This is a genomic window from Flagellimonas sp. B-3, assembly GCF_056857835.1.
The window spans coordinates 57,672-173,014 of record NZ_JBSXNW010000019.1 but is presented as its reverse complement, the minus strand read 5'-3'; the positions used below and the strand labels follow the sequence as shown (position 1 = coordinate 173,014).

114 protein-coding genes and 1 pseudogene (2 of these 115 cut by a window edge) are annotated in these 115,343 nt (G+C 41.2%); 45 read left to right on the top strand and 70 right to left on the bottom strand.

Going from position 1 to position 115,343, the window contains the following annotated elements:
- Nucleotides 1-71: the 5' portion of a single-stranded DNA-binding protein gene (locus AC13CS_RS08145; protein WP_293165252.1), read on the bottom strand. Its footprint begins 268 nt before the window's first position; 71 of the gene's 339 nt are visible here — the first part of the coding sequence; the start codon lies at nt 69-71; the stop codon falls past the left edge of the window.
- Between the two features lie 597 nt (nt 72-668).
- Between AC13CS_RS08145 and AC13CS_RS08140 the strand changes: the two genes are divergently transcribed.
- Nucleotides 669-1,295, top strand: coding sequence for a hypothetical protein (locus tag AC13CS_RS08140; RefSeq protein WP_293164523.1), 627 nt, complete (start codon nt 669-671; stop codon nt 1,293-1,295).
- Nucleotides 1,296-1,380: 85 nt separating this feature from the next.
- Here AC13CS_RS08140 and AC13CS_RS08135 read toward each other — a convergent pair whose 3' ends face one another.
- From AC13CS_RS08135 to AC13CS_RS08125, 3 genes are all read right to left on the bottom strand, one after another.
- Nucleotides 1,381-2,058 carry a DUF1281 family ferredoxin-like fold protein gene (locus AC13CS_RS08135; RefSeq protein ID WP_293164526.1) on the bottom strand — a complete coding sequence of 226 codons (678 nt, stop codon included), beginning with the start codon at nt 2,056-2,058 and terminating at the stop codon, nt 1,381-1,383.
- Between the two features lie 246 nt (nt 2,059-2,304).
- Nucleotides 2,305-3,141, bottom strand: coding sequence for a DUF932 domain-containing protein (locus AC13CS_RS08130; protein WP_293164529.1), 837 nt, complete (start codon nt 3,139-3,141; stop codon nt 2,305-2,307).
- A gap of 151 nt (nt 3,142-3,292) precedes the next feature.
- On the bottom strand, nt 3,293-3,676 hold the full coding sequence (locus AC13CS_RS08125; RefSeq protein ID WP_293164532.1) for a hypothetical protein: 384 nt from the start codon (nt 3,674-3,676) through the stop codon (nt 3,293-3,295).
- A 986-nt stretch (nt 3,677-4,662) separates the two neighbouring features.
- Between AC13CS_RS08125 and AC13CS_RS08120 the strand changes: the two genes are divergently transcribed.
- The 5 genes from AC13CS_RS08120 to AC13CS_RS08100 all read left to right on the top strand — a co-directional run bounded on the left by AC13CS_RS08120 (nt 4,663) and on the right by AC13CS_RS08100 (nt 11,173).
- The gene (locus AC13CS_RS08120; RefSeq protein WP_293164535.1) at nt 4,663-7,266 is read left to right on the top strand and encodes an AAA family ATPase; all 2,604 of its coding nucleotides are present in this window, start codon (nt 4,663-4,665) and stop codon (nt 7,264-7,266) included.
- A 69-nt stretch (nt 7,267-7,335) separates the two neighbouring features.
- Nucleotides 7,336-8,010 (top strand): hypothetical protein, encoded by a 675-nt coding sequence (locus tag AC13CS_RS08115; RefSeq protein ID WP_293164538.1) that lies wholly within the window; start codon nt 7,336-7,338, stop codon nt 8,008-8,010.
- 168 nt (nt 8,011-8,178) lie between these two features.
- Nucleotides 8,179-9,393 carry a site-specific integrase gene (locus tag AC13CS_RS08110; RefSeq protein WP_013072776.1) on the top strand — a complete coding sequence of 405 codons (1,215 nt, stop codon included), beginning with the start codon at nt 8,179-8,181 and terminating at the stop codon, nt 9,391-9,393.
- Nucleotides 9,394-9,484: 91 nt separating this feature from the next.
- Complete coding sequence (locus tag AC13CS_RS08105; RefSeq protein ID WP_240462943.1) at nt 9,485-10,390, top strand: hypothetical protein; 906 nt, start codon at nt 9,485-9,487, stop codon at nt 10,388-10,390.
- Nucleotides 10,391-10,600: 210 nt separating this feature from the next.
- On the top strand, nt 10,601-11,173 hold the full coding sequence (locus AC13CS_RS08100) for a hypothetical protein (RefSeq protein ID WP_293164556.1): 573 nt from the start codon (nt 10,601-10,603) through the stop codon (nt 11,171-11,173).
- 117 nt (nt 11,174-11,290) lie between these two features.
- Here AC13CS_RS08100 and AC13CS_RS08095 read toward each other — a convergent pair whose 3' ends face one another.
- The 25 genes from AC13CS_RS08095 to AC13CS_RS07975 form a co-directional block, all read right to left on the bottom strand.
- Complete coding sequence (locus AC13CS_RS08095; protein ID WP_110473885.1) at nt 11,291-12,064, bottom strand: M90 family metallopeptidase; 774 nt, start codon at nt 12,062-12,064, stop codon at nt 11,291-11,293.
- 12 nt (nt 12,065-12,076) lie between these two features.
- The gene (locus AC13CS_RS08090) at nt 12,077-12,289 is read right to left on the bottom strand and encodes a heavy-metal-associated domain-containing protein (RefSeq protein WP_008616468.1); all 213 of its coding nucleotides are present in this window, start codon (nt 12,287-12,289) and stop codon (nt 12,077-12,079) included.
- Between the two features lie 20 nt (nt 12,290-12,309).
- On the bottom strand, nt 12,310-14,568 hold the full coding sequence (locus AC13CS_RS08085) for a heavy metal translocating P-type ATPase (RefSeq protein ID WP_127137391.1): 2,259 nt from the start codon (nt 14,566-14,568) through the stop codon (nt 12,310-12,312).
- Between the two features lie 158 nt (nt 14,569-14,726).
- A complete protein-coding gene (merTP, locus tag AC13CS_RS08080; protein ID WP_127137392.1) occupies nt 14,727-15,341 on the bottom strand; it encodes a mercuric transport protein MerTP in 615 nt (204 codons plus the stop codon).
- A gap of 2 nt (nt 15,342-15,343) precedes the next feature.
- On the bottom strand, nt 15,344-15,613 hold the full coding sequence (locus AC13CS_RS08075) for a thioredoxin family protein (protein ID WP_127137393.1): 270 nt from the start codon (nt 15,611-15,613) through the stop codon (nt 15,344-15,346).
- A gap of 69 nt (nt 15,614-15,682) precedes the next feature.
- Nucleotides 15,683-16,069: a metal-sensing transcriptional repressor gene (locus tag AC13CS_RS08070; protein ID WP_127137394.1), complete on the bottom strand. Its 387-nt coding sequence runs from the start codon at nt 16,067-16,069 to the stop codon at nt 15,683-15,685.
- Between the two features lie 9 nt (nt 16,070-16,078).
- Nucleotides 16,079-17,785, bottom strand: a complete 1,707-nt coding sequence (gene merA, locus AC13CS_RS08065; protein WP_205780334.1) for a mercury(II) reductase — start codon at nt 17,783-17,785, stop codon at nt 16,079-16,081.
- A gap of 29 nt (nt 17,786-17,814) precedes the next feature.
- Nucleotides 17,815-18,156 (bottom strand): heavy-metal-associated domain-containing protein, encoded by a 342-nt coding sequence (locus tag AC13CS_RS08060; protein WP_099543538.1) that lies wholly within the window; start codon nt 18,154-18,156, stop codon nt 17,815-17,817.
- A gap of 17 nt (nt 18,157-18,173) precedes the next feature.
- On the bottom strand, nt 18,174-18,788 hold the full coding sequence (gene merTP, locus AC13CS_RS08055; RefSeq protein ID WP_293164599.1) for a mercuric transport protein MerTP: 615 nt from the start codon (nt 18,786-18,788) through the stop codon (nt 18,174-18,176).
- Nucleotides 18,785-19,159 (bottom strand): ArsR/SmtB family transcription factor, encoded by a 375-nt coding sequence (locus AC13CS_RS08050; protein WP_008992796.1) that lies wholly within the window; start codon nt 19,157-19,159, stop codon nt 18,785-18,787. The genes merTP (AC13CS_RS08055) and AC13CS_RS08050 overlap by 4 nt, the downstream gene beginning before the upstream one ends.
- A 142-nt stretch (nt 19,160-19,301) precedes the next feature.
- A complete protein-coding gene (locus AC13CS_RS08045) occupies nt 19,302-19,949 on the bottom strand; it encodes a class I SAM-dependent methyltransferase (protein WP_008992797.1) in 648 nt (215 codons plus the stop codon).
- Nucleotides 19,950-20,031: 82 nt separating this feature from the next.
- Complete coding sequence (locus AC13CS_RS08040) at nt 20,032-20,598, bottom strand: helix-turn-helix domain-containing protein (RefSeq protein WP_127137396.1); 567 nt, start codon at nt 20,596-20,598, stop codon at nt 20,032-20,034.
- Nucleotides 20,599-20,841: 243 nt separating this feature from the next.
- Nucleotides 20,842-22,644: an efflux RND transporter periplasmic adaptor subunit gene (locus AC13CS_RS08035; protein ID WP_220114875.1), complete on the bottom strand. Its 1,803-nt coding sequence runs from the start codon at nt 22,642-22,644 to the stop codon at nt 20,842-20,844.
- Nucleotides 22,645-22,649: 5 nt separating this feature from the next.
- A complete protein-coding gene (locus AC13CS_RS08030; RefSeq protein ID WP_127137398.1) occupies nt 22,650-23,360 on the bottom strand; it encodes a PepSY domain-containing protein in 711 nt (236 codons plus the stop codon).
- A 1-nt stretch (nt 23,361) separates the two neighbouring features.
- Entirely contained in the window at nt 23,362-23,946 is a 585-nt protein-coding gene (locus tag AC13CS_RS08025) for a DUF2911 domain-containing protein (RefSeq protein WP_127137399.1), read from the bottom strand.
- A 6-nt stretch (nt 23,947-23,952) separates the two neighbouring features.
- On the bottom strand, nt 23,953-24,435 hold the full coding sequence (locus AC13CS_RS08020; RefSeq protein WP_127137400.1) for a YybH family protein: 483 nt from the start codon (nt 24,433-24,435) through the stop codon (nt 23,953-23,955).
- Between the two features lie 20 nt (nt 24,436-24,455).
- A complete protein-coding gene (locus tag AC13CS_RS08015; protein WP_220114876.1) occupies nt 24,456-25,013 on the bottom strand; it encodes a potassium channel family protein in 558 nt (185 codons plus the stop codon).
- Nucleotides 25,014-25,566: 553 nt separating this feature from the next.
- Nucleotides 25,567-26,121: a DUF3347 domain-containing protein gene (locus tag AC13CS_RS08010; RefSeq protein WP_127137402.1), complete on the bottom strand. Its 555-nt coding sequence runs from the start codon at nt 26,119-26,121 to the stop codon at nt 25,567-25,569.
- A gap of 25 nt (nt 26,122-26,146) precedes the next feature.
- Entirely contained in the window at nt 26,147-26,599 is a 453-nt protein-coding gene (locus AC13CS_RS08005) for a heme-binding domain-containing protein (protein ID WP_127137403.1), read from the bottom strand.
- Nucleotides 26,600-27,235, bottom strand: coding sequence for a DUF3347 domain-containing protein (locus AC13CS_RS08000; protein WP_127137404.1), 636 nt, complete (start codon nt 27,233-27,235; stop codon nt 26,600-26,602).
- A gap of 51 nt (nt 27,236-27,286) precedes the next feature.
- Complete coding sequence (locus AC13CS_RS07995; protein WP_127137405.1) at nt 27,287-27,673, bottom strand: DUF302 domain-containing protein; 387 nt, start codon at nt 27,671-27,673, stop codon at nt 27,287-27,289.
- 21 nt (nt 27,674-27,694) lie between these two features.
- Nucleotides 27,695-29,992 (bottom strand): multicopper oxidase domain-containing protein, encoded by a 2,298-nt coding sequence (locus tag AC13CS_RS07990; RefSeq protein ID WP_127137406.1) that lies wholly within the window; start codon nt 29,990-29,992, stop codon nt 27,695-27,697.
- Between the two features lie 2 nt (nt 29,993-29,994).
- Complete coding sequence (locus tag AC13CS_RS07985) at nt 29,995-31,212, bottom strand: TolC family protein (protein WP_127137407.1); 1,218 nt, start codon at nt 31,210-31,212, stop codon at nt 29,995-29,997.
- Nucleotides 31,209-34,949 (bottom strand): efflux RND transporter permease subunit, encoded by a 3,741-nt coding sequence (locus AC13CS_RS07980; protein WP_127137408.1) that lies wholly within the window; start codon nt 34,947-34,949, stop codon nt 31,209-31,211. Before AC13CS_RS07980 ends, AC13CS_RS07985 begins: the two co-directional genes overlap by 4 nt.
- A 135-nt stretch (nt 34,950-35,084) precedes the next feature.
- Nucleotides 35,085-35,501: an HYC_CC_PP family protein gene (locus tag AC13CS_RS07975; RefSeq protein WP_008616438.1), complete on the bottom strand. Its 417-nt coding sequence runs from the start codon at nt 35,499-35,501 to the stop codon at nt 35,085-35,087.
- A gap of 280 nt (nt 35,502-35,781) precedes the next feature.
- Here AC13CS_RS07975 and AC13CS_RS07970 point away from each other — a divergent pair, with 280 nt between their 5' ends.
- From AC13CS_RS07970 to AC13CS_RS07830, 29 genes are all read left to right on the top strand, one after another.
- Nucleotides 35,782-36,204: an HYC_CC_PP family protein gene (locus tag AC13CS_RS07970; protein WP_482876231.1), complete on the top strand. Its 423-nt coding sequence runs from the start codon at nt 35,782-35,784 to the stop codon at nt 36,202-36,204.
- Between the two features lie 169 nt (nt 36,205-36,373).
- Nucleotides 36,374-36,955, top strand: coding sequence for a helix-turn-helix domain-containing protein (locus tag AC13CS_RS07965; RefSeq protein WP_293164626.1), 582 nt, complete (start codon nt 36,374-36,376; stop codon nt 36,953-36,955).
- Between the two features lie 69 nt (nt 36,956-37,024).
- On the top strand, nt 37,025-37,624 hold the full coding sequence (locus tag AC13CS_RS07960; protein ID WP_008991348.1) for a WG repeat-containing protein: 600 nt from the start codon (nt 37,025-37,027) through the stop codon (nt 37,622-37,624).
- A 165-nt stretch (nt 37,625-37,789) separates the two neighbouring features.
- Nucleotides 37,790-38,269, top strand: a complete 480-nt coding sequence (locus AC13CS_RS07955) for a hypothetical protein (protein WP_008616430.1) — start codon at nt 37,790-37,792, stop codon at nt 38,267-38,269.
- Between the two features lie 24 nt (nt 38,270-38,293).
- The gene (locus AC13CS_RS07950; protein ID WP_008616429.1) at nt 38,294-38,563 is read left to right on the top strand and encodes a hypothetical protein; all 270 of its coding nucleotides are present in this window, start codon (nt 38,294-38,296) and stop codon (nt 38,561-38,563) included.
- A 7-nt stretch (nt 38,564-38,570) separates the two neighbouring features.
- Nucleotides 38,571-38,789 carry a heavy-metal-associated domain-containing protein gene (locus AC13CS_RS07945; RefSeq protein WP_008616428.1) on the top strand — a complete coding sequence of 73 codons (219 nt, stop codon included), beginning with the start codon at nt 38,571-38,573 and terminating at the stop codon, nt 38,787-38,789.
- A gap of 22 nt (nt 38,790-38,811) precedes the next feature.
- Complete coding sequence (locus AC13CS_RS07940; protein WP_127137409.1) at nt 38,812-39,030, top strand: SHOCT domain-containing protein; 219 nt, start codon at nt 38,812-38,814, stop codon at nt 39,028-39,030.
- 17 nt (nt 39,031-39,047) lie between these two features.
- The gene (locus AC13CS_RS07935) at nt 39,048-39,326 is read left to right on the top strand and encodes a DUF5676 family membrane protein (RefSeq protein ID WP_008616426.1); all 279 of its coding nucleotides are present in this window, start codon (nt 39,048-39,050) and stop codon (nt 39,324-39,326) included.
- A 114-nt stretch (nt 39,327-39,440) separates the two neighbouring features.
- Entirely contained in the window at nt 39,441-40,055 is a 615-nt protein-coding gene (locus AC13CS_RS07930) for a lycopene cyclase domain-containing protein (protein ID WP_228122685.1), read from the top strand.
- A gap of 12 nt (nt 40,056-40,067) precedes the next feature.
- Complete coding sequence (locus AC13CS_RS07925) at nt 40,068-40,529, top strand: universal stress protein (protein WP_127137410.1); 462 nt, start codon at nt 40,068-40,070, stop codon at nt 40,527-40,529.
- Nucleotides 40,526-41,881 (top strand): NAD(P)/FAD-dependent oxidoreductase, encoded by a 1,356-nt coding sequence (locus tag AC13CS_RS07920; protein ID WP_127137411.1) that lies wholly within the window; start codon nt 40,526-40,528, stop codon nt 41,879-41,881. The genes AC13CS_RS07925 and AC13CS_RS07920 overlap by 4 nt, the downstream gene beginning before the upstream one ends.
- A 7-nt stretch (nt 41,882-41,888) precedes the next feature.
- Nucleotides 41,889-43,244, top strand: coding sequence for an APC family permease (locus AC13CS_RS07915; protein ID WP_127137412.1), 1,356 nt, complete (start codon nt 41,889-41,891; stop codon nt 43,242-43,244).
- A 19-nt stretch (nt 43,245-43,263) separates the two neighbouring features.
- Complete coding sequence (locus AC13CS_RS07910; protein WP_127137413.1) at nt 43,264-44,277, top strand: type II glyceraldehyde-3-phosphate dehydrogenase; 1,014 nt, start codon at nt 43,264-43,266, stop codon at nt 44,275-44,277.
- An 11-nt stretch (nt 44,278-44,288) separates the two neighbouring features.
- Complete coding sequence (locus AC13CS_RS07905; RefSeq protein ID WP_127137414.1) at nt 44,289-45,350, top strand: class I fructose-bisphosphate aldolase; 1,062 nt, start codon at nt 44,289-44,291, stop codon at nt 45,348-45,350.
- Between the two features lie 8 nt (nt 45,351-45,358).
- Entirely contained in the window at nt 45,359-46,699 is a 1,341-nt protein-coding gene (locus tag AC13CS_RS07900) for a dicarboxylate/amino acid:cation symporter (protein ID WP_220114877.1), read from the top strand.
- Nucleotides 46,700-46,701: 2 nt separating this feature from the next.
- Nucleotides 46,702-47,673, top strand: coding sequence for an ATP-dependent 6-phosphofructokinase (locus tag AC13CS_RS07895; protein WP_127137416.1), 972 nt, complete (start codon nt 46,702-46,704; stop codon nt 47,671-47,673).
- A 3-nt stretch (nt 47,674-47,676) separates the two neighbouring features.
- Nucleotides 47,677-48,945 carry an MgtC/SapB family protein gene (locus AC13CS_RS07890; protein WP_127137417.1) on the top strand — a complete coding sequence of 423 codons (1,269 nt, stop codon included), beginning with the start codon at nt 47,677-47,679 and terminating at the stop codon, nt 48,943-48,945.
- Nucleotides 48,946-48,955: 10 nt separating this feature from the next.
- Nucleotides 48,956-49,945, top strand: coding sequence for a 2-hydroxyacid dehydrogenase (locus tag AC13CS_RS07885; protein WP_009778886.1), 990 nt, complete (start codon nt 48,956-48,958; stop codon nt 49,943-49,945).
- Nucleotides 49,946-49,987: 42 nt separating this feature from the next.
- Nucleotides 49,988-50,761 carry an SDR family oxidoreductase gene (locus AC13CS_RS07880; protein WP_293164660.1) on the top strand — a complete coding sequence of 258 codons (774 nt, stop codon included), beginning with the start codon at nt 49,988-49,990 and terminating at the stop codon, nt 50,759-50,761.
- A gap of 22 nt (nt 50,762-50,783) precedes the next feature.
- Nucleotides 50,784-51,620: a universal stress protein gene (locus AC13CS_RS07875; RefSeq protein WP_117159490.1), complete on the top strand. Its 837-nt coding sequence runs from the start codon at nt 50,784-50,786 to the stop codon at nt 51,618-51,620.
- Nucleotides 51,617-52,459: an ATP cone domain-containing protein gene (locus AC13CS_RS07870; RefSeq protein ID WP_127137418.1), complete on the top strand. Its 843-nt coding sequence runs from the start codon at nt 51,617-51,619 to the stop codon at nt 52,457-52,459. Before AC13CS_RS07875 ends, AC13CS_RS07870 begins: the two co-directional genes overlap by 4 nt.
- Before the next feature lie 38 nt (nt 52,460-52,497).
- Nucleotides 52,498-52,752: a hypothetical protein gene (locus AC13CS_RS07865; RefSeq protein ID WP_009778882.1), complete on the top strand. Its 255-nt coding sequence runs from the start codon at nt 52,498-52,500 to the stop codon at nt 52,750-52,752.
- A 14-nt stretch (nt 52,753-52,766) separates the two neighbouring features.
- The gene (locus AC13CS_RS07860) at nt 52,767-54,143 is read left to right on the top strand and encodes an MBL fold metallo-hydrolase RNA specificity domain-containing protein (RefSeq protein WP_127137419.1); all 1,377 of its coding nucleotides are present in this window, start codon (nt 52,767-52,769) and stop codon (nt 54,141-54,143) included.
- 28 nt (nt 54,144-54,171) lie between these two features.
- Nucleotides 54,172-55,674: a thymidine phosphorylase family protein gene (locus tag AC13CS_RS07855; RefSeq protein ID WP_008616398.1), complete on the top strand. Its 1,503-nt coding sequence runs from the start codon at nt 54,172-54,174 to the stop codon at nt 55,672-55,674.
- A 10-nt stretch (nt 55,675-55,684) separates the two neighbouring features.
- Entirely contained in the window at nt 55,685-56,578 is an 894-nt protein-coding gene (locus AC13CS_RS07850) for a ribose-phosphate pyrophosphokinase (RefSeq protein ID WP_008616396.1), read from the top strand.
- Nucleotides 56,575-57,219, top strand: a complete 645-nt coding sequence (locus AC13CS_RS07845; RefSeq protein ID WP_127137420.1) for a hypothetical protein — start codon at nt 56,575-56,577, stop codon at nt 57,217-57,219. Before AC13CS_RS07850 ends, AC13CS_RS07845 begins: the two co-directional genes overlap by 4 nt.
- A 6-nt stretch (nt 57,220-57,225) precedes the next feature.
- Nucleotides 57,226-57,519: a hypothetical protein gene (locus AC13CS_RS07840; RefSeq protein ID WP_009778877.1), complete on the top strand. Its 294-nt coding sequence runs from the start codon at nt 57,226-57,228 to the stop codon at nt 57,517-57,519.
- An 18-nt stretch (nt 57,520-57,537) separates the two neighbouring features.
- A complete protein-coding gene (locus AC13CS_RS07835) occupies nt 57,538-59,640 on the top strand; it encodes a copper-translocating P-type ATPase (RefSeq protein WP_127137421.1) in 2,103 nt (700 codons plus the stop codon).
- A complete protein-coding gene (locus AC13CS_RS07830) occupies nt 59,641-60,855 on the top strand; it encodes an MFS transporter (protein ID WP_127137422.1) in 1,215 nt (404 codons plus the stop codon).
- Nucleotides 60,856-60,881: 26 nt separating this feature from the next.
- Here AC13CS_RS07830 and AC13CS_RS07825 read toward each other — a convergent pair whose 3' ends face one another.
- From AC13CS_RS07825 to AC13CS_RS07735, 19 genes are all read right to left on the bottom strand, one after another.
- On the bottom strand, nt 60,882-62,168 hold the full coding sequence (locus tag AC13CS_RS07825) for a site-specific integrase (protein ID WP_293164696.1): 1,287 nt from the start codon (nt 62,166-62,168) through the stop codon (nt 60,882-60,884).
- 586 nt (nt 62,169-62,754) lie between these two features.
- Complete coding sequence (locus AC13CS_RS07820) at nt 62,755-63,138, bottom strand: helix-turn-helix domain-containing protein (RefSeq protein ID WP_293164699.1); 384 nt, start codon at nt 63,136-63,138, stop codon at nt 62,755-62,757.
- Between the two features lie 81 nt (nt 63,139-63,219).
- Nucleotides 63,220-64,200 carry an aldo/keto reductase gene (locus tag AC13CS_RS07815; RefSeq protein WP_293164702.1) on the bottom strand — a complete coding sequence of 327 codons (981 nt, stop codon included), beginning with the start codon at nt 64,198-64,200 and terminating at the stop codon, nt 63,220-63,222.
- Nucleotides 64,201-64,450: 250 nt separating this feature from the next.
- Nucleotides 64,451-64,888 (bottom strand): putative quinol monooxygenase, encoded by a 438-nt coding sequence (locus AC13CS_RS07810; RefSeq protein WP_293164705.1) that lies wholly within the window; start codon nt 64,886-64,888, stop codon nt 64,451-64,453.
- A gap of 73 nt (nt 64,889-64,961) precedes the next feature.
- Complete coding sequence (locus AC13CS_RS07805) at nt 64,962-67,205, bottom strand: molybdopterin cofactor-binding domain-containing protein (protein WP_293164708.1); 2,244 nt, start codon at nt 67,203-67,205, stop codon at nt 64,962-64,964.
- Between the two features lie 57 nt (nt 67,206-67,262).
- Nucleotides 67,263-69,524, bottom strand: a complete 2,262-nt coding sequence (locus AC13CS_RS07800; RefSeq protein WP_293164711.1) for a molybdopterin cofactor-binding domain-containing protein — start codon at nt 69,522-69,524, stop codon at nt 67,263-67,265.
- Between the two features lie 19 nt (nt 69,525-69,543).
- Nucleotides 69,544-70,008, bottom strand: coding sequence for a (2Fe-2S)-binding protein (locus tag AC13CS_RS07795; protein ID WP_293164714.1), 465 nt, complete (start codon nt 70,006-70,008; stop codon nt 69,544-69,546).
- A gap of 87 nt (nt 70,009-70,095) precedes the next feature.
- Entirely contained in the window at nt 70,096-72,357 is a 2,262-nt protein-coding gene (locus AC13CS_RS07790; RefSeq protein ID WP_293164717.1) for a molybdopterin cofactor-binding domain-containing protein, read from the bottom strand.
- Between the two features lie 24 nt (nt 72,358-72,381).
- A complete protein-coding gene (locus AC13CS_RS07785; protein WP_293164720.1) occupies nt 72,382-72,843 on the bottom strand; it encodes a (2Fe-2S)-binding protein in 462 nt (153 codons plus the stop codon).
- A gap of 91 nt (nt 72,844-72,934) precedes the next feature.
- Nucleotides 72,935-73,537 (bottom strand): flavodoxin, encoded by a 603-nt coding sequence (locus tag AC13CS_RS07780; protein WP_293164723.1) that lies wholly within the window; start codon nt 73,535-73,537, stop codon nt 72,935-72,937.
- 9 nt (nt 73,538-73,546) lie between these two features.
- On the bottom strand, nt 73,547-74,698 hold the full coding sequence (locus AC13CS_RS07775) for an aldo/keto reductase (RefSeq protein WP_293164726.1): 1,152 nt from the start codon (nt 74,696-74,698) through the stop codon (nt 73,547-73,549).
- Between the two features lie 24 nt (nt 74,699-74,722).
- Entirely contained in the window at nt 74,723-75,217 is a 495-nt protein-coding gene (locus AC13CS_RS07770) for a cupin domain-containing protein (RefSeq protein WP_293164729.1), read from the bottom strand.
- Entirely contained in the window at nt 75,207-76,286 is a 1,080-nt protein-coding gene (locus tag AC13CS_RS07765) for an alpha/beta hydrolase (RefSeq protein WP_293164732.1), read from the bottom strand. Before AC13CS_RS07765 ends, AC13CS_RS07770 begins: the two co-directional genes overlap by 11 nt.
- A 23-nt stretch (nt 76,287-76,309) precedes the next feature.
- The gene (locus tag AC13CS_RS07760; protein WP_293164735.1) at nt 76,310-77,014 is read right to left on the bottom strand and encodes a carboxymuconolactone decarboxylase family protein; all 705 of its coding nucleotides are present in this window, start codon (nt 77,012-77,014) and stop codon (nt 76,310-76,312) included.
- Between the two features lie 96 nt (nt 77,015-77,110).
- Nucleotides 77,111-78,754: a carboxylesterase family protein gene (locus AC13CS_RS07755; RefSeq protein WP_293164737.1), complete on the bottom strand. Its 1,644-nt coding sequence runs from the start codon at nt 78,752-78,754 to the stop codon at nt 77,111-77,113.
- A gap of 72 nt (nt 78,755-78,826) precedes the next feature.
- The gene (locus AC13CS_RS07750; RefSeq protein WP_293164740.1) at nt 78,827-79,273 is read right to left on the bottom strand and encodes a nuclear transport factor 2 family protein; all 447 of its coding nucleotides are present in this window, start codon (nt 79,271-79,273) and stop codon (nt 78,827-78,829) included.
- A gap of 30 nt (nt 79,274-79,303) precedes the next feature.
- Entirely contained in the window at nt 79,304-80,161 is an 858-nt protein-coding gene (locus tag AC13CS_RS07745; protein ID WP_293164743.1) for a DUF4440 domain-containing protein, read from the bottom strand.
- 36 nt (nt 80,162-80,197) lie between these two features.
- A complete protein-coding gene (locus AC13CS_RS07740) occupies nt 80,198-81,265 on the bottom strand; it encodes an alpha/beta hydrolase (protein ID WP_293164746.1) in 1,068 nt (355 codons plus the stop codon).
- Nucleotides 81,266-81,319: 54 nt separating this feature from the next.
- Nucleotides 81,320-82,165 carry an aldo/keto reductase gene (locus AC13CS_RS07735; protein WP_293164749.1) on the bottom strand — a complete coding sequence of 282 codons (846 nt, stop codon included), beginning with the start codon at nt 82,163-82,165 and terminating at the stop codon, nt 81,320-81,322.
- Between the two features lie 138 nt (nt 82,166-82,303).
- Here AC13CS_RS07735 and AC13CS_RS07730 point away from each other — a divergent pair, with 138 nt between their 5' ends.
- Entirely contained in the window at nt 82,304-83,215 is a 912-nt protein-coding gene (locus tag AC13CS_RS07730) for a helix-turn-helix domain-containing protein (protein ID WP_293164752.1), read from the top strand.
- A 209-nt stretch (nt 83,216-83,424) separates the two neighbouring features.
- Here the strand turns inward: AC13CS_RS07730 and AC13CS_RS07725 are convergent, their stop codons facing one another.
- Entirely contained in the window at nt 83,425-85,626 is a 2,202-nt protein-coding gene (locus tag AC13CS_RS07725; protein ID WP_293164755.1) for a DUF5916 domain-containing protein, read from the bottom strand.
- Between the two features lie 323 nt (nt 85,627-85,949).
- Between AC13CS_RS07725 and AC13CS_RS07720 the strand changes: the two are divergent.
- Nucleotides 85,950-86,144 (top strand): annotated as a pseudogene (locus AC13CS_RS07720) (oxidoreductase); the annotation flags it as partial.
- On the opposite strand, the gene AC13CS_RS07715 reads toward AC13CS_RS07720, so the two are convergent.
- The 18 genes from AC13CS_RS07715 to AC13CS_RS07630 form a co-directional block, all read right to left on the bottom strand.
- Nucleotides 86,115-87,098 (bottom strand): DUF4138 domain-containing protein, encoded by a 984-nt coding sequence (locus AC13CS_RS07715; RefSeq protein ID WP_293164758.1) that lies wholly within the window; start codon nt 87,096-87,098, stop codon nt 86,115-86,117. The pseudogene AC13CS_RS07720 and the gene AC13CS_RS07715 overlap by 30 nt on opposite strands.
- Nucleotides 87,095-88,036: a conjugative transposon protein TraM gene (gene traM, locus AC13CS_RS07710; protein WP_293164761.1), complete on the bottom strand. Its 942-nt coding sequence runs from the start codon at nt 88,034-88,036 to the stop codon at nt 87,095-87,097. Before traM ends, AC13CS_RS07715 begins: the two co-directional genes overlap by 4 nt.
- Nucleotides 88,017-88,643: a conjugal transfer protein TraK gene (locus AC13CS_RS07705; RefSeq protein WP_293164764.1), complete on the bottom strand. Its 627-nt coding sequence runs from the start codon at nt 88,641-88,643 to the stop codon at nt 88,017-88,019. Before AC13CS_RS07705 ends, traM begins: the two co-directional genes overlap by 20 nt.
- A gap of 10 nt (nt 88,644-88,653) precedes the next feature.
- Nucleotides 88,654-89,496 carry a hypothetical protein gene (locus tag AC13CS_RS07700; RefSeq protein WP_482888715.1) on the bottom strand — a complete coding sequence of 281 codons (843 nt, stop codon included), beginning with the start codon at nt 89,494-89,496 and terminating at the stop codon, nt 88,654-88,656.
- A complete protein-coding gene (locus AC13CS_RS07695) occupies nt 89,496-90,101 on the bottom strand; it encodes a conjugal transfer protein (protein ID WP_293164767.1) in 606 nt (201 codons plus the stop codon). The genes AC13CS_RS07700 and AC13CS_RS07695 overlap by 1 nt, the downstream gene beginning before the upstream one ends.
- Nucleotides 90,098-92,509 (bottom strand): TraG family conjugative transposon ATPase, encoded by a 2,412-nt coding sequence (locus tag AC13CS_RS07690; RefSeq protein WP_293164770.1) that lies wholly within the window; start codon nt 92,507-92,509, stop codon nt 90,098-90,100. The genes AC13CS_RS07695 and AC13CS_RS07690 overlap by 4 nt, the downstream gene beginning before the upstream one ends.
- Nucleotides 92,502-92,780, bottom strand: coding sequence for a hypothetical protein (locus AC13CS_RS07685; protein ID WP_293164773.1), 279 nt, complete (start codon nt 92,778-92,780; stop codon nt 92,502-92,504). Before AC13CS_RS07685 ends, AC13CS_RS07690 begins: the two co-directional genes overlap by 8 nt.
- A complete protein-coding gene (locus tag AC13CS_RS07680; RefSeq protein WP_293164776.1) occupies nt 92,780-93,067 on the bottom strand; it encodes a hypothetical protein in 288 nt (95 codons plus the stop codon). The genes AC13CS_RS07685 and AC13CS_RS07680 overlap by 1 nt, the downstream gene beginning before the upstream one ends.
- 247 nt (nt 93,068-93,314) lie before the next feature.
- Nucleotides 93,315-93,650 carry a hypothetical protein gene (locus AC13CS_RS07675; RefSeq protein ID WP_293164779.1) on the bottom strand — a complete coding sequence of 112 codons (336 nt, stop codon included), beginning with the start codon at nt 93,648-93,650 and terminating at the stop codon, nt 93,315-93,317.
- 30 nt (nt 93,651-93,680) lie between these two features.
- Nucleotides 93,681-94,085, bottom strand: a complete 405-nt coding sequence (locus AC13CS_RS07670; RefSeq protein ID WP_293164781.1) for a nucleotidyl transferase AbiEii/AbiGii toxin family protein — start codon at nt 94,083-94,085, stop codon at nt 93,681-93,683.
- Entirely contained in the window at nt 94,049-94,366 is a 318-nt protein-coding gene (locus AC13CS_RS07665; protein WP_293164784.1) for a nucleotidyl transferase AbiEii/AbiGii toxin family protein, read from the bottom strand. Before AC13CS_RS07665 ends, AC13CS_RS07670 begins: the two co-directional genes overlap by 37 nt.
- 27 nt (nt 94,367-94,393) lie before the next feature.
- Nucleotides 94,394-95,077, bottom strand: coding sequence for a DUF6577 family protein (locus tag AC13CS_RS07660; RefSeq protein ID WP_482888729.1), 684 nt, complete (start codon nt 95,075-95,077; stop codon nt 94,394-94,396).
- Nucleotides 95,078-95,217: 140 nt separating this feature from the next.
- Nucleotides 95,218-95,880 carry a P-loop NTPase family protein gene (locus AC13CS_RS07655; protein ID WP_293164789.1) on the bottom strand — a complete coding sequence of 221 codons (663 nt, stop codon included), beginning with the start codon at nt 95,878-95,880 and terminating at the stop codon, nt 95,218-95,220.
- Entirely contained in the window at nt 95,877-96,416 is a 540-nt protein-coding gene (locus AC13CS_RS07650) for a hypothetical protein (protein ID WP_293164792.1), read from the bottom strand. Before AC13CS_RS07650 ends, AC13CS_RS07655 begins: the two co-directional genes overlap by 4 nt.
- A gap of 2 nt (nt 96,417-96,418) precedes the next feature.
- The gene (locus AC13CS_RS07645) at nt 96,419-96,697 is read right to left on the bottom strand and encodes a helix-turn-helix domain-containing protein (RefSeq protein WP_293164795.1); all 279 of its coding nucleotides are present in this window, start codon (nt 96,695-96,697) and stop codon (nt 96,419-96,421) included.
- 449 nt (nt 96,698-97,146) lie between these two features.
- Nucleotides 97,147-98,637, bottom strand: coding sequence for a Fic family protein (locus tag AC13CS_RS07640; RefSeq protein WP_293164798.1), 1,491 nt, complete (start codon nt 98,635-98,637; stop codon nt 97,147-97,149).
- Between the two features lie 248 nt (nt 98,638-98,885).
- Entirely contained in the window at nt 98,886-99,725 is an 840-nt protein-coding gene (locus tag AC13CS_RS07635) for an RteC domain-containing protein (protein WP_293164801.1), read from the bottom strand.
- Between the two features lie 12 nt (nt 99,726-99,737).
- A complete protein-coding gene (locus tag AC13CS_RS07630; protein WP_293164804.1) occupies nt 99,738-102,143 on the bottom strand; it encodes an aminotransferase class I/II-fold pyridoxal phosphate-dependent enzyme in 2,406 nt (801 codons plus the stop codon).
- A 198-nt stretch (nt 102,144-102,341) separates the two neighbouring features.
- Between AC13CS_RS07630 and AC13CS_RS07625 the strand changes: the two genes are divergently transcribed.
- The 4 genes from AC13CS_RS07625 (at nt 102,342) to AC13CS_RS07610 (ending at nt 104,539) form a co-directional block, all read left to right on the top strand.
- Nucleotides 102,342-102,722 carry a DUF7793 family protein gene (locus AC13CS_RS07625; protein ID WP_293164807.1) on the top strand — a complete coding sequence of 127 codons (381 nt, stop codon included), beginning with the start codon at nt 102,342-102,344 and terminating at the stop codon, nt 102,720-102,722.
- A 45-nt stretch (nt 102,723-102,767) separates the two neighbouring features.
- Complete coding sequence (locus AC13CS_RS07620) at nt 102,768-103,694, top strand: helix-turn-helix domain-containing protein (RefSeq protein WP_293164810.1); 927 nt, start codon at nt 102,768-102,770, stop codon at nt 103,692-103,694.
- 96 nt (nt 103,695-103,790) lie between these two features.
- On the top strand, nt 103,791-104,261 hold the full coding sequence (locus tag AC13CS_RS07615) for a MauE/DoxX family redox-associated membrane protein (protein ID WP_293164812.1): 471 nt from the start codon (nt 103,791-103,793) through the stop codon (nt 104,259-104,261).
- Between the two features lie 35 nt (nt 104,262-104,296).
- Nucleotides 104,297-104,539 carry a DUF6520 family protein gene (locus AC13CS_RS07610; protein WP_293164815.1) on the top strand — a complete coding sequence of 81 codons (243 nt, stop codon included), beginning with the start codon at nt 104,297-104,299 and terminating at the stop codon, nt 104,537-104,539.
- Nucleotides 104,540-104,655: 116 nt separating this feature from the next.
- On the opposite strand, the gene AC13CS_RS07605 is transcribed toward AC13CS_RS07610, so the two are convergent.
- From AC13CS_RS07605 to AC13CS_RS07595, 3 genes are all read right to left on the bottom strand, one after another.
- Complete coding sequence (locus AC13CS_RS07605) at nt 104,656-106,959, bottom strand: zinc-dependent metalloprotease (protein WP_293164818.1); 2,304 nt, start codon at nt 106,957-106,959, stop codon at nt 104,656-104,658.
- A 75-nt stretch (nt 106,960-107,034) separates the two neighbouring features.
- Nucleotides 107,035-108,444 carry a RagB/SusD family nutrient uptake outer membrane protein gene (locus AC13CS_RS07600; RefSeq protein WP_293164821.1) on the bottom strand — a complete coding sequence of 470 codons (1,410 nt, stop codon included), beginning with the start codon at nt 108,442-108,444 and terminating at the stop codon, nt 107,035-107,037.
- 15 nt (nt 108,445-108,459) lie between these two features.
- Entirely contained in the window at nt 108,460-111,492 is a 3,033-nt protein-coding gene (locus AC13CS_RS07595) for a SusC/RagA family TonB-linked outer membrane protein (RefSeq protein ID WP_293164824.1), read from the bottom strand.
- Between the two features lie 727 nt (nt 111,493-112,219).
- Here AC13CS_RS07595 and AC13CS_RS07590 point away from each other — a divergent pair.
- From AC13CS_RS07590 to AC13CS_RS07575, 4 genes are all read left to right on the top strand, one after another.
- The gene (locus AC13CS_RS07590) at nt 112,220-112,453 is read left to right on the top strand and encodes a helix-turn-helix transcriptional regulator (RefSeq protein ID WP_326278529.1); all 234 of its coding nucleotides are present in this window, start codon (nt 112,220-112,222) and stop codon (nt 112,451-112,453) included.
- A gap of 231 nt (nt 112,454-112,684) precedes the next feature.
- A complete protein-coding gene (locus AC13CS_RS07585) occupies nt 112,685-113,527 on the top strand; it encodes a trypsin-like peptidase domain-containing protein (RefSeq protein ID WP_293164827.1) in 843 nt (280 codons plus the stop codon).
- 159 nt (nt 113,528-113,686) lie between these two features.
- The gene (locus AC13CS_RS07580) at nt 113,687-114,967 is read left to right on the top strand and encodes an AAA family ATPase (protein WP_293164830.1); all 1,281 of its coding nucleotides are present in this window, start codon (nt 113,687-113,689) and stop codon (nt 114,965-114,967) included.
- Between the two features lies 1 nt (nt 114,968).
- On the top strand, nt 114,969-115,343 hold the 5' portion of the coding sequence (locus tag AC13CS_RS07575) for a hypothetical protein (RefSeq protein WP_293164833.1). It continues 147 nt past the right edge of the window; only the first 375 of its 522 coding nucleotides appear in the window; it begins with the start codon at nt 114,969-114,971; its stop codon lies off the right edge, out of view.

Below are 115,343 nucleotides of genomic sequence, written 5' to 3'. Positions count from 1 at the left end.
TCCAATTCAGTGATTATGGGGTCTTGCCCCACGTTCCCGATCAACTGTACTTTGTTTCTCAAACTCATAATAAAAAGATTTAAAAGATTAATAATTTCCCCGTATCTCCGTGCAATTGCGGTAGGATTTTAAGGGGTGTTTGTTTGCTTCTTACGTGCGGAGCACAATAAACGAAGTGGGTTCGGTCAAGGCTTTTGGGAACAAATCGGGAGGCTCCGCGACGTGGTTTTTACCGAAGGGCTAAAAACGAGGACGTGGATACCCTATTTGTGAGCAAAACACCGTCTGGCCTTGACGGGTTCCATAAGGGCCCTAGGAATTCCTTCCGACCCATTTGTGTCCGAGTGTACGGGAAGTTAAACGAGGTAAGCAAATGGTGTCCTGATTGGAAGTCCTTGGGCACTGCCCTGTTTTTCGATGCCCCGAAAAACAACCAAAGGCTTCTTTTATTATGAACCCCTTAAAATCGTTGGGAAGGCAATCCTGGGGTTTCGGGCATGGGACCTGCAAATTCCCAAGAAGGATTTGCGGGAGCTTGCCCAATGGGAAACGCCGGGATTGGCGGGCGGAGGGCTGTTGTTGGGGCAAAAAAACGGGATGTCCTATTCCCACAACCAAATAAATTCCATATTTTGTACCCTTGTTTTATCCCAAAACCTTAACCAAACATGAGACAACTGAGTTTAGCGCTAATGGCCATGTCCCTACTGTGGTCCTGTGGCAACAAAGACGGCAAAAAAGCCGTGTACGGTACCGAGAAACCAGCCACCGAAAAACGGGAAACACAATCTTCGGGGAATGCAAAGACAAGTGCACCGTTCAATATGGAGACCCTGCCGATATCCATGGCAGAGCTAGGGGACTTTCCGTTTTTGGGGTTTCCAGAGGGGCTGAAACCCTACGGTACGCCCATCGAAAGGGAACATGACACCCTTTTTGTACCCATCAAGGGCAGGATGGCCCCGTTTGTAGGCCATGTATGGAGGGCCGACATCACCTCCCTGGACGGCAATGGGGATGACTGGTCGCTTCCCGATTTTTTCAAAACTTATAGTGATGCTATAACCGCCCTGAGGGGCACCCTGGTATTCGATGGTGGAATCGATTATGAGGAATACGAACGCTACCACAGCAAGGCCACCTATATGGGAGAGACCGGTTCCATCGGGTATGTCGGGGAACGCATCCTGGTCTATGCCATCCACCGTGCCAATGGTGCGAACGTACTGGTCCAGATGACGGGCAATACCGTTTCGGGCAAACTGAACGTCCTCCATATGGAACCTTCCAAGTAGCGACATTCACAAGAAAAAACAATGGCACAAAAAAACTCCCGATACATCACGTATCGGGAGTCTTTCTCTGGTGAGGGTTTTTCCATCAGGTATCGGACCTTTTGATGACCGCCTTGGGATTTTTCTGCTTTAGGTCTTCCATTGAGGTTGCAAAGACCTGCTCCTGAATGTGCGGATTTCCCTCAAAGGTCACGGTAAAGCGTTCCATGCCCGTAAGTTCCAACAGCTTCTTGAGGAGTTTGGGACGGTCTGCCTTGGACACGCATTTGTATATGTGGTGCCCCTTCAGCCCTGTTTCCGTGGAGATATGGCCATCTTCGATATGGTATTGCAGTTCCGACAGGGCATCCTGAAAAAAGCTTTCATAATCCAGATAGGCCATGTACTGCCAGTAGCTGCCCTCGAATAGGACCTCGGTGCCGCTGCTGTCGATGTCCAGTTCCCCACCGAAACCCATGCCCGGCTCCTCAAAGTTCATGGTAACCTTCAGGGAGGTATAGGTCTTGGCTAGGGCCTCGAACAGGGGTACGGGCGGTGACCATGCACTATCGCCGTAGAGTTTCAGTTCTCCGTCCCCTAGTTCAATGTCCGGGGTGAACCACTTGGTACCTACAATGTCGTAAATCTCCCCGAACGGAATCTCCCGTTTAAGGACGTGTTCAAAGTCGATGTAATTCTCCTCTTTGGTAAGCAGCTTGTGGAGGGTTTCCAGTTCCGCTTCGTTTCCGGTAATGGTAATGGTGTTGTAACAATGGTTTGCCATAATATATAGTGTTTAAATGGTTACATGCTTGGAAGTTTCATGCAACCGTCACACGGGCCGCCCAGACCGATAAAGCCATGAGTCCGTCGAAATGGTATATCGGTGCGGGCCGTAGGTTTGCCATGGAACCCTACAAGTGGCCATTTGGCAACTGTTTATGGCAAGGTTCGGTCTACCTGGAATGTATTTGGAAATGGTATGGTGGGAACTCCGGTTTGGTGCGGGCACCGGAGCGGCCCGTTAGGGTCAGGCCATCTCAAGGACGGTCTGGAAGAGCTGCTTGTCCAGGCGCTCCTGGCGCGAAAAGCTCCGTTTCAGGGTGTTGTGCAATACGGCGTTGAAGGCGTTGTAACCCAACCAAAGGTTTGGCTTGGCGCCTAGCAAAATGGCCTCGTTGTCCAAAATTTCGAGGACCTCACGGGCCTTCTTGGACGGGTCGGGGTTCCTGTCACTGCACTCATAGCGGAACAGTTTGGTACGTTCCAGCACCTTCCTCACGAAAGCCTTGGTGTCCAGCAGTTCAACGGCCATCATCTGGCTGAACCTATCGGAAATGGTATAGAATTCGTTGTCCATGAACTTTTGGAACAGCCCCTCCAGTTCGGGCATGATAAGCAGGGCACCGTTGGTGCTGTGCTTGATGGAAAAGGCAATTTGTGCCTGGGCCACATGCAGGCCGTTGGAGCATACCAGGCGGTAGAACCCGAAATGCCCCGAGGTACGTTCGCTCCCGTCGTAGGAATTGGTAAAGCGCAGCATCGGCAGGATGGTATCTTTTCCGTCGCCCACGGAGAACTGGGAACTGTCGGAGAGGATAAAGTCCATGCTGAAGGTCCTGTCGTTACGGTTGATGGTCTGGCGATTGTAGTCCAGTCCGGCATCGATGAGCATTTGCTCGGCTTTTTTGAAAAAGAGTCTGTTGGGAATGTGCCCGTAGCTCTTCGATACGATGTTCACGATCTTGCCATTGCTGACAATGGCGCGTTCCAGCCCCTTTCTGGAGGGCATCTGGGTCAGTTCACTTAAAGGTCTTACCTCGGTAGGTACAAAAACCTCGTCCTGTTGCAATCTGTCTAAATACATAATTATTGGATTTTGGTTAAACAATATTTGCAGGGAAACCCAAACGGAAGGCAGGCTGTCGAGCGGCAAGGAAACGGAATAAACCTTATGCCGTCCCTTGTCCGGTGACAGGATGCGACGTTTACCTTGGTGCAAAGGATTGGTTGGGATACTAGGTTGTTTCGGAGTTCCCAAAGAGCCCTTCCTGTCGAGGGCTTTCGGTCGAAGATGGTTTGGAAATGGACGTATCGGCCTTCATCTTTTGCTTTAGGGCTGCCCGGCGTTTGTCGTATATCCACACCCTTAGCCGTTTCAACAGGGTCTGCTCGTAATCGGACAGGGTTTTGGGTGCAATCTCCATCATGGCACCGATCTGCCCAGAATTCTTGAAGGTCTTGGCAAATTGGAGACCGCACCAAGTATAGATGTTTGCCCACTCACTAGGCATGGGTGATTCAAAGGTCCTGGGCATCATATAGGCGACCACCTCGGTAAGGGAGGCCATTTTCTCACCTTGCATTTGGGTCAATAACCTCGCCAAGGTAATGTTGTGCAAGACCTGCTTGGGTACCGCATCCTACCAGGCGGATGGATAGACAATGATGGGGCTGCTGAGACAGTCCATAAAATCGAAGACAAAATCTGATTGGGCCTTTTTAAAGGATTTGGGAGTGGGATTTGGGTCAGTTGTTGGCTCCATTTCAAAGCCGAAATCAAGTTGGTGCATGTTTGGATGTTCCATGATATTTGTTATTATAGTTCAACAATATTTTCGGGATCCACCAAACGGAAGAGTAAATTTTGGAGCGGCAAGGAAACGGAATAAAAAGTGACTTTAGGGAACGGCTTTATGTCCCTTGCCCGAGAAATATTTGCCGGGTTTATCTTTTGGAAATGTTGCTTGGATACTTATTACATTGTACTGATTCCAATGCATGTACCCTGCAAGCGGACTTGACCCACTGTTTTTGGTGTCCTGATCCATCAGGGAGTGAAGTGCCCCGTTCCAGGTATTCCGGAACGGGGAAACGGAAGGGTAACCAAAAGGAGTGGGTCGTGTCCAAGACTTTTTTTTACGAAGCGCTTTTCCCGAAGTACCTGCCAGCAGTAGGCAGGGAGAGCGAAATGCAGGGAAATGGGCCTAGAAAGCTGTTTGTTGCTGGAATACTTTAAAACAACAAAATTCCTAAGCCTTTTTAGATTTTTTCACTAAATTGGGAAACTGTTTTTTAACAGTCCTTTTCTTAATTAGAATTATAACAGCCCTACTGGAAATTCCCGGCACAAAGTCCCCTCTTCGACCGGTTTGGATAAGGAATTAAATTTACCGTGAAAAAATGTATTAACCTTTAACTTAAGGATTGTCCTATTTAATCCTATGGAACTGAGATTATTCAACTTTTAAGAAAATAATGCGGCGTGTCCCATGGAAAATATATTGAATTGAGAATCGAAAAACTTGGGCATAGCCAACTAATTTGGCAATATAAACCCAGTAAAGTTCATTTTTTAAACAAGTTGTATGCAAGCTTAAAATACTAGATGGAAGAAATCTCACAACCAACAGAAGAATTAAAAACGCTTGAAACTGAAGTTAAAGCTTTTGCAAATGCTCAACCTTATTGGGCAAGATACCTTTGTTCTGAAATTTTAGCAGGTAATGAAATTACAGATACTATAATTGATTCAGCTTATTCTTATTTGCTCGAAAAAATAGGTCTTAAAGAAGAAACTGATAAGCCTGAGCTTTCTATTTCATACAACCCAAATGCCTCTGATGATTATAAAGAAAACCTGTCTTTTGACTCGCTTGCAAACGTTGAAGGAGTTAATGCCCTTACCGAAAATCAAACTATAGAGTTAACATCAAATTTGACTATCATATATGGAACAAATGGAGCTGGGAAATCTGGTTATGTTCGCCTTTTAAAAAACGTTTTTTATTCCAAAGACAAGGCAAACATTCTTCCTAACATCAACATTGATTCCGGACACAAACCAATAGCAGCAACCTTTAATTTTTCTTCAGAGGGAACTAACATTCCTTTGAAATATCCTGATAACATCGGAAATGGCATTTTTAATCAGTTTGCAATTTTTGACGGAGATATTGGGAAAAAACACCTTAGCTTAAGAAATGATTTTAGCTTCCGCCCTGCTGGACTGCAATTGTTTAATGAATTTAATGCTGCATTAGAGAAATTAAACGGCAAGCTAAATATTGAAATTCAATCTAAAAGTACTGCCAATCCCTTTGCAGATGATGACATTTTTCAAGGAGAATCTGAAATCAAAACATTGTTAATTCAGCTTTCGCATAATTCTAAACTTGAAGATTTAAATGCTCATTTACCTTATAATGAAGAGGAAAAAGCAAAGAAAGTTCAACTAGACAAAGAATATGATGATTTAAAAATTGCTTTAGCTCAAAAAGACAAAGCATCGAAAGAGTTGCAAACTATAAAAGCCCAATTAGCAGCTCGAAAACAGACTTTAGTTAACACGAACACTTGGTTCGCTCAAGACCAACTAAATAGTGTAATTAAAGCAATCACTAATTGTAAAACCAAAGAGGATACAGCACAAAAAGAAGGCGTAGAAAAATTCAAAACCGATAAAATTGAAAATATTGGTTCTACAGAATGGAAACAATTCATTGAAGCGGCCGCAAAATTTGCTTCTACTCAAAACGAAGGTGAATACCCTTCACTTGGTGACAATTGCTTACTGTGTCAGCAAGCAATCAATGATGATGTTCCCAAAAGCTTAATTAGCAGCTATTGGGCTTACATTAAAAGTGTTGCTGAACAAGAAGCAAAGACGGCCAAAGAAAAGCTTGCAAAGTTTAAAGCGGATTACGAAAAATTAAGTTTCAATCAATTTCCTGAAACAGACACTTTAGCCGTTTGGTTAAAGGACAGGTACGAAACGGTTTTAGCCAATTTAAAAGATGAACTAAAGAAACAGGAAACATTAAGACAAACACTTGTATCAAACATCAATGACAAAAAGGATATTTTACAAGTTGAAGTACAATTAGATTTAAGTGCATTAGATGCCATAAGCAAAACGGTAGATAAAGAAATTAAAGCATTTGAAGAAGATGAGCAAAATAAAAAACTTGGCGAACTGTTAAAAAAGAAAACTTATTTGGCTCATAAAGAAAAACTGGAAGCTCGATACCCAGATATTGAAACCCTACACAAGAACTTGATTTGGGTAAACAAAGCCAACCAGTTTAATAAAAGGTCAATAAAGAAATCATCTACAGATACTGAAAAGAGACTTTCCGAAGAATATTTCAACAACGATTATATCAATGAATTTAATGACGAATGCGATAAATTAAATGGAAAGTTTGGAATTGAAATAGATGCAAGAAGTTCAGATGCACAATCCAACCGCCAACTTTTTCTTAAAGGCGAAGACCCTTCTGCAATTTTAAGTGAGGGAGAACAAAAAGTAATTGCTCTGGCTGACTTTATTGCAGAAATCAACATTACCACAATTAACAGAGGAGTCATTCTTGACGACCCTGTTAACTCGCTTGATGAAGAACGGAAGAGTTTAATTGCGAATAGGCTCGTTTCAATTTCAGAAACTAAACAAGTAATTATATTTACTCATGATTTAGTTTTTGTCTCCTGTCTTCTTAATTATGCTCAAGACAAATCTTTAACTCACGAGTGCCATTGGATTGAAAATAGAAATGGTAACCCGGGTCAAGTTTGGTTAAGAAACTCACCTACATATGAAAAAATTTATCGTAATGCTGAGCCAGTAAAGAAGCTATACTCCGAAGCGAATAAAACCGAGTGCCCTCCTGAACAGAGAGAGTTCCTAGTTAAAAGTGGATTCACAGCATTACGTACCTGCTATGAGGTTTTAGTAATTAATGACTTGTTTAAAAATGTTGTTCAGCGATACAATGAACGTGTAAGCGTTGATAGTCTTTCCAGTGTCTATTTTGACGAAGAATTAACAAACGAACTTCTTGACAGTTTTGCTCAATGTTGCAGATACATGGAAGGCCATACGCATAGTGATAAATATGCTTACATGAAACCAGAACCTTCAAACCTTAATGAAGAAATTCAAAGATATGAAGCGTTAAGAAGTAAAATTCGAAAATTTAAAAAGAAATAAAGCCAGCATACAACAACACCTAAACGCAATGCCCTACGGGACACTGCCATAGCCAAAATGTTGTACCTCATGCTAAAAAAGAACCTGATGATAATAAAGCAAATCATAGTACAATTTGATACAGACTCTAGGAGAGGGTTTGATGAACACGATATCAGTTCCGCATTAAGAAAACTTGTCCCAGAAGATAAATCACAAATTGATGACACACTTAAGGCTGAGTTAATGGCCTTTGATTTTGCTGAGGATTATCAAGATAAAAAGACTGGATGGGGAACTTATTTTGGGCCTATGATGGTCTGGAACAATGGAGATGGCACAGCAACAGAATCACCATCAATCAAACTAATCACTCCAGAGATGATTGATTATTGGGAAAAAAGGGCTACTGAATGTGTAAATCCAATAATAATAGCACGCTACAGCGGATTAGTTTGGGACTTCAAGAATAAAATTACAGGAATAAATCCACCACATGAGATTTGCCGAATATATACAAAAGCTTTAATTGATCAGGCCAATGGCGATTTTCATAAATATGAGGTTAATACCTTTCGGAAACTGGCACGAGCGTTAAAACTGTCGATTAGCCTTAATGACGATGATTTAATCAAGAAATGTAAAGATTCCCTAATCAATTTTGAAAATAGGCACTCGCAAGATACTAAGTCTAGCGTATATTGCACCAAATTGAAACAAAGTCATTCATTTTCAATTGATTATACGATTCTACATTTTCTTTAATATCATCTAATATCAATTGATTTCAACATTTGTTGTACCTATGTTGTACCTGAAAAGAACAATAATTTCGTATCTTTATGGTGTACTTAGGTAAAGGAATACATTCAAAATGGAATGTTGTACCTATGTTGTACCTGATTTGACTTTCGTACTCAAAACAGGTCAATTATGTCATCAAACGCAAAGATAGTTCTACGTAAAAAACCAAACAGTAAAGGGCTTTACCCATTAGCTGTTCGAATTACAAAAAATCGTCGTTCAACATATCAATATATAGGTCATTATATTGACATAGAGGATTGGGACGAAAAAAATATTCGAGTAAGAAAGTCTAATTCAAATGCTGATAGTTTAAACAAGTTGCTATCACAGGAACTCTCGAACGCCAATAAAGCACTTATTGACTTACAATCCGAGCATAAAGATGCATCTGCCAACCAAATCAAAAAAGAGATATATGCCTCGGGAAACTCTGCTACCTTTTTTGAACTAGCACAAGAGCATCTGGACGAATTGGAAATCGCCGAAAAATTAAACCGCTTATCTACGGATAGTGCTTTGGTTAGCTATATCATAAAGTTTAATAAATCAAAACAGTTGGCTTTTCAGGAAATTAACGAACGCTTCCTAAAAAAGCTGATGATATATTTGAAAGCCAAACACGAACTTTCAGAAACATCAGTAATGAACATCTTAGTCCTCATTAGGTTGTTGTTCAACAGAGCTATTAAGCTCAAAATAGTTAGTAGGGAATTATATCCTTTTGGTGGTGACAAGATTAAAATTAAGTTTCCAGAAACAAGCAAAGTCGGGTTGAATATTATTGAAGTAAGAGCCATAGAAGCTCTTGAGAATTTAACTTTGAGTGAAATACACACTCGAAATGTCTGGCTCTTTAGTTTTAATTTTGCCGGAATGCGAGTTACCGATGTATTGTGGACAAAGTGGTCTGACATATACGACAAAAGGTTGCATTATAGAATGAACAAAAACTCAAAATTACTATCATTAAAAATTCCAGATAAGGTTTTCAAAATTTTAGATTATTACAAAGAAGACAAAAGATATGCAACCGATTTTGTTTTTCCCGAATTGAAAAAAGCGAATCTCGATGATGCAAAAGATGTCTATAACAAGAGAAAGACAGCTACCAAGAAATTTAATGACAACTTAAAATCTATAGCTAAAAAGGCGAAAATTGATAAGAAAATTACAATGCATATTGCGAGGCATACCTTTGGCAATATTGCTGGTGATACCATCCATCCCTTTATGCTGCAAAAATTGTATCGTCATAGCGATTTAAAAACCACATTGAACTATCAAGCTAATTTTATTCACAAAGAAGCAGATGATGCTTTGGATAGTGTGGTAAATTTTTGAACTATTATCAGCCATCTGCAAATATTTTAAAGTCATATTTCAACATATTCAATTGCCATTCCCTTACCTTTACCAACATAATTTTATGTTTATGGTGTTAAAGGTTAAATGGACTGAATTTAAAAGTAGTCTTGAAAATTTTCAGTCCGAAGGAAATGCGCTTATTAAAAAATATAAAGCAGCAAGAACTGAGGATTTATTAAATGAATTGAAAGAGGAAAAACAATCGTGGGAAAGCGATGTAATCAGTTATGTAAAGGCTTCTTTTGACCCTGAACACACCAATTTTGCATACGAGTTTAAGGCTCAACAAGGATATAATTTCGGAATGAAATTAGGTATCGACCAAAGAGTCAAAAACACTATTCAAACCATTAAAGATGAAATTAATGGGCTTGATTACTATTTAAAAATATTATTCATTTCAGATGCTATTGTGCGAGCTGATGACATTGATTTAGAAGAGCGTAAAAACCTTGATACCGAAGGCATTCTTGATCTTATACTTTCTAAACTATATGAACTGTATAATGATGGGAAATACTATTCTATTAAGTGGATTCTTGAAGGTAACGGCCTAAAGTTAGGTGGGCGTAGCGAAGATTGGGACTATGGTAGAATGCTTGAAGAACGAGGCCTTATTGAGACTATGAATGGTCGTGAGGTAAATGCCAAACTAAAACTTGAGGGAAAGTATGCCATTGAACAAGCCAGAAAATCCCAAGTGCCCGACTACTCAAAAATTAGCGATTCTGATGAAGAATTAAAAACACTTCTCAAAGAGGTACTTGCCGAAGTTAAAAGATCAGGATATGGTCAGCAAATCATCTTCGATGAGTTTGATGAGCTGCGCAAAGACATTCCGCATCTTAGCAAAAAATCGTTTGGTCAGTTATTAAAATCAAAACTTGGCGATTTGGTCGCAGCCAAAGCCTTTGACAAAGCTATCGCCAGCGACATATTCAAACAATTTACTAACCAAATATTTCCATTTTAACGTATGAGAATATGGGCAGGTATTAAAAATAGAATAGTTCAATTCTTCCGAAAAGAACCACCACCAGAATATGAGGTGACAGAATATGTGTTTTCGGATAGACAACCTCTTGATGGTTCTTCGACCATTTCATTTTTCGTAAACAATCCCAAGCCAGATGTAAGTGTTACCAGAACTTTTGATAGCGAAGACCAAGCCGTTAATTGGCTTATGGAAAATCGAGATTTCAAAAAGATGTTATTTAGTAATGTATTTCCATCCGCAAATTCGGTGAAATACCAATGTGGCGTTAAAGAACCTATCACAATCCCAAACAAAATGCCAGGGGATATTGACATTCTTCTGTATGAACAAGGAAAGGAACAAAATGCGGTTGGAATAGAATGTAAAATAGTAAAAATCGAATCGCTTGAAAATCAACCACCAAAAATAAACAAGATTACAAGCGTTCAAAAAAAGGGAACTATTCAGGCAAATGGATATACCGAAATTGGATTCAACAGGGTTTATCTGCTAATCATACTATTGGATGATGGCCGGCATTACAAAAACCCCAATGTTATGTTCAGAACTACACCTTTTAAATGGTTGAAAGAATTGTATGGTTTTGACTGGCAAACCCGAATGAGTGATGATATTGGAATTATTTACGTTCACATAAATCAATTTACTACTAACCATATAAATCAGACCAAAGGATTGGGATTGCGTGTAGAACGTGAAGCAATACCAATTTTACAACCTGAAGAACTAACTGATAAAATCAAAAAACTGGATTCATAGGATAATTTGAAACGTAAAGGAACTTGCAGGATATGCGGAAATCATAGTAAACTAACGTTTGAGCACGTTACACGAGAGTGTAAACTGAACTCTCTATAGTTTGCCTGATTCATTTTCTCAAGTGCTCGGTTCTTGCCTAAAACATTCCACCAACATCCCATAAAGTTCTGGATGTTTTCTTTTTAGTAAATCCGCTCGTTCAAAAAAATACTCTGAAGCAACCGCAAAGAATTCAGCTTGATTTGTTCCACCATATTTACGAATATCTGAATGGTTATCGTTAATCGCTTCCATTTCTTTATGGATTAAGTTTAACCAAGGTATGGCATATTGATGTTCCATTAGCCGCTCTGGCACACCGTCTGTTCTATCGTCCAACTTATCTATAAGGTGCACAAATTCGTGTATGCCAGTATTGCTTTTATCGGTTGTATTTTTAAAGCCGTGGTACAATGCTTTCTTGGAAAGTATCATCTGTTTCTCGAACCTTCCATTTCCAACTATTCCACCAATATTCCGTGAGTTATCCTTACTGCTAAATTGCATATCCTCATTAAAATTATCAGGATATAAAAGGATGCCACTTAAATTTGTGTAGTGCCATTCCTTGAAGCCAAAAACTGGAATGACGGCACTTGCTGCAATTAAAACCTTATCCAACTCTTCCAGTTCAAACTGCACAGCATCGATATAGACCTCACTTAAAAATAGCATCATTTTTTGCTGAAAAATTAGCTGTGCGTCTTTTGATAGATTTCTATAAAACAGCACATTATCCGTCAATAATTTATGCCAATGTTCTGGAAATGGCTTTACACTATGACGTTTTGCTTTTCTATAAAAATGAACAGCAAAAAGAACAATCACAACCGAAATAAAAATATAAGCCATATTAAAAACGTATTAATCTACAGGTTCGGCCTTAAATCCCACTTTTTGCAAAGTCGCCTTTACATCTTCTTCGGTTACACCATCGCTTTCAATGGTTAGGATTTTATCAGGATTAGAGGTATCTACTTCCCAACTTTCTACACCTTCTTGTTTGTTTAAAAAAGGGGTGACTTTTGATACGCACCCACCACAATTGATATTTGTTTTAAATTTTAAAGTTTTCATAGTATTGAATTTATTTATTATTAAAGTTTTACTCGTTTAAGTCTTAAGCTATTTGCAACTACGGATACACTACTGAATGCCATTGCTGCACCTGCAATCATCGGATCCAACAAAAACCCATTTACAGGATAAAGAACTCCCGCTGCAATTGGAATGCCAATAATGTTGTAAATAAATGCCCAGAATAAGTTCTGACGTATGCCCAACACGGTTCTTTTTGATAGTTCCAATGCTTTTGGGATAGATTGTAAATCTGATGTTATCAAGGTCATTTTTGCTACATCCATTGCGATATCCGAACCTTTGCCCATAGCAATACTCACATTGGCTTGCGCCAGGGCGTGCGAATCGTTGATACCATCGCCCACCATTGCTACTATCTTTCCGTCCGCCTGTAATTTTTCGACAAAAGCCGCTTTGTCCGAAGGCATCACTTCTCCTTGGTAATTTGTTATTCCTACTTGTTTTGCGACAGCAGATGCGGTTTTATTGTTATCTCCAGTAAGCATATAGACCTCAATGCCTCGTTCTTGAAGTGTTGCTATGGCCATTTTTGAAGTTTCCTTAATCTTGTCTGCAATGGCGAGTATCGCCAGCACTTGTTTTTCATTGCCAAAGAAAATGACGGTTTTCGCTTGCTCTTCGAGACTTTCTGCTGTTTGCATCAAGGAAGCATCGATTTGAATATTTTTCTCAAGCATTAGTTTATGGTTTCCAACATAGTATGGTGAACCATTTTCTGTTTGAGCTTTCACACCTTTTCCTGTAATACTTTCAAAAGAAGCAATTTCAGCTTTTTCAATATTTTCATCTTTTAAGTGATTGACTACAGCTTCCGCCAAAGGGTGTTCTGATTGTGCTTCAATAGCTAGAAGAACTTTTTTGTATTCGTTGATATCTTCGAGTTTATCCTTCCAAAATATATCAGTTACTAAAGGTTTTCCTTCTGTAATTGTACCTGTTTTATCAAGAATGACAGCATTCACTTTATGACCGAGTTCTAAACTTTCGGCATCCTTTATAAGGATATTATTTTCTGCGCCTTTACCAATTCCCACCATAATGGCGGTAGGTGTTGCCAATCCCAAAGCACAAGGACAGGCGATTACCAATACTGCTACAGAGGTCAATAAGGCTTGTGAAAAGGCATTATCGCCTCCTAAAGACATCCAGACAATGAAGGTTACAATGGAAATACCCAATACCACAGGAACGAAAATACCGGCAATCTTATCGACCAGTTTTTGAACGGGTGCCTTACTCCCTTGCGCTTGCTGAACCATTTTAATGATTTGGGAAAGCAGGGTTTCTCCACCTACTTTTTCAGCGGTAAATTGAAAACTTCCTTTTTGATTAACGGTACCAGCGAATACCTTTTCCCCTTGGGATTTCTGAACTGGAACGGGTTCTCCAGTAATCATACTTTCATCTACATATGAGCTTCCCTTGGAAACTTCGCCATCCACGGGAATCTTTTCTCCGGGACGCACCAAAATGGTCTGACCAACCTGTACGGATGAAATAGGGATTTCCCTCTCTTCCCCATTCTCAATAATTTTAAGGGTTTTAGGCTGAAGCCCCATTAGTTTTTTAATGGCTGAAGATGTATTTGATTTTGCCTTTTCTTCCAATAGTTTCCCCAAGGAAATAAAGGTGATAATCACGGTAGCCGCTTCGTAATATACGTGAGGCTCGATGCCACGACTTAACCAAAATTCAGGAAAAAAGGTATTGAATACACTAAAGAGGAAGGCGATTCCGGTACTCAACGCCACCAAGGTATCCATATTTGCTTTACCGTGTTTGGCCTGCTTGAAGGCATTGATGAAAAAACTGCGCCCAAACCAAAAAAGAATTGGAAAGGCCAATACCAATGAAATCCATTTGCCTGGTTCCCATTGCATATAGAACATTCCCAACACAAAAATGGGTAGCGTAAGTATCGCCGACCAGATGGTTCGGTTTTTTATGTCCTGATAATGCTTTTGCTGAAGTTCTTGCTGTACTTCCGAAGGGTCTTCGGCATCAATTATAATATCGTAACCGACCTCACGAAGCGCGTTTTGAAGTTGATTTGGACTCAACTCCTTGTCATATTCCACAAGAACGGAACTATTGGCAAAATTAACACTTGCATCAAACACACCTTCTGTGTGTTTTAATACAGATTCAACACTCGCTGCACAAGAGGCACAGGTCATTCCCGTAACTGGAAATGATTCTTTCACACCCTGTTTATGATTCTTCTTTTTGGTTTCAAATATGTTGATTGTCTCCATAAATCCGTTCTTATTTGTATGTTACAAATTTCAGGATTAAAAGACTGTAATGTGTTACGTTATATGCTGAATGATTTGTAGAATTTACTCTTCACGAATTATTACATACTACCCAATTGGAATAATTTATGTCTCTTATAATCATAATGGGGACGTGTCTATCGGTCTTTAGTATTTGTAATCAAATACCCTTTTGATTGGATGACCTTTTTTATCTCATCGATATTCGTTTTAGTGGTATCAAATTCAATAATTGAAGTCCCTTCTTCAAAAGACGTAGATACATTTGTAACCCCGTCAATTTTATTTACAGAATGGTTGATATTTTCTTCACAACCAGAGCATACCATCCCTTCAATATTCAACTTTACAGTTTGAATATCGGTATTGTTTGTTGCAACAATTCCTACTTTCTCCGTTGAATGAAATACTTGTGGATAATAAGAAACCAATGTCATTACAACAACAAACACTGTAACCAACCACAAATAGAATTTCGACTTAAAAAATGATGGCTTAGCCATATCACAGTTACCACAATCGTCCACCTTCTTTTTTTTATAAACCTGATAAAAGGCCAGTCCCAATGACAAAAATGCTATAACCAACAGATAAGGTTTCAAGGCAATAAGCCAAGAAAAATACACCGAGCTTCCACCAATACCAGCTACACTTGTAAGTAGCAAAGGACCCCAGCAGCATAGTTTAAGGGAAACTGCTGAAAATACAGCAGTCCCCATAGATGCCTTTTTGTTCAATTTATTAATTGCCATACCTAACAGTTTCCTATTCCAGCATTTACCAAATCATCTTTTGTGATTTCGATGTTGGTGCAGCAATTCAGAAGTTTTCCGTTAACAGCAATGGCAGGAACTCTTGTAACCCCATATTCCTTCATTTTTGAAACACAGATTTTACTTTCGCATTGCTCGGACAGATTATGAAGTGTGATTTCGCAGTCCTTTCCTGCTGTCTCCTTTACTAATTGTACCACAGGCTCGCATACCGGGCAACCTGCTGTAAAAATCTCAATTTGTCGTTTCATCTTATGTTATGTTTAAATTAATAATGGAACAAAGATGAGAACGTTAGGTAGGGGGTCACCAAACTTTTTTTAACCTTTTTTTTCGTTGTAGTTTTTTAATCGAGTTTCAATGGCTTGAATTTCTTTTAACTTGTTAGTTAAATCGGATAATTCTAAGTTTGGGAATTCACTTTTTAAATATTCAATTTTATCTTCATTGCCACAATTGCCTGGGCAAGAGTCCACGGCCTTTACAATTCCAATAGCAAGTGCTTTTCGATAGACTTCATCCAGCAGTAAGTAATGTGCTTTTTGAATCCCCTTATCAATGGATTTGAACTGTATGTTTATTTGTTCGGGGTCCTTTCCTTCATCAAGCATTTTAACAATGCCGTTTAATTGACCACTCAAAGTTTTTAATCTGGATTTAATATCCAAGATTAAATCAGTAGGTAATTTGTACTGTTCTCCTTTCATAACTCAAACTTAACTCGCGCAGCAACTTAATTTGGAAACATCTTTCCCAAAGGTAATCGCTGCCAGTTTAACAGATTCTCCTAAAGTTAAATATGGATAAAAGCTTTCTGCTAAATCTTTTACAGTGATTCCAAATTTAATAGCCATACTCAATTGTTGTATCAGTTCACCACCTTCAGGTGCAACTACTCTTGCGCCTATTAATTTATCGGTTTCAGTGTTGCGTATCAGTTTTATGAACCCTCTGGTATCTTGAGCTGCCAAGGCTCTTGGAACGTGAATTAAATCAAGTTTACTGACTTCAAAAGGAATTTCCTTTTTTTCTGCTTCAATTTCATCTATACCTGCTCCTGCGATTTGAGGGTCTGTAAATACTACCCAAGGTAATGATGAATAATCAATACTTGTTTTTGTTGATGAAAACGCATTGTGCACTGCTGTACTACCTTCGGTTGCTGCTGTATAAACAAATGCCGGTGTAATGGTGACATCTCCTGCTGCATAAATATTGGAAATATTGGTTTCCATTTTTTCATTTACAATAATATGGCCGCTTACTGTTAACTTTAGGCCGATATTCTCAAGCCCTAATTTAGAGGTGTTAGGCTTCGTCCCTGTAGCCACCACAATATGTCCTTTTTCAACAATTTGAGTTGTGGAACCATCAGGACAATTACAATGAATAATTGTATCGTTACCTTTCTTTTCAAATTTAAACGCTCTAAAGTTTGGAAGGATTTCAATCCCTTCACTTTTCATTTGTTCTACCAAAACATCTGTAATATCTTTTGTTTGACTGCGTAATGGCCTGTCGGTAAATTCAATGATACGTACTTTTACACCCAATCTGTTGTAAGCCATCGCAATTTCCAAACCAATATAACCAGCTCCCATAATGGTCAAACTTTCAGGTTTTTCCTCTAAATCGAACAAGGTCACATTGGTTAAATAACCAACCTCATTCAGTCCTTCAATATTTGGAATATTGGTAGTTGCTCCTGTTGCCATTAGAATGTTGGTTGCTGTGTAGGTGTCTTTTCCATCCACAAGGATTGTTTTATTATCAACAAGTTCAGCCCAACCTGTACGCATTATCAGGTTTTCAAAATCACTTACCACATCCATATATTTTTGTTGCTGAAGTGAAGCAACCAATGCTTTTTTATCTTTTATGGTTTGTGTAAAATCAATGTCTGCTCCTTTAGGTTTTATACCCTTAAAATTGGAATGCGTAGCGAGACGTACCGTTTCGGCAGCCCGAATAAGGTTTTTAGACGGTACACAACCCACATTTACGCAAGTGCCACCAAAATCTAATCCTGCATTTACCATAAGTGTTGTGAGCCCTAAACCTTCAGCTTTAATGGCTGCTGAAAATGCAGCTGAACCACCACCAATAATTATTAAATCGAATTGATTTTGGCCTTTGGAATTTACAGCGGAAACCTCTTCCTCGTCGACATTATTTACAACCGAATAATCACCAACGCTGTTTATAGCATCTATTACATTTGCCTTACTCATCTTATCAGCATCAAAATTAAATTCGCCTTTTCCGGTTTCGTGGTTAACTGTGGAACTTAAAACTCCTTCAGTTGCGTTCATATCCTTTTCGATATGTGTTGCACAACCTTCACAGGTCATACCCTCAATTTCCAATGTAATGGTTTCTCTATTTTGAGGCATTTTGATTTTCATTTTAGCTGTATTTTTCATTGAAATCGGTACTGTTTACTTATTAAAAATTAGACCTTCCCTTTAATTACTTCGGCCTTAAACCCTTTCTTTTCTATGATAAGTTTTAGGGCTTTGATACTTGTTTTTGAACCATCAAACTCAATAACAGCAATATCTCCAGGGTATTCAACCGAATGTTCCAAAACACCATCTACTTCCTTTAATGCATTATAAATAGCATTGGAACAACCAGCACAAGTAATGCCTGTAATTTTAAATTTCACCGTGGTTGCATTGTGTTTCTTTGAAGCTACTTCCACAACTTGATTTGTAACCTCCTTGCTTTGTGATTTGGCCTGAAAAGAAAACAGCATTAAAGCCAAAATAGGCACTATTGATAGTTTTTTCATAATGGGTAATTTTGCGTTTATTTATCTTTTATAACTTTGTATCCTGTTGAATTAATTGCCTTTTCAATAGCTACTTTAGAGGTTTTAGACTTATCAAACTCTACGATGGCATTTCCCTTTTCATACGAAGGGGTTACATTTATAATACCGTCCAATTCATTTACAGCGTGTTTTATGCTTTCTTCACAGCCAGCACAAGTCATTCCTTGAACATTAAAGTTTACAGTTTGAATATTTGATTGGTTTACAATGACCACTTCTTTTTTATTATCCGGATAAAAAATGGATGAATAATATGGAAATGCCAGCATTATAATTGCAAATGCTGTTACTATTCCCAAAAAGGTTTTTGACTGTATAAATTTTGATTTTCCTTCCTTACCGGCAGGCAGGTCGTCCGTATCGCATTCACAATCGATTTCTTTTTGAGGTTTTAGTTTTTGATACCAAGCAAAGCCGAGCACTAAAATTGTTAGCCCGATTAGATAAGGTCTAAAAGGCTCAAGCCAAGAAAATGTTGAGGCAATTCCACTTGTTCCAGCGATTAAAGCCAAAACGGGTGTAATACAACATAATGAAGCTGTAATAGCAGCAAGTAAACCTGCACCAATTAATTTGTTCTCACGTTTCATATTGTTTCTAAAACTTTGTTTTTATCGAGTATTTCAAAAAACGGATTTAATAATGTTGAATATTCAGGGGTTAGTGAGTAAAAAATCGTTTGAGCATCTCTTTCGGTTTCCAATAAATTTCTGTCCTTCATTTTTCTCAAATGTTGAGAGATAGCAGAAATATTCATTTCGAGAATATCACTTAAGTCGCAAACGCAAAGTCGTTTCTCCTCAAAGAGTAGGTAAAGAATTTTTAGCCGAACATTATTTCCGACTAAAGAAAGTCCATTTGCCAAATAGTCAAACGATTCATTTAATTCTGAAACTGTCTTTTTACAACGGTTTATCTGTTCAATATCTGCCTGTTGTCTTATGCAAGAATTATTTTTCATAAGGCAAAGTTACAATTATTTCTTATTTAAGCAAATACTTAAATACAAAAAAGAATGATATGTAAATTTTGATCATTATGTTCCTTTTGTTTTGATTTGTGTTTTGCAAAAACTAAAACTACCGAATTGTACATCTGTTCTTTTAGCTTGTAGGTGAAGGTATTGCTGGCTTTACAGTTAATTGTCTTTTAAAACTACAAAACAGAAAATTCTGTATGGTGTTGAATGGTGTTGTGTGGTCCTCTGATACACAGCGAATTTTGTCAAATCCTTTTTTTAATTCCGATGTTAATTCCTCTTCATTGTATTGTTTTATTTCAAGTCCGCTACATTTTTTTGGTCCGTTTTGTGAAAAGGTTCCTATTATTAAATAACCTCTTACAAATATTGTCGCTATGTTAGTATATTTTTTAATCTGGTCATCTGTTGTAAGAAAATGAAAAGTTGCTCTGTCGTGCCAAACATCGAAAGATGTATCTGGTTCAAATTCGGTAATGTCGCTTACAATCCAATTTACTTTACTTGCCTTTTCTCCCAGTCTTTTTTTAGCTTTCGCAATTGCTTTTTCTGAAATATCAAGTACAGTAATGTTATTATACCCTTCCTTAAGTAAATAGTCAACAAGTTTACTGTCGCCACCACCAATGTCTATAATTTTTGCCTTTTTATTTAGTTTGAACGAACGTATAAACTTCAGTGAAGTTTTTGGTATTTCTTGCGTCCAACTTACCTGGTCTGGATTTTTAGTTTCGTGAACTGTTTCCCAATGTTTCTTTCTGTCTAATTTCATTTTGATATCTAAATTCGGTTCATTGGTAAATCAATATATCATCTATTGATTTAAATATCCCTTTAATAGTGGTAAACACACCTTAAATCTCATCCAAGGATTTTCGGTTTTTGTCTACAGATTTCTTGAACTGCGTAGGTGTCATTCCAGTTACTTTTTTGAATTGATTGCTTAAGTACGCAACGCTACTATAATGTAATTGAAAAGCTATCTCACTCAAGGTTAATTCATCATAGACAATAAGTTCTTTTACACGTTCAATTTTTTGGTTGATGATGTATTGCTCGAACGTGATGCTTTCTACCGACGAGAATAGGGAACTTAAATATTTATAATCCAAGTTAAGTTCGCCAGTAACAATATCTGCCCATTTTAATTCGGTCTTTTCATTGGAATAATGTATTTTCTCAATTACCAAATTTTTCATTTGCTCGATAAGCAGACTTTTACGGTCGTCAATCAAACTAAATCCTGCATTTTGTAGCTTTTTTTGCAAAGATTTTTTTTCGAATTCATTGAGCATCGAAACCAATTCTACTTCTCCTAACTTGACAGCTTTGTAATCAATGTTCAATCCTACCAAAATTTGGGAAACTGCCGATATACATCTCGGACAGACCATATTTTTTATGTGGATGGTATTATTCATAGGTTGAACAAATGCCTAATAAAATCTAAATTTAGATATATGATTAGTATTACAGCAGCAATAAATAATCCTATCATCGCTGAAATTCCGATAACCTTATCTTTTTTTGTAATCGGATTTTTCTGTTTATATGTATTTTTCTTGTTTTTTCTTCTATTTCTTCTACTTTCACTCATCATCTTTCTCCTCTTTAAAATATTAAAGGCTGAAGAATCCGCTTTTACCAATTAACTCTAACCCTGATTATTTTAACGTATCTCTAACCTCACCACAGGTTAACATTGCTTCGCCATAATATGGGTTACGGACTTCTTCCTCTAAACTTATCCAGTACGCTCCCTTATTATTGTCTGCCATTGGACAAAACTGGATATAAACATTTTCATTGACCCCAAAGAGCTGTACACTACTTATCATATGCGCAGACAAATGCTTAAAATGCCCTCTTTGTTTTGAAATATCCGTATTACTTGAAATAGCATTTGCCGAAGTATTTAATTCCTTCTGAATGGTCATCCAATGGTTATGTGCTTTTTCATCAGACAACAACTTCATATCTACATTTTTCAGGGATTGTATTATTTGCATTCCTGCTTGTTGTGCATTTTTGGCATCATCATTAACCAAAGCATCTTTCAAAAGAATATAATCCTCAAACACCTGTTTTAACTGGCCTTGAAATTTGTTTGAAACAGCTATCCTTTCTTTCATTTCTGAATGGTCAGTATTCCCCTTACTATCATCAGAATTGTTTCCTTGCATACCTAAATGCCCTTCGTGACCGGTCATTGTTTTGCCACCAGCAGTGTTCATCATAGATTTTTTGCCTTGTAATTGTGCAGCAGCATCTACTGTAAACGTGCCATTAGTTACCACTTCATCACCATTTTGAAGACCTTCAATTATGGTATAGGTGTCTCCATTGGCATTACCGAGTAAGACCTCTCTCATTTCAAAAACAGCTTCGTTAGGATTAGTTTTAATATAAACTACAGAACGTTCACCAGTCCACATCACAGCTGTAGCAGGAACTGTTATTTTACTTGAAGTGCTTTCTTGAGCACCTTCAATTTTACCTTCGACAAACATACCTGGTTTAAATAGGTCGTTCTTATTATTAAGTACTGCTCTAACTACGACGGTACGTGTAGAAGAATTTAATAAAGGGTCAATAAATGAAACTTTTGCATCAAATACTTCATTGCGATACGCATTGGTAGTCACTTTAATGGTTTGACCAACTTTCAAGGAAGCAATCTGATTCTCATAGGCATCAAATTCTGCCCAAACCGTATTGAGGTTGGCTATTTTATATAAGGGCTGTCCTTGTTTTACATAGTCACCTTCTTCTACCATTTTATGGGTCACTGTTCCTGAAACTGTAGCAAAAACCGGAAAATATTCTTGCACTTTTCCAGCAGCTTCTATGGCATTAATTTGCTTTTCTGAAAGTTTCCATAATTTAAGCTTGTTTTTTACAGCCTTATACAATTCTGGTTGCGATTCTTTTATAGATGAGGCTGTAAGTAACTCTTGCTGAGCTGCAACTAAATCTGGTGAATATATGGTGGCCAAGCGTTGACCTGCACCAACACGTTCTCCAGTAGAATTAACATATAATTGTTCTATTCTACCACCAAAATAGGTTACTTGTACAGCATTGGATTCTTCATTGGCTTTTATCTTTCCAGATAACTTTAGAAAATTATTCCCGATTTCACCCTCACCAACAATGGATGTTTGAATGTTGGCCAATGCCATTGCATTATCTGTCATTTTAAACTGATCTGCCATAAGACCATCTGCTCCTGCTTCAGCAGGTATTAAATCCATTCCACAAATTGGGCAGTCACCAGGTTCTGGTTGCATAATCTGTGGATGCATAGAGCAAGTCCACATTTGATTAGAAGCAATTTCTTCTGAATGATTGTGATTCTCCGTAACCTCATTTGTTGCACTATCAGCAGAATCTCCACCAAAAATTAGAAAGCCACCCAATAGGCCAACAATCAACGCAACACCTATGTAAATGATGTTTTTATTCATAATATTTATTTTTTATTTTTTTTACTAATTTTTCTAATGGTCGGTGATGACGTATACCAGAGCAAAAATCCACTCAAAACAGTAATTAAGCCCAAAAGTGAAAATGCTCTTAAAACAATGGTGTTAAAGTTGTCCCTGCCTTCATAATCCATTGTATGTGTCATCCATAAAAAGTCAAACCAGCGCCACGCCCTGTGCCTCACCGTTTGGAATTTTGCATCTGTTATTGAAACGTAGGCTTTCAACGCTTCATCCGTATCATAAGAGATAACATAGGCTGGCAACAATTTTTCACGATATTCGTGATGGTCACCCACTTCACTTATCCGTTGGATATTGGCCACTTTTAAATTCTCCATCATCTGGTTTTTAGCAATGTACAAGGCTTCATCTTGAGAAATAGTCTTTTTCGCTTCGCCAGTTCTCGCATTATACAATTGCTGATTGTTAATCCAATAGTACGGTTCGTTATTGATATCCCTGATTTCTATATCACGAATGCCTTCATTACCTTTAATAAGTGAAGGACTAATAAGGTTGTCAAAGGTTTTTGGCGCATATTCCATATTACGGAATTGGTCGCCGTGAATGTCATCAATGTTTGTCCAACTGAAGTACATCCCGCTAATCGTCCATATCAAGAACTGAATACCTAAGAAAATACCTAAATAGCGATGAACTCTTCTTATTTTTAATGCTGTATGTCTATTTACCATATTACTGATTTACCTTAAAGTTGAATTTTATAGAGACCTTCTCCCAACTCAATGAAATTGCACCTTCATTGTCATTAATCTTGTTCACTTGATATTCCAAGTGTTCGGTAACTTCATCTGAAATGATGGGTTTAACTTTGAAGCGCAAGACATCATCCTTCTCCTCATACTCGTCCTTGCCATGTTGGTCCCAATTTGAATTAAAAATTATGGTCCATTCTTCTTTTGATGGAATAGTAAAAAACCCATATTTACCGGCAGGTAACATTTTACCATCAATAATTAAATCCTTATTAGTTTCTATCCAGGTAGCCATATGTGCACCCGCTTGCCACAACTGGTCATAAGCCAACAACCCACCAAAAATGATTCTATTTCTTACGCCTGGCGACGAATAATCGATATGAATATGGGCATCGCCTATCATTGCCATCGTTGATGTATGTGGGCTCAAAGGTTTCTTTTTATCTGGTTCTGCAGAAGTTTCTGTGGCTTTTTCCTCAACAACTACCTTTTTCACATCTTGTTTGCAAGAGACGATTAGCAAAACGATTAGTAATACAGAAAGGTGGATATTTTTTTTCATAAGATTTTACTTTGTATTTCTTGACGAAGAATGTGTTTTAATAATCTTCCATTTACCATCCATCTTTTTTAAGATTGACGTTGCCACTCCTTTTTTCTTTATCGTTCTACTTTCGCCTTTTTCATCTGGATTGAGCACGATAGTGTAGATGTAGGTTTCAGTAGTAAATGCATAAGGCAAATCTACTTCCGCATCAATTTCATAATCTGAAAATTCAAATTTCTTAAAATGCCCTAATTCTGGTCCTAAATGATGTTCTATGTAGTTTGCATAGGTACCCTCTATACCACCTGATTCAAATACTTCGGAATCCTTGGCAAATAACTCGAACGTACCTTCTGTCGTTAGGTTTTGCAGGGCATCTTTGTATGATTTCATTACTTTTAGAACAGCTTCTTTCTCTGTTCCTGAATCTGCGTTTTGGCTAAACAGTTGGCCTGTGGCAAACATAATTAGCATTAGGATTGTTGTTAGTTTTAGTGTTTTCATAATTTTGGTTTTATAATGTTTTATTTATTGACGTGTATTCTATTTATGTTGGCTATACCAAATACGAGTACCAAAAAGCTTAAAAAAACTTCCATCATCACTAAAAGTTTTCCCGAAATAGTTAATGGTACTACATCACCAAACCCAACCGATGAAAAAGTAATTAAGCTGAAATATATAAACTCGAAAAATTGAGGTATAAATGATCTGTTGAGTGATGTAGTTGATTTAAAATTTTCCGAACTTAAAATATATAATGCTTGGTAGTCTGCTGAAAACGAAAGAACAATCAAAATAATTAACACAGCAAATAATGTTAGAACGTGTGTAAGTTGATGACTTTCGCCTATTATTTTACTTAGCTGTATAAAAGTGAGCCTGACAATAAAAACCGTTTTCACCAAAGCCATACCAACAATTATAAGCGCAAGAAACTGGTTATCAGAATCTAAATCTGCCCATAAAGTATAACTTAATGATAGTGCAGTGATTACACTTGCAGTAAACAATACCTTTTTAAATAGTTGTTTGTAAAACCCTGTACTTTCAGATATTTCTATTATGTTTTCTTCAGCCATTTTTATTTATTTGCTTAACTAAATAATTGAAGTGCCAATGCACCACTAACTATTATAATAAGTATTGTATAGACTATATAATTAATCCATTTATTAGCAACCGATTTTTCAGTTGTTTGTTTGCAACCATCTTTGCAACAATCTTTCATCGTTTTTTTAAATTAAATTTTTATTTCTTCTTTAAATAGCACTTGACAATGAGAGTTAGACTCTATCCATCAATCAAAAAATTGGCCTCCCTCCCATAATCAAGCACTTTTTTATTAGCCTCTCTTTTTCATTTTCCATTTTTACCTGACTAAGGAAGAGAAGTGCTGTTAATCAATTATTAGGGAGAATTTAGTTCCCTTCCTTCTTCAGGCTGCTATTAATTATATCAAATCTTGCTTTTTAAAATTTGTTGTGCCTGACAAGGGAAGGAGTTAACACTAACCATCAACATTTTTTTCCTTCCCGTGACAGGACTTAATGACTATTAATATTTCCTTAAGACTGGAACCGTTCTGTTAACTAATAAACCAGAAAGATTCCAAAACTTAAGGAAGGGGATTATCTAATTAATAGTCTTTTTTACTTTACCACATTTAAGCATCTTACTGCCATAATATGGGTTTCTCACTTGGTCACTGCTACTCAACCAAGAGCTACCACCATCATACATTGGGCAAAACTGCTCGTACAGCGTGTTTTTTGTACCTGTAATTGCTATCAAATCTGACATATCCTTACTTAAGGTTTTAAAATGCTCTCTTTGATGGCCCATATCACTTTTTGCAATATGTTCGGCGTGCTCTGTGGCATCTTCAATTATGTCAGCTAATTCTTTTTGTTCTTCTGCCGTATACTTTGAAGCATCAAAGGCTTTTAGTGAAGCGGCCAATTTAGAGCCTTCTTGGGCTGCCTTTTTGGTATCATCTGCAACCAAGGCATCCTTTAGGTTGAAGTAATCATTTAATATTGCTTCAGCCTTTGTATCACTATTCATATTCATCATTTTACTATGGTCCATTTTACTATGGTCCATTTTCATTTTTTCCTTTTCCTGTGCATTGGTAAAAGAAACTGCTAACAATAGCATTGTTGCGATACTCATTTTTAAATTTTTCATTTTTATTGTTTTTAATTGTTATTGTTTATATACTATCTTTTAATTGTTCTATCCAACGGATTAGTTCCTGTTTTTCAGCTTCAGAAAAGCTTGCGTCTTTATGAATCAAAGTGTAAGAATATAAAGGCATTTCGTCACTTTCAATCTGTTTGATGATTGACCTTAACTTGCTCTTTTTTCTTCTGTTTGATAACGAATCCCATTCATTAAAATTCAATTCAGCCTTGCCTTCTTTTATATGGTCTTCCAGAAACCAAGCAACAGGCTGAACTTGGTTATACCAAGGGTATTGCGTATTATTGCTGTGACAATCATAGCAGGATACCTGTAACTTTTTTTGAATATTCTCTGGCACATTATTGACCAACATAAAATCGGTGGAAGGAACAGAATCACTTTGGTTGCGCGTTGTGGGCATAAATTGAATCCCCACAAACGCTACCAATAACACAATCGCTATGATTTTTACTACTTTCATTTAGTTAATTTCTCGCTGTACTTTACCGCATTTCAACATTTTGTCACCGAAATAAGGGTTTCTAATTTCTTCGTTCATACTAAGCCAAGCACCACCCTTATTGTTATCATACATTGGGCAAAATTGCTCGTATATTTTCATCTCTGTTCCAGTAATGGCAACCATATCTGTTACATCCTTACTTAAAATTTTAAAGTGCTCTCGTTGGTGTGCTATATCACTTTCTGCAATATGTTCTGCGTGTTCTACAGCATCCTCAACAATGTCCTTTAAATCAGATTGCTGGGCATCGGTATATTTTGAAATGTCAAGCTTGCCTAAGGATGTTGCGAGGATTGCACCCAACTCTTTGGCTTTAGCATTATCATCTGCAACCAACGCATTTTTAAGATTAAAGTAGTCCTTTAATACAGCTTGTGAATTACCATCGCCACTCATTGCCATTTCCTTCTTATCTCCATCGTGGTGTTCATCACTATTATCGTGATTCATTTTTGAATGGTCTTCATCAGCACTCATTTCAGAATGGTTCCCATCTGCATTATTTTGTTCATTTTTGTTGTCTTTGCAAGACATTGCTGTTAAGGTTATAAATGCTATTGCAACTATACCTAATGTTGATTTTAATTTGCTCATTTTGTTTTAATTTATGTTTGTGTTTATTTGTATTACTTTTTGAAATGTATTTTATAGTTTTTCAATTACGTTTTCTAGCATTGCAGTTATTTCATTGGCAACCTCATTCAACTTCTCATTCTCCACTGCCTGCATCGATGCCATTGGGTTTACTGCTGCTACTTCAATGGTGCCTGCTTCAATTTCCTGAACTATGACATTGCAAGGCAACATCGTTCCAATTTTATCTTCTGCTTGCAAAGCTTTGTGAGCATAGGGAGGATTGCAAGCCCCTAGAATCCTATACTTTTTGAAGTTTATATCCAGTTTGTTTTTTAAGGTCTCTTTGACGTCAATTTCTGTGAGTATGCCAAAACCTTCGTCTTTCAATCCTTGTGTCACTTTCTCTATGACCTCTTCGAAGGTTCCATTGATTGTTTTATTAAAATAATAGTTCATCTTTTTTTAATTTTTAGTTGTTTAAAATCTTGCTAATAGTCCACCACCCAATCCATATCGGTTATTGTAGTTAGCTTGGATTGAAAAATTGCGCGAAAGAATGTATGCAACCCCTACCAACCATTGTGTTTCGCTTTCAAATGATTTATTATTCTCTAAATCATTGACCCATCCAAAATCTGCTCTGTATTCGTATTCGCCTTCCAAAAAAATTCTTGGAAAAATCAATAATTCTCTGTCCAAACGTATTCTTGGGCGTAGCTGATGGTCCATACTCACATCTACATTAAATCTATAAGGCGTAAAATACTTTACACCAACCAATCCTACGGTATTAAATGTATCGTAAGAATCTGGTGTTGACGTTTCGGTATTTACTCCTGCATAAACACGTACCCAATCGTTCAGATACCTATTATAACTTATTTCGGCTTCAAGGTTTTGGTCGTAATCGAACTCTGCCCTTAATCCAAATTCGTTACGGATATTGCTCGATGTTAATAAGAGTTCATTAAAGTTTGAACCTATACGAGCCAATCCCCACGAATAATAATGGTCTGTCTCATCAACTAGTTTTTGAACCGGATAATCTGCCATTCTTTTGTCCCTTGGTGTGTCATAACTAAATACGCGTGCCATACCACCCATCATATGATACAGTATGTGACAGTGGAAGAACCAATCGCCATACTCTTCGTTATAAAATTCGATAACAACTTTTTGCATAGGCGGCACATTAACAGTATGTTTCAACGGGGAACGTTCTCCATTTTCGTTAATCACCCTAAAGTAATGCCCGTGAAGGTGCATTGGGTGGTGCATCATTGTCAGGTTATTGAGGGTAATTCTTGTTACCTCGCCACCCTTGATTTTTATTTTATCCGTTTCCGATAAGGGTACACCGTTCATACTCCAGACGTAACGCTGCATATTTCCAGTTAGGTTCAATAAAATGTCATTTACCGGTAAATCTGCTTTATATGTGGTGTTTTCTTTTGCCTTTAAAAAATCATAGTTGAAATAGGTCTTTCGGGTGTTGTAATCAAACGAAGAAGTGTCTTTTTGCATCATTTGGTCATTATGGTTCATATGGTCATCCATATTCATTTTATCATTCATTGCGCCATCCTTCGTAGAACTATTATCGTTCATATTCATTTGCCCATCTTTCATATCCATCTTCATCCCGTACTTCTGCATCAAAACTTCGGGTGTGTTTTTCTTTTTGTTGCCTACCATAGAGGGAGCTCCCATTTTCATATCCATTTTAGCCATTTGCTTCATCATTTCCACTTTATCTGGTCTGTCAATTCTTTCTGCGGGATAAAGTGTTCCTTGTCCTATACGTAAAGAGGTGTCCCCAGAACCATCCTGTGCCGTGGCAGTAATTTCTACTGTACCTTCTGGAATGGTGACAATTACATCATAGGTTTCAGCAATACCAAAAAGGAAGCGACTTTTTGATATAGGTTCCACATCTATACCATCACTTGAAACAACCATTGGGTTACCTCCTCCGAAATCCATCCAATAATAAGTAGATGCCGATGCATTGATAAAACGAAGCCTTACTTTTTCACCTGGTAGAAATTCTGGATAGTCTGCTTGTTTTTTACCATTTGTTAAAAATGCAGGGTAGTAGATATCTGCAATATCTGCGCCTTCCATACGGTCTCGCCAAAATTTGAACTGTGCTCCCAGAGCACCTTCTTTAATTACCCTACTCAACGGTACTGCTGTACCCTTTTTAACTTGATACCACTCGTTACCCCTCTTTAAGTTACGTAGTACATTCATTGGTTTTTCATTGGTCCAATCAGACAATACCACTACCAAATCTTTATCATAATCCAATGTTTTTTCTTTAGGCTGAATGATTATGGAGCCATACACACCCTTTTGCTCTTGTAACATTGTGTGTGAATGATACCAATAGGTTCCAGACTGATTGATTGGAATTCTGTATTGGAATGTCTCCCCTGGTTCAATAGGTGGTGTTGTTAAATATGGAACACCGTCATAGAAATTTGGAAGTATTAATCCGTGCCAATGCACTGATGTTTCCTCATCCATTTTATTAGTCACATTGATTATGGCAAGGTCTCCCTCGGTAAATTCCAAGACTGGACCAGGAATTTGGCCGTTTATGGTCATTGCATTGGCCGTTACGCCTCCAAGGGTCATCTCCTTTTGTTCTAGGGTAAGGTTATACTCTTTGACGGGTCGTCCTTCTTCTTTCCTGTCATCACCATTTGTGCCTACCTGGGCAAAAGTGAATGAGGTAAATAATAATAAGGTGATTGTTTTTAGTGTCTTCATAATTAATTACTTAAGTAGTTTATTATTGCTGACTGGATATAATAACTTTTGACCGATTCAATAAGGTTTATTTGAAACTTCAATTGTAATTCTTGTACGTCTAACACGTCATTAAAATTGATAGTACCTGTCTCATAATTTTTTATCAATATTTCTTCGGCATCATTTGCCTGTTTTAAATTATCGGTTTGTACATTAAATTTAATCCTCGTAGCATTTCTGTTATGTTGGGCTTGTGCCAAAAGCGTTTCAAGTTTGTTCAACCTGTCTTCCTTTTGAGATTTAATTTCCAATTGTCTTAATTCATTTTGCTTTGTGACAGATTTATACTTGTTATTAAATATTGGAATTGAGATAGATACCATCGGCATTACAATGTCTTTTCCGTTGTCAACAAAATTCATATCAGGACGTTCAGAAACTGGCACATAATCCAAACCAAAACCTATATTAGGTGCACTTTCTTTTTGGTTTAACAACTCCGATTGTTCAACCGATTCAAATAGCTTATCATACTTTATGAGTTCTGGGTTTAACTGAAGGTTTTCAGTTAAGATTAAAGCATCCTCATCTGGAATAAACATCTCTTCAACTACGGTTACTGCAATATCCTCATCCCGATTTAAAAGATTGTTGAAAGCTGTTTGTTCTGCCAAATAATCTTGCTCCAATACTTCTTTTTGCTGTACAAGTTCATTTTGCCTTATTTGCAGGCGAAGAACATCTACAGCAGATGCCTTACCAACTTCTACTGAAGTTAACGCCAAACGCTCATAGGTTTCTAAAAGCTCAATGTTCTTATCAAGCACTAATTGTTTTGCTCTGATGGCGTATAGCTCGTAATAAGATTGAGAAACTGCAAGTGCAAGTTTTCGCTTTGCAATCGCAATATCTACATATTGAGTTTCTGCCATTGAACTGGCATAATTTTCCCTTGCGGTAATAGTTCCAAACCAAGGCAGCATTTGTGATACCGAAAAGCGAGCACGTTGTGCACCTGTTCGGGTTTCGGGTTCGCTTACAAAATAACCTACTCCCACAACGGTATTTGGCAACCAATCTGCTTCATTAACTTTTTCTTCAGCTATATTATACCGCAATTCAAAAGCTTGAATCTCTGGATTATTCTTCTCAGCTTCCTGAATGTACGTTGTCAAATCTTGTGCATTCGTTTTGGCTAAAGCAAAAAAAGCAAGTACTATTACAATTACATATCTCATTTTGTAGCTCTTTTTAATTGAAATTCGTGTTTCCAGCTAAATAATACTGGTACAACAAATAGGGTTATAAGCGCAATTAACATTCCTCCAAAGGATGGAATTGCCATCGGAATCATAATATCACTACCTCGACCTGTTGATGTGAGTACAGGTAGTAAAGCAAGAATCGTGGTTGCCGTTGTCATTAAACAAGGTCGAATACGTTTTTCTCCTGCTTCGACTACGGATGCTCTAACCCCAGTTTTATCTGTTGGTTTGTTTTTATCAAATGTTTGAGTGAGATAAGTTGCCATTACCACACCATCATCTGTTGCAATACCAAACAGGGCAATAAAGCCCACCCACACAGCTACACTTAAATTTATAGTGTGCATTTGGAACAGGTCTCGCAGGTTTTCTCCGAAAAAACTAAAATTCAGGAACCAATCCTGTCCATAACCCCAAATCATTAAGAACCCACCTGCAAAGGCTACGGCAATACCAGTAAATACCATTAGCGATGTACTTACCGAACGAAACTGAAAATAAAGAATTAGGAATATGATAATGAGAGCTAATGGTACTACAACACTTAAAGTTTTTTCAGCCCTTAATTGGTTCTCATACGTTCCTGTAAATCGGTAGTTGATTCCTTTTGGCACAATTAACTCGCCGTCATCAATCTTTTGCTGAATTAGGGCTTGGGCATTCTCCACTACATCAACCTCTGCATAACCGTCCAGCTTATCAAAAAGCACATAGCCAACTAAAAAAGTGTCCTCACTTTTAATGACCTGAGGCCCTTGTTCGTATCTTATAGTAGCCAACTCACTTAACGGAACTGGACTTCCTTTTTCTACAGGCACATAAATATCTTTTAAATCGTTTGGATTTGCGCGTAATTCTCTGGGGTAGCGCACACGAATACCATAACGCTCCCTACCTTCTACTGTTTGCGAAAGCACCATACCACCTACAGAAACCTGTATAACTTGCTGTACTTGCTCTATGGTTATGCCATAGCGCGCAAGTCGTTCTCTATCAATATCAATAAGTAAATAAGGTTTCCCCACAATACGGTCGGCAAAGACAGCTTCGTCTTTAACGCCTTCGGCTTGTTTTAAGATATCTTCCAATTGTACCCCAAACGCCTCAATTTCTTTTAAATCCTGTCCTTTCACCTTAATGCCCATAGGTGCTCGCATACCAGTCTGTAGCATCACCAAGCGTGTTTCTATGGGTTGTAGCTTTGGTGCTGAAGTAACACCTGGAAGCTTTGTAACCCTTACGATTTCTTTCCAAATATCGTCTGGCGATTCAATTTCAGGTCGCCAATTTCTAAAGTACTCTCCATCGTCATCTGGAATGAGCTGTGAACTTGTCACAGAGAATGGGTCTGTAATTTTTGAGGCTTTATAGTCATCATCTTCTACTTCAATTTCGCTATTAGGGTTGGTTACTAAACTGCCATCCTTTAAAACAAATAAGCCGTCTTCGTTTACCTTAAAGCGTTGTCTTTTGCGATTTTCATTTAAAATATATTCAGATTTATATTGAATAACATTCTCATACATCGATAACGGTGCAGGGTCTAATGCTGATTCTGTACGCCCAGATTTACCGACTACAGTTTCAATTTCTGGAATGCTCGCAACGGCCATATCGAGTTGCTGTAGGACGCGTTTATTTTCCTCCACACCTGCGTGTGGCATTGAAGTGGGCATTAACAGGAATGAACCCTCATTGAGTGAAGGCATAAACTCTTTACCAGTATTACGCATAATCATCACTCCAAAAATTACAATGGCAGTTGGTATCGAAAGAAATAACAGCTTATTACGCAATGCCCAATTTAAAATTCGAACATAATAATTTCTAAAAAGTGTAAATACACCCAAAAGACCAAAACAGATAAGACCAACGAAGATTAAGTTTATAAGGATACTTCTATCTACTCCCAGTGGTCTCCAATATTCCGCCAATAGGAATATGATAGCAAAAGCCGAAACAAATATATTGATGATGTTGGCGCGTTTTGACGTAATCTTTTCCTTTAGTGAAAGGAAGCCAACAACGCCAAATGCAACTAATATTAATCCAAGCGGATAGCCTAAAATTAAAGATAAAACGCCAAAAACAATCAATGCTCCATTTAGCATATAACTAAAAGAAGTTTTTAAATTTCTCTTTTTAAATAAATAGGCCGCAAATGGTGGAATTAAAAATAGGGCAACAATAAGAGCTGCGGTGAGTGCTGCCGTTTTTGTAAATGCCAATGGCCTAAACAATTTCCCTTCTGCACCAATCATAGTAAATACAGGAATGAAACTAATAATAGTGGTCATTACTGCCGTTAAGATGGCGCCAGAAACTTCGGCAGTCGCATTATAAACTACCGTATTCATAGGTAGCTTTTCTTCATTTTCATCAATATGCCGCAAGACATTTTCCGAAAGGATAACGCCCACATCGACCATAGTTCCAATAGCAATTGCAATACCAGATAAGGCGACAATATTTGCATCTACATTGAACAGTTTCATAGAAATAAAGACCATCAAAACCGCAACAGGCAATAATCCGGAAATCAATACGGAAGCCCTTAAATTGAAGACCATTATGATAATCACAAAAATGGTTATCAATATCTCTAAAGTTAGCGCTTCATCAAGTGTGCCCAAGGTTTCTTGGATTAGTTCTGTTCTGTCATAAAAGGGTACGATGGTTAATTGCGAAGTCCTCCCATCGCTTAATGTTTTTGATGGAAGCCCAGAACTTAACTCGTTTATTTTTTCTTTAACATTGTTGATGACTTCCATAGGATTGGCCCCATAACGAGCCACTACAACACCACCAACAACCTCGGCTCCTTCCTTGTCCAATAAGCCTCTTCTTGTAGCAGGACCGTGTGTTACTTTCGCAATATCCTTTATACGGATGGATGTAAAATCTTTTGAAGTAACTACCGCGTTTTCTAAATCAGATAGTTTCTTAATATAACCCAATCCTCTTATAAGGTATTCAGCTTGGTTGATTTCAAGCGTTTGTGCACCAACATCTTTGTTGCTTTGTTTTACTGCTTTTACAACCTCACTCAAGCCTATGTTGTATTGCCGCATTAATTCGGGATTAACATCCACTTGATATTCCAAAACATATCCGCCGATGGAAGCCACTTCGGAAACACCACTCGCCGAAGACAGTGCGTATTTTACGTAGAAATCCTGAATGCTTCGTAATTCCTGTAAATCCCATCCACCTGTAACATTACCATCTTTATCACGTCCCTCAAGGGTGTACCAATATATTTGCCCTAATCCTGTGGCATCGGGACCTAGAGCTGGATTAACGCCTTCTGGTAGAAGTCCGGCTGGTAATGAGTTTAATTTTTCAAGTATTCGGCTTCTGCTCCAATAAAATTCAATATCTTCTTCGAAAATGATATAAATGCTCGAAAACCCGAACATAGATGAACTACGTATTGTTTTAACCCCTGGAATACCAAGAAGCGATGTGGTTAGAGGATAAGTAATTTGATCCTCAATATCTTGAGGGGAACGACCATCCCATTTAGTAAATACAATTTGTTGGTTTTCGCCAATATCTGGTATGGCATCTACGGCAACAGGGTCTCGAGGAAGTGAGCCTGTATTCCATTCAAACGGGGCGTTTACGACTCCCCAAGCAATAAAAAGTGCAAGTAGTAGAACGGCTACTAGCTTGTTCTCGATTAAAAATTTGATGCTTTTATTCAGCATGTGTATTGATTGTTAAACAGTTAAACATTGAATAAGATTCTGATGCAATCAGAAAATTAAACACAACGAAATGACCCCAGAATGGTTATAACCATTAGGATAATCTTTCCGATAGTTATCGGAAACTGTTTAAAATCAAATTAAATACGTCTCGTGCAGTTTTTGTATATCCCGTATGAGAAAGGGAACCGCATAATCTCTAAATGGTACAATGTGTGAATCAAGAGTCTCAAAGAGATTGATATAAGAATGTACAAAAGAGACAACAAAGACTTGTTGCTCAAAATTTAAGGTGTTAAAAGACATCTTCAGGTCGTCCTGACCTTCAACAACTAATTGCTTATCTGAACAGCAGGAATCATCCTGAACTTCACTTTGACAATCATTTTTGGATAGTTGCTTATCCATTCCGCAAGTTTCAACGTGCCCAAATAAAGAAGAATCCACTAAAGTATCGCCACAGTAATGACTATCAATAGTAAAAGAAACTGTTGACAATAGCACGATAAGTGCCAAACAAACGGATGATATTTTATGAAAAACTTTTTTCATTAATGTTGCAAATTTATAAAAAATTTATCTCAATTTGTTTATTTAACAATTTTTTTTTAAATGTTTATTTTGCACGAAACCGCTTAAATATTATTTGCAAATAAAATTCTTTTGCAGCTTCCTTTATATGATATAAATCATAGTTCTGTTGAACTTTTAGAATTATATTTGTACTGATTAATTTTGTTGTTTTTTTGTAAAAAATTGATAATAAAATAATTGAACAGTTGAATTTTATTTTCCAAAATCCTTTAATGTTAATCAAAATTTATTAATTTTTGTGAAATCTTTTTTTACTAAAATACTGTCCTTCTTTTTAGCAGTTTTTATACTGTTTTCCACCACATCCTTTACGGTAAATATGCACTTTTGCTGTAATAAAATGGTGGATTTGGCTTTTTTTAGTAAAGCAGAATCTTGTATGGAGACTGCACAGAAAAAAGATAATAATTCCAAGCAATGTACTACAATACAAGAGAAAGACTGTTGCGATAATAAGACCATCTTGAAAGAAGGAGATGACACCTTCAAGAAGGCCAATACAATTTCAGAGATTGAAACTTTAGTTTTCTTAAACAACTTCGTCTATTCTTATATCAACCTTTTTGAAGGTTTAGAGAAAAACAAAGTTTCTTTTAAGGCTTATAGGCCACCTTTGCTATCCACAGACCTTGTAATCCTCAACGAGTCCTTTTTAATTTGATTTTCTACTTCGCAGGTTAAAATTAATCTGCATTGCCTCTATAGCCAATATTTCACTTCTGGCTAACATTTGTTGTACCCTATTCTCAACAACGCTACACAATATTAATCCTGTTAGGCTAAACCTATCAGACCATTGAGCTAAACTCAATGACAATACATTATATACTATGAACAAACCAAAAGAATTTTGGATTAAGAATATGGTCTGTAACCGCTGCTTAAAAGTAATTAAACAAGAATTACAAGAACTTGAAGTTACAGTGCTTTCCTTGGAATTAGGAAGGTTGCTGGTAGAAGCACAAAAAAAAACGAACAATGAAATTATCGATACCGTTACAAGTGTACTTCACGCCAATAATTTTGAAATTGTTCAGAATGAAGAAGAAATGCTCACAGAAAGAATCAAGATTATTCTAATAGAACAATTGCAAGAGCTACCGTTACATATTAAGGTAAAAACATCTGAACTATTGGCTTCAAGACTTCATAAAGATTACAAGATATTGAGCAGATTGTTTTCAGCAAATCAACAGACAACCATTGAAAAGTACTTTATCAAATTAAAAATAGAAAAAGTCAAAGAGCTCATTCAGCTTAAACAACATTCCTTTTCAGATATAGGATATTTATTGGACTACAGTAGTGTCAACCACCTGTCTAGACAGTTTAAGGAAGTGGTGGGAATGAGTATGACCGATTACAAAAACACAGGAAATTGGAAACGGAATTTCTATGATGAAATTATATAGATATCAACGAAAGTTATGCAGACAAAAGCTTAAGGCAATGGTTAATTTCATCAAATTAAATTAAACAAAATGAAAAAACTACTTATCACATTAGTATTAATTCCCTTTATAGGAATTGCACAAACCTTTGAAAATTTAGACTACATCTCGCCTTTTAGCAATGGCGTCGCTGCCATTAAAAAAGGGAACGAATGGGGTTTTATTGACCCAGAAGGAAATTTAATCGTTGATTTTCGAAATGATTTGGTGGCAACCAAAACAGACAATGCAAGCTACCCTATATTCAGTAACGGAAAATGCCTGATTGCAAACCAAAAAGATGGCGTGCTCTATTATGGCTATATCGATAAAACTGGAAAAACTGTCATCACTCCACAATTCCTCAATGCCAACAACTTTCAATATGGCAAAGCCTTGGTGTTAAAAGTTGAAAAAGAAACCATTGGCTATAATGACATTTTCAAAAAAGACGTGGTAAACTACCATTATTTTGAGCTTGTTATAGATGAGAATGGTAATACCATTGACCATTTAACGCAATTGGCCATTCACGTCTCGCCAAAAGATAAGAATGATAAAAATCCACCTGCCATCACATCAAAATTGATTTCGGAAAATTTGGTGGCAGTTAAAGGTAATAATAAGAAGTGGCGTATAAAAAAAATCTAATAATATTGAAAATACACATAACATATAAGAAATTCAAAAAGATTATAACCTTTTTAAAATCTGCGAATTAATAGTTGATAATCCATTCCCTCAACTATAAACATTTAGATTGTTGGGAATGGGTTTATAAAAATTAAAATAAATGTTTAACTCAAAAAATAAATTATGAAAACACTACTAATTGTTTTATCGGCAGTTGGGCTTTTAAGCTTAAACAGTTGCAAACAAGAAACAAACACTCAGGCACTAATGGAAAACCCTGAAACTCGCACAGAAGTTTTTAATGCCATTTCCAAAAATCACGACTATATGACCGAATTTATGGAAAGTATGCACGACAACCAACACGCAATGCAAATGATGCAGGGCAACAAAAAAATGATGAGCTCAATGATGCAAGGAGAAGGAATGCAAATGATGATGAAAGACAGTACAATGATGCACTCAATGATGGACGGAATGATGAATGACGGCAAAATGATGGGCACTATGATGAAAATGATGCACGAAAAAGGGATGATGAGCGAAGACTGTATGGAATCCTGCTCAAAGATGATGGGCGAAAAAGGAATGGATATGCAGGGTATGGACAAGATGGACGATATGGATAGTCCAACCAAAGGTGAGCATACCGAGCATCATTAATTTTAACTTTTAAAATAAACAACAATGAAAAATAATCACTGGATATGGATGGTCATCGGTTGTGGATTACCATTACTGTTTATCTTTTTTGCACCATCATTAGGTATAGGAAGCAGTTCGTCTCTATTCATCTTCATCCTCTTTATGTTTGCTTGTCACTTATTTATGCCTCACGGTTCACATCGCCACGGTGGGCACAATCATTCACAGAATAGACAAAGAGAAAACGAACACGGTAAAGATGTTTCAAAAACAGAACCAAAAGATGAACACAAAGGGCATCATCACCATTAAATACTAAATGATGAAACAAAAATTTCAAATAAGCGGAATCAGCTGCGGTGGATGTGTATCAAGAGTAAAAAAGACTTTAGAAGAACATCCCAATATAGAAAAAGCAGAGATCTTTTTGGCACCAAAAGGTGCTGCACTTATCACGATGAATGAAGCACTTTCTGTTGCCGAATTACAAAAGCAACTTGATGGGCTCAATGGTTATACAATTACAGAATTAAATTAACAACAACTTAAAACCAAAAATTATGCATTTTTACGAAGGACATTTTGGAGGTATGCACCTAATATGGTGGATTATATGGATTATTTTATTGGCTTGGATATTCTTTAACCCAGCAGATATCCCTTATCAAAAAACAAAGAAGGACAGCCCACTGGATATTCTTAAAAACCGCTTTGCAAAAGGCGAAATATCCAAGGAAGAATTTGAGGAATCAAAAAAGATATTAAAATCAGACAACTAACTCAAAACTTTAAAATTATGTATCGATTAAACGTAAAAAAACTCGGATTTGCTTTCGGTCTTACGGGGGCACTAATTTACTTAGGCTGTATGATAGTTATGTCAACAGCAGGTCGAGAAGCCACTATCGATTTTTTCAACAGCCTATTGCACGGTTTAGATACCACAAGCATTATCAGGATGGATGTGCCACTATGGGAAGCTGGTTTGGGAATAGTACAGATATTCATTTTAGGATGGCTAATAGGTGCCTGTATTGCGGCTTTTTATAATGCGCAAATAAAAGTCAAAAAATAAGAGAGTAAAATAAAATTTATGCAATATGTCTGGTTCATATGGTCTCTTATAATTCTTGCTCTTTGGGCAATAATCTATTTGTCAAAAAAGGGGTATAGAAAAGAAATGCTCAAAATGAGCCTTATTACGATGCCCTTTGGTTTAACAGAACCATTATTTGTACCAGAATATTGGATGCCACCTTCCTTATTCCATTTAGCGGAAAGAACAGGTTTTGATATTGAGAGCCTTATCTTCTCTTTTGCCATTGGCGGAATAGGGACGGTATTGTATAATCTGATATTCAAAAAAGGCTATATAGATATGCCTCATACCGAACGGAGCCACCAAAGACATAAGCTACATATTTATATACTTTTTGTTCCAGCCATTGTATTCGTCATATTTAGTCTTTTCACCACGCTTAACCACATCTATTGTGGCATCATTGCAATGTTTTTTGGTGGTTTGGCAACATTGTACTGTCGCCCAGATTTAAAAGGAAAGATATGGGTTGGAGGAATCTTGTTTACCATACTGTACTTCATTTATTTCGGAAGCATCCTTCCGTTTTATCCGCAATATGTGGAGCTGTACTGGAATCTGGACAACCTGACCCATATTCTTGTTTTGGGAATCCCAATTGAAGAGTTACTGTTCGCTTTCACCTTTGGTATGTATTGGTCTGGATTATATGAACACTTGTATTGGAGAAAACTTATAAAATCGAAAGAAATGTCAACCAACTAAAACATTCAAATTATGAAAATATTATTGGCCATAGATGGTTCAGATTTCAGTAAAGTAGCCATTCACGAACTTATAAAAATGACCCTATCCTCAAATAGTGAAATTCATATTATAAATGTTTATGAAGTTCCGAAAACAACCGGCCTGGGATTGCATACTATGGGCGGCAGGATAGGAAATTACATAGAAGAAATTAGAAGTAACGCTCAAAAATTGGGAAACAAAATCGTTTCAGAAGCTTTCGATAAAATCAAGGCCGAAAACAAGGCACTTTCCATAACCACAAGTGTTGTTAGTGGCCTGCCCAAAAGTACTATTTATGAAAAAGCAGAAGATTGGGGTGCAGATTTAATCGTAGTAGGCTCTCAGGGTCACGGTGCACTTTCACGCTTAGTATTGGGCTCTGTATCCCAATATTTGACCACAAATGCCAAATGTTCAGTACTCATTGCAAGAGATAGAAATAAAAAATGAAAGAAAAGCAAACACATAGCATTCCGTTGGAATCCACCTGTAAGATAACAGATGAAATCTGTCTTCCAGATACTAAATTACCTCGTGTGGTTATCGTTGGTGGAGGATTTGCAGGTTTGGCATTGGTTGAAAAACTGAAACACAAAGAAGTTCAAGTGGTTTTACTCGATAAAAATAACTTCCATCAATTTCAACCTTTATTATATCAAGTGGCAACGAGTGCGTTGGAACCTGATAGCATAGTATTTCCATTTAGAAAACAATTCAATGGTTACAAAAATGTAGTATTTCGTTTGGTCGAAGTAGAAGAAATTCAGCCCTCATTAAACACATTAATAACTTCTAAAGGAAAAGTTCACTATGACTATCTGGTAATTGCTTCAGGTACAACCACCAATTTTTTTGGGATGGATAAAGTAGCAGAAAACAGCTTGGGAATGAAGGATATCCGAGATTCCCTGAACATTCGCCATATGATGTTGCAAAATTTAGAACAGGCTGCCATTACCTGTGATGATGATGAACGGGATGCCCTAACAAATTTTGTAATTGTAGGTGGTGGTCCTGCCGGTGTAGAGATGGCAGGAGCATTGGCTGAATTCTGTAAATACATTCTACCCAAAGATTATCCAGAGTATCCTGCTTCCATTATGAACATTTATTTAATAGAAGCCATTGATGAGTTGTTAAGTACAATGTCTGATAAAGCATCTTCGAAAACCCTCAAATATTTAGAGGATTTAAATGTAAAGGTATTATTAAATGAAGCTGTAAGCAATTATGATGGAAAGGAAGTCACTACCAAAAGTGATAAGACCATATTGGCTAAAAACCTTATCTGGACGGCTGGCGTAAAAGGACAATTCCCAAATGGTATTGATGGAAAACACGTAGTCAGAGGCAACCGTATTAAAACCAATGCCAATTTAAAAGTAGAAGGCTACGAAAATATTTTTGCCATAGGTGATATCGCAGCACTCATTTCCAAAGAAACCCCAAAAGGACATCCACAAGTAGCACAGACCGCTATTCAACAAGGTAAATACCTGGGCGATTCGATATTAAATATCATAAATAACAAATCCATAAAACCTTTCAAATATAAAGATAAAGGTTCCTTAGCAACCGTAGGTAAACGCAAGGCAGTTGCCGATTTGGGCAAATTTAAATTTGCAGGCTATTTCGCCTGGTTGCTGTGGTCCGTTGTTCACTTGATGTCCATAAGTGGATTTAGAAATAGATTGATGGTTGGTTTTAATTGGGCGGTAAGTTATTTCACTTATGAAAAGAGCAACCGCCTGATTATTAGAAACTTTAAACCGAAATCTTCGATTAAAAACAGGGAAAAATAATTTTGAAATGAAAAACACCACAGATAAAAATAATAAGCTTTCCTTATTAGGTTCCATATCTCTTGGTACAGGCGTAATGATTGGTGCTGGCATATTTGTCCTTATGGGGCAAATAGCAGAGTTGGTGGGTGATCTATTTCCCATTGCATTTATTGCAGGTGCTGTTGTGGTGGGTTTTAGCTCATATTCCTATGTCAAGTTTTCAAATGCTTTTCCATCGTCTGGAGGTGTGGTTAAATTCCTTAACAAATCCTATGGACCTGGAACAACAACAGGGTTTTATTCTTTGCTGATGTACGTATCAATGGTAGTTTCCGAAAGTCTGGTGGCGGGCACTTTTGGAGCATATACGTTGAGACTATTTCCCGAGTCCTATGCAGGTTATGCCTCTACCCTGGGTGTTGGGCTAATTGTTGTTGCTTATATAGTGAACATCCTGGGCAATAAGGTTATTGGTGCCACCGCGACATTTACCGCTATTATAAAGGTAGTGGGAATAGCAATTTTAGCTATTGCCGGCCTTGCAATTTCAGGTTTTGCCGATATTACGGGAAACTATATTCCCAAAAATACTGAGACATTACCACAAGGCTTCGGATTTGTGGCCGCTTTGGCGTTATCTATCCTTGCTTATAAAGGCTTTACCACTATCACGAACCAAGGGGACGATATTAAAAACCCGCATAAAAATCTTGGTAGGTCTATCGTGTTTTCCATACTTATCTGCACACTGATATATGTAGCCTTGGCATTAGCTGTTGCGGGAGGTTTAAGCATTCCTGAAATAATCGAAGCTAAAGATTATGCCCTTGCAGCCGCCGCAAAACCTGTTTTTGGGGAATGGGGTTCCTGGATTACCATTGGCATTGCCATTATTGCCACGGTTTCTGGGGTCATTGCCAGTATCTTTTCCTCTTCACGCTTGTTGGCAATGCTCAGCAATATGAAACAGGTGCCTTCTTTAACCAAACTTGGTAGCTTAAAAAATCCAGCACTCATATTTACCGTTTCCCTTGCCATTTTATTGACAATCCTGTTTGATTTAACAAGAATTGCATCCATTGGGGCTATATTTTACCTCGTTATGGATATCGCAATTCATTGGGGGCTTTTCCGCAATCTTAGAAAAGAAGTGGATTTTAAACCAATTATCCCCGTGATTGCCATTATACTGGATGTTGCAGTACTCTCGGCCTTTATTTATATAAAATATCTGAACGATCCTTTGGTTCTTATTGTCGCGGCAATTGGGATTGTTCTAATACTTGTGGCGGAACGCCTTTTTATGATTTCACATACAGACGATGAAGGTAATATGCCGATGGGAATGAAGAATACAAGTGACAAAAACAATAAAACATAATTAATTAAAAACAATTTATATGAAAAATGTAGCAGTTATAGGTTACGGAGTCATTGGAAAAAGAGTGGCCGATGCCATCAACTTACAAGACGATATGAAGCTTTCAGGTGTTTGCGATATCATCAGCGATTGGCGTATTCAAAATGCAGTAAGAAAGAATTACAACATATACGCAGCAACTCAAGATGCAGCTGATAATATGAAATCTGAAGGGATTTCTGTTAAAGGCAATATGCAGGAACTTTTAAAGAAATCAGACCTTGTTGTGGACTGTACGCCTAAAAAGATTGCTGCTCAAAATGTAGCGATTTATAAAGAACAGAATATAAAGTTTATTTTGCACGGTGGCGAAAAACACGAAACCACAGGGCATTCCTTTAGTGCAGAAAATAATTACAAATCCGCTCTAAACTTGAATGCGACAAGAGTAGTTTCGTGTAATACTACGTCTATTTTAAGAACCTTGACCGCTTTAAAAAGAGCCGATTTATTGGATTATGCCAGAGGTACACTTTTAAGAAGAGCTACAGACCCTTGGGAAAGTCATTTAGGTGGTATTATGAATACGATGGTTCCCGAAAAAGATATCCCAAGCCATCAAGGTCCAGATGCTAAAAGTGTTGACCCAGAATTGGATGTCATCACCGCAGCGGTAAAAGTACCCGAAACATTGAGCCATATGCACTACTGGAATGTGAAATTGAAAAAGCAGGCGACAAAGGAAGAAGTGCTAAATGCTTTCAAAACTTCAAGTCGTATTAAACTAATTCGGTATGACCAAGGCTTGGTTTCTAACAACACCATTAAGGAAATGTTTCTGGATATGGGAAGACCTTGGGGCGATATGTATGAAGTTGCTCTTTGGGAAGATATGCTGAAAGTAGATGGCGACGAACTTTTCTATGCTTATATAGTCGATAATCAAGCTATTGTAATCCCGGAAACAATTGATGCTATTAGGGCATTAACTGGAATTGAAACAGATGGTACAAAATCCATAGCCAAAACAAATGAAAGTTTAGGAATCCATTAAATACTATCAAGATGAAAACAGACAAGAATATAGTAGAACTTTTAGGAGAAAAAGCAGACTTCTATTTAGAACACGTTTGTGAAAAAATAACAAAAGATGAGTTACAAACACCAAGCACAAATAGTATAGACAAGGTGTTTGGCAATAGCAACAGAAATTCACAGGTACTTCGTAGCCTTTCCCAATTATACAATCACGGAAATCTGGCAGGAACTGGTTATTTAAGTATCCTTCCTGTTGACCAAGGTATTGAGCATAGCGCGGCCTTTTCATTCTATAAAAACCCAGATTATTTCGACCCAGAGAACATTATAAAACTCGCCCTTGAGGCCGGTTGTAATGGGGTGGCTTCCACGTTTGGGGTTTTGGGTTTGAATGCCCGAAAATATGCCCATAAAATCCCTTTTATCGTTAAGATTAACCACAATGAACTGCTTACCTACCCGAACAAATATGACCAAACACTCTTTGGTAAGGTAAAAACCGCTTGGGATATGGGAGCAATTGCCGTAGGAGCTACGATTTATTTTGGTTCAGCGGAAAGTAACAGACAACTCAAAGAAATAGCAGAGGCTTTTGAAGAAGCTCATAATCTTGGTATGGCTACCATTTTATGGTGCTATACACGAAATGAAGCTTTTAAAACCGATAAAGAAGATTATCACGCATCGGCCGATGTAACCGGACAAGCCAATCATATTGGAGTAACGATACAGGCAGACATCATCAAACAAAAATTACCTACCAATAATTTTGGTTTCAAAGAGATAGGATTTGGAAAATATGATGATGAAATGTATAAAACCCTTACCACAGACCACCCTATTGACCTTTGCAGGTTGCAAGTAGCCAATTGCTATATGGGTAAAATAGGGCTGATTAATTCAGGTGGTGGTTCCAAAGGCAAATCAGATTTGTCCGAAGCTGTAACAACTGCCGTTATCAATAAAAGGGCTGGTGGTTCTGGGCTGATAATGGGAAGAAAAGCATTTCAAAAACCCTTTAGCGAAGGCGTAAGAGTATTACAATCCGTTCAGGAAGTGTATCTGGATAATAAAATTAATATAGCATAATCAACAGAATGTTTGACACAGAGATAAAATCATTAAAATCACTTAACCACTACCTCCTTAAACTGGTAGAAAGCCGTCTATGGCTTAAAGTAATCATTGCCTTGTTTTTAGGTGTTGGATTTGGTCTGCTATTGAGCCCACAAAATGGATGGATTTCTAAAGAAACAGCAGATATCGCGGGGAATTGGCTGGCATTGCCTGGTGTCCTGTTTCTGAAACTGGTTCAAATGATTATGATTCCGTTGATTGTGGCTTCCATCATTACTGGAATAGCAAGTAATGATAAGGACAATCTAAAAAAATTAGGTGGTGGGGTTTTGTTATATTTTCTAGGTACTACGATAGTTTCGGTAAGTTTGGGTGTCATACTATCTCAACTTTTTAGACCTGGTCGCTTTTTACATCAACAGGCTCTAGCTGAACATAATGAAATTACAGCTGTTCCAACGGAAAATCCAGAGCTTTCCTTCGGAATTGAAACGATTCCTGATGCCATCTCAAACTTACTTCCCGAAAACCCGTTGGCATCTATGGTAAGTGGTGAAATGTTAAGCATTGTAATTTTCACAATCATTATTGGTGTAGCTGTGCTATCACTTGAAAATGCCTTACTGCGCCCAGTGAAGCTGCTTCTAAGTGCCATTCAGGAAGTCTGTATGACAGTAGTAAAATGGTCAATGCTTCTAGTGCCTATTGCTGTTTTCGGACTTATGGCGCAGCTCACCTCTAGCGTTGGTTTGAGTTCTCTATCTGGCCTCACCTACTATGTGGGTGTCGTCTTGCTCGGTCTGTTATTCTTAGTGATTTTCTATTTAGGGCTAATTGTGCTTCTTGGAAAATCAAACCCTATGCATTTCCTGAAAAAAATAAGGGATGTTCAGCTATTGGCTTTTTCAACCACAAGCTCTGCCGCTGTGATGCCACTTTCTCTTCAAACAGCCGAAGAAAAACTAAAGGTGGACAAGACCATTAGCAATTTTATCATTCCCATTGGCGCAACCGTCAATATGGATGGTACTGCACTCTATCAAACGATAACAACCCTTTTTATAGCCCAAGCCTATGGACTGGAAATGAGTTTGCTCAATATTATTGTGGTCATTGTAACTATCGTTGCTGCTTCAATCGGCACACCTGCCATTCCCGGAGGTGGTGTGGTGATACTCGCTTCTGTTTTGGGAAGTGTCGGTATTCCAGCCGAAGGCATCATCATTATCATTGGTGTAGAAAGATTGTTGGGAATGTTCAGGACTGCTGTAAACGTAACGGGTGACCTTACAGCTTGTATGGTTTTTAATAGGTTGTATGGTATAAAAAATACTGAAATTCTTAAAAAAGAAGCTTTATAACTATGGATAGTACTATAAAACATATAGGTGTATTTACCTCTGGAGGTGATAGTCCAGGGATGAATGCAGCCTTGTACGCCATTACAAAAACGGCTGAAGTAAATGGTATAAACGTAAGCGGCTTTCGAAAAGGATATGAAGGATTGATAGACGGTGACTTGGTTCAATTAAAATCACACGAATTACAAAAACTGACCCAAAAGGGTGGCACTATCCTTAAGACAGCCCGAAGCAAACGTTTTCTCGAACTGGAAGGTCGAAAAAAAGCCTTGCAAACTCTAAATGTAAACAAAATAGACGCTTTAATTGCCATTGGTGGTGATGGTACATTTAAAGGATTACTTGCTTTTTCAGAGATATGCGATATCCCATTCATAGGGATTCCCGGAACTATTGATAACGATATTTCGGGTACGGATTACACCCTTGGTTTTGATTCCGCAGTTAACACAGCCATTGAAAATATTGATAAAATAAGGGATACTGCCGAATCCCATAACCGTGTGTTCATTGTTGAAGTAATGGGAAGGGATTCGGGTTACATCGGTATTCATTCTGGATTGATGGTTGGTGCGGACGCCATATTAATTCCGGAGAGCGGTACGGACTTTATTAACCTTTTGGGTAAGGTGAAAAATTACGATAGCGAGGATGCTTTTCTAATCGTAGTTTCTGAAGGTGACGAAATTGGTGCCGAACTTGTTTCTTCAAAAATAAAGGAAGTCAACCCCAATGTCGATTTACGAATTACAAAACTTGGGCACGTACAGCGTGGTGGAAATTCTTCTGCTTTGGATAGAATGTTGGGCATTAGACTTGGAGTGGCGGCTGTGAAAACACTTTTACAAGGTAAAAAAAATGTAATGGTAGGAGTCTTAAATAATCAATTGCATCTAACCCCTTTTGAAGTGGTGGTCAAGCAACATCAAGTAGATAATGAATTGTATGAACTTTTAGAATTATTTGGAAAGTAAGAAATGATAGAAGCCTTTAAAAATATCAACCCTTTCATCCTTGGATTGCTCATCAGTCTGGGCATTGGCCTTATTCTTGGGCTGGAACGTGAATATGATAAATTGAAGGAAGAACAAGGCTTTGCAGGTATAAGAACCTTCCCAATTGTTGCCATTATTGGTTTTATATTGGGAAATCTTTCCCCAACCTATACACCTTGGTTGGTCATTATCATTGCGGCAGCATTTCTTTTGTTTCTGTCTTTGAGTCATCTTTCCATAGTACAAAAGCATATTATGACTGGTATTACCACCAATATGGCCTTGTTCGCTACGCTAATTTTGGGTGTTATGGTTGCCAATCATTTGCATAAGGAAGCAGTTGCGACCGCAGTAGTCGTGGTTACGCTGTTATCATTGAAAACGACCTTTAATACATTCATTAAGAATATTACTTCTGAAGAGCTCTTTGCTTTTATTAAGTTTTCAATTATTGCGCTTCTTATTTTGCCTTTCTTACCAAATCAAGATTATGGTCCAGAGGGATTACTTAACCCTTTTGAGATTGGAGCGATAATAGTGATAGTGTCATTTCTGAATTTCATTGGTTACTTTCTTGTAAAATATGTAGGTTCTAAACGTGGTATTCTGCTCACTGCTATTTTAGGCGGATTGATTTCAAGTACCGCAGTAGCTTGGATATATGCTTCGCGAAGTAAGGAATCGCCAGAACTTTCAAAAGAATATGCTGCGGGTATCATTATAGCTTCCGCAATTATGTTTCCCAGACTTGCGATTCTGGCCTATATTTTCAATAGTGCCATACTTTTAAATTTAGTCATTCCATTTACTATTCTTACCCTTATCTGCTTGATAAGCGCACTCTTATTCATCAAAAAGAATACAGATGTCACAAAAACAGCTATCAATCTGGGTAATCCGCTCAATATTTGGAACGCCCTTGGGTTTGGTGGTATTTATGTGGTCATCCTGTTTGCAGTTTTTTATGGAAATCAATTTTTTGGCGAAAGCGGTTTATACTATTCAGCCCTAATTGCAGGATTGGCAGATACGGATGCAATAACTATTAGTATGGCAAAATTTGGGTCATTGGAAGAAAAACTCACGCTGGCCACCAATGTCATTATAACAGCAACCATAAGCAATATGATTGTAAAACTTGGTATTACCTATTTCAAAGGTTCTAAAAAGACCGGGAAACTCGTGATGCTAATTTTTGGAACTGTTGTCATCGTAGGGTTAGTATATATTTTAATACAGTTAGGAAATTAAAAAAAGTGAAATGAAAACAACAGTATTCAGCACGCATAAGTTTGAAGAGCCGTATCTCGTAAAAGCGAATGATGGCAAGCATCAATTAAAGCTGCTTGAGAGTCGTTTAACTCAAGAAACTGCTATTCTCGCAACGGGTTCTAAAGCAGTAAGTCTATTTACGGGCGATGATGCCTCGGCACACATTCTTGAAAAATTCAATGCTTTTGGCATAAAATATATTGCTCTGCGTTCAGCAGGATTCAATCACGTGGATTTAGCAAAAGCAGCTGAACTGGATATGAAGGTGGCACGTGTTCCAGCCTATTCCCCTTATGCCATTGCAGAGCATACAATGGCGCTCATACTTGCATTAAACCGAAAATTGATTAAAGCACACAACAGGGTTCGTGACCAGAATTTCTCATTGAACGGTCTTACCGGTTTCGACCTCAATGGAAAAACCGTCGGCGTTATCGGGACTGGAAAAATTGGGTCTGTATTGGTAAAAATACTACACGGTTTTGGTTGTAAAATACTTGTTCAGGATGTCATTGAGGATGAAAATTTAATCAAGTTTTACAATGTAATCTATACCAATTGTGAAACTATTTGTAAGCAGTCCGATATCATAAGCTTACACGTACCACTAACGTCTTCAACGAAACACTTGATTGATGCAAAACATATTTCATTAATGAAGCAAGGCGTAATGCTTATCAATACAAGTCGTGGTGGATTGGTCGATACCAAAGCTGTTATCGAAGGATTGAAAACTAAAAAAATTGGGTATTTCGGAATAGATGTGTATGAGGAAGAAGAAGGATTGTTCTTTGAAGACCATTCCGATGACATTTTGCAAGACGATGTCATTGCACGCTTAATGACTTTTAATAATGTTTTAATTACCAGTCATCAGGCCTTTTTAACCGAAACTGCATTGACAAATATTGCTGAAACCACAATATATAATCTGGATTGTTTTGAAAAAGGCAAAGTTTCAGGAAACGAAGTTTCTTGATTAAGAAGCAAAAAATAGTAGTAACACTTAAATCTTAAAATTATGAAACGAGTAAAAAATAAAGTAGCCATTGTCACAGGAGGAGCATCTGGTTTGGGAAAATCAAGTGCTAAACTATTGGCACGAGAAGGAGCAAAAATAGTCGTGTCCGATATAGACGAAGAAGGTGGTAAAAAAGTAGTTCAACAAATAAAAGAAGACGGTGGTGAGGCCATATTCATTAAACAAGATGTTGCCAAAGAAGATGAATGGAAAAACGTTATTGAAACTACCCTTGAAACTTATGGGAAATTACACATTTTAGCAAATTCTGCTGGAATAGGGCTCGGAGGAACAGTTGAAGATGTAACCCTTGAAGATTGGAAAAACCTTATAGATATAAACCTAAATGGCACTTTTTTAGGCACCAAATATGGTATAAAAGGTATGAGGAAAACAGATGAAGGTGGTTCCATCATTAACTTCTCTTCCATTGAAGGACTTATCGGTGACCCCAATTTACCTGCGTATAACGCAAGTAAAGGCGGTGTTACCATTTTCACTAAATCTGCCGCCCTACATTGTGCTAAACAAGGCTATGGCATCCGTATCAATTCTATCCATCCTGCTTATATCTGGACCCCAATGGTAGAGAATTTTCTCAAGGCTCAAGGTGACGTAGAAGAAGGCAAAAAACAATTGGAAAGTTTACATCCAATTGGTCATTTGGGAGAACCTGACGATATAGGGTACGGAGTTGTATATCTGGCCTCTGATGAATCCAAATTTATGACCGGTTCCGAACTGGTTATCGATGGTGGCAATACCGCCCAATAAGAAAAACAATAAAACTAAAATTATGAAAAACATACTCGTACCTACCGATTTCTCGAAAAACTGCACTAAAGCAGCAAATCTTGGTATCGAAATAGCCAAACTATACGATGCAGAGATACACTTTTTACATCAAATGACTACCCCTGTTGATTGGGTAAAACTGGATAAACAAAAAGAAAAAAGGTATCCCGAAACTTTAAAGGAAATTGGAGTCGTTAAATCAAAATTGCGGGAACTGGAAAAAAAGGCTGAGCACGAAGGTCTTAAATGTCGAACTTTTCTTCAATTTGATTCGGGACAGAAAGATATTTTAGAACATTCTGGTCATTTCCATCACGATTTCATCGTTACCGGCAGCAGTGGAACCAAAGGTGTCATTAGAGAAATTACGGGTAGTAATGTTGAAAAAATAGTTCGAAAAGCCAATGCACCCATTATCGTTGTCAAAGAAGAGGATGTAACGTTTCCCTTCAAGGACATTCTATTTGTTTCTTCTTTTGAAGAGGATGTCACGCATCCATTTCAAGAAATCTTGTCAATAGCCAAAAAATGCGATGCTAAAATCCATTTGTTACGAGTAAACACAGAAACTGACTTTAATAGCATAGAGCTTGGCTTAAATCCTGTAAAGGAATTTCTTGAAAAATTCCCCAATCTGAAGAACTTCTCAATGAGCGTCCATAATGAGTCTTCCGTAGAGGCAGGCATCAATACATTTTTAAAACATCAGCCCGCAGATTTAATTGCAATGAGCACCCACGGAAAAACGGGATTTTTGAGCCTATTTTCAAAAAGTATTGCCGAAGGTGTTACAAACCATTCTTCTCTACCTGTAATGACCATACATATTAAAAAATGAAAAATCCAATCAACATAGTAAAGTATTCAGGTGATGTGGTAGCCTTTGATGTAGATAAGCTTATCAATTCCTTAAGGCGTTCACAAGCGAGCGAAGAATTAATTCAGCAAATAGTTGAACAAGTCGAAGGTCAACTCTATGATGGAATTACCACAAAAAAAATCTATCAGATGGCATTTAAAATGCTTAAGCGTAAATCTCGTGTAAGTGCCTCAAAATACAAGCTAAAAAAAGCGATAATGGAATTAGGGCCATCAGGATTTCCTTTTGAAAAATTTGTTGGTAAGATTTTAGAGATGGAAGGCTTTAGCACAAATGTGGGAGTTATTGTTCAAGGTAATTGTGTACAGCACGAAGTTGATGTTATCGCCCAAAAAGAAAACAAACACTATATGATTGAATGCAAATACCATAGCGACCAAGGCAGATTTTGTAATGTAAAAATCCCATTATATATCCATTCACGGTTTTTGGACGTAGAAAAGCAATGGGAACACCAAAAAGGTCACGAGGCTAAACTTCATAAAGGAGCTGTGTACACCAATACGCGTTTCACAACCGATGCCATTCAGTACGGGAAATGTGTTGGAATGCTTTTAAGCAGTTGGGATTATCCAAGAGGAAATGGTCTCAAGGACAGAATAGATAAATCTGGGCTACATCCCTTAACCGCTTTAACAACACTTACTAAAGCTGAAAAAACAAAATTATTAGATGAAGGCATCGTACTCTGTAAAGAGCTTCACGAAACCCCAAAAATTTTAGAACAAGTAGGAGTGCCAAAATCAAGACACAAAAAGGTTCTCGAAGATTCAAGAGAATTATGTGGAATTCATTAGAGCACTACTTAAATTTTTAATCTAAATAAATAGGACAAATGAAAACAGAAGAACTGAAAGAACAGAACCGTATAGATTTAGAGCCATTTTACCAAGCATTGGAAGATGATTCTAAACTACTTGAAGAAGCCCTCGAAATATTATTGGGTATGGTACACTTCGAGCCTAAATCCGTAAAGAAGTTGGCACTCGTAATAAAAGAGGATTCCCGCAATCTATATAACGAAATAGCGGAATTGAGCAAATCGAACCAAGACAAAGGAAATACGCCTTCCTGTTGTGGTGGACATTAATAAATACTATAACGATGAAAAACAAAAAAATAAACATCCACTTTTTGGGAGCGGCAGGCACCGTGACTGGCTCAAAATATTTGGTGGATACAGGAGATAGAAAGATACTTATAGACTGTGGCCTCTTCCAAGGGTTAAAGGAATTACGCCTTAAAAACTGGGAGTACCCACCTGTTAATGTAGGTGATATTGATGCTGTTTTGCTTACCCACGGTCATATGGACCATACAGGTTATTTACCCAGATTGGTAAAACAAGGCTTCAATGGTCCCATTTATGGTACGAATCCTACTTTGGACATTGCAAAAATCATTTTGAATGATAGTGCAAAAATACAGGAGCAAGAAGCCGAACGTGCCAATAAGGAAGGCTATTCCAAACATAGTCCCGCAGAACCATTATACGATTTAAAGGATGTAGAAAAAACTATCCCACACTTTAAAGGAATTCCACAATCACAATGGATTCCGTTATTTGATGGTATTAGGGCTCGCTTCCAATACAACGGACATATTCTGGGTGCAACCTATATTGAGTTGGATGTGCACGGAAAACGTTTTGTCTTTTCAGGAGACATTGGTAGAACCAATGATTTATTGCTCTATCCACCCCTTAAACCAAAAAAAGCGGATGTGCTTTTCATTGAATCCACTTATGGTGGAAGGTTTCATCCCGATGAAATAGAAGCACTTCCACATATTGAAAAATTAGTAAATGATACCATCAACAGAGATGGTAGCTTATTTGTCCCAAGCTTTTCGGTAGAACGTGCCCAGCTAATGATGCTCATCTTTTGGAAATTATTGAAAGAAAAGAAAATCCCCAGAGTACAAATGATTATGGACAGCCCGATGGGTGCCAACGTATTGGAACTGTTTCATAGAACTCGGGATTGGCACAGATTGGAAGACAACGAATGTGACGAAATGTGCTCACACTTTACAGTTGTTAGCAGTTATCGTGAAACAATGGAATTAAGAACAGATTACAAACCAAAAATCGTGATTGCAGGAAGCGGAATGCTCACAGGGGGAAGAATGCTAAACTATCTTGAAACACAGGCACAAAATCCAAATAACACCTTACTTTTTGTAGGCTATCAAGCTGAAGGCACTCGTGGCAGAAAATTATTGGAAGGTGAAAAAGAACTAAAAGTATATGGAAAATGGGTGCCGTTTAAAATGCAAGTAGTAGAAATTGAAGGGCTTTCGGCACACGCAGACCACGCAGAACTTATGGACTGGATGGATAAGATAAAAAACAAACCCGAACGTATTTTCATTGTACACGGTGAAAAAGAGAGTGCAGAAGCATTGCAAAAAGGCATCAAGGAAACCTATGGGTGGGATGCAGAAATTCCGCAATTATACACCATCGAAGAAATAGAATAAATCGAAAAATCACAACAACCAATAAAATATGGACACACACTCAAACATATTAAAATATAAACATCTCGGAATCTATACCCAAAACGAAAATGTAGTGTATATGCGCGAAGATTGCCACGTCTGTATTTCAGAAGGGTTTGAGGCACTTACCCGAATAAGAATATCCAATGCAAATACATCAATCGTAGCAAGTCTTAATGTCCTGAATTCTGATATTCTGTTGCCTAATGAAATCGGACTATCAGATGCTGCCGCGAAAAAACTCAATGTTTCCCCAAACGATACATTATATGTTTCCCATTTAGAGCCTATTGAATCCTTAAGCCACGTCAGGGCAAAAATCTATAACAAAAAACTGGATTATAAGGCCTATAACAACATCATAACCGATATCGTGGAAGGCGATTATTCCAACATCCACCTTTCGGCATTTATTACTGCCTGTGCTGGCGACCGAATGGATATTGATGAAATATCCGACCTAACGAAAGCAATGATTGCTTCCGGAAAGCAACTGAACTGGAACAAGGATATCGTGGTCGACAAACATTGTATTGGCGGATTGCCTGGCAATAGGACAACACCATTGGTAGTTGCCATTGTTGCCGCGTATGGGCTTACTATGCCAAAAACATCCTCACGGGCAATCACTTCGCCAGCAGGCACAGCAGATACAATGGAAGTACTGACCAATGTTACGCTCTCTTCCGAGGAAATAAAGACCGTAGTAGAAAAAGAAGGCGGATGTTTTGTTTGGGGCGGTACAGCGCAGTTAAGTCCTGCCGATGATGTGCTCATTAAAATTGAAAAAGCCTTGGATATTGATAGCGAAGGTCAGCTCATCGCTTCAGTACTCTCTAAAAAGGCAGCAGCTGGTTCTACTCACGTGGTCATTGATATTCCCGTGGGAGAAACCGCCAAGGTTCGCAGTACCGAAATGGCAGAAAAACTAAAAAATCATATGGAAACCGTTGGAACTGCTGTTGGGTTGAATGTAAAAGTTGTAGTTACGGATGGCACGCAGCCTGTTGGAAGGGGTATCGGTCCAACTTTAGAAGCCATAGATATATTAAAAGTTTTGAAAAATGAGGAAGATGCACCTAAAGACTTAACAGAAAGAGCATTGCTTTTAGCTACTGAACTATTAGAACTTTCTGGAAAAGTAGAAAAAGGAAAGGGACAGGAAACCGCACATAAAATTCTCAAATCTGGAAAAGCATATGAAAAATTCGTAGCCATTTGTAAGGCGCAAGGTCAATTTTCAAAACCAGTTTTAGCACCTTATAAAATTGAAATTAAAGCTGAAAAGTCAGGCGTTTTGCAACGAATTGATAACCGTAAAATTGCAAAACTGGCCAAGCTTTCTGGAGCACCACAATCTAAATCGGCAGGGATTCTTCTAAATGTGCATTTGGGAGAACAAATCGAAGAGAACCAACTGCTTTATACCATATATGCTGAATCCAAAGGTGAACTTAATTATGCCTTGGAATATGAAAACAACCATAACGACATCATAACTATAAATTAAAGAACATACTATGAAAACAATATTATTCAGTCTTCCCGGAAATGAAGAACTCACAGAACTAATGGCTACAAAAATGGATGCTGAAGTGGGTCAAGCCACATTAAGGAAATTCCCTGACGGGGAATCATACACGCGCATATTGTCTGATGTTAAAGATAAATGTGTGGTACTGGTATGCACCTTGCACGAACCGGACGAAAAACTGTTGTCACTATATTTTTTAAGCCACACAGCCAAATCATTAGGAGCTATGTGTACCTGTTTGGTAGCACCCTATTTGGCGTATATGCGGCAGGACAAAGTATTTAATGAAGGAGAAGGAGTGACTTCCGGTTTCTTCGGAAAATTGATTTCTGGTTTCGCCGATAGCATTACCACAGTTGACCCTCACTTGCACAGAATTAGTTCGTTGGGAGAAGTGTATCAAATTCCAAATAAAGTGATTCACGCTGCCGACGCAATTTCAGAATGGATTAAAGAAAATATCGAAAACCCGGTACTTATCGGACCTGATTCTGAAAGTGAACAATGGGTATCAGAAGTCGCCAAAAATGCAGGAGCACCATTTACGGTATTACAAAAGGTGCGTCACGGTGACCGTGATGTAGAAGTCTCTGTTCCCGATGTGGATATATATAAAGATGCTACACCCATTTTGGTAGATGATATTATTTCCACAGCCCGAACAATGATTGAAACCGTACAACATCTTAAAAAAGCAGGAATGAAACCACCTATTTGTGTAGGCATTCACGCCGTTTTTTCAGGAAATGCCTATCAAGATTTATTGGATTCCGGAGTAGAAAAAATAGTGACTTGTAATACCATCCCACACTCTTCAAATGGAATAGATTTAAGTGATATTATGGCAAAAGAGGTAAAAAAATTAATGCACCATATATGAAAAAACAAGGCTTTATAGTACTAATCACTTTATTCAGCATCACAATGACTGGACAAACTGAAATGCTTATTGGGCAGATTTCAGGTAGAGTTGTTGTTCGAGAAAATTTTGATGAAGAAGGCTCTTTTTTAAACAAACAAACTTTTGAAGCTGGTGAAACAATAAAGAAAAATGGATACTATGAAATTGAGGTGGTTACGGAATTGTTCGATGAAGACAAAAAATCGACCGATAAATACACCACAACTTATCGTTGCAAGCCTGATGAAGCAAGTATAATGGTAATGGCTTTCCCGTTTTCCAGCCCAAAATCAAAGGAGACCGAAATTAATACCACCTCTAAAAAATTTAAAGACCTCTATGATTTGGACAATCTTGAAGATATAGAATTAGAAATGAGTTTTGATTCGGGCTTGTTGAATTTTTTTGGCTCAAAAAGTACCATAAAAATTTACGACCGAAAATTTAATAATAGCGAAAATAATATTAATTCAAAAATTAACATTAAGGCCTATGCCTTGGGAATTCGCATTAAGCAACTCAATTATACTGTTAACGAGAAATTAAATGCACAAGGTCTATTGACCTTTCAAAAATTTACCGAAGAAGACAACAGTTATTTTACAATGACTTATAAATAAAAATAAATGAAAAATTATAACACCCTTTCAGAAGCTATTAACGATTTGCAGACAAACGAATACCCTTATGATTTCAACTTAAAACCTGAATGTCTGGAATGTGCTTCCCTGAAAATTGAGATTCGACCAGAAGATTTTAAAGTGGATAAAATATATCGCTTTGAAGGAATGAGCAGTACCGATGATAACAGCATTTTATATGCAATATCTTCCAAAAAAGAGCTTAAAGGTCTTTTAGTAGATGCTTATGGCGTCTATGCCGAAAACATATCGGAAGCAATGAGAAAAAAATTACGATAACACTTAAACAAGACAATAATGGAAAATCACGAACACCACAATCACGAAGAAATGGACCATTCAAAAATGGACCACTCTAAGAAAAAACAAAAAAAAGCAGACCATTCTAAAATGAATCATGGAGATGGAGACCATTCAGGTCACAATCCGGGACACGGTCAAATGGGTCACGACCATCATAAAATGATGATTGCAGACTTTAGAAAACGGTTTTGGGTAACACTTGTGCTTACCATTCCCATATTGTTTTTCTCGCCAATGATTCAGGAATTTTTTGGTTATGAATTTTTACTTCCAGGAAATCCATATATCCTTTTTGCACTTTCCACTGTTGTATATTTTTATGGTGGTTGGCCATTTTTAAAAGGGTTTTGGTCTGAAGTCAAAAAAGGTGCACCAGGAATGATGACTTTGATTTCTATGGCAATTTCTGTAGCATATTTTTATAGTACTGCTACCGTTTTTGGTTTAAGAGGTGAAGACTTTTTCTGGGAACTATCAACACTTATATCCATAATGTTGCTTGGCCATTGGATAGAAATGAAAAGTGTGTTAGGTGCGTCAAAAGCCTTACAGTTGTTGGTGAGTATGATGCCTGCAGAAGCGCATAGGGTAAAAGGCGACACCATAGAAGACATCCCTCTCGAAGATTTACTGAAGGATGATGTGATTTTGGTAAAACCAGGTGAAAAAGTTCCGGCTGACGGAATAATAGTAGACGGTTCCAGTTACCTAAATGAATCTATGCTCACAGGTGAATCTAAACCTGTAAAAAAAGATGAAAACGATAAGGTTATTGGTGGTTCGGTAAATGGCAATAGTACCTTAAAAGTAAAAGTTGAACATACTGGAAAGGATAGCTATCTCAACAAGGTTATCAAAATGGTTGAAGAAGCACAAAAAACCAAATCCAAGATGCAAAACCTTTCAGATAGGGCTGCAAAATGGTTAACCTATATCGCTTTGGCTATTGGTTTTGGAACATTAGCAGTATGGTTGATTTTAGGCTTTCCGTTTGTCTATGCTTTAGAAAGAATGGTTACCGTTATGGTTATTGCTTGTCCACACGCATTAGGGCTTGCTATTCCATTGGTGGTTGCGATTTCTACGGCAGTATCTGCTCAAAATGGATTGCTTATTCGAAATAGAACTGCGTTTGAAGAGTCCAGAAAAATTTCAGCTTTGCTTTTTGATAAAACAGGAACACTAACCAAAGGTGATTTTGGTGTCACTCGAATCGAGTCTGTTAACGAGACTTATTCAACAGAGGAAATTTTAAGACTTTCAAGTGCATTGGAACAAAGTTCTGAACATCCAATAGCTGTTGGGATTATTAAAAAAGTAAAAGAAGATAACATAACCATTCCAAAACCTGAAAACTTTAATGCAATTACAGGTAAGGGTGTAGAGGCAAATGTTGAAGGCAAAGAAGTTAAGGTAGTAAGTCCTGGCTATTTAAGAGATGAAAAAATAGACATCCCAAAAGACGCTTATAGTGATGCCGCTGAAACTGTCGTGTTTGTATTAATTGATGGGAAACTGGCAGGTTACATTGCGCTTGCTGATGAAATAAGACCGGAATCTGCCGAGGCAATCAAAATATTTAAAAAGAATAACATTAAAGTTCTAATGGCAACTGGCGATAATGAAAAAACCGCTAAGGCTGTGAGTGAAAAACTTGGATTGGATGGTTACTACGCCGAGGTATTGCCACATCAAAAAGTTGAAATTGTAGAAGAGTTACAGAACAAAGGTGATTTTGTAGCTATGACGGGTGATGGTGTTAATGATGCGCCCGCTCTCGCAAAAGCCGATGTAGGAATTGCAGTAGGCTCAGGTACAGATGTAGCAGCTGAAACTGCCGATATTATTCTGGTCAACAGTAATCCACAGGATATTGCCAATTTAATTCTCTTTGGGAAAGCCACCTACAATAAAATGATTCAGAATTTGATTTGGGCTACAGGATATAATGTCGTGGCTATTCCTTTAGCAGCCGGTGTATTATATTCTTCAGGTTTTGTTTTAGGTCCTGCGGTTGGTGCGGTATTTATGAGCTTAAGTACTATTATAGTAGCTATTAATGCGCAATTATTAAAGCGAAAAATCGGTAAAAAATAAATGGACAAAAAAGAAAAACTCAACAGGATATCTTTAATCCTGTTGAGTTTATTTGTAGTGATGTTGGGTTATGGTATTTTATTGCCAACCCTTCCCTACTATACCGAAAGATTAGCTTTAGGAGATAACCTAGATACTGATTCGATTAACTTTCATATTGGTTTTTTGACCAGTATTTATCCGCTCTTCCAGCTTCTTTTCGTTGTACTCTGGGGCAGGCTATCCGATAAATACGGCCGTAAACCCATTATCATTGTTGGGCTAATCGGCTTTGTAATTATGCAATTACTTACCGGTCTTGCTACATCATTGACGATGCTATATGTTGCTCGCATCTTTGGTGGTATTTTCACGTCATCAGTTATTCCAGTTAGCAACGCATATTTGAGCGACATTACTTCTGAAAAACGAAGAACAAAAATAATGGGTTGGTCGGGTGTTGCCATTAGCTCTGGTGTTATTTTTGGCCCTGTCATTGGTGGCTTTCTGTCTCAAACTGACCTTCATTTAAAATATACGATAGGTCTGCTGCATTTAGACCGATTTTCAGTACCCTTTTTGTTTGCCGCTCTTCTAGGACTTATAGTCTTATTTGTAGTAGCAAAATGGTTAAAAAACACCACTCGCGTACATACGTTCACAACACAAAAAGCGAGCTTGCGATTCACATTTACCAAATATTTTGTCGTATTACTGGGTCTGTCGTTTGTCATCCAATTTGTAGTAACGCTGTTTGAAACTGTCTTTTCAATATATGGGAAAGATGAATTAGGATTTAACAGTAACCAAATAGGTATTGGTTTTATGCTATGTGGTTCAATAATGGCTGTTTTACAACCTTTGTTCGCTACTTACGGAGAGAAGTTTTTATCCACAAAGAAACAAATTGCATTAGGGTTGTTTATATCTGGATTATCCTTAATTGTCTTTCCCTTTTTTAAGAATGAATACTTGGTATATGTGTTAATCGTTGTTTTCGCTGCTGGAGGTGCTATGGTAACCCCAAATTTACTTTCTGCGGTCTCATTAATATCAAAGCAAAATACTGGCAGGAACATTTCTATTCAGAGCTCTACTAATAGCGTTGGTCAAATTCTAGGGCCTGTTTTAGGGACTTGGTTACTCGCAGGTGGTTTTTACTACCCTTTTATAATTGCTGGCAGCATTGTCTTGGCTGTTATTGGTTTTTTATTCTTTTTCAAAAATCCACCATAAGAAAATAAGCACATAAGCTATTAAATTTATCTGACGATCCGTAGGTTGGCCAAAGGCTGCCCGCCATTTACAACTTCTTTCTTTTCGTTTGTTTCCAGAACAGATTTTAACTGGGCCATATCCTTGCTTATCTTCTTCTCCACTACCCTTGCATACTTTTGGGTCGTCGAAAGTTTGGTATGCCCCAATAGCTTGGATACCGTTTCCAAGGGGACATTGTTCATCAGGGTAATAGTGGTCGCAAAAGTGTGTCTGGCCACATGAAAGGTCAGGTGCTTTTTGATTCCGGCATTGCTTGCAATAATCTTTAGGTATTTGTTTACTTTTTGATTGGAATAGACCGGTAAAAGGGTATGCCCATTTTTGACATCGGGAAAATCCGAATACTTATCCAATATCCCCTTGGCCTGGGATAGAAGTGGAACCCTCACCGGGGTCTTGGTCTTTTTCCGTTTGACATTGATCCACTCCTCCCCATCGATACCCGTTACAATATCGCCCCGTTTGAGGAGCTTGACCTCAATATAGCTGAGACCTGTATAACATGCAAAAAGAAAAATATCCTTTACAATGCCCTTGCCGCTATCCCTGATTCCAACAGAAGCCAAGCGTTGAATTTCGGCCTCTTCCAGAAAATCACTGTCGTAATCCTCAAACTTCATGTTGTACTGGTTGAAGGGGTTTTGGGGGATGCACCTGAACTTAAAGGCTATGCCCACCAATTTCTTGAACCGCTCCATGTGCTTCATGATACCATTGTTGGTCAGTGGCTGAGCCTTATTGATCGGAGTACAATTTCTAAGGAAATTCTCAAATTCAACAACGAAGGTATAATCGATGAAGGACAGCCTGATGTCCTGTGAGTTGAACTTTTTCTTTACGAACCGTTTTAGGTAGGTTTCCGTTGCCCCATAATTCTTAGAAGTGCCGGGTTCAAGTTTTGGCATTTCCTTGTCACGGTGGTACTTGATAATATCTTCAAGAGTCCTTAATGTCCTATCCTCTCCGAGATAACGCAGTTTAATGGCGTTGGAGGTGATTACCATACCTTCGGAATACAGTTGCCTATGGCAGTCCAAAAGTTTGGCATAGACATCATCAAGGTACTTGTTGATACCATTGGCCCCCTTTACCCTTGGGTTCAATCTATTTGATTTAGGACACCAATGATCTTCCAAAGTGGTGCGCTTGATACTGAGGTCCGAGGGAATCCCATCGACCTTGATCCGGGCATAGATGGGAACAAGCCCGTTTTTCCTTTTGGCCGTTTTCTTGAGCCAAAATCTGATACTGAATGTTTTAGAGGTTTCCATGTGTTTCGCTTTTAGTGGAACAATCCGTTAAGCGAAAGTCAAATCACACGAAATATCGAATCATGAACGTCAATATACGAAATCCATTCCGATTAAAATAGGACACCCTATAGGACACCTTTCTCCCTGGTTTCAGATGGGCACAAAAAAAACCAGAAAAAATTAATTTTCTGGTTTTCAATAATTTATGGTTTAATTTGTTGCTAAAAAAACCATTTCTGTCGGGGTGGCAGAAACCACATCCAATTTATAAGTATTTAAATATCAATGCTTTAACATCTTAATCTTAAGAGCATTCCCGTTAAAAACACGGAAAGCAAAAAACAACTTTTGAACACAATTTTGATGTGTTTAATCAAAGATAAAAATAGTGATAAAATTTGAACTATCTATTTTCATAATTGAGTCATAAACAATCAATTATTTCTATATCAAAAACTACTCAAACTGGAAATATATGTAAGCATTGGATGTTTGTTTTTAACTGTTATAAATCGTTCTATTTATCCATCCCATCCGCATTGGAGCATTAACGGAAAAACCAAATCTGCATCGGTTCTTAGCTTAATATCCCCAAGCTCTAAAACTAATTATCCCTTTTGGTTTTATTTTCCCGATATGGTACAGGACTTAATCCTGCCCTTTTTTTAAAAAAGTAGCTAAAATGTGAGGGTTCGGAAAAACCCAATACAATTGAGATTTCAATTATACTGTAAGAAGTATTTTCCAATAATAGCTTGGACTCTGCGAATACCTTTTCGGATATGATCTGGGTCGTGGTTTTTCCCCTATGTTTTTTCAATACCTTGTTCAAATGGTTGACATGGACATGTAACGCATCCGCATAATATGAGGGACTCCTTTGAATGGGCAAGGAGTTCTTGTCATGAACCGGAAATTGACTTTCCATGAGTTCCATAAATCCGGTGTAAATCTTATCGGATGCTTCCTTCTTTCCTTTAACCGACATAGAAAAACAATTGTATTTGAAAAATTCCGTAAGACCCTTTAAAATTAGGGGTAACAACTTCAACCATAACCGTCATACCGATCAGTTCCCAACGCGTTGCTGTAATTTTTTTGGATAACGATCTCCTTTGATTTCGATACCCGCTAAGGCTTCCTCCATTTTAAGCAAATCTGCTGGTGTCAAATGGATATCAACAGCACCGATATTCTCTTTCAGTCGATGTGATTTTGTCGTTCCCGGAATCGGAACTAAATATGGTCTCTGAGCCCATATCCAGGCCAGCGCAATCTGTGCAGGGGTACCTCCCTTCTCCAATGCGATTTCCCCTAAAAGATCAACCAGCTTTTGGTTGGCCTTTCTATTTTCCTCCGTGAATCTGGGAACGATGTTCCTAAAATCGTTTTCAGAGAATGTTGTATCAGCATCGATCTTACCGGTCAAAAAACCCTTTCCCAAGGGACTGAAGGGCACGAAACCAATGCCCAATTCTTCCAACAAAGGGAAAATTTCCTTTTCAGGCTCCCTCCACCATAGGGAATATTCGCTTTGCAATGCCGTTACAGGCTGTTCAGCATACGCCCTGCGTATGGATTCCACTCCTGCCTCAGAAAGGCCAAAATGCTTCACCTTTCCTTCTTTGATAAGGTCTTTTACCGTTCCCGCAACATCCTCCATGGGCACCTGGGGGTCCACCCGGTGCTGATAGAACAGATCAATGACATCCGTACGCAATCTTTTTAAAGAGGCTTCGGCCACTTTCCTGATGGTTTCTGGGCGACTGTCCTGTTCCTTTTTTGAGTCCCCGTCCTTAAAGCCGAATTTAGTGGCTATCACAACATTGTCCCTTATAGGCTCCAAAGCCTCGCCCACCAACTTTTCGTTGTCAAACGGACCGTAGACTTCCGCAGTATCAAAAAAGGTCACTCCTTGCTCGTACGCTTCCCTGATCAATCGAATGCCATAATTTTTATCGGTGGCCGGACCATAACCAAAACTCAGGCCCATACAGCCATACCCTATTGAAGAAACGGTCAAATCATTACCTAAAACCCTGTAATCCATCTTTGCCTTTTATGCAAAAGTAGTAGACATTATACATTGCATCAGTACACAAATTACTGGTATTGCTACCAATTTTACTTATCCATATAGGACAATAAGTAAGGTACCTTTGCAAAAAGCAAAATGAAAGTCAGTTTATGAATTCAATAGGTGTACAATCATTTGGAAACATGGTTTTGGAAACCAGTATTGTATTAGTTGTTGAAGTAGGTTGTTGCCGGAAAAATGTTTTGAAAAAATTGCCTTAGTCCTACGGTTTCATTTTCAAAAAAAGTTTGGGCATGGTTTCCAAATCAAGACTGTTCATGTCTATAAGCTGTAATGATTTGACCATCTGAAGGGTGGAGGATTTATAATATTTGAAATGCGGTGTCTGCAGATGGGATTGATAAGCGTCGTTATCGGCATATATTTCCAACAATCTGATTTGGGAAGGGTTTTCCTTTTCTTGCATAGGGTAGATGCAAATAACGCCAGGTTCCAAACGTACGGATGCCTCCGATTCCTCTTTCAATAGGGCAATATATGCTTCGGTATATTCTGGATAAATTTCTATTTCCGCAATTCGCACCAACATCTGGCCTGCTTGGGACTTTGGTTTATCACTGTTTATTTTTTGTGCATGACCATAATTCACCATAACCACTAAAAAAAACACCCAGCCTATATAATTACCTATGCTTTTCAATACTTTCCGATTTTAATGTTATGCGGGACAAACCCAATGATTTTATAGTAACAACTAAAATTATGGAATCAATTTAGCTTAAATACTTTAGATAAGGTTGTTGGTATAAACGCTCCCCCTTGGCCTTATAAAGTGCATTGGCCACGGCGGCAAAAATCGGTGGAAAGGTCGGTTCCCCCAAACCTGTGGGATCAATATCACTCTCAACAAAATAAACCTCGATCTCCTTGGGCGCTTCGGTCATTCGAATCATGCGGTATGTATCAAAATTTGATTGTTGCGGAACGCCATCCTTAAAGGTCAATTCTCCATAAAGCGCATTGCCTATACCATCTACAATACCACCCTCGGCCAAATTGGTGGCGGCATCCGGATTGACCACGATACCACAATCCACCGCACAGGTCACTTTTTCCACCACTGGTTTTCCTTCCTTTATTTCCAGATCCAGAACATGTGCAGCATAGGAATTATGGCAGAAATAGGCCGAAACGCCCCTGTTCCCATTGGAAGTGGCATTCCAGTTGCTTTTTTTCCTTACCAATCGAAGCACGCCGGCGTAGCGGTCTGGATCGTAATCGTTGTTTTCCCCAACGGGGTTTGTCCTGGCCCTTTCCAAAAGCTCCAACCGGAATGCAATCGGGTCTTTGCCCGCAGCCTCGGCCACTTCATCCAAAAATGATTGTTCCGCACTGGCCATAAAATTGGAACGGGGCGCCCTAAAGGAGCCTATCGTAATGTTCGAATCCACGGACCAGCTTTCCGCCAAGTAATTATCCACGGCTCCGGCAGGAAAACGGTTGGCGTACAACGGACTTTTTGGAATGCCCCCTGCATTGACATGAAAGGCGACAAGATTGTTGTCCGCATCCAGGGCAGCCCTATATTTGGCTTGGTACGTTGGCCGATAAATGCCTCCCGTCATATCATCCTCTCGGCTATAAATGAGCTTTACGGGAGCTTTGACATGTTGGGATATGAGCGCCGCCTCGATAAGCCAATGGGCATAGGACCGTCGTCCGTACCCACCTCCCAAACGGGTCATTTGTATGTCTATGTTTTCCACAGGGATACCAAGCCGCTTGGAGACGGCTTGCTCGGTAAGCTCCGGTTTTTGCAGCGGTCCTTTGAGCGTTGCCCTATCGTTGGTGACATGGGCAAAAAAGTTCATGGGTTCCATACAGTTATGTGCAAGAAAGGGAGCGGTGTAAGTTCTCTCAATGACCTTATCGGCATTTTGGAAAGCCGATTCGGGATCACCATCTTTTCGGACCTGTGCGCTTTTTTGAGCAGCCATTTTTTCCATGAGCTCTCCATGGTCCGTACTATTTTCCAAGCCGGAGGGAATGGTCAATGTAGTCTGGGAACCACCATAAGGCACCCGCTCTTCGGTATAGGTTTCAAAAGGTTCCCATTCGGCCTCCACGGCCTTCTTGGCATTCATGACCTCCCATGTGGAATTCCCCACAATGGCAACGACCTCAAGAAAGGTACAGGTATCAAAATGTTGTCTGACATAGTCATCATGGAGCACCTTAACGGTAAAAACATCCTTGATGCCGGGCATGCCCTTGGCTGCCGATCCGTCCATTGATTTCAATTGGAGACCAAAAGCGGGAGGATGCAGGATCATCGCGATGAGCATATTGTCCTGTTGGATATCGACCCCGAACAACGGTTTTCCGGTAACAATGTCCAAGCCATCCACATTTTTTTGTGAAGTACCTATGATTTTAAAGTCATCGATATCCTTGAGCTTGATGTTTTCAGGTACGGGTATTTGGGCCGCTGAAGAGGCCATATCCCCATATCCGGCGGATTTACCACTTGACCTATGGTGCAGGACCCCACTTTCCGTACTGATTTCCGACACCGGCACCTGCCATTGTGCCGCTGCGGCCTCCCTGAGCATGTGTCTGGCAGAGGCCCCCGCGGTCCTGAGTCCGTTCCAGCCCCTGCGAATCGCCTGGCTTCCACCGATAAACTGGAAGGAAAAGGCCTCGGTATCCAATGGGGCCTGTTCCACGATGACATCCTTCCAATCCACGTCAAGTTCCTCGGCCACGATCATGGGCATGGAGGTCTTCACATTCTGCCCTCCTTCCGGGTTGGGCGACATAATGGTGACAAGACCATTGTCCCCTATTTTCAAAAAACCATTGATATTGAACCATTCCTCGGGCAGTTTATCCACTTCTTCCGGGGTCAACTTGCAAGAGGCCAACCAATTGAAGCTCAACATCAATCCACCACCTGCCATGGCCGAGCTTTTTATAAAGGAACGTCTATTTATTTTGGTTCTATGTTGTTTTTCCATTTATAAAGGGTAAAGGAACAATTCATCTATTGTTTTCAATCAAATTCAACTTTTCCGCTATCCCACCAAAGGTGGTTTGTCGGTTGCAAAGGGCTGATGGTAATGCCTTCTTCCCGTCGCCTTGTATATCGCATTGGCCAAAGCCCCAAATACCGGGGGGAAGGGTGGTTCCCCCAAGCCCGTGGGGTCAATTTCATTTTGCACAAAATGGACTTCAATATTTTTTGGTGTCTCGGAATGGCGTATGATCTTATAACTGTCAAAATTGTTCTGATCGGGCTTGCCGTCCGTAAAGGACAGGTTGCCGTACATCGCATTGCCGACACCGTCAACAATGGCTCCTTCGGCCATATTGGCCGCCGCGTCGGGATTGATAACGATCCCGCAATCCAACGCACAGACCACGCTTTCCACTTTTGGCGTATTGCCCTCCATGGTGACATCCACCACATGGGCCGCATAACTGTTGTGACAGAAATAAGCGGATACGCCCCGGTGCGTTCCCGAGGGCACTTGGGACCAATTTGATTTCTCACGGACCAGTTTTAGCACTCCCGCCAAGCGATCTGGGTCATATTCGTTTTCCTCCCCTACGGGATTGTCCTTTGCCCGCTGCAATAGCTCCAATCGAAATTCGATGGGGTCTTTTCCCGCGGCTTCGGCCACCTCGTCCAAAAATGCCTGTTCCACGCCCGCCATAAAGTTCGAGCGGGGGGCCCTGAATGCACCAATGGTGATATTGGAATTGATCTCCCATTGCTGTGCCAGATAATTATCGACGGCACCTGCAGGGAAACGGTTGGCAAAAAGGGGCGTTTCCGGTATACCGCCCGCCTTGACATGGAACGCGATCAGGTTGTTGTTCTCGTCCAGGGCCGCCTTGTAGTCGGCACGATATGAGGGACGGTAGATACCACAGGTCATATCATCTTCACGGGTATAGACCAACTTTACGGGTGCCTTGGCCTCCCTGGAAATCAATGCGGCCTCCACGGCATAGTGGCCATAGGCCCTTCTTCCAAAACCACCGCCCATCCGGGTCAGTTCAATATCGATTTTTTCCACGGGCATGCCCAATCTGGCCGCCACGGTCGGAGCGGTCAGAACCGGGGCCTGCAAAGGACCGGCCAATTTTGCCCCGTCCTCTGTCACATGGGCAAAAAAGTTCATGGGTTCCATACAGTTGTGTGCCAAGAACGGACAGCTATAGGATCTTTCGATAACCGTTGCAGCTGTTTTGAACACCTCTTCCGGATTACCGTCCTTACGGGTTGTGGTCGAAGACCTTTCCGCCATTTCATTCATTTGGGCATAATGGTCCTCCGTACTTTCCAAACCACTCGGGACATCCACTTCCATTTCGGTGCCGAACCGGTCCATTTTAAACTTTGAATCTGCAATGGGTTCCCATTCCACCTTCAATTGCTTTTTGGCATTCATGACCTCCCAAGTGGTTTTGCCCACAATGGCAACCAGGTCCGTAAACGCATTGGTATCAAAATAACCCCGGGTAAAGCCATCTTCGAGTGTCTTTATGTTGAAAACATCCACAATGCCCGGCATGGATTTTATCCGGGAACCATCAAAAGATTTCAATTGCAGCCCAAAAGCGGGGGGATGTACCACCATGGCCACAAGGGCACCATCAAACTGGTAATCCAGACCGAACAATGGTTTTCCGGTTACAATTTTGTGGTTCTCCACACTTTTTTTGGAGGTACCGATAATGGTAAAATCCTTCACTTCTTTTAAAGTGACTTCTTCGGGTACCTCCAGCTTTGCGGCTGCAGCGGCCATCTCACCATAACCCGCCGATTTATCGGAAGCGGTATGGCTAAGCACTCCCCCTGAAACCGTGATTTCGGATGCGGGCACTTGCCAAGTCTCGGCAGCTGCCGTTATCAACATTTGCTTTGCAGTGGCCCCGGCGATACGAAGGCCTTCCCATCTGCGGCGGATGCCTTGGCTGCCACCGGTAAATTGCCATCCATAGTCCTCTTGATCAAAATTGGCCTGTTCCACCAATACATCTTGCCAATCCACATCCAGTTCATCGGCCACGATCATGGGCATGGAGGTAATCACCCCTTGTCCAAATTCGGGGTTGGGCGACATAATGGTCACCAGTCCGTTATCGCCGATTCTTAGGTAGGCATTGATCTCGAACCACTCGTCTGGCATTTCCCGAGCGACCATTTTTTCGGCATCCTTGGGTTTGCAGGAATTCAACATGCTGAACCCAAGTACCAATCCGCCACTGGCCAGACTTGTATTTTTGATGAAGGCGCGGCGGCCCATTTGTGTCTTTATCTTTGCCATCTTCTGAATTTCTTAATGATTAAACGTTTTCCGAGTTAGCGGCAGTTTTGATCGCTTTTTTGATCCTTGTATAGGTACCGCAGCGGCAAATGTTGCCGTTCATGGCCATCTCGATCTCCTCATCGGTTGGGTTGGGATTCTTCTTGAGCAATGCGGATGCCGTCATGATCTGTCCTGCCTGGCAATAGCCGCATTGGGGCACATCAACTTCCAACCAGGCTTTTTGAACGGGATGGTCCCCGTTTTCAGACAGTCCCTCGATTGTGGTTATTTCTTGGTTCCCCACGGAAGAGACCGTCAGCATACAGGATCGTGTCGCCACATCCCCAAGATGTACGGTGCATGCCCCGCATTGTGCGATACCACATCCGTATTTGGTCCCGACCATGTTCAAATGGTCCCGCAATACCCAGAGCAGGGGTGTATTAGGGTCTACATCTACCGATAATGTTTCTCCATTGATGTTTAAATTAAAATTAGCCATGAGCTCAATTATTTTTTAAGATTTAATAAATGATATGTTGTTAATAATCTGTATGATTGTAAAAATCACCAATACCCATCCTATACATTATCCTACCAATGGAGGTCTATCCGTAATAAAGGGTTGGTGGTACACGCGTCTTCCCGTGGCTTTGTAAAGGGCATTGGCCAAGGCTCCCATTACCGGAGGAAACGGAGGTTCGCCCAGACCTGTTGGGTCCTTGCCGTTGTCCACAAAGTGAACATCTATGGATTTAGGTGCTTCAGCATGTCGGATCAAGCGATATCTATCGAAGTTTTTTTCCTCGGGAACGCCATCCTTAAAGGTCATGGCACTGTACATCGCCTGTCCAATGCCATCCACAGTACCCCCTTCTGCCATATTCGTAGCTGCATCAGGATTCACCACGATGCCACAATCAATGGCCACACAGACCCTATCGACCTTGGGCTCGTTGCCTTCCATTATAACATCCAATACTTGGGCCACATAGCTGTTATGACAGAAATAGGCGGATACACCTCGGTGGCGTCCAGTGGCCCCTTGGTCCCAGCCTGATTTTTCCCGTACCATTTCCAGTACTCCGGCATAACGATCCGCCTCATAATCATTTCGTTCACCCACAGGGTTCTCTTGGGCTCGTTGTAAGAGGTCCAATCGGAATTGGATAGGATCTTTTCCTGAAGCTTCCGCAACCTCGTCCAAGAAAGACTGCTCGGCTCCTGCAATGAAATTGGATCTTGGGGCCCTGAAGGCACCTGTTGTAATATTTGATTCAATTGTCCAATCCTCCGCAAGGTAATTGTCCAAAGCCCCGGCAGGAAATCTATTGGCAAACAGCGGGCTTTCAGGGATACCTCCCGTTTTTACGTGGAAGGCCACCATATTGTTATTTTCATCCAAGGCTGCCCTATAGGTGGCATAATAGGCCGGTCTATAAATGCCCTGGGTCATATCTTCCTCACGGCTGTATACCAATTTTACCGGGGCCTTGGCCTGTTTTGAAATCAGTGCGGCCTCCACCATAAAGTGACCGTACAATCGACGACCAAAACCTCCCCCTTGCCTAGTCATCATAATATCCACTTTATCCAGGGGGAGGTCCAATCGCGCTGCTATGGCGGTTTCCATCCATTCGGGGGTCTGGGTGGGACCCAATAATTCTGCGTGACCTTCGGTAACATGGGCAAAGAAGTTCATGGGCTCCATGGTATTGTGCGCAAGGAAAGGGCAACTATAGGACCGTTCAACAACCTTTGCTGCATTGGCAAAGGCGGCCTCCGGATTGCCATCCCGACGGACCACCCGTCCCGGGCGTGCATTCATGGCTTCCATTTTTTCCTTATGTGAAGCGGAATTTTCCATGCCTGCGGGATGGTTGACCGTCATATCGTTTCCGAACATGGTCATCCCATAAGTTCTATCCGGGGCTTTTTCCCATTCGATCTGCACGGCCTTTTTAGCCTGCATCACTTGCCAGGTAGTTTCTCCCAATACCACTACCACTTCATTGAAAGCCGTATGGTGGAAAGTACTTCTTTTAAAGTCGTCTTCATAGACCTTGATGGAGAACACATCCTTTATCCCTGGCATCTGTTTGGCCGAAGTGGCATCAAAGGATTTCAATGTCATACCAAAGGCAGGGGGATGGGCCACAGTCGCTATCAACATGCCCTCCCTTTGCACATCAAGGCCGAACAAAGGTTGACCGGTCACAATCTTTTTCCCATCGACATTTTTTCGGGAGGTTCCAATAATGGTAAACTCGGATTGTTCTTTCAGTTCAATTTCTTTGGGCACCTCTAATTTCGATGCTGCCGATGCCATTTCTCCATATCCTGCGGAATTGCCACTGGCTTCGTGCGTGAGCATCCCTGCAACCGCACTTATTTCCGCTATAGGCACTTGCCATGCCTTGGAGGCCGCTTCTTTCAATAAATGACGAGCTGTTGCCCCTGCCATTCTCAGGCCCTGCCAAGAACTACTGATAGATCGGCTTCCCCCGGCAACCTGCCAGCTGTAAAGCTTTGTATTGAGCGGAGCTTGTTCCACGATAACATTTTTCCAATCAATATCCAGTTCATCCGCTACGATCATCGGCATGGAGGTCTTGACATTCTGTCCAATTTCGGGGTTGGGAGACAAGATGGTGACCACCCCGTTATCTCCAATTTTGAGATAACCGTTCATCTCAAACCACTCCTCGGGCATTTCAAGGGCGCTCATGGTCTCAGCTTGCTTGGGCTTACATGCGTTCAACATACTGAACCCCAAGATAAGCCCTCCACTGGCCAAACTTGTATTTTTAATAAATGCCCTTCTTCCTATTTGTGTTTTTATCAGTGTCATGGTGTTTCTCTTTTTAATGATGGATTAAGCGTTGCTTTTCGAAGCCAATTTCACGGCTTTTTTTATGCGTGTATAGGTTCCGCAACGGCAGATATTTCCGTTCATGGACATCTCGATTTCCTCATCCGTTGGGTTGGGATTCTTTTTTAACAGGGCGGATGCCGTCATGATCTGTCCGGCTTGGCAATAACCGCATTGGGGCACATCAACTTCCAACCAGGCTTTTTGTACCGGATGGTCCCCATTTTCGGACAGGCCTTCGATAGTTGTGATCTCTTGGTTCCCCACTGAAGAAACCGTCAGCATACAGGAACGTGTCGCCACATCCCCAAGATGGACGGTGCAGGCACCACATTGGGCGATACCACAGCCATATTTGGTCCCGACCAGGTTCAAATGGTCCCGCAATACCCAGAGCAAGGGAGTATTGGGATCTGCGTCCACTGATAGGGATTCACCATTGATATTTAAATTGAAAGTTGCCATTTTTTAATGTTTTGCTTGAAATTATACATTTTTGACTGTAAAAGACATACGGATTTCAAATATTAGCCCCAAATCAGGTGAAATATTCGCATTACTCCCTAGTCCCTATTTGAATTTCCGCTAACCAAGATGCCACCGCTTCTTCCACTTCATCCTTTCTTTCCCCCTGAATGGCGAGATAAATACCGTCCCTTTCACTGCCTCCCCTTACGGAGAACACTTTGAGAATCTCGCTGTCCGGGCAAAGTTTCCTCACCGTTTGTACCGTGCTCCCCAATCCATAACCTCCATTGGTATTGAACGGAATCAGGGTCTTACCGCGGAGGTCATGATCATGCAGAAAACTCTTCATCGGTGGCGGTAATTGCATCCCCCAAGTGGGAAAGCCTATAAAAATTGTATCATAGCGGTCGGTATCCACTTTGGTTTTCAAGGGCGGTAGAAATCCCGATCTATTTTCGGAGGCCACTTGATCGACAATGGCCCTATAATTTTCGGGATAGGGATTTTCCAGTTCAAGCGCCACTAGATCGCCCCCTACCCTTTTATGGATAATTTCTGCTACCGTTTTTGTATTGTTGGTCCGGGACAAATACACGATCAATATCTTTTTGGGATCTGAATCGTTTGGATTCCCGGTCTCCTTTTGAAAACAAGAGGAAAGCAATAACAATACTACTAAAGCGTAATTCATGGTATGGGCTTATTGATCGATCAAGGCCGATTCCGGCTGGCGTACGCCTACCAAACTTATTTTTTCCAAGGACGCCCGAAACTCCTTTAACTCCCCATTGGTAAATGAAATGTCCATAGCGCCCATATTTTCTTTCACATGGTGCAATTTTGTAGTGCCGGGGATGGGTACGATGTAGGGCTTTTGGGCCAATAGCCAGGCCAATGAGATCTGCGCTGGCGTGGCATTCTTCTTTCGCGCCCATTCCCGCACCAGCACCAGCACCTCCATATGGGCCTTTATGGCCTCAGGGGTGAAATAAGGCACTGCAGCAAATCTGGAATCCTCAGAAAACCTGCTGTATTCGTTGAATTTGTCTCCCAAGAAGCCACGGCATACCGGTCCCCAAGGCACAAAACCGATACCCAGTTCACCACAGGTATCGATCACTTCGTTCTCCAAGGCCCGTTGAATCAAGGAATATTCACTTTGAAGTGCGGCAACCTTTTGTTCCGCATGTGCTTTGCGTATGGTTTTGGGCGAAACCTCTGAAAGACCAAAATGCAGTGCCTTGCCTTCCTGGATCAGCTCCTTGACCGTTCCTGCGACATCCTCTATTGGAACCTCGGGGTCCAATCGGTGCAAATACAATAAATCGATACGATCGGTGCGAAGGCGCTTTAGCATACCTTCGACCGCAGTTCTGATGTGTTCCGGTCTGCTGTTTCTCCCTGCCCTGTTGCCGTTGGAAAAGTCAAATCCGAATTTACTCGCTATGACCACTTGGTCACGCACGGGGGCCAAGGCCTCACCAACCAACTCTTCATCAGTGAATGGACCGTATACCTCTGCGGTATCAAAAAAAGTAACTCCTATATCCACAGCCCCACGGATAACGGGAATCATATCTTTTTTATCCCTGGGCGGGTTATAACTACCGCTTTTCATGCTCATGCATCCCAGACCAATGGGCGATACCTCCAAGGTCCCCAACATTCTTTTTTTTGGTGCTGCCGTTGCATCCACGGATTTGGTTTTACCTGATGTGGTCCCTTGCGCAAAAGCCATGGGGGTGGCTGCCATACCTGCACCCAAAAGTGCTGATTTAGAAATAAAATCCCTTCTGGTATTCTTCTCCACCTTAGCTGCTTCTTTTTCCGATTGTTGGACTGTCTTTTTCATGCCTATTGTTTTTTGTATTACTTTTTACTCTACTGATCCCATGTAAACCTCATCGGTTACGGGTTCCAACCATACTGTTGGTCCAGCCACCCTACTTGTGATGGCTACTTGAATAAATGTTTGTTCGGTGCTCGCCCCATGCCAATGAGGGGTATTCGCCGGGCATTTGACCACCTCCCCTTTTCGCAATATCTTTTTGGGACTTCCCTTCTCCTGGTAAAATCCTTCCCCGTCGATGGCCAGAATAATCTGTCCATTCGGATGGGTGTGCCAATTGGTGCGCGCCCCCGGTTCAAAAGTGACGCTTCCAACGGAATTTCTGTTGATACTGTCCGCATGGACCAACATTTCCAACCACGCGTTGCCTACGAAATTGGCATTGGTTATTTTTTCTCCCTTATCAAAGACAAGGCTGGATTCCGGTTTCACCTCTTTTTCGAGGTCTTTTGCTGTTTCTTTTTTACACGAAAGCACCATGGTTCCGATCAGAAAAAGCACCCATACCGCCCTATAGTTCATCTTTATGTTTTTTTAAAAGGTTATCCTGAAAAAAAACTTTGAGCTTGGATACCGCCTGGTTCACATATTCCGGTTTCCAATAGGTTTGTATATGGGTCGCTCCTTCAATCAAAAACAGTGTTTTGTCTTTGGCGTTGGTCGCTTTGGGAAAAGCATCCAAAGTCAGGTATAATGTTTGTGCATTGCTTCCTGCAATCATTAATAAAGGTTGGTCGATAAGGTCTATATTGTCGGTAGCATCCCAAGACATTAAGTCCATCAAACTGCTTGTGGTATAAAGAAAAGTTGAATTGGGATGGGCGTGTGTCCTGAAATAATATTCATACCCTTCCCGATAAAAATGTGTTGACACTTTCGCCATTGCTTCATCGGTAATACCGTCAACACCGGAATACACAATTTCACCACCTGAAGTTTCCTGCGCTCTTGCATCGGAAGCTTGCTTTAACCTTTCTTGAATGGTTGACACCTGGGAATTCAAAAAGCCATTTTTTCGTACGACTCCCGTATTGAACATACTCAAAGTGGCTACCGCTTTAAACCGTTTATCCGATTGGACCGCTTTCAACGTATATCCCCCACCGCCACAAATGCCCAAAGCACCCAAACGCGCAGCGTCGACACCTGGGTATTGTAGGATAAAATCAGCCATACCGTGAATATCTTCTGTACGGAATTGTGGTTTATCCGTATGACGTGGTTCACCGCCACTTGCTCCTTGGTAGGATGCATCGGCTGTAATGGTAATGTAACCTGCTTCAGCCAATTTTTGCGCATAAAGTCCAGCGGTCTGTTCTTTTACACCTCCATTGGGGTGTGCAACAGTAATTGCCGGATAAGTCTTTGTGGGGTCATAATTGGCAGGTGTGTACACATTTGCGGCAATAGTGATTCCGTTCAGTTGGTAGGTAACAGGATGTATGTTTACTTTGCCGTCTACATTTGCTGTAATGGCGCCTGCATATACCAATCCAAATGGATTCTCTCCCAAGGTCTCTTGCGCTTTTACCGTATTTGTTGCCAGCAGCATCATCGTAAAGGATAGTATTGAAAATTTCATTGTTCTCATAAGGCTCCACATTTTTCCCCTGTTCATTGGCTTTCCGATAAAACAGCGCGCAAAACGGCTTGGGCCGCTTTGGCTTTTTCTTTACCCGCGGTTGTTCCAATAATCCCGACAAAGGCTTTCAATTGCTCGGGCGTATGGCCAACTTTTAAGGAAATGGACAAATGGCTTCTCAGCATGGGGTCCAGATTGCCCAAGGAGGCAATGACGGAAATGGTCGTCAATTCCCTTTGGGCATAGGTCAGCACATCCCGTTCAAAAATATCGGCGAACAGGTGTTCTTTAAGGAACACATCCATTGCAGGGGAAAACTGTTGGTAAGCAGGTTTGGGGCCATCCATTTTGACCTGTAGCAATTCCTCCAGTGTTTCGATTCCACGATCATACTTGTCCCGGGTATCCGTGATCGCAGAGGCTTCCCTGCCCCATACATCTTTAATGCCCTTCTCCTTTCTGTCATCCAAGACATCCAAAAACGTTTGAAGGCCACGGATGCTCCGCGGAAAGCCACAATAGGCATACAAATGTACCAGCACCTCCTTGATCTCATTGACCGTAAGGCCATTGTCCAGCCCATGGTTGAGCTCATCCGACAATTGCTCCAAATTGCCCTGTGCGGTCAAAGAGGCGATCTTGACCATACTTTCCTGTGCTGGACGTAATGCGCCATTGCTATCCTTTGTACTTTGTGCCTGGGTGGAACAAACGCACAAAAGCACGATCAAGCCCATTATCCTGTTTTTGTAAAACATCCTTTTCATCATACTTCTTTCTTCTTTTGGGTTTACTTATAATTCGATTGGGAAAACAGACCGTACCGTCAAAGCCTATATACCCCTTGATTGTATTTGGTGCCTCAGTTCCATGGCCTTTTCAATAATATCCAATCTGGCTTTTCTTGGATCTTTTTTCCCTACAGGTTCCCCATTGGGTTGAATATCCAGAATTTTACCTTCACTTTCTGTATACAAGGGCCATGTGGGCAATCCTTCCCCATTGGGATTACCGGTTTTGGCAAAGTTGGCCCAATAGGTATTCATTTTTTCGGCCAACTGGATATCTTCCGGGGTCGATTCTGGATTGCCCCATCGTGCATCCAGGGTATTGAACACATAGGCACCTTCGGAACCGTGCCCTGCACCGTGTGGCATACGCTCCTTGAAAGCGTCGGAAACGAAATCGAAATGGTAGATGTAGACCGGTTCCCCGACAGCGGCAAATGCGTTTGCGGTGAACCGTGCAGGTTCCCCCCAAACCCAGTCCGTGTTGAATTTTGTGAGCACTTCGGCAAATGCTTTGGTTCCTTCCGGGTCGTAGGCGGCCTTCGCCTCATCGCTCCACCTACCGAACAAGGCAAATAGTTCTTCCTTGGAGCTGCTGTTGTTGACAAACCCACCGCCCACTTCGGCACTGTTGGACCCTATGATCAGGGGCACCTTGGCCTGTCTGTTATTTTTGTAGGCGGTTTCAGCAGTTTCCACGACAAGCTCCCCGTCCAAAATAGGTCCCGAATAGATTCGGGGCCCGCCTTCACCATCGGTTTCCTGTCCTCCATCCACGATTTCCTCCACACTAAGGGCACGAAGTTGTGCCAGTGCTTCGGCACCGGTACCTGCAATACTGTGTTTTTTGGCAAAATTGATTCCTACGGTCTCTGCGGAAACCGGGTAAAATGCATCTGTATTTTCTTCGCGTATCGGTCTTCCGGTAAGTACACCGTCCCTACCGCCGCCGGATTGGCTGATGGCTTTATGAAAAAGGCCTTGGGCACTTGGTATGGTCATCAAAGAATGTACGGACACCCCCCCGGCCGAAAAGCCGAAAATGGTCACGTTGTCCGGGTCGCCCCCGAAGGCAGAAATATTGTCCTGCACCCAATTGAGCGCCGCTATTTGATCCATATAGGCATAGCTCCCTTTGGGTTCCTCTGGATGTTCGGCACTGAGTGCGGGAAAGGCAAAATGTCCCAGACGTCCCAATCGGTAATTGATGGTGACCAAGATCACATTCTGTCCGGCAAATTGAGTTCCGGCAATTCCGGGCCCCGAACCACTGCCCCCAACGAAACCACCACCGTGGATCCACACCATGACCGGAAGTTGGGCGTTTTCAGAAGCACTGGAGGGTTTCCAAAGGTTCAGGTACAGGCAATCCTCGGATGAGCCCTCGACAATGGTTCCCGGAGCTGCTCCCCACCCGGACTGTGCACAGTTGGGCCCATATTGGCTAGCATCACGCACCCCATCCCAGGGTGTTACAGGTTGTGGTGGTCGCCAACGATATTCCCCTACCGGTGGAGCGGCATAGGGAATGCCCTTAAAACTGTGCACTCCATTTTCACTGGAACCTTGAAGGGTTCCTGAGGCTGTTTGTACCATTGGTGGATTTTTTTGTGATGGATCGTTGCCATTTTGCTGTGCGGCCAACGAGAAGCTGAAGGTCAATACCAATCCTAAAATAAATGTTTTCATATGTTTCTTTTAAATGTTTAGCTGCCCGCAAAAGCTGGCCAGCAACTTTTCGATGGAGCAGCAGTGTTTGTCTCAATTCCTGTCCATGGTTTTGCTAAAGGTCAGATCTGCCAATTTCCAAGTCCCGTTTTCCTTCACATAGACTTCGGTGACCATAAAGGGATTGGTCACCTCATTACTGCCCACAACGGCCAAAAGGGTGATCTGGTTCCAAAGGATAACGGTACTTTCGTTCAGCACCTCTACCATGACCTCATGGACATCCGCCTTTTTATAGTGAATAAAACCCTGTCTGATAATATCGACTTCACGCTCCTTGCCCCAGGTACCGCCCATGTGGACAAACTTGGCCTTGTCGTGGAAAAGTGCCTCCAACCGGTCCGCATCCTTATCGGCCATCCATTGCCACTTTTGGGTGGAGAGCGCCTTGATCTCCTCTTCCAGGTCCGATTGTGCATAACACGCGGGAACCATCAGCATCGAGAGGATACATCCAAAAAATAGTGTTTTTATGTGCATGATGTTTGTTTTTATTGTTGTCCAGTGTTCTTAATGTTCGATTTCATGGGTATCGCGGACACTGCTAAAAGTAAGGTCCAACAGCTTCCAGTCACCGCCCTCTTTTTTATAGAATTCGGTCACCGTAAACTCATTGGACACATCATTGCCACGGACATGGGCCACAAGGGTGATCCTGTTCCATAGCACGGCGGTGTCATCGCCAAAAAGCTCGACGGCCACATCGTGGACATCTGCCTGTTTGTACCAGATACTTCCGGATTCAATGATTTCGAGTTCCCTGTCCTTTTTCCAGGAACCGCTCATGTGCACAAATTTGGCCTTGTCATGAAAAAAATCGTCCAGTTTGTCCACATCTTTGTCCGCCATCCATTGCCATTTCGCCATGGAAAGGTCTTTTATTTCCTGTTCAAGTGTTGCATTGTTGATTTCGGGAGCAGGAATACTATTATAGGCCTCATCGGTGAGTTCATCCGTCCATTGCGTAGGTGCATTGCCGCTGATGGCCAAATAGGTCACCGGACTATTGGGTGCCGCTCCATGCCAATGTTCCACATCAGGTGTACACTTGATCACATCCCCAGCTCGCACGACCTGTACCTCTTTACCTTTTTCCTGATAAAAACCAACCCCATGGGTAATCAGTAATTTTTGTCCCTTAGGGTGTAAATGCCAATTGAGTTTGGCTCCTGCCGCCGAGACTGCCTGTGCCACATTATAGTCAAATGTTTCATCGGCATCTATGACGTGCGTCAACCAAACATCACCGGTATGGTGAACGTTTGGTGCTTTTTCTCCCATGGGAAATATAGCTTCTTGTGCATGGATACTTCCAACGACACCACACATACAAAACGAAGCCATAACAGCAGCATACTTAATATTCATTATCATTTATTTAGAATTTATGGTTTATAGTCTTTCTTATTGATCCAATCCTTTTTCTTTCAGCCAATCGGACAGTAGATCGGCGATCTCCACATTGTTCAGATCTGAAAAGGGAAAATGGGTATTCCCCTTGAACCCCGCCTCGGGCAAATGCACCAAGGTCACATCCCCTCCATGATCGTTCACGGTTTTGGTCCATTGCCTTGCCATGGCAAGGGCCGCCCTCCATTGTTCCTGCCCTGGGTTCTCCACAGGCTCATTGGGGATATAGTCTCCATAGTAGATGACAATCGGGATTTCCGTTAGGCGTTTAAAATCATCCATGGACACTCCCCGGGCACTCAAGGCCCCGCCCAAATACGGAATGGTCTCTGGCACCTCTCCTTGGGGAAACACAAAATTGCTTCCCGGCTCATAGGCCACAATGGCCTTGATATTTTTGTTATCCAAGGCCGTCACCCAGCCTTGCCCCCCACTATGGGAATGCGTGACAAGAATGGCCGGTCCGATTTTATCAATAAGGGCCGATACCGCCTTGATATTGACATGGATATCCAATGGCCCGGTATCAGGCGTCATCTGTCTAAAATAGTGGTCCAAGGCCTTTGGGTCTTTGGAGAATTGGACACCGGGATAAAACTCGGTTCCCAGTCCCAACCTAAAAATACCGAACCACAACTGGTCATCCGTGGCCGCACCGATGGTTGTCGGTTCTGTTCCCCGACCGGACAGACCACGCCGCGGCTGATCCAATAGGTATACGGAATAATCCCTGCGCAAAAACAGGCTTTGAAATCCCTCCCTTCCATCGGGCGTGGTCTGCCAAGTTCGCATGGACTGGCCGTACCCGTGCCAAAACACCAAGGGAAGTTCTCTCGCATCCACCGGTATTTGATACAGTACGGTCGCATGGTCCCCGTGCAGGGTCTGACCCTCCGTACTTTGGTCAGATGGATTGAAGGCACCATCCACAATGGGATCAAAGGTTCCCGCACTGATCTTTACCGTGCCGCCTGCGGTAAAACTGCCTTGTTGTTCTATCAATATAGGGCTTTTTTGGGCAAGGAGAAAATAGGGCATGGCACACAACAGTGCCAAAGCCATGCTAGAATTTAATCTAAATGTTTTCATCATATTCAATTCCAATATTCATTTTTTTTAAAGTGATCGTTCCCCCAGCCATTTTACCATATTGGGATCCCGGTGGTCAAAAAAACTGCTGGACCCTAGATCCATGGTCTTCATGGTTTCGATGTCGTCCTGCCCCAGTTCAAAATCAAAAATGTTGAAATTTTCCTCCATCCGCCCCTTATGGGCAGATTTGGGAATGGCCACAATATCGCGCTGGATCAACCAACGCAAAACAACCTGAGCAATGGATTTGTCATATTTTCCGCCAATGTCTGCCAATACTTCATTTTTGAAAAGGTCGTTTCTGCCTTCGGCAAAGGGGCCCCATGCTTCCATTTGGATTTGGTTTTCCCTTAAAAACTCTTGGTTCCCGTATTGTTGGTGAAAGGGATGGGTCTCGATTTGGTTCACCGTAGGCACAATAGCATTGTGTACCATCAGGTCCATCACCCGGTCGGGATGAAAATTGCTCACCCCGATGGCTCGGATCCGCCCCTCTTTGTACAAATGCTCCATGGCTCGCCAGGAGCCATGCACATCACCCATGGGCTGATGGATCAGGTAAAGATCCAAATAGTCCAACTGCAAGAGTTCCATGGACTTTTCAAAAGCCGCCAAGGTACCTTCATACCCTTGGGACTGTATCCATAGTTTCGTTGTAATAAACAGTTCTTCCCTGGGCACCCCACTTTTTTTAATGGCCTCGCCCACGGCAAATTCATTGCCGTAGGAAGCTGCAGTATCGATCAATCGGTATCCGGTCTCCAAGGCATGGAGGACAATTTCCTCGCATTCTTTGAGGTCCGGAATTTGAAAAACTCCAAATCCCAGTAGTGGCATTTCGACCCCATTGTTCAATTTTATCTGCTTCATGTTACAAATATCGTCACAGAAGTAGGGAAGAATTGTATACAGAATACTGGATATACTACCAATATTACTGATATATAGATAAGGGTGGCACACGCTGTCCCAATTTTTCTAAATTTGTCTCTAACAAACAATTGGAACATGAAAGGCACATACCGATTTAATACCGTGAACGACTATAATATGTTGAACAACCACAAAACCTTACACCCTTTGGTAAGCGTTCTTGATTTCTCCAAGGCCAAACCAAGGGATTGGGACGGTAATAAAAAAGTACGGCTGTATTTCGGATTTTACTGTGTTTTCTTAAAGCAGGTCAAAGAATGTGACCTTCGCTATGGCCGTCAATATTACGACTACCAGGAAGGAACCTTGGTCTTTGTATCCCCGGGGCAAATCTTGGAAGTGGAAACGGACGGTACCGTCTACCAGCCCATGGGCCATGCACTGGCTTTTCATCCGGACTTGATTCACGGCACCCAATTGGCACAGAGCATTGACTCCTATAATTATTTCGGGTACAATTCGAACGAGGCGCTCCACATATCCGATCATGAAAAAGAAGTTGTCTTGGATTGTTTGGACAAAATCAATTATGAACTCAAACAGGGCGTGGACAAGCACAGTAAAAAACTTATCACTTCCAACATTGAGCTCTTTTTGAATTATTGTGATCGTTTTTATGATCGCCAGTTCATTACCAGGGACAACGAGAACAAAGGGATCCTGGAACGGTTCGAAACTACCTTGAAAAATTATTTCAATTCCGATGCTCCCCAAAAAATAGGCCTTCCCTCGGTCTCCTTTTTTGCCGATGAGTTCCATTTATCGCCCAATTATTTTGGTGACCTGATCAAAAATGAAACCGGTAAATCGGCCAAGGACCATATTCAGGACCATATCATTGAAATTGCCAAGGCAAAAACCTTCAACACGGAAAAATCCGTCAGTGAAATTGCGTACGAACTCGGGTTCAAATATCCCCAACATTTTAGCCGCTTGTTCAAAAACAAAGTAGGCTACTCGCCCAATGAGTACAGAAATTTGAATTAGCAGGAGTAACGGAAAGGCAGAAAAGATGCCTTGCATTTCTTCAATTTTTTACAATTAAGGATTACCTCTGTGAAGGTTCCACCTCAAAGTACGGGACCACGTTGGTCCAATAATGATTAGCGTACCGTATTTATAAACAACAGCAGGCTTTTGCTTTCGTATCCAATAGAAGATACTTTCAAATCTATTCCCAATATGCCCATTGTGCTTTAAAGGTTTAACCAATAGGTCAATTTTAAATTTAGCGAACGGAACCTGGGACCGAAAGTTCCGGTAAAGTAGTTGTCATTGTACACCAAATAAAGATCTGACAAGGGTGCAAAACGCCATTGCAACCTTGAGTTGATACCCAGGTTTTCCTGTTGGTTACTGTATTGGGCCAATGTGGACCAGAACACACTTTTGCTAAAGGTGATATCCGCCTTGAACGTAGCAAAGAAAATGTCGGCATCGGCATAAGGTTCCGGTAAACGGATACCGTTGTAATCGATGCCCACGCTAAATTGTGCCTTGGGCTGTACGCGCAATCCCATTTCAGCCCTGATGGACTGAATATCACCATTAAAAAAACGGCCCAGGACAGCAGTGGCAGTATAGGTGAACCGCTTGCTGGTATTGGAGGAATAGGTCATTTCCAATTGGTTAAAATGATACCCTTGGTCTCCCGGCAATGGGGTGGCTCCTTCGGTACGGGTAGGGTCAAAGGGACGTGTAAGGTATATAAAGTTGTTCGTGTAGACTGCTTCAGCCGTGGCTTGGTTCTTAAAGGCAACTTCCCAGCTGGCACTATACCTGTGGTCTGTTTTTTTGTAATCCAAGGAAGGTCTCCAGTAGCTCACCGTCAACAATCTCGGTGCATGGGTATTTATGATTCCGCTTCCCGTGTAAAATATGCGCTTAATGCCATTGCCCCATTTTAAGATATCGGTTCTTGGAACAAAGCCAAGGTCGGCCGTGAAATCTTGATCGATGTAGACCAAATCCTGAATAATCTCCCATCGGCGCGGGTTGTAGGTAAAGGTGGCCTGTGATGAAAAGTTGCCTTTCTTATCATTGGGTTGAAAGGATTTGTGCACATAGAACTTTCCGTTCCATATATTGTCCGCGGAAGCAAGGTTATAATCGATGCCCACCACACGGTTATAGTTTTCATCGGGCGTGATATATTCGTCGTCCCCAACGGCTTGACGGTTTACCAAGAACGCCCCAATGTTGGAACGACTGCCAATTTTTCGTTGCAAGGCCAACATCATGTTGTTGTTGGAGGCTATCTCGTTGGTTTCGTCCTTGGCCGTCTGTAAATTGAGAATCCCGAGACGCCAATCTTTATTGAGTTTGCCACTCAACCGTACACCCCCGATAATATCATTTTGAATAAGGTTGCCCAAGGTATCACGGGCAAGCCCGATACGCCTGGAGAAAAATGGCTTGGCCTCGTTAAAGGAGTTGCCAAAATTCTCGAAAAGGTCGCTATTGTCAATGAAAAATTGTCTTTTTTCGGGTAATCGGACCTCAAAACGGGTCAGGTTGGTGAAAATATCGTCGACTTCCACATTGGAAAAATCGGGGTTAAGGGTCAAGTCCAGGTTCATCCCATTCCCTATGGCTATCTTGGCATCTCCCCCAGTCTTGAATTGGGCATTGGCAACATCGGTCCCATGATCTTTGTCAGTAAGGACATTTATATAGGGGATCAAGGCTATGGGCATGCGCGATTCCCCCAATGGTTTTTCGAATACCAATTCCCCCATATCGGCAAGACTGGAAAGCAATTGTTGTTGTGGCACCCTGACCCAGGTGTCCTGCTGGTTCACCTGATTGTTCCAGCGATAGGGACGGAATCGCCAGGTATTGGAGTTTTCCGGAAATTTGAGGGATGTAAAAGGTATGGCCACCTCAATAACAAAATGGTCATCATAACGTGTGGCCTCGGCTTGCCATTTGATGTCCCAAGTATTGTTGAATGCCGCGCCACCTTCAGAAACAAGCCCTTCACGTTGCACACCAAACGGGGTCACACCAAAAAAGTAGGCCGTGGTCCCATCACTGAAGGTGTCAAATAGCAACGAAATATTATCATTCGTGGCCGCGCCGAAATCCCTTCTTAAGGTGGACACTACATAGTCTCCCGGTTTCTTTACGGCATGGACACCCACATATAGATGCGTATCCGAGAACAACACCCGTACCTCGGTAGGATATTCCGCTTGTACTTGGTCCGACGGGAAAAATTGTTGAAAATCGCCTGCAATCTCAGCGGTTTGCCAAATCGGTTCATTCATAACCCCATCCAAGGTAATGGCCTGATCGATGTATTTTGCAGTTACTTTTTTCGAGGTCGTTTGCCCATAGGCTTCAATGCAAAAAATAAAGACCAAAGCTGTCGCATACCATTTCACCAATCCTGCCATTCGTATTCTATTAGGGTGTTAATTTATCGTGGGCCACAAAAATAATACGGCAACAGGCCCCGGATACTACCTGAATTACTGATGTTACAACCAATTTTACAGGTCTGGCATTCAAAACTGGAATTGCTTGAAATCAATCCATTCCATTTACAACAAAACATAGGCTCAGCAGCAGCATCTCCTTGAAAGCAAAAGTCGCTCCAGGTCTTTCTGTTTGCTTGATCATAAGGTGCCCCCTCCCCTGATAACAATCTGCTGCCAACCTTAAGTGCCATCCTATAGCAATTGATTTTCTCTTGGAATCAACGCATCTCTAATCAGAAATGATAAAGGAGAACATAAAGGATGTACTTTACGGCATTGCAATAACGCCTCCTCATATGAAAAAGCAAAAATCCGATCATTTTATCAACGTTTCTTCTGTGGCTGGACACATTTCTTTTTTAGGGTCTGCAACAAAAAGTACTGTAAAGGTGATATCGGAAGGTTTAAGGCAAGAAGTTTCTCCATTCAACATCCGTACCAAAATCATTTCTACTGGAGGGGTAAAAATTGAACTTTTGGAACATATTACTGACGGTGATAACCAAACAGCCAATCGAACCTATGTTGGCAAACTGGGAACCATGCGAAATGTTTTTGCGCCAAAAAGCATTCAATCTTTTGATCTGATGATTTTTGTGCCAAAGATTGATCCTTCGGTTTCCATTCAATTCCTTAAGATCGATTTCAAGTTCCTCGTCATCCCCCAAAACAAACTTTGGAAGTACATATACAAACCTTTTGGAACTCCCTCCACTAATTTTACTCTGCCCTTGGTGTTTGTACATCGGAACCATTTCCAGTCTTTGATGGGAGGCCTTTTTCTTTTTTGTCCCGGCAATACTATAAACTTTTAGATAGTCCACCTCAAAATCAATGTTCGAATTATTTGACACTTGCATGACCAAATAGGTCACATCCCCGTTATAGGTCATTTTCTGTAACTGAAGTTTAATGCTTCTTTTCCGCTTGGTGGCCAACCGTTCGTTCTTGCGCTTTAAAAGGTAGCTACAAAAACGTTCAAAATATTCCCTGCGCTTCGCAGTACTGTCCAGTTCTTTGTCCTCTTGTTTTTGGCCAATTACAATCGATCTTTCGGTCCCGATACTTTCAGAATCGGCAACAAAATGGTTCAATTTGCCGAGCTGTTTTCGATATTTCAGGATATAGGAATATACCCGTCCATCCTTGGTCAACACCAATAGGTTGCTTTCTTTGCCCGGACTGGCTTGTACCAAACCAAGGTACTGCTCCTTTTCCCGGTTATAGGTAAACACAAAATTCGGAGCGCCCACAATGCCCTGACGGATAGGTTCAGGAAAGAACAAAGCCACGTTCTTATGCTCGTTCGCATAGATGGTGTCCAAATGTTTTTGTGCCGACATTTGGCTACTTATTATAAGTATGGAGATTATTAAAATACGTTTCATTGTTTTAGCTTTAAAATGAGTTGATAATTGTCCATTATGGTGACCTTGACCAAGCGGTTGTCCCTTTGAAAAAGTGATTTGATGCCCCTTACCTGCGGCACACCACTGATATTGATATCATCAATGGCATCCCCCACCACTTCCCTTCCGGCCTCCGCCCGAAAACTGTTCTCGATATAGATGCCCTCACTGCCATCCTGAAGGTCATATGCTCCGAGATTTATGGGGTTGTGGTCGATATGTTCAATATTGATCATGGCCCTATTGGGTTTAAAGCTCACGAATCCGTAAATGGCCGTATTCCTTGGAATCACGGTACCATTGATCATGGCCTCTTCCAAGAGCCGCATCCGCAATCGGTTATGCTGGCGTACCGTTTGGGTGCCATCCACCCTGACCAAGAGCTGAGCATCCGTGGTTTCGTTCACCTCCATGGGCCTTTCCATGGGGTTTGAGGCAAAGAACAACTCGTGCTCCAACCCCAATTCCTTCACTTCAATGGATGGGTCTTTGTCATTAACTTTTTTAGAAGTTGATACCGTATCCCTTTTGGTATTGCCCATTGCCATTTTCCCGGTCTTGGATTTCCGATATGTCCCTTCCGAGTAATCAATGCGCCCTTCATTGTAGATACTGTCAATGATCCGTATCCTTTTCTTTTCCATCAGGTCCGGGTCGTATACCCCTGTGGAATCCAACAGGTTCTCATCATAGATGCTCGGGGCATTGATCTGCCGCTCTTCCTTGATGGCATCCAGGGCCTCCAGTTTGGTTTTGTACTGCTCCTGCTCCTCCCCCAGTTCCGGTACCGGAATCTGGTTATTGTCAATGGTAGGCTCTTCGTCCTCGCCCAATGCCATCGTCGCATAGCCCACAATGAACAGGACCACGCAAAGAACGACTGCCGCAAAGACAATCTTATTTTTCTCTACTTTCATAATTTTCAATTCTTTTTAAGGTATTTTCAAAAAAGTTGGTGATCAACAGGCCATGGGTATTGTTCGGAAAGTTCCGGTCCACATGGATCAGGTTTCCCGTGGTGGTCAGCTCATAGGTATCGGTGACCGACCCACGGTTGATCTCAAATACGGTGACGGTCTCAAAGGTGTAAGGCTCCGTTTGCAGGTCCACCTTGGATGCAATGCTACGCACTTTCTGTACCAGGGAATATTGCAGCAAACGGTTATAGAACCCTTCCGCTTTTTTCTGTCGGTAGAGGGCATCCACCGAAGCATTGCCCAACCAAAGGGCCTTTTCCATATGTTGCTCATAATTGGCCGCATCCACTTCATAGAATAATCGATGAAACTGTTCCAAATGGGCCAAGGCCTCTACTTCAAGGTTCTCCCTTTGGTCGATGAGCTTCAAGGGAATCACGTCCCCCTGATCACTGACCATAAAAGCTTGGTTTAGGGCCTGATGATGTGTTCGAACGACCAGAATCACGGAAACTAGCGATACCAATCCCGAGACAATGATAACAGAGAGGACCACGAAGCGGTTCATTCGCAAAAGCTGTTGGATATTTTTAAAAGGTGTTTTCATAGATCAAAATTTAACCGGTGAACAATCGAAGGGTAAAACGCGTCGCGCGTCGATAGAGCTTGAACTTGAGCAAAACGATAAAGCCGATGGTCCCCAATTCGATGATGGAGGCAAAGAACTCACTGCCCCAATCCGTACCGAACAGGTTGCCCCAGAAATTGGTACTGATCTCCGTATAGAGGTTGTTCACAAAGACATTGACCAGGAAGAAGGCGGGCACCAGCATATAGACCCCGGCATAGAGCTTAAAAAAGGTATAGGCCAATGAGCGGAATTTCTCGAACACGGACAGACTGATGACCAAGGGGAAAAACGCTTGCATGACCCCCAACAGGAAATACCGCTCTGCCAAGAACAAGGGATAGATGAACAGGTCCATCAACCAAAGCATGACCCCAAGGATAAAGGCCAGCACCTTTAAACCGTACAAGGGCGTGACCAGGGCCTCGTATAACAGGGCCATGGCCTTTTTGGCGGCTTCCAGGGCACCCACATCCCGTTCCAGATCCACGTCCTGCAGTTGTAAGGGGAGAAGTGCCGGAGCCGTGTCCCGGTATTGGGATTCAATGGCTACCAAGATGTCGTCAAAAACCCCCAATACCTCTGTGGAGAATATCACCAAGAGCACGATCAAAAAGTTCTTGGCCAGTTCCGTGGGGGTGAGTCCCCAGGTATGCCCATCGGTAGCTGCGATGCCTTCGTTGTATTTCTTCAGAATGTTGACCAAAAAGAACAGTACGGCCAAGGCCTTCATCCCCACGATGGTATATTGTGAAAAATCACTGTCCTTTATCGTTTGAAAGACCGCGTCCACATACTCCAATCCTATGCCCAAAAAGAACCCCGCCATCATCAATATTCGGTTTCCCTGTTATTAATGATGTCCTGCATCTTCCGAAAGGAGATGATCTCCCGGTACCGTCGGGTCTTGACCTGAAGTTCAGCGACCATTTCCTGGGACCGCCTCTTCTTTTCCATCAGAATGGCAGTACGCTCCGCATCGGTCATTTTTAAAAAGTCATTGGACAGGATTTGGTTGACAAAATCCAGATCGTCAATGGCGGTATCCATGATTTGGTCAAAAGAGCGCGATACCTGTTCCACTTCCCCAGCTTTGATATAGGGGGAATTTAAGATGTCCCTTAAATCACGTTGCACGGTTCGGAACAGGGTCTCATTGTTCTTGGTCAGCTCCTGTAGGGCTTTCAATTGTTTGATTGTATTGTTGACCTTTACAATATTGTCCTTTTGCTCTTTTAGAAATTGCACTGTCTTCAATAGCTCTGAGGTCTGTTTGGCCGACTCCACCAGCGATTTGGTCATACTGATAAAGTTCGTATTGTCATACACCGGCATCCCCTGGCAGGCAGCGCCTGCTGGCAATAATAGGCTAGTGGTTAGGGCCATGACCAAGGTCAGAGCTTTTTTCCTGATGGCTTGTAGCTTTGTAGTCTTCATAGGGTTTCTTTGTTAAGGTGAATAAATGCTTTGATGGCTTGTTCCATGTTTTGGGTTTCTTCATAGAGGTGCATAATCTCGGTGCTTGCTGAGCCATCGGTGAGATAGGCAGCGTAGACTTCGGGCGGGACTTCCAAACGGAAGATGTTGCTCTCCTTTCCGATTTTGATAAAGATTTCGGTGTACTTCCTATCCCCCGTCAGGTTATTGCGGATGGACCGCAGCTGGTCCAGGTCATGGGATGATAGGTTCAATCTGGTTTTCAGCTCATCATAGCCCTTTTCGTTACGGAGGCTGTAAATGACCTGGGTATTCTCCAAAATGCTCGCGGAAGTGGAATTGTTGGGCAATTGGTTGATGGACTGTAGGATGATGCCAATGGCCCCGTTCTGCTTCCGGATGGCCTGATAATAGAATTCCACACTTTCCAGCACGTTCGCAAACTTCAGCTGCTTGGCAAACTCATCGAAGAGGATAATGCCCCGCTCCGAACGGTTTCTCCAAATGGTCCGTTGGATGGCCGATTTGATGAGCTTGAGCATCACCGAAAGGATTTCCTTGTTGTCCCGCACCTCGTCCAGTTCAAAGATGATCATCCGCTTGTCCTCGATGGTATAGGCCTGGTCCTCGCCAACATGGAACAGGAAGCTGTACAGGCCACCCGCCACATACTCCGATAGGATGTGCAGAAATCCATAAACACTGAAATCCTCTTCCCTGATATGGAGCTCCTTGATCAGATTGTCCTTATGATGGTCCACAAACCGGTACAGTGAGGCAAGGGAATGGTGTTCCCGTACAGTTTTGTAATAATGGAGCAGCACCTTTTTCATGGCCACTTCCTGGGATTTGGAAGCTTGGTTCACGGCCAGCAATTCCAATAAAAAAATGGCAAGGTCTTCCAAACGTTCCGGGGTCAGATCCGATTCATCTGAAATGAAAAAGGGATTGATGCCCAAATTTTTGCCCTGCTCATAACGCAGGATGATATGTTGATCGGGATAGAGCTTCGCAAACTTGGCATAGGAGCCTCCCAAGTCGATAAGGACCAGTCGGATCCCTTGCTCAAAATACTGCCGCAACATATTGTTGGCCAAAAAGGATTTGCCCTCCCCCGTAGGTGCAAAAATGGCAAAGTTCCGGGCCTTGATGCGTTTTTTCTGTTCGTCCCAAACATCCTTGAATACGGGGATGTTGTGCTGGCGATCATTGAAGAGGATCCCAGTGATATCCGATTTATAGTTGGTGTTGTTGATGTAGAGGCAGAGGGCATGTTTCAGATCCGTGACATACAGATCCTCATTGGAGAAGTTGGTGGCATGGCAGGGATTCGAGTTCAAAAAGTAGTGCTTGCGTTCCTCCCCATTGGGGTGGTAGGGCACGATGTCCAATTCTTTAAATCCTGCCTTGATCTGGGATGCGATTCGTTTCAAGTGTTGCGCCTCCGAATGCCAGAAAACAAGATTGAGATGGCCGCGGATGATGCGTGAGGAATCATCGGTATTGATCCGGTCCAGGATATGCTGGACCTTTTTAAGGACGACCTTGTTCTGGGAGCCAAAATTGGAACTTTTGCTGAGCTCCTCCACTTTCTTGTCCAAGAGTTTGCGCCATTTGTGTTTGTCATCCAGATAGAGGATGTGGTTGATGATGTGGTTTTCGTTAAGGTCCAGTCCCAGCCCATCAATAAACCCTTGATGAAACGTAAAATCATCCGAGGTGAATTTTTCATTGATCTTACTGCTCTGGACCGTTCCTCCAAAACACCCTTCATTGTTGACGGCTATGGCATCAAAATAATGGTCGCCGATCTCGATATGTTTTTTGCCCAATAAAATATCCGTATCGAAATCTTGATTGAAACCATTGTAATAATCGTTCGTATGGGTGAGAATCCCGGCGGGTGCCATGGGCACCAGTGACACTCTCTGGCCATTGTTGATGTAGGAAACGGCATCGTTCACCGCGGTGATGAATTCCGCTACCTGGACGTCCAATTTTCGATAATAGCCTTTTTCCGTTTTCCGAAAGGGGTTCACATACTTGGCCGCATTCAGGGCCTTGTCCAAGGGGAGTACAAAGAACAGAAAGCTTTGATGTTTTAGGTATTCCCTGCCCTTAAAATAATCATGGGTGGCCTTTTCCAGAAAGGTACGATCGGGTAATTGCCCGGCATCATATCCCACTTTTTGGTAGTTGTCCTGCCTATGGATGACCGTTCCCGAGGGCAGGGATTTGAAGGCCTGGAACCACATACTGTGCAGTTCCTCAAAATCGGGCTCGGAAAGGGAATACACTTCGGGCAATGCCACCTCATAGCACAAAACTACATTGCCGTTGTTGGCAAACACGGTATGCCCCTGGATATCCAGAATGGGATGATATGAATTTAGGTTGATCTTATGCATAGGAGAAGGGGCTTAAGCGTTTGTTGCTGATGGTCCGAGGAAAGACCTTTTGGATAGCAAATAATTGGGATTTTTTGGCCCACTGCGCCAATGCCCCGAACAACAGGGCATTGAACAGCAGCAGGGCTACGATGACACCAAAACTGAAGGAAAATATGATGATCAGCAGGGAACCGATGACCGATACCATTAGCAAGGCAAACAAGGATAGTGGCAGGCCCATGATCATGGCCCGTTTGCGGATATTTCGGTAGACCTCGTATTTTTTCATTACACCACGATTCCAATGAGGTAAGTAAAGATGCCGACCACCGCCCCGGCGATCAGGACAAAGACAAGTACACGGGTTATCCCTTTTTTCAGATCGGAATTCTCCCCGAAGAAGTGTCCCGCATTGAACAAAAAGCCCACCAAAAAGATAACGCCCAAAATGATGGGGAAGATGGCCCGGATGGTATCGGAAATATCATTGACCGAATCCTCGATACCCCCGATCTGGGCCAAAATGGAACTGGAAACAAATAAGAAAAGAATGGTGATGAACAGTGATTTTCGCATATCGTAAACGCTTTGGGATTAGACGATTTTTGATATGTGAAAGGTATAATAGAATTGAATTCAAACAATTGAATATCAGTTATTTGTGAATAAAATATCAACTGCTTTGGAATGGGGCGTTTTGCTGGGTTTTGAGCACAGAATTTATGGCAAATCAACAGATGAATGTTAAATAAAGAAAAAATCAAGTATGCTTATGGTCGTGAAAACTGCTTTTTTTGATTTTGACCAATGGGTAGCTTGTGATTTATTTTTTTAATTCTAAGGTTTTCCACCAATAGAAAAATGCTTCTGGATTGGTTTTTTTTAGCTTGTTCAACCTTGTTTCGTTGGGTTGCTCAATAATCAAATCAACAATTTCTTCCGGATCTGAAAAGTGATGAATTTCTTTGGCACCCTTTTGTATCATTGCAGATACATATGCAGCTTTGGCAGCAGGAACCATAGCTCTCTCAAGATGAAAATTTTCTGAAAAGATATAATTTTTGATATTTTGAATCCCTTTTTGGAGCTCGGCAAATTGTCCTTTACCAGATTTCCCTCTGGTTGCAATAACCATGGCTGTTTCCAATGTATCCTCCAAGACCACCTCCGGAGATTCATTAATATTCCTCTAGGTAAGTTCTGTTTTAGCAAATCGATCAAAAACTATTGATACTACTTCAATATCAAACACCATATCAAATAAGTGACCCACATCGAACAATTGTTTGATAATTTCCACTTCCTTATCCCGACCATAAGGAATACCAGTGGTATTTGGGGCAAAAGCGGTCAACTTATCTCCAAGAATGGCTTCTGCGGTAGGTACGGCAACATATGTTGGATCACCCTTTATTTGAACAAAAGGTGAATTTATTGGAATCATATCGGTATGCTCCCCATAGTGACTCTCCTCAAATAAAATGTCGAGTAAAATATATTCCTGGTCAGAAAGCGTATTCGTAACTGGATTATAAAAAAATTTATAATGCGCTTTTTCTATATCAGACTTTGTTTTCTGACATCCTTTTCGCAACCCTTAAAATGAGAAGTTTTGATTAGAGCATCAAAAATAGTGTGCAAATCTTCTGGCTTTTTTGAAACGATAATGTCTATATCAATAGAAAACCTTTTAGGCTCAGGAAGCAAAAGCATCAAGGCTGTTCCTCCCTTAAAAATAAATTCCAAACCGCTTTCCACAAGTTGTTCCAACAAGTAAAGTGCCTGCACCACTTTTTCCACCAAAATGGAATCTGACCGATTCTCTTTGGCCATGTGATCTATCCATTTTTTTGTCAGGGATTCCGTATCTATCATTTTACTATGATTTGGCAGTAATTACCATTAACTGCCGTTTATTTGTTTGTATATAAGCAATTCTACTTCAGCTTTCTTCGTTCTTCTATCCGCATATCTTAACATCTTGGCTATACTAATGCTATATCGATCAAAAGCTGTTTGGTAAATTCTTTTCAATTCTGCACCTTGAAATGTAGAGAACAATTCCGGGTCACAGTAGATATCCACCAACATTTTTTCCAAGGAACAGGTACTAAAGGCATCTACCTCTTGAACAGGAGCTTCCGTAATAAGTGGGACAATAATGATGGGATTTTTTGAGTGAGACACATATTTGTTCAATATGTCTTGGGAAGGATTTAGGAACACCTCCTTGCCCATATCATTCAAGGCATAGAATACCGATTCGGCGGCATCCCTATCGACCTCCAGTACGGTATAAAATCTTCCAGGTTGGTGCAACATGAATTCATTAAGCCACTTTGTTGTCCACAAACAGGTGTCAATATATGGAAATTGATTATGAATTTTACCCGCTAGAACTTTTAGCGACCTCGTAATTTCAGGTGTATAGGTTTTCTTTTTTTTCTCGGTAAGTGAATAGATGCCTCTGGACTGTCTATAAAGAATACCTTTTTGAGTCAGTTTATACAACCTCCAATCAATGGTGGAACGCTTTACCTTCTCCTCAAATTGGCCATAAAACTCAATAATATCAGCAACGGTAATTATTTGCTCCTTATCAAAACTGTTCTTTAGTGCATCAATATGTAGGGATTTGTTTGCGATTTCCTATTGCTTTATACAAATATACGAAAAACTAAGATTCGGCAGTAAATTTATATAATTGCCAAATCTTAGTATAAAGATTAAACTCGTTTATCCTTACTCTTTTTATCAAAAGCCACCAAATTAAACAACTCCCGCATCCGAGAACGTACACGATTGCCATAGCGTTCTTCAAGTTCTTCGGCATTGAGGTTGGTGGTGGCATGTGTTTTACGTTTTTCATTGATAAAGAGTTCATGGCGGGAGAGCAGTATCTCCCCAATGACATTACAGTCTTGCCCAAAATGCCGGCCAGTGGGTTCAACACCCAGATCATCGAAACAGAAAAACTGTGAATTTCCATAGTTTTCGATAATCTTATAACCGATATGGTTAAAGCCAAAGACAATGTTCCGGCAGGGGATGACATCATAGGGACGTTGATGGGGGACTATGTGTTTCAACAGTTTCATGAGACTGGTCTTGCCACATCCCACAGGTCCGGAAAGAAGAAGGCCCTTGTTGATATCAATGCCCAATTGGGAGCAGCGGGCCTTGTCTTGGATAAAATAAAGGCAGAGCTTGTAAAGAGTATCCCGATCCTCTCGGTAAATCTTGAACTTTTTGCCGAACAGGAGCTTTCCCTTGGCATCAAGATAGATAAGGATCTTTTCAAAATCGTAATGGATTTCCCTGCCCTTGAGGGTGCCCAGCGGATATTGAATGGCTCCTTCGGTGATGATATGTGGGGCATGGTACTTCACAGGGGTTCATTGTAGTTTTTGTGCTTCTTGGTCTTAAGGTTGTCCCGATATGGGACACTGGCCTTCTGTTTGCCCATGTTTTCCAAACCATCAAAATCCAGATTTTTAAAATCGGCCCGTTTGTTATTGTTTTTTTGGTTTTCCAAGGTTTGTATATGTTTGTTTATAGGTACCACTGCTTGTCCATTGCTTGTCCCGATATGGGTACGGCTTTGGTCCACCACTTGTCCAGTACTTGTCCCAAAATCGAACATCTTGATTCTACTCCCTTTGAAAGGATTGTGGGATGGGGTGTAAACGATATAACTCCAATGGTGGAGTTCCTTGATGCATCGATGATAGGTAGATTTGGATCCGATCTTGGCATACTGCATGACCTCGTCCCGGTTGATAAAGAACTCCGATTTAAAGTAGTTGGTGTTCCAGAATTGAAACAAGGCCACATAGAGGCTGATATGTGTGGGATTTAGTCGACTGTCCTTGGAGAATTGTTCAAAAACCCCATTGAGATGTTTGATATAATTGACTTCTTCCAAACCTAGATACGATTATGTATCTTGTTCTGTTCCAATACCTCCATAATCTCATGGTACTCGTAGTAGAGGACGCCACCGATCTTGGTATAGGGCAATGTGCCATTGATACGTAAATTTTGCAAAGTACCGGGAGAAATTCCCAAGAGTTCCCGAACCTCGTTGGATTTTAGCCATTTTTTGGGCATTGGGCCGTTGTGGTTTTGCAATAGTTCCTTGATGTCCTCCAAAAGTTCCACTTTGAACTCCATCAGGTCTTGTGTTGTGATAATGGTCGCTCCCATAGTTTCTGAGTTTTAAAAAGAAGGACCATCGCATTACTGTCATTTCATTTGATGGCCCTTCCATCGATTTGACTTTCAAGGACAAAACTCAAAAAGGTTTTTGGAAAAACTTCCCAAGATGGGACCCACCTTGGGAAAGATTTTTGCAACATAAAATTTGGTCACAAATGGAGTGATTTGATACATGGTAATCAATTCTACGGTGCAACAGGGTACAAAAAAGAGCCCTTAGCAGGCCCAAAAACAAAACTCCCAAGGTGGGTACCACCTTGGGGAAAATCCAAGATCCACTCATCCAAGGATTACATCCGTTGTTGGAATATCGATGGGCTTCCCAGCAACCTGATCCTAGGGTCCATCCCCAATCCAGCTATGCTTCTATTATAGATATTGATGCAAAAAAGAACAGCTTCTTCTTGTATGCCATAATTTCAATGTGCGACCTTCGTTCAAGGCCGATCATCATAGTTGAACTTAAGGACTGTCCCCTCTTCATCACTGAACGCATTGCACTTTTCCAAATAGGCCTCAACCCTGTCCATGTCCTCTGCCAGAATGGTCGAACTGAACTCATGGGCCCTCCTCAACATTTTCACATATACCGCTGGGTCCCCTTGTCTGGTCAAACGCCGCAAAGCCCCAATATAATCATCCCTGTACACTGTCGGGATCAAAATTTTACTCTGACCCTCCTTGACCAGTTCCGCATTCATCATCACCCTGGCCATTCTACCATTTCCATCCAAAAAAGGGTGTACCTCGCTTACCATGAACATGATGTAGGCCGCTCTTGAAAAAGGATCTTTTAGGACCCTGTAATACTCGAACCCCTTGATCAATGTCCCCCGTACCAGATTAAAATCCACAAAATGGGTTTGTCCGGCCTTATTGTTCCTATCCTTAAACTGCCCTGGGTTCATTGATTTTCTGGCCTCCAGCAATAGCCCGTGCCTGTATTGCAATATATCGATCAATGCCTCGGGCGTCATGGGGGTCAGGGCCATTTCCTTTTTGTTGCTGACAATGCCATAGGTGCCCAACACGTCATGGGAATCCTCATCCCTGGTCGGAAGTGGCATTCCTGTCCGTACAATGTTCTTGGCCTCTTCCAGTTCAAATACGGTCCCTTCTATATAGTTTGAAAAATAGGCCTCATAAAAAGCAAAGTTCCTAAATGCCGTTTTGGTACCATTGACCTCTGGGATGGGTCTAAACTCCAATTGCTTCAAATATTGAAAAAGTTTTTCGAACAGTGCAATCCTAGCGGGGTCATATGGGTTCCCAAAGGCCCTGGCCAGGGCAACCGGAGAGGATAACAGTTTTGAAGGTTTGGTGGTCAACAGGGCACTGATCAACTTGTCCAGTTTTCCAAATTCTTTGTTCATCCCCAATTCTACAGCAATTTTCTTGGCACGGTCCCTGGTCGCGTTCAGCCCCTTCTCTCCCTTGACACGAACAATCTGCTCCAGCTTTTCCTCAAGTTCCGGAAGCGGTATTGTCTTTGATTCCGGACCTTGTTTTCTGGATACCTGCAAATTTTCAAGAATGGCCCGCTCCTGCTGTGATACGAACAGATTGCCCGAAAATTTGGTATCCCCGTCCATAGGCCCCCTTCCCTCCAAAAAACGAATGGTAATCCCGGGCAGCTTGATATTCTTGGTATAGGTGTAGGTCACGAAGATATGTCCCGCAGCAGTGGGCTTGAATTCCAATGCCGATCTATGGCTCAAAACGGCATTGGGATATTGGGCCCCGAGAATCGTGAAAATATTTTTTTTAATGATCTCCCTGGGCTCATCCACAAAATTGGAGGTATAGATGCGCGGGGCGATCTTTCTTATTTGCCCTTCCTTTTCCAGTTTGGAAATCTGTTTGCTCAATGCCTTGTCACTGGAAGAAAAAATAATCTCCTGTAAATGGATTGGTCTATTTTTTTCCATTATAGTTGCTTTCAATATCCAAATTTATAGAATATTTTCTGTTTTAATTCATTTTTTAGAGAATATTTTCTATTACAGGTTGTTAAAGGCATTTTTTTCTACCATAGCGTTAAAATCATTCCAAGCTGGAGAATGTTTTCCATTAAAAGGTGTGCTTTGATGAATTTTTTCAATATCTGGATCAACAATGATGTACTACGCCAAAATTGAAATCCTTCATCTTAGCATAGAGTTGGGGATTTTTTCGGTTATTCGTCCAAGGATTCCATGCGATGGTTAAGCAGTTCAATGAGCTTGTCCAAAAAGCGGGTCCTACTGGTCTTTCTTGACCGTATCTCTATAAAGGTGTGGTAGTAGTTGCCCAAATCGATATTGTAAAAATGTTCAAAATGGGAGGCCATCTCCTTGATGTCGACCGTGCCGCTATTGATGGACTCACTGGCATGGAGCGCATACAACAGTTCAATCAGGTCGGTCTTGCTCCCGGTCCAAAAAAGTTTTGATGGTTTTTCCATTGGTGTGTTCTTTGTAGGTTCCATATTGTTATTGAGATCGTCCACTTCCTTTCTCAGATACACAATGAGCATGTCATAGGCCATGATGGTGGCCACCGTGCCGTCCTGACAGGTGGAGAACTGGTCATCGATCAAAAAGTGAAAAGATTCCAGGGGCATGCGCAGGTCCCGATTGCCGCGAACAAAGTATTGTTCGTCCATGGACATGGCACCACGCCGGTAATAGTTATAGAATTCAAGGTTGTCGTTAAAAAAGGTCTGTAGCTTATCAATCTGCTGCTGGAGATATTTGACCTGGGCCACATCCTTTCCCCGCGGGCGTTTGCTCTCAATGCTGAAGAGCCTGATATAATAGATGAGCTTGCTAAAGATCTGGGGCTTGACATGCTTGAAAAAATAAATCTCATCGGATTGCGTCTCAAAGTCCTTGCCCACAATCTGTTTCTGCAATTTACGGATACACTTCTCCACAATCGCAATGCCTTTCTCCGCTTTGTAAAGGATATCACCGTTCCCGCTTTCCAAGGCCTCCAACTGACCCTCAAATTCCGATAGCAACTTTTGGTACTTCATGACAATCGACCATTAATGCTGTCCTTCCATGATTCCGAGCAATTCCAGAATAAAATTATCATTGGTCTGGAGGTAGGCGAATTTTTCATGGACAACAGCCCCGAGTTTCCGTTTTTCAAAGGAGGCCGTCATCCCAAAATCGATTTTGGGCATGTTCAGCGCCAAGGCCCGTTCAATGGTCCGGTACAGCAATTGGCGGTAGGTCGAATAGGTTTCCAAAAGGTCATAGTCCATGCCGACAAAGGCAGGAACATAGACAGCTGACTGATTGATATAACAGAACATCACCCCGAGGATGGTTTTGGGTTTCCCTTTTGGCGTAAGAACTATAAATTCCCAATGTTCATTGTCATTCATTAAGTCAAACAGTTGGTCTGGAAATGAAAAGGTGTTCAGGCCGAGGTTCCTTTTTTGTACCTCTCCAAAAAGGCGTTTGAATTCCTGTATTTGGAAAGCATCGGCCATGGAAGTGGTTTCGATTTGAGTCAAGTCAAAAAACGGTTGGATATCCTTCCGAAAATGCCTTCTGTTTCTGGATGACAATTGTTCCATATAGGTTTCCATAGTATCAATCCCTTTCAGGTCAACGGTACAGGAGTTGGGCATCTGCACCCGCAAAAACCCATGGCCATAAAGCGTCTCGTTCCAAGTTGATTCTGCTTCAAAGTCACGCAGCACCGTCATTTTTGCACCCAAGTGGTGTTCCATTTTTTCCAAAAGTTCCAAAAGGCACACCCTTGCAGCAGCCCCCTGTTCATGTGATGTATCCCAATACAGGTGGTTCCCCTCCGTGAACAAACAACCCAAGGACAGAACCATAGAGGTCAAATGATAAGGCTTTTCCAACCGCTCTTGTTCCATGGCAGCGGATATCTGTGATTGGGCAAGCATGTCATCCTTCCAAAGGGAAAGGGTTACAAAGGTCATCAAGATGGGAATACCGTTAGAATCCTTGACAACGATATACCGGAACAACCAATTGTGTTCCTTACAAGGGTTTCCTTGAAAAGCCGCTTCCAAAAATTGCAGTCCCTCCCAATCATAGACCCCTTGTCCACCCATATAGCGGTTCCATTGTGTTTTATCGACCTGGTCAATCGAATCCAAAGTTTCGATTTCCAGTTCAGTGGATGCCTGCGGTTCGTTTTGAGTCTTATGTTCCAATTTAAAAGCATGGAAGACCCTTTCGGGATTCGTCTGGGTATCTTCCAGGGCGAGAGGGAAATGATATTCCATTGCTTCCACCAATCCCTTGATCTCAGGCTTTTCGTTATGCCGTGAAATAGTAATACGTACCCCGGTGTTCTTGACAGGTACCGCTGGAAAAATACCCAGATTGATATAGAACCCCTCCCCCATCAGTCGGTTCACAAAATTATAGCCCGTCTTGGGCATTCCTGTTCCTATGTAAAATACCGGGGATTCGTTCCGGTCTATCAAGGGCAGCTCGGTAGTGGACAGGCATATATTGAAATAATCGATACGGTTCCGAAGCTCCTTTTGCAGTTCATATATTTCAGGAGACAGATGGATTTTTGCCGAGGCGATGGCAGTGGCCACGGAGGCCGGTTCCAACTGGGCCGAAAAAGTCAGCGGGCCACCAAAGGTCTTTATCTTATCGTACATTTCTGAATTGGAACAGGCCAAAACGGCACCACTGGCCCCAAAGGTCTTGCTCAGGGTCCCGAACAGGAGCACATTCTCGGGCAAATCCCCCAATTGGTCCAATACGTAGCCCGTTCCGTTCTGCCCCACCCAGCTCATGCCGTGCACATCATCAAAATAAAAGTGGAGCTGTGGATACGTCTTGGACAATTCCATCAGCTCTTTTACCGGGGCATAGTCCCCGTACATGGAATAGATGCCATCGGCCATATACCAAATGTGCCGTTTGGAATCCCTGTACTTTTTGATCTTGTCCTCCAACATTTCCAAATTATTGTGCCGTATCAATTCGATGGGCACGCTCCGTGTTTTGAGCATTTTGGCCGCGTTCTGAACGCTCCAGTGTACCTGATGGTCTAAAATAATCACGTCATCATCGTCCACGGCACTGGGGATGACCCCCAAATGGCCAAGCGTGCTGTTCTTGGTAATGATAATGGGATGGCCATACATTTCCCCAATGGATGATTCCAGTGCTTCGTACAGCGGGTTGGAAATGTAGGACTTGGAAAGTGGAAACTGTGTCCCGTATTTATCAATGGCCTCCTTGGCGGCCTCTTTTAATCGGGCATCCTGTTCCAGTCCCAAATAGCCCGTGGTCCCAAAATGGAACATATCCTTCCCGCCCACCCTGATGGTACGCCCCGAAAAAGATTCTCCCCCAGCATAGAGGTGCAGTACCCCGGCCTGTTTTGCATCGGTGAACACTTCATGCACGGTGTTCAAAAAATTGTGGTGCTTGATCTTTGCCATATCGTTTGGTTTAAATTGTCCTAAAAAGTAATGGCAATTGTGGGATTAAATATTATTCTTAAATCATTTACTCCGTTTCAATCAAGTATTATTCCGTTTCAGTCAAGTCAAATACCTTTAATTTGGGACAGTGTCCCCATGTTACGAAACCGATTGAAGTATTTTTGTAAATTCAGGGTTTTTACCAGTTTTCGCCACATGAGAAGATCACATGAAAACAAATACGCGATTTATCTGCTGACCGAAGCGCTGATGCACATCATTTATAAAAAAGACCTATGTATCGACCTCAAGGCCGCCCAACTCATCGTCCGGGATAGGATGATGCTCCAAAACGGAAGGGAAATGCCCGTACTCTGCAACATCCGTGAGGTGCGAAGGGTCAATAAGCCGGCAAGGGACTATTTGGCCTTGGAAGGGTCACAATGGATAACCGCTTTGGCCTTTTTGATCGATCCCCCGGTCACGGATGTGATCAGTAGCATATACTTGGGCACCCATGCGCAAACGATCCCTACCCGGTCCTTTACCAAAAAATCCGAGGCCTTGGCCTTCTTAAAAAAACATGGACCCCTATGAAACCAACAACAGCCAAAACGATCCACTGTTTAAAAACCGATGACCATGCCAAACTCCGATGATTTTAGGGTAAAGCGCATCCATAAGATGCTCCTGGAAATGGCCAAGGGCAACTTCTTCTATTCCCTTGAGCCTTCCGATAAAAATGATAATATTGCCTCCTTGGTGGTCCTGCTGAACATGGTCAATGAGGAAATAGCGGCAGCCTTTATCCATCAGGGCTTTGCCAATGCGCACAACACCCCACAATGTGTCATCCAACTGTCCCTTATCTTGGATGACCATGGGCAAATTGAATTGGTCACTAACGGAACCTGCTCCCTTTTGTCAGTGCTGCCAAAGGAAATCATTGGAAAAAATATCACGGATCTCATGACCGAGGCTTCCAAAAATGTATGGACAAAAAAGATGGTGAAGCATTTGAAGCGGGACCGGTCGGAAACGGTACTGTTCCTGGAACTCATCACAAAGGATGGTCTTTTGCTTGCCAAGGATTGTCAAATTTCGGTCTATCAGGCCTTGGATGGCAGCGGCCAGAAAATTGTGTTGAACTCTGTTTTCTTTTCCAAAGGGGAACCCTTTGAAACGGGATTGCCCAAAAATAAGCTCAAAGTGACCAAGGGGATCAAGGAGCACAAGGTTACTTTGACCCAGGAGGATATCCAAATGATCAGGGAGGTCCATGACATGATCCTCAACAACTTGGACAAGGACCTCCCCTTGCTCAAGGACCTTGCCCTTCAAATGGGAACGAATGAATACAAATTGAAGTATGGCTTCAAACAGATCTATGGCACCACCATCTTTCGTTTCCTAACACAAGAACGTCTTAGAAAGTCAAAGACCTTGATCCAGCACAGCAACCTTTCCCTAAAGGAGATTGCTCATATGAACGGTTTCAAGAGCGCCGCCCATTTCTCCCGTGCCTTTCGGGACAAATACGGCAAAACCCCAACCGACCTGAGAAGCTAACCCACTCAAAATACACGAATTACTCCGTTTGAATCAAGGAATGCTCCGTTTCAAGTAAATCGGACTCACGAACTTTGTCATATCAATTCAAAAGATATGTCATTCAAAGGAATCCACTCCAAGTTTGTTACCCTGTTCAGCCTTTTGCTGACCATACTTTTCGTGTATACAGCGGTCAGCAAATTGATGCATTTGGACACTTTTCAGTTAAGGGTGGAGCGTATGCCCTATATTGCATCCCATGCCCCTTTGATCTCTTGGGGCGTGCCCTTTCTAGAGTTGGTCATCGCAGGCCTTCTGTGGTTCCCCAAATACCGAAAAACGGCCCTTTATGCCAGCTTGGTCCTATTGGGCCTGTTCACCACTTATATCATCATCGTTCTAAAATACAGTAATTCCATCCCTTGTTCCTGTGGCGGGGTCATTTCGGCCATGGGATGGAAAGACCATATCCTATTCAATACCGCCTTTATGCTTATGGCCTTATTAGGCATACTTTGGTCCAATAAACGATACAAGTTCCAATCACATCAAAATACTGTACAGCAGGGGAAGCCGAAAACCTAGAAAAGAGTAGGCATTAATTTTTAATACAACGTATTATGAAATCTAAATTTTTAAAACTTGTTTTACCGGCCTTCGCCATCATCATGGCGGTCGGCCTGGCCTTCGCAACGGAAGAAAGCAACCTGATGCAGCCCGGTTATGCGGCTACTCCCGATGGTCCTGAGCCTGTGGAAACTGATTGCGTTGAGGAAATCTCAGAAATTCAATGTACGTCAGGCATTTTTCTTGTATATCTGGATGAGGATCTATCCATTCCCTTGTACGAGAGAGATGAATAAGTCCTGTCTTTCATTGTAAGATATAAAGGTGTCCCAAAAGGACACCTTTATTGCTAATCCAAAAATTCCCACGGAGACCAAACCGTGGAATATTATACAAAACCTTACTATCTGTCCTAGTCTCTTTCCGCTAGCCAAAGGCTATCCAACTTCTTCAAGCACAACTTCCAGTGCCCCACGGACTCCATTTGCTTGTTTCTTTTCATTCGCTTTTCAATTTCCCTCTTCAATTCCATGAGATTGCCCATCATCAAGCCTTTGGTATGATCGGAATGGACAAAACCTTTATCATGAGCCTCATAATGCTTCCGATCCTCATCAATGACAGTAAGCATCCGATCCAAATAGGTCAACTGCACTTCCTGCTTTCTTCGCCCTACAGTACCAGAACTACCATACAATTCCTTGAAAAGCCCTTTTTGTAAATCGATTAAATAAGACTCCAAAATCCTTTCGTACCCATTGATGGTCTGCATATGTTCCAATCTTTTCATCCGCTTGGGGCGTAAGAGCTCGAACAGCAATAACTGTTGACGGGTCAAAATGTGGTCCGGATAAGTGGAATAGGTGATTTCCGAAATGAAATCCGGTCTGGTCAACCACTCCGGTGGATCAAAGGCCCACACCATCAAAAAATCGAGAGCCTCCTTTTGGGATTCCCTGGAAATCGGCATGTACATTTTACCAGGTTGATCCATGGATTTATATTGGACATCATATCCCCCGATCAAGGAAAGGACATGCCTCATGGTATTGTTCCATAGTTCCAAGGCCTCCCCATACATACGTTCCAACCTATGATGATCCTTTTGATCTTTATGTACTTTGGGCATTAGCGCAATCGCACTCTCCAGGTTTTTCAGACCCAATGATGCCCCTCTGACCGGATCGTTCGTATCCACCACCTCATCGGTGGCTCCCGGCCCTATCACTTCATACCCTGCATTGATAAATCGATACCAGGGAACGGAGTCCTGCCTTCGGATGATGTGTTCCAACCGTTCTTCCTTCTCTTCGGATGAAATGCCTTTTGGAAATTCGGTATACGCCCATTCGATATAGAAATGGTCCAACGGTCCCACCTTTTGCATCAATAAGGAGGGAGGGACCTTATCTTCAGGTTGGGCCATATTATTGTGCCTCGAATAGCTCATGATACTGGGCGTATGTCCCATTTGCCTTAACCACGTCGTATCGCCCATCTTTTCAACGGGATAACTATGCTCACCATAGTGGTTATCCCTGATCCCAAAGGAATGCCCGGTCTCATGGGCCGTTAGAGATTGGAGCAATTCCCCAACAAGCTCATCGGGAAAGGGATAGACCCGGGTCCTTGGATCCAGGGGAGCGCAGCGGATAAAATACTCATCCATCAAACGGGTAATGGGACTGCCCAAAAGAAGGTCCGATTTGATAATTTCACCAGATCTAAGGTCCATAACGAAGTTCACGGAAGAGCCTTTGCTTTCTTCTTGAAAATCACGGATGTTTTTGTTGCCCGTCCATTTTACTATGGAATGGCCCAAGCCATATTCCGTCCACTGATCCAAGCTATCCACTTCCTTGACCACAAGGGCGTCCTTAAAGCCTACGGATTCAAAGGCCGGCAACCACTCTTCAATCCCTGCTTTGATATAAGGTCTCCACTTCTTGGGAATGTCCGGGGATAGGATAAAGGTAATGGGTTTGATGGGCACACTTACCCTGCTGTCCTTGAACTTCTTTTCCAACCGCCATCTTGCCGTGCTGCCCACATAGTTTTTACCAAGATTCCTTGAACCTTTGGAACGTTCTAACCAAAAACCCATTCGATAATCAAAGTTTCTGTGTTCCATAAGTTCGGGCAGTTCCATAAAACTGAAATACATGGGTCGGGTATATTTGGCACCCTTCTTTGACATACCCAGATGGACCTTGACCATGACTTCTCCATTCAGCTGTTTGGTTCCCTCCACTACATTCAATTCAGGAGCCTTTTGACCACTGGGAAAATACTCCCATCCCAAGGAAGAATCGAACAGCACATCTGTTAGGTCAATTCGGTATACAAGGCTAGAATCCCCAAGAATGGGAAAAACGCCCAAAATGTTCCGTTCCAATTTACGATCCCCGTTCAGGGGTATCCAGATACCTGCCTCTGACCATATGCGATGCTCTTCCATATAAATCTTGTTCCTGTCCCGTCTGAAGATTATCTGCTTGAAATCATACCGGTTCCCATCATCCACCCTCGTCCAAAGTATGGGTTCCTCCATAGAACTAATGGGGATATCCAAAACAAGCCTATCCTCAATTATGGAAGCTGCCAAAAATGGGGTTTTCGAATTTTGATATTTGACCGAACCAACAGGTTCTATGGCCTGGGCCATGCACACAAGGGTTATCATACAAAAACCCAACATGCTAAAAAACTTTTTCATTGTCTTTGTTTTTAGGTGATATCCCTGCTGCCTAGATCCAATCCGGGCCTAGGTCACAGGGATTCCTTTAGCTGTTCAATATCCTTGGTTCTGTGGCAATAGATTGGGGTTGTTCTCCAACTCGGCCTCGGGAATGGGAAGCAACAAATCCGTATCCGCCCAATTGGGCTTAAGGTTCCCCAATACTTCGTTTGCCAGACCAAAACGTTTCAGGTCAAACCAGCGGTGTCCCTGTTCCGTAAACAGTTCGACACGTCTTTCCCTTAGAATGGCGGCCAATAGGTCATTCGCTCCAATTGCCATGGTATCCGGCAAGCCTGCACGGTTTCGAACGACATTCAGGTCTTGTTGTGCCCCAACACCATTCCCGGATTGCGCCCGTGCCTCGGCCCGGATCAAATACTGCTCCGCCAAACGGAATCGGATGGAATATTCCAAGGATTGGGATTCCGTTACCCTGGCCTTGTACTTATGGGCAAAGGAAAGCGTGACCGTATTCTCGGCATTGGATATATTATCTACCCAGGCCACTTTACGCCCGTCCCCTTCTTCAAAGGCTGCCAAAAGCCCTTCGGTCAAGGCATAGGTTTGCCCAGGAACAGCGATGATGATCATTTGGCCGGCTTCCTGGGTATTCACGGGGGAATTTCCGGGTTTCAACTGCCAAATGGTCTCCGTTGATTCCTTAAGGAATACCTTGTTCAGATCATCCTCCAATTCAAACGCATTGATAAGGACCGTCGAAACGGATTCCGCCTGTTCCCATTGGCCCGTATAGAGGTACATCCGTGCCAAGAGTGCCTTGGCCACATATTGGTCGGGCACCACCCGTTCCCCGTTCTGCGTCTCGGTAGTTTCCAATAGGTACACTGCGCTCAAAAGATCAGCAATGATGGCATCATATAACTCCTCCTGTGGCATACGTGACACCTTGTTGTTCTGGGTATAATCCGTAGTGGTGATATAGGGCACATCCCCGAACAGGGAGACCAAAATACTGTGCATATAGGCCCGGACAAAAAGGGCCTGTCCCATGTACCTGTCCCGATCACCTTCTTCCAGGGAATTGGATTCCTCCAACCCTTCAATAATGGCATTGGCGCCGTATATCACTTGATACGCTTGGCTCCACCAGGTCAAGAGATCCGCATTGTGCGGCAATACCCGGTTTTGATGGAACTCCAATAGTTCGGGATCAAACTCAAAATAATCCAGTTCATCGGCATATATGCCCATTCTTGCGGTCAGTCCAAAGTAGCCGGAGGCCAACCCCTCCTCCCTCATGGCAAAATACAGATGGGCCAATGCGGACTCCACCGTTGCCGGATCTTTAAATACGGTCGCTGAGACCAAGGTATTTTTGGGAGGCCCCACTTCCACAAAATCGGAACAACCGATCAGTCCCATTATGGGAAAAATTAGTAAGCAACCTTTACCAAAAAAGATGCTTAAAACACTCTTGATATATTTCTTGAAATCTTTCATGCTGTTTGTTTTAAGTTAAAAGCCTACTTGGACACCTAAGGTCAGCCGCCGCAATTGGGGCAGTCGTGTATTGGAAGTCTGTTCGGGATCCGGCCCCTTGTAATCGGTCAAGGTCCATAGGTTCTGCCCCTGCACGTACACATTGACCTCCAATCCATTTTCCAAATGGGGTATCCTATAGTTCAGGGATATATTCCGCAATCGGATAAAGGAAGCATCCGAGACCGCGGCACTGCTTCTTCGTTGCAATGCGCCCCTATCCACTCCACCGGCCAATCCGGCGGTAGCTATTTGAAATGGTTTGATATCGCCCGGCTCTTGCCATCTGTCCAATAACTCAACGCTTGCATTGCCGGGATAACCGGGATTTGCATTGAACCGCAGGGTATTATAGGCCTTTTGTTTTTTAAACTGAAAAAAGGCATCCAAGGTGAAATTCCCCCAGGCAAGGGTATTGCCCATCCCTCCATAAAAGGTCGGGGCCAGGTCCTCCACCCATTTGCGGTCCTCGGAACTGGTGATGGCATCATCACCATTGTAATCCTCAAACTGATATTGACCAGTTTCGGCATCCACTCCCAAAGAATGGTAGAGATGGACAATGGACAACGGCTTTCCTATGATATACCTATCGGAAAAAGTGGAGTTTTCCAAATCTTCAAATTCCACCAATTTGCTTTTGGGCACGGTAAGGTTCAAACTTGTGGACCACTTGAACGTTCCCGAGACAAGGTTCACTGAACGGAGATCCAATTCCACTCCCGAATTCTCCACTACGGCATCGAAATTCCCTGTCAGTTCGGAGAAGCCCGTAGTGGCTGCCAAAGGGATCCCGATCAATTGGTTGGAGGAGCGGTTCCTATACCAAGAGGCATTGAGGTTCAATCGATCCTTAAAAAAACCGAGTTCCAGGCCCAGTTCCAACTTCTTGTTTTCCTCCCACCCAAAAAGGGGGTTGAATATGCCTGTTGGCCTTAAAATGGCAACCCCATCATAATCGTCCCCCGTAATGGTGTAGGTATCCAGAAACTGATAGTCCCCAATATTATCACTCCCTGTTGTCCCATAGCTCCCCCGCACTTTTCCAAAACTCAATAGGGTGCTGTTTTGAAAGAGGGATGCTTCGGAAAAAATCCAGGCAAGGCCCACGGCACCAAAATTCCCGAACTGTCTATCGGGCCCGAAACGGGATGATCCGTCCCTCCGTCCGGTCAGGTTGAGGATATATCGGTCCCTGTACTTGAAGTTGACCCTGCCAAATACGGCATTGTATTTATAGTCACTGTCCACATCCGTCAAGGATTCCACCCGTTCCGCTGCCGCCAGGTTCTCTATCAAGCCATTATTGGGAAAACCACGTCCGCGCAACACCAACTGTTGGGTGGTTTCCTGTTGGAAGGTAGTCCCTACCAATACATCGACCGAAACGTCCTTCCATTCCCTGTTCCAGTGCAATTGGGGCTCCACAATCCATGATTTTCGCTGTGATTGGTTCATGCTCATGTTGGAATAGCCCTGGGGGGTCAGGTTGAGCCTTGGGTTCCGTGCGGAACTGGGCAATGTCCTATACGATTCCAAACGGTAATCCGTAAAGCCCAGACTGGTCCTTACCTCTACATTGTCAAATAGACCATAGGAAACCATGGCATTGGCCATAAGGGTATTGGTCTGCACCCCGAACTTTTCCTCCAAGGAGGCCAAGGGATTGTCCCAAGTATTGTTTTCCCAATTCAGGTTGCCCTTGTCATCATACAGTGCCGGGGCATTCGGGGCAAGGGTATAGGCTTTCAGGCTAAAGTCCGACCGGGGCATGAGGTTGTTCTCATGGGCATATTGGGTGGACAGATCGATCCTGAATCTATCGTTCTTGGATCGATGGTTGATATTACTGTGAAGGGTGGTTCTTTTATAGTTGGCATCCCCGGGGAACACCGTGGTCTCCCGTTGATAGGCCCCACTGATCAAAAATTGTGTCTGTGCACTGCCCCCCGATACCGAAAGTTGGGCATTGTTCCGATAGGCCGTCCCACCGATCAGTTCCCTTTGCCAATCCGTATAACGGTTGCTGTCCCACAAGGTAATATCGGGCCAAAAAGTGTCATAGGCCGGATTTTCCAGGGCATCCCCATAACCATCATTGAGTACCCCTTCTCGCCTCAATTCCAGATATTGTGAGGTGTCCATGAGATCTAAAAAATGGGAGACCCGACCCAAGGAGCTGCTCACATGGGCATCAAACCGGGTCTTCCCTACCCTACCTTTTTTGGTGGTGATCAGCACCACTCCATTGGCCCCTCTAGATCCATAAATGGCCGTGGCATCTGCATCTTTGAGCACTTCTATACTTTCGATATCATTGGGATTGATGGCATTGAGCGGACTGATATTCCCCGAAAAAATCTGTCCTGAAACATCTGTGGAGCCCATGGACTGGGAACCAAAGGGCACCCCGTCCACGATAAACAAGGGATCGGAAACCCCATTGATAAAATTACGGCCGCGCACCTCGATCTCAAAACTCCCTCCGGGCACCCCGGTATTCTGGACAATGTTGACACCGGAAAGATGCCCCTGCATGGCTGCCAAGGGGTTGGCCACGGGCTGTTTCTCCATGACCGTAGCATCAATGGTGGCAATATTCCCGGTACGTTCTTTTTCGGAAACGGTATAATAGCCCGCATTGAGCACCACTTCCCCCAACTGTGTGACATCCTCCTCCAAGGAAACAAAGACCTCTTCCCTACCCCCAATGGGCACGGTAAGGGTCTTGAAACCGACCATGGAAAAGATGAGCACATCATCAGGGCCTGCATTAATGGTAAAGGAACCGTCCAGACCGGACATGGTCCCGATATGCTTGGATTCCACCACAAGGTTCACCCCGGCCAGGGGATTTCCCGAAGTATCGGTGACGGTGCCGGAAACGGTGGCCTGTGGTGGTTCCAAGAAAGTGCCCGCTTGCAGATTAAATGAAAGAAAGGGCATTAGAAAGACATATAGGAGCACAAGTAGGGTTCCCCTGCGCATGCATATTATTGAATGTTGCATAAATTGAGTTCTTTTAATTAAAGCGTTAGTTGTTCTCTACACTGCCCCATAAGTCACGGAAAAGCCGTAACTTCCAAAAAGGACATCAAGGTTCGGACATAGGCCATCCTGTCCAAGGAGCAAAAGCTCTCGGAAATAGGATTCCTAAACCAAAAAAGACCATGGTTTCGTGATTGGGCCGGTTGCCCTAAAAGTGTAGTCGTTGGTGGTGGGACAAAAGGATATCGTGAACCGGAAAAGTATGTAAGGTGTATCCCACAACCGTGGCCTTGGGATTATACGGGGTTCTTTGGCTTCTTTTTGAACAGGATATCGAACACCGAGTGCGCTGCCCCAAAAACAGGACAACAACACGGTGTGAACCCCACATAAAAAAATTGCCAAATATTTCCCATAACCCAAAATGGTTGGGCGATGCCCCGAAAGGACCAAAGAAACCAAACGCTAAGAAAAAGTTGGGCGTGGAAACTCAACTTAACGGACGGAGGCACTGGTAAATGCCCTGCAAACGATAAGTGAGCCCACGCCCGGGTCGTGAGCAAACTGCTTATCATCTCGTTCGCATAAAAAATTACCAGTTTTCCATCCGAGAATCAAAGCGATTGCTTCAAATATGTTCTAAACGAAGAATCGCAAATTTAAATAACTGGATGCAATATAATAAAATATTTCAGTTTTCGGTCGAACGACCGAGATATTTTATTTCCCATCCTATTCCTTTGCTTAGATGTCAAACATTAATGTGGAAATATGCAGCTATATAACCGAGGAGTGGCTACTCCCTTGGATAAAGGAAGGCAAATCCCAGAGTTCCTTCGCTATTAAACACAATATTGACGAAAGTACTGTAAGAAAAATAAAAGGTAGAAACGAATATAGAATACCCGTTGAAACTTTAAATAGAATTTGTGAAGCAAAGGGTATTAAGCTTAGCGAATTTTTTAAACTAGCAGGACTTTGAAAATAAAATTAGCATCCGTTGTCTTTTAAATATTCCCTTACAGATATTCACATTTTCCTTTTCTAGAAAATTCTTACATTTAGTTCCTGTACTCCCCCAAAACTTTGTTGAACGATAAAAAAGCTGTGCCTTGTTTTAAAATGCAAAATTTTTGTATATCCAACCCTATTTGGCGGTAATTGCCGATAAAAATTGGATATTTAAGACATTGGCATTGATTTAAAGAAAGAAATGGAAGTAACATCTATAGCAGAAAAATTACTATTTGTAACTGTAAGAATTGACACAGTAAATACAAAAGGGGAAAATGGTTCTGGAACAGGTTTTATTTTTTCGCACAAGTATAAAGGAAACGATGCTTTATGTATTGTAACTAATAAACACGTTGTTAAAAATGCGATAAAAGGTGGAATTACTTTTATGAAGAAAAAGGATGAGAAACCAACTCTTGGAAATTCATTTAGACTTGAATTTAATGATTTTGAAAAATTATGGAAAGGACACGCTGACCCAAATGTAGATGTTACAGTAACGCCATTAATTCCATTGTTAGACGAAATTAAGAAAAGGTACAACGTAGATATATATTTCAACCATATTTCATCTGAAAATATACCTACAGATTCTCAAATCAAAGAAATAGATGCAATTGAGGACATAACTTTTGTTGGTTATCCAAATGGAATTTGGGATAGGAAAAATTACACCCCAATTTTGAGACGAGGAACTACTGCCACACATTATGCTGTAGATTTTGAAAATGAAAAAAAGTTTTTAATTGACGCATCTGTATTTGGCGGTTCAAGTGGAAGTCCCGTATTTTTATATAATTCAGGCTCTTTTACAAATAAGGGAGGAGGGTTAATTGCTGGTAGCAGGCTTTATTTTTTAGGGGTTGTAGCTGCTGTTTTTTTTAGAAATTCAGTTAACGAAATTATAAGCATTCCAATTCCTACTTCTAACAAAAATATTTCAGTTAGTCAAGAAATGATTGACTTAGGAATTGTATTTAAAGCGAATACCGTAACCGAAACTATTGAAGCCCATATTGATAAAGAAATGTTGAATAAATAAAAGCTAATACCAATAACAATAGTAATAATTGCGCAAGCCCTTGAACAGTGTGAACTATGCTTTGCATTAAAACACAAAATTTGGGCGTAGACCTCTTATTTGGTGGTGTGATGAAGAAAATTGGAGTATAAACAAATTGTACCACATTAGAAAAACGAAATGGAAAAAATATTTTTAAAAAATTATAAAGGATTCAAAGAACAATTTGTGGAACTGAAAGATGTTAATTTTCTTGTTGGAGAAAATAGTACAGGTAAAACATCTTTTCTTAAAATTATAAATCTTCTATCAAGTCCTGAATTTTGGTATAACTATGAATTTAACAACAACGAAGTTGAATTAGGTTATTTTGAGGAAATTCTAAACAAGAAAACTGAGGACAAATATTTTCAAATCGGCATTGAGAAACCTAGTGAAGAGGACGACAATAAAAACAAAAGCAATCGAAGATTTAGAGTAATATTTGAATTTTCAGAGGAAAAATCTGTTCCTATTCTTACTCGAGCAAAAGTTCAAATTGAAGATTATGATGTTCTTATAAAGTTCACCAAGAAACAAATTACTTACAGAACTAAAAGTACTGAAGTTTTAGATTTTGAGAAATGGGCTTTAGATTTTGAGTTTTCAAGAACATACAAAAGAATAAATATTCCTCAAAAACAAATCCCATTATCAATACTAATAAGATTAATTGGCAGTGAGATTCTTAAAAACGATAATGAGTTCAGATTCGGAACATCTTTTGGTCGAGAAATGCTATACCCAAATTATAAATGGTTAGCACCCATTAGGGCAAAAGCAAAACGAACATATGAATCTTATAAAATTAAGTTTTCACCAGAAGGTGACCACATACCTTCTATTTTAAGGCAAATTTTAGGCAATCGAACTAGTTCGGAAAAAAATAAAATCATTTCGATACTTGAATCTTTTGGAAAAGACAGCAATTTATTTGATAAGATTGAAATACGGGAACTCGGCAAGAAAAACAGCTCACCTTTCGAGATAATTGTTAAATACAAAGACATTGAGATTAAACTTCCCAATGTTGGTTACGGAGTTTCACAATCATTGCCAATAGTAATTGAGGTATTGTCAACTAGGAAAACCTGTTTTTCGATTCAACAACCAGAGGTTCACTTACACCCAAAAGCTCAATCTGCGTTTGGAAGTTTTTTATTCAACGCTGCAAAAAATGACAATAATAAGTTCATAATTGAAACGCATAGTGATTTTACAATAAATAGACTACGCTACAAACTTAGTTCATCAAAAAAAGAAGTCGAATTTACTTCTAAAATTTTATTCTTTGAAAGAACAAAAGATGGAAATAAAATTACAAATATTGAACTAAACAAAGATGGAACCTATTCAAAAAAAGTTCCTACAAGTTACCGAGACTTTTTTATTGATGAGGAGCTTAAATTATTAGAATTATAGTATGGCGATAATAATAGATACTAATTGCTTTGGAAATGTCTTTTCGCCAAATTCTAATAAACATTCTGAATTTAAACCAGTTTTAGAATGGATTCTTGTCGGAAAAGGAATTATGGTTTATGGTGGCAGTAAATACAAGGCTGAATTAAAAAAAACACCGAAATATTTACCAATCATTCGTCTTTTAAGAGATGTTGGAAAAGTATTAGAAGGCTGTCAAAAAACTATTGATAATCTACAAGCCGAAGTTGAAGACATTAATGAAGATAAAGATTTTGATGACCCTCATTTACCCGCAATCTCAATTGCCACTAAATGTAAATTAATCTGTTCTGAAGACTCTAGATCAATTAAACACGTAACGGATAGAAAATAC

Coding starts and splice junctions, on each gene's coding strand:
- AC13CS_RS07645 (WP_293164795.1), bottom strand. CDS start 96,697: ATGGGAGCGACCATTATCACAACACAAGACCTGATGGAGTTCAAAGTG.
- AC13CS_RS07805 (WP_293164708.1), bottom strand. CDS start 67,205: ATGGAAAAACAACATAGAACCAAAATAAATAGACGTTCCTTTATAAAA.
- AC13CS_RS07865 (WP_009778882.1), top strand. CDS start 52,498: ATGAAAACAGAAGAACTGAAAGAACAGAACCGTATAGATTTAGAGCCA.
- AC13CS_RS08110 (WP_013072776.1), top strand. CDS start 8,179: ATGTCATCAAACGCAAAGATAGTTCTACGTAAAAAACCAAACAGTAAA.
- AC13CS_RS07930 (WP_228122685.1), top strand. CDS start 39,441: ATGAGCCTTATTACGATGCCCTTTGGTTTAACAGAACCATTATTTGTA.
- AC13CS_RS07875 (WP_117159490.1), top strand. CDS start 50,784: ATGAAAAACATACTCGTACCTACCGATTTCTCGAAAAACTGCACTAAA.
- traM (WP_293164761.1), bottom strand. CDS start 88,036: ATGAAAGTAGAGAAAAATAAGATTGTCTTTGCGGCAGTCGTTCTTTGC.
- AC13CS_RS07600 (WP_293164821.1), bottom strand. CDS start 108,444: ATGAAAGATTTCAAGAAATATATCAAGAGTGTTTTAAGCATCTTTTTT.
- AC13CS_RS07920 (WP_127137411.1), top strand. CDS start 40,526: ATGAAAGAAAAGCAAACACATAGCATTCCGTTGGAATCCACCTGTAAG.
- AC13CS_RS07975 (WP_008616438.1), bottom strand. CDS start 35,501: ATGAAAAAAGTTTTTCATAAAATATCATCCGTTTGTTTGGCACTTATC.
- AC13CS_RS07850 (WP_008616396.1), top strand. CDS start 55,685: ATGAAAACAATATTATTCAGTCTTCCCGGAAATGAAGAACTCACAGAA.
- AC13CS_RS07795 (WP_293164714.1), bottom strand. CDS start 70,008: ATGGCTAATTTTAATTTAAACATCAATGGAGAAACATTATCGGTAGAT.
- AC13CS_RS07610 (WP_293164815.1), top strand. CDS start 104,297: ATGAAATCTAAATTTTTAAAACTTGTTTTACCGGCCTTCGCCATCATC.
- AC13CS_RS07595 (WP_293164824.1), bottom strand. CDS start 111,492: ATGCAACATTCAATAATATGCATGCGCAGGGGAACCCTACTTGTGCTC.
- AC13CS_RS07700 (WP_482888715.1), bottom strand. CDS start 89,496: ATGATGGCGGGGTTCTTTTTGGGCATAGGATTGGAGTATGTGGACGCG.
- AC13CS_RS08130 (WP_293164529.1), bottom strand. CDS start 3,141: ATGTATTTAGACAGATTGCAACAGGACGAGGTTTTTGTACCTACCGAG.
- AC13CS_RS08040 (WP_127137396.1), bottom strand. CDS start 20,598: ATGAATAATACCATCCACATAAAAAATATGGTCTGTCCGAGATGTATA.
- AC13CS_RS07945 (WP_008616428.1), top strand. CDS start 38,571: ATGATGAAACAAAAATTTCAAATAAGCGGAATCAGCTGCGGTGGATGT.
- AC13CS_RS07830 (WP_127137422.1), top strand. CDS start 59,641: ATGGACAAAAAAGAAAAACTCAACAGGATATCTTTAATCCTGTTGAGT.
- AC13CS_RS07615 (WP_293164812.1), top strand. CDS start 103,791: ATGTCATTCAAAGGAATCCACTCCAAGTTTGTTACCCTGTTCAGCCTT.
- AC13CS_RS08005 (WP_127137403.1), bottom strand. CDS start 26,599: ATGAAAGTAGTAAAAATCATAGCGATTGTGTTATTGGTAGCGTTTGTG.
- AC13CS_RS07580 (WP_293164830.1), top strand. CDS start 113,687: ATGGAAAAAATATTTTTAAAAAATTATAAAGGATTCAAAGAACAATTT.
- AC13CS_RS08090 (WP_008616468.1), bottom strand. CDS start 12,289: ATGAAAACTTTAAAATTTAAAACAAATATCAATTGTGGTGGGTGCGTA.
- AC13CS_RS07770 (WP_293164729.1), bottom strand. CDS start 75,217: ATGAACTATAGGGCGGTATGGGTGCTTTTTCTGATCGGAACCATGGTG.
- AC13CS_RS07585 (WP_293164827.1), top strand. CDS start 112,685: ATGGAAGTAACATCTATAGCAGAAAAATTACTATTTGTAACTGTAAGA.
- AC13CS_RS08050 (WP_008992796.1), bottom strand. CDS start 19,159: ATGAAAAATAATTCTTGCATAAGACAACAGGCAGATATTGAACAGATA.
- AC13CS_RS08075 (WP_127137393.1), bottom strand. CDS start 15,613: ATGAAACGACAAATTGAGATTTTTACAGCAGGTTGCCCGGTATGCGAG.
- AC13CS_RS07885 (WP_009778886.1), top strand. CDS start 48,956: ATGAAAACAACAGTATTCAGCACGCATAAGTTTGAAGAGCCGTATCTC.
- AC13CS_RS07835 (WP_127137421.1), top strand. CDS start 57,538: ATGGAAAATCACGAACACCACAATCACGAAGAAATGGACCATTCAAAA.
- AC13CS_RS07775 (WP_293164726.1), bottom strand. CDS start 74,698: ATGAAAAAGACAGTCCAACAATCGGAAAAAGAAGCAGCTAAGGTGGAG.
- AC13CS_RS07870 (WP_127137418.1), top strand. CDS start 51,617: ATGAAAAATCCAATCAACATAGTAAAGTATTCAGGTGATGTGGTAGCC.
- AC13CS_RS07965 (WP_293164626.1), top strand. CDS start 36,374: ATGAACAAACCAAAAGAATTTTGGATTAAGAATATGGTCTGTAACCGC.
- AC13CS_RS07910 (WP_127137413.1), top strand. CDS start 43,264: ATGAAAAATGTAGCAGTTATAGGTTACGGAGTCATTGGAAAAAGAGTG.
- AC13CS_RS07860 (WP_127137419.1), top strand. CDS start 52,767: ATGAAAAACAAAAAAATAAACATCCACTTTTTGGGAGCGGCAGGCACC.
- AC13CS_RS07815 (WP_293164702.1), bottom strand. CDS start 64,200: ATGGATTACAGGGTTTTAGGTAATGATTTGACCGTTTCTTCAATAGGG.
- AC13CS_RS07955 (WP_008616430.1), top strand. CDS start 37,790: ATGAAAACACTACTAATTGTTTTATCGGCAGTTGGGCTTTTAAGCTTA.
- AC13CS_RS08030 (WP_127137398.1), bottom strand. CDS start 23,360: ATGGTAAATAGACATACAGCATTAAAAATAAGAAGAGTTCATCGCTAT.
- AC13CS_RS07855 (WP_008616398.1), top strand. CDS start 54,172: ATGGACACACACTCAAACATATTAAAATATAAACATCTCGGAATCTAT.
- AC13CS_RS07715 (WP_293164758.1), bottom strand. CDS start 87,098: ATGAAACGTATTTTAATAATCTCCATACTTATAATAAGTAGCCAAATG.
- AC13CS_RS07635 (WP_293164801.1), bottom strand. CDS start 99,725: ATGAAGTACCAAAAGTTGCTATCGGAATTTGAGGGTCAGTTGGAGGCC.
- AC13CS_RS07590 (WP_326278529.1), top strand. CDS start 112,220: ATGTCAAACATTAATGTGGAAATATGCAGCTATATAACCGAGGAGTGG.
- AC13CS_RS07935 (WP_008616426.1), top strand. CDS start 39,048: ATGTATCGATTAAACGTAAAAAAACTCGGATTTGCTTTCGGTCTTACG.
- AC13CS_RS07685 (WP_293164773.1), bottom strand. CDS start 92,780: ATGAAAAAATACGAGGTCTACCGAAATATCCGCAAACGGGCCATGATC.
- AC13CS_RS08015 (WP_220114876.1), bottom strand. CDS start 25,013: ATGGCTGAAGAAAACATAATAGAAATATCTGAAAGTACAGGGTTTTAC.
- AC13CS_RS07995 (WP_127137405.1), bottom strand. CDS start 27,673: ATGAACTATTATTTTAATAAAACAATCAATGGAACCTTCGAAGAGGTC.
- AC13CS_RS08000 (WP_127137404.1), bottom strand. CDS start 27,235: ATGAGCAAATTAAAATCAACATTAGGTATAGTTGCAATAGCATTTATA.
- AC13CS_RS07665 (WP_293164784.1), bottom strand. CDS start 94,366: ATGATAGATACGGAATCCCTGACAAAAAAATGGATAGATCACATGGCC.
- AC13CS_RS07730 (WP_293164752.1), top strand. CDS start 82,304: ATGAAAGGCACATACCGATTTAATACCGTGAACGACTATAATATGTTG.
- AC13CS_RS07940 (WP_127137409.1), top strand. CDS start 38,812: ATGCATTTTTACGAAGGACATTTTGGAGGTATGCACCTAATATGGTGG.
- AC13CS_RS07800 (WP_293164711.1), bottom strand. CDS start 69,524: ATGGCAAAGATAAAGACACAAATGGGCCGCCGCGCCTTCATCAAAAAT.
- AC13CS_RS07765 (WP_293164732.1), bottom strand. CDS start 76,286: ATGAGAACAATGAAATTTTCAATACTATCCTTTACGATGATGCTGCTG.
- AC13CS_RS07755 (WP_293164737.1), bottom strand. CDS start 78,754: ATGAAAACATTTATTTTAGGATTGGTATTGACCTTCAGCTTCTCGTTG.
- AC13CS_RS08020 (WP_127137400.1), bottom strand. CDS start 24,435: ATGAAAACACTAAAACTAACAACAATCCTAATGCTAATTATGTTTGCC.
- AC13CS_RS07640 (WP_293164798.1), bottom strand. CDS start 98,637: ATGGAAAAAAATAGACCAATCCATTTACAGGAGATTATTTTTTCTTCC.
- merA (WP_205780334.1), bottom strand. CDS start 17,785: ATGAAAAATACAGCTAAAATGAAAATCAAAATGCCTCAAAATAGAGAA.
- AC13CS_RS08010 (WP_127137402.1), bottom strand. CDS start 26,121: ATGAAAAATTTAAAAATGAGTATCGCAACAATGCTATTGTTAGCAGTT.
- AC13CS_RS07605 (WP_293164818.1), bottom strand. CDS start 106,959: ATGAAAAAGTTTTTTAGCATGTTGGGTTTTTGTATGATAACCCTTGTG.
- AC13CS_RS07725 (WP_293164755.1), bottom strand. CDS start 85,626: ATGGCAGGATTGGTGAAATGGTATGCGACAGCTTTGGTCTTTATTTTT.
- AC13CS_RS07620 (WP_293164810.1), top strand. CDS start 102,768: ATGCCAAACTCCGATGATTTTAGGGTAAAGCGCATCCATAAGATGCTC.
- AC13CS_RS08045 (WP_008992797.1), bottom strand. CDS start 19,949: ATGAAATTAGACAGAAAGAAACATTGGGAAACAGTTCACGAAACTAAA.
- AC13CS_RS08025 (WP_127137399.1), bottom strand. CDS start 23,946: ATGAAAAAAAATATCCACCTTTCTGTATTACTAATCGTTTTGCTAATC.
- AC13CS_RS07985 (WP_127137407.1), bottom strand. CDS start 31,212: ATGAGATATGTAATTGTAATAGTACTTGCTTTTTTTGCTTTAGCCAAA.
- AC13CS_RS07825 (WP_293164696.1), bottom strand. CDS start 62,168: ATGGAAACCTCTAAAACATTCAGTATCAGATTTTGGCTCAAGAAAACG.
- AC13CS_RS08070 (WP_127137394.1), bottom strand. CDS start 16,069: ATGAAAGGAGAACAGTACAAATTACCTACTGATTTAATCTTGGATATT.
- AC13CS_RS08120 (WP_293164535.1), top strand. CDS start 4,663: ATGGAAGAAATCTCACAACCAACAGAAGAATTAAAAACGCTTGAAACT.
- AC13CS_RS07790 (WP_293164717.1), bottom strand. CDS start 72,357: ATGACACTGATAAAAACACAAATAGGAAGAAGGGCATTTATTAAAAAT.
- AC13CS_RS07625 (WP_293164807.1), top strand. CDS start 102,342: ATGAGAAGATCACATGAAAACAAATACGCGATTTATCTGCTGACCGAA.
- AC13CS_RS07840 (WP_009778877.1), top strand. CDS start 57,226: ATGAAAAATTATAACACCCTTTCAGAAGCTATTAACGATTTGCAGACA.
- AC13CS_RS07960 (WP_008991348.1), top strand. CDS start 37,025: ATGAAAAAACTACTTATCACATTAGTATTAATTCCCTTTATAGGAATT.
- AC13CS_RS07630 (WP_293164804.1), bottom strand. CDS start 102,143: ATGGCAAAGATCAAGCACCACAATTTTTTGAACACCGTGCATGAAGTG.
- AC13CS_RS07820 (WP_293164699.1), bottom strand. CDS start 63,138: ATGTCGGTTAAAGGAAAGAAGGAAGCATCCGATAAGATTTACACCGGA.
- AC13CS_RS07915 (WP_127137412.1), top strand. CDS start 41,889: ATGAAAAACACCACAGATAAAAATAATAAGCTTTCCTTATTAGGTTCC.
- AC13CS_RS07900 (WP_220114877.1), top strand. CDS start 45,359: ATGTTTGACACAGAGATAAAATCATTAAAATCACTTAACCACTACCTC.
- AC13CS_RS08060 (WP_099543538.1), bottom strand. CDS start 18,156: ATGAAAAAACTATCAATAGTGCCTATTTTGGCTTTAATGCTGTTTTCT.
- AC13CS_RS07695 (WP_293164767.1), bottom strand. CDS start 90,101: ATGAAGACTACAAAGCTACAAGCCATCAGGAAAAAAGCTCTGACCTTG.
- AC13CS_RS07750 (WP_293164740.1), bottom strand. CDS start 79,273: ATGCACATAAAAACACTATTTTTTGGATGTATCCTCTCGATGCTGATG.
- AC13CS_RS08115 (WP_293164538.1), top strand. CDS start 7,336: ATGCTAAAAAAGAACCTGATGATAATAAAGCAAATCATAGTACAATTT.
- AC13CS_RS07680 (WP_293164776.1), bottom strand. CDS start 93,067: ATGCGAAAATCACTGTTCATCACCATTCTTTTCTTATTTGTTTCCAGT.
- AC13CS_RS07705 (WP_293164764.1), bottom strand. CDS start 88,643: ATGAAAACACCTTTTAAAAATATCCAACAGCTTTTGCGAATGAACCGC.
- AC13CS_RS07990 (WP_127137406.1), bottom strand. CDS start 29,992: ATGAAGACACTAAAAACAATCACCTTATTATTATTTACCTCATTCACT.
- AC13CS_RS07880 (WP_293164660.1), top strand. CDS start 49,988: ATGAAACGAGTAAAAAATAAAGTAGCCATTGTCACAGGAGGAGCATCT.
- AC13CS_RS07740 (WP_293164746.1), bottom strand. CDS start 81,265: ATGGCTTTGGCACTGTTGTGTGCCATGCCCTATTTTCTCCTTGCCCAA.
- AC13CS_RS08085 (WP_127137391.1), bottom strand. CDS start 14,568: ATGGAGACAATCAACATATTTGAAACCAAAAAGAAGAATCATAAACAG.
- AC13CS_RS07745 (WP_293164743.1), bottom strand. CDS start 80,161: ATGAATATTAAGTATGCTGCTGTTATGGCTTCGTTTTGTATGTGTGGT.
- AC13CS_RS07760 (WP_293164735.1), bottom strand. CDS start 77,014: ATGGGCTTGATCGTGCTTTTGTGCGTTTGTTCCACCCAGGCACAAAGT.
- AC13CS_RS07785 (WP_293164720.1), bottom strand. CDS start 72,843: ATGGCAACTTTCAATTTAAATATCAATGGTGAATCCCTATCAGTGGAC.
- AC13CS_RS07925 (WP_127137410.1), top strand. CDS start 40,068: ATGAAAATATTATTGGCCATAGATGGTTCAGATTTCAGTAAAGTAGCC.
- AC13CS_RS07780 (WP_293164723.1), bottom strand. CDS start 73,537: ATGAATTACGCTTTAGTAGTATTGTTATTGCTTTCCTCTTGTTTTCAA.
- merTP (WP_293164599.1), bottom strand. CDS start 18,788: ATGAAACGTGAGAACAAATTAATTGGTGCAGGTTTACTTGCTGCTATT.
- merTP (WP_127137392.1), bottom strand. CDS start 15,341: ATGGCAATTAATAAATTGAACAAAAAGGCATCTATGGGGACTGCTGTA.
- AC13CS_RS07905 (WP_127137414.1), top strand. CDS start 44,289: ATGAAAACAGACAAGAATATAGTAGAACTTTTAGGAGAAAAAGCAGAC.
- AC13CS_RS07890 (WP_127137417.1), top strand. CDS start 47,677: ATGATAGAAGCCTTTAAAAATATCAACCCTTTCATCCTTGGATTGCTC.
- AC13CS_RS07735 (WP_293164749.1), bottom strand. CDS start 82,165: ATGAAGCAGATAAAATTGAACAATGGGGTCGAAATGCCACTACTGGGA.
- AC13CS_RS08135 (WP_293164526.1), bottom strand. CDS start 2,058: ATGGCAAACCATTGTTACAACACCATTACCATTACCGGAAACGAAGCG.
- AC13CS_RS07690 (WP_293164770.1), bottom strand. CDS start 92,509: ATGCATAAGATCAACCTAAATTCATATCATCCCATTCTGGATATCCAG.
- AC13CS_RS07845 (WP_127137420.1), top strand. CDS start 56,575: ATGAAAAAACAAGGCTTTATAGTACTAATCACTTTATTCAGCATCACA.
- AC13CS_RS08035 (WP_220114875.1), bottom strand. CDS start 22,644: ATGAATAAAAACATCATTTACATAGGTGTTGCGTTGATTGTTGGCCTA.
- AC13CS_RS08140 (WP_293164523.1), top strand. CDS start 669: ATGAGACAACTGAGTTTAGCGCTAATGGCCATGTCCCTACTGTGGTCC.
- AC13CS_RS07950 (WP_008616429.1), top strand. CDS start 38,294: ATGAAAAATAATCACTGGATATGGATGGTCATCGGTTGTGGATTACCA.
- AC13CS_RS07980 (WP_127137408.1), bottom strand. CDS start 34,949: ATGCTGAATAAAAGCATCAAATTTTTAATCGAGAACAAGCTAGTAGCC.
- AC13CS_RS08105 (WP_240462943.1), top strand. CDS start 9,485: ATGGTGTTAAAGGTTAAATGGACTGAATTTAAAAGTAGTCTTGAAAAT.
- AC13CS_RS07895 (WP_127137416.1), top strand. CDS start 46,702: ATGGATAGTACTATAAAACATATAGGTGTATTTACCTCTGGAGGTGAT.
- AC13CS_RS08095 (WP_110473885.1), bottom strand. CDS start 12,064: ATGGCTTATATTTTTATTTCGGTTGTGATTGTTCTTTTTGCTGTTCAT.
- AC13CS_RS08100 (WP_293164556.1), top strand. CDS start 10,601: ATGGAAAATCGAGATTTCAAAAAGATGTTATTTAGTAATGTATTTCCA.